Origin of the sequence: Rhizobium indicum (genome assembly GCF_005862305.2) — a bacterium.
Lineage (GTDB): Bacteria > Pseudomonadota > Alphaproteobacteria > Rhizobiales > Rhizobiaceae > Rhizobium > Rhizobium indicum.
Window position 1 is genome coordinate 3260172 of sequence record NZ_CP054021.1, and the last position, 113481, is coordinate 3373652.

Below are 113481 nucleotides of genomic sequence, written 5' to 3' on the forward strand. Positions count from 1 at the left end.
GCGCATCAGCTGCAGCCGGTCGGAATGATCGGCGCAGCAGAGGATGATCGGCAGCAATTGTCTTGCCTGCAGACGGTGGACGAGAAGCTGCTGCTCCTCGGCCTCGCAAGGGTTGCCGATCGCATTGACGACCAGAGCGACAAGGCGCGACCGCTGGTTATTCAGTGAGCGGGCGATCGCGTTCGGTTGGTAGCCATGTTCACGCGCGACGGCGAGGATGCGGTCGCGCGTCGCGCTGCCGATGCGCGAATCCGGCGAGAAGGCGCGGGAAATGGTGGCGGAGGAGACGCCGGCGAGTTTCGCCAGTTCCTTCGAGGTGATCCGCCGTCTGCTCATACCGCTCATCTTCTGCGCCTATTGGGCGACGATCCTGACGGAAGCGCCGTCGGCCGCTGCCGATTCCTTGATTGCATCCCATAGCCTAGCGAATCTGAGGCCCATTTCAACGGAGCCGGAGTTTTCCATCTTTCCCTCGCGAATGGCGAGGAAATTCTTCATCGGGTTGCCGAGAATCTCGGCTTCCTCGCGCGGCTCGGCGGTACGCCCGATACTGATCTCGCGCCAGCCACCCCAGGCGTCGATGCGTACGATCGCCTTCGAATAGAAGAAGGTGATATAGGAAGCGCAGCCCGGAGGGCCTTCGCCGGCGGCCGTCAATGTCACCAGCGCGCCGTTCTTCAGCCGGGCGGAGACGGCGGTGGCGATATCGACCTGTCTGCCGTGGTTGTTCATATAGGCCGACACACTGTCGAAATCGGAATTGGCGAGCAGGCAGACGGTGTTCATCATATGGGCGCCGGTATCGAACATGAAGCCGCCGCCGGAGATATCAGGCTGCTGCTTCCAGTGGCCGTGGTAATTCGACGACCAGCTTTCCCAGATCATGCTGGATATGGCGATCAACTCGCCGAATTCGCCGGCGAGAGCCCGCCGGCGCGTGTCGAGCACCAGCGGCGACAGGCCGCCCTGGAAGGCTGTGACAATGGTGACGCCACTCTTTTTCTGTGCGGCGATCAGCCTCTCGGCCTCAGCAACCGTCGTCACCATCGGCTTTTCCAGGAAGAGGTCGAGGCCGGCCTCGGCGACGGCGGTTGCCTGCTCGGCGTGGAAGGCATGCGGGGTCGAGACGTAGACGATATCGAGTTCGCCCCGGCATTCGCCAAGCATCTGACGATAGTCCTCGAAGCTCTTAGGTTCGGGTGCGCCGGCGGCGAGGCAGACGTCGATCAGGCGCTGGCGCGACGCCGCCGTGGTGTCGGCGAGTGCAGCGAATTCGATCTCCGGCATCTTGACCCAGCTCTCGGCATATTCCGCCGCCTTCAGGCCGGCACCGATGACGCCGAGACGCAATTTCTCAGACATGAAATTCCTCCCTGGATAGATTGTGCACACGATTGCACAAACGGTATGGCGATGGCAATATCTAAATATACAAGGAATATCAGTATATTAAAGCTCACTATCGAATCTTTTCAAAAACCGTCTTGTCAGCATTTGGAATGCGTGTACATTTTCGCGACCGGTGCTGGAGGGTGCCGTGTCTCTACAAAAGGGAGGACTTCCGTTGAAGAAGATGGTTCTTGGCGGCTTATGCGCCGTTCTGCTGAGTGCGGTTTCGACGCTGGCGCAGGCAGAAACAATCCGCATTGCAAATCATGGTCAGGCCGGCATCGACGCGATGAAGTCGACGGTCGAGCGGATCGAAAAGAAATATGGCGTCACCGTCGAGGTCATCGAATACCCGGCACCCGACAAGGATTATCTTACCAAGCTCCTGACCGAGCTCGGCGCCGGCAACGCGCCCGACCTGTTCTCCATCCCGACGACGGCTGCCGTTTCCGACATGGTGGAAGCCGGTTACCTCGCGCCTGTTACCAAGGAGTTCAAGGCTTGGGACGGCTACGCCAACCTCTATGACGTCGCCAAGGAGCTTGCCGTCAGCCCGGATGGTGAAACCTATGTGATGCCGTTCATGCTCGGCATCCAGGAAATCTATTACCGCAAGGACGTTCTCGAAAAAGCCGGCATCTCGACCGAACAGCCGAAGACCTGGCAGGAGCTTCTCGACCGCGCGGCCGAAATCAAGCAGAAGACCGGCGCCTACGGCCTGCTCTTCCCGGCCGGCGTCTCCTGGGGAAGCGGCGCCTTCGACGAAGGCTTCCAGCACCTGCTCGTCGGTTCCAAGACGCCGCAGCTCGTCGATGCCGACGGCAAGCTCGATCTCAATGGCGAAGGCATCAAGGATGTCTTCGGCGTCTACAAGGAACTGATCGACAAGGATCTGATGCCGACCCAGCCACTGCTCGGACCCGAGCCCTGGGTCGTGCCGAAGTACCAGATGTTTCCGGAAGGCAAGCTCGCCGCCACCACCTGCGGCTCCTGGTGCTATATTTTCGACTGGGGTCGCGAAAGCAAGAATCCGATCCCTGACGTGACGAAGGTGGTCGGCACCTGGACTGTTCCCGGCCAGAGCAGCGGCCAGTACGTACTTGCCAACCTCGCTGCGCCATGGGCCGTCAATTCCAAGTCGGCCAATACGGAGCTGGCGATCAAGGCGCTGATGGAGATCGGCTCGATCGAGACGCAGGTTTCCTACGCCGCCCGTATCGGCAATATCCCGGCCAGCAAGGGTGCGGCTGACAATGCCGAGTTCCAGAAGCTGACGGAACTGGTTCCGATCCATGCGGCGGCCGGGAACGGCGTGTTCCTGAAACAGGCCTCTGGTTTCGGCACGGTTTCGGAAGGTGTGGCGCGGGCCACCGAAGCGCTGCTGCGCAAGGAAACCGATGCCGCCGGCGCCCAGAAGATCCTTGTCGACTACGTCAAGGAAACGCTCGGCGACGACATGGTCAAGTAAGCTCCGGCATCGTCTCTTCCGCCAGGACGGGGACGCGGCGCCAACGCCCGCGTCTTCCCGCTTTTATTCGACAAGCCGGTTCTATCGATAAGGTTGTGAGCTTCCATGGCCCGAAACTCTCATGAAAAGCGCGCCGAGCGGCAATGGCTGCTGATCCTGCTGCCCTCGCTGGTGCTGCTTCTGGCCTTCGTCATCTATCCGGCCCTCTATTCGATCTATCTGAGCTTCACCAATGAGGCGCTGACCGGAGCCGCGGCCCTTCGTCCCCGCTTCGTCGGTCTCAGGAATTACACGCGGCTCTTCAACGACGCGAAGTTCTGGAATTCGCTGTTCGTCACCTTCGTCTTCGTCATCGGTTCGGCGGTGATCGGCCAGTTCGTGCTTGGCCTGATCTCGGCAGTTGCGTTGCGCCGCCCGATCCGCTTTCGGCGAGTGTTTTCGTCGATCATTCTGTTGCCGAATGCAGCCCCTGAGGTCGTCGCCGGTTTCATGTGGATCTCGATGCTGGCAGGCGGCGACAATGCCACACTCAGCCGCATCGTAAGTTTTTTCGGCATCACGCCGGCCGACTGGCTGCAGGTCTTCCCGCTGTCGATGATCATCGTCGTCAATACCTGGCGCGGCATCGCCACGGCGATGATCCTGCTAACGGCCGGCCTCAGCACCATTCCGGCGGAGATCTACGAGGCGGCGCGCATGGATGGCGCAACCCCGTCGCAGATGTTCCGCCGCATCACCCTGCCGCTGATGATGCCGACGATCCTGCTCTATATGCTGATCTCGGCTGTCTCCACCATCGCCGTCTTCGGCCTGGTCTATGCGTTGACGCGCGGCGGGCCGGGCGGGGCGACCGAGGTGGTCAGCATCTATATCTACAACCAGTCCTTCACGGCGTTCCAGCTGGGCTATGGTGCTGCGGTCGCCGTCGTCGCGCTCGTCATCTCGCTGATATTAGGTATCGCCTATGTCCGGGCCATGAAGGTGGAGGTCTGACATGGCCGTCGTTTCCCCGAGCGAAACTGCAAACAAGGGTCGATCCGACCTCATCGCCTATGCGACGCTGTCGCTGATCTCGATCTTCTGCGCGGTGCCCTTCTTCTGGGTGCTGCTTGCCTCGCTCGACGGCAATGCGCAGCTCTTCCTGCATTGGCCGGAGCAGTGGACCTTCGCCAACTATGTCAGAGTCTTCACCAAGGAGGACGGGGCGAAGTGGCTGTTCAACTCGCTCTTCGTGGTCGCTAGCGCGACGCTGCTGGTCATGGTGCTTTCGGGGCTCGGCGGTTATGCACTGTCGCGCACCCGGGCCTGGTGGAAGCTGCCCTTCCTCTACGCCATCCTGCTCATCCGGGTGCTGCCGCCGACGGCGCTCGTCGTGCCGCTCTACAAATTCCTGCTGACGCTGAACAATGCGGAAGCGGCAGTGCTCAGGCCGATCTTCGGCAGCTATACGCGTGACATCATGCGCTGGACCGGCTTCATCGACGGTTATCTCGGGCTGATCCTGGTGCTTGCGACGATGCAATTGCCGCTGGCGCTCTGGATCATGAAGACTTTCTTCGACGGGCTGCCGAGGGACTATGAGGAGGCGGCGCTGATGGATGGGGCGACATTGATACAGCGCATCCGCCGGGTGCTGATCCCGCTGGCGCTGCCTGGGCTGGCCGCTGCCGGGCTGTTCGCCTTCATGTCGGCCTGGGGCGATTTCCTGTTGCCGCTGATCTTCCTGTCGTCGCCGGAGCTGCAGACGCTGCCGCTCGGTCTTTTCCGCGCCTTCCTGCGCATCAACGAGATCGATTACGGCCTGTTGACCGCGCTGGCATTCATCTACCTGCTGCCTGCCGTCGTCGCCTTCGGCTTTGCGCGGCGCTTCCTCGTCCAGACGTTTTCGGGCGGCGTGAAGGGCTGAGATCAAGAAAGAGAAACAGATGATCAATCTCAGAAACGTTCGCAAATTCTACGGCGCGCTCGAGGTCATCAAGGGCGTCGACATCACCGTGGAAGACGGCGAATTCGCGGTTTTCGTCGGTCCGTCCGGCTGCGGCAAGTCGACACTGCTGCGGATGATCGCCGGCCTCGAAGGCATCGATGAAGGCGATCTCATCCTTAACGGCAATCGCATCAACGACGTGCCGCCCGACAAGCGCGGCATCGCCATGGTGTTCCAGTCCTATGCGCTCTATCCGCACATGAGTGTTGCCGAAAATATCGGCTTCTCGCTCAGCCTGAAGAAAGTACCGGAGGCGGAGATCCGCCGGCAGGTGGAAGGTGTGGCCGAAATCCTGCAGCTCACCGATTACCTCGACCGCCGCCCGGCCGCCCTTTCCGGCGGCCAGCGCCAGCGCGTGGCGATCGGCCGCGCCATCATCAAGAAACCGGCGCTGATCCTGTTCGACGAGCCGCTGTCGAACCTCGATTCGGCGTTGCGCGTGCAGATGCGCGCCGAGCTGCAGCGCCTGCACCGCGAGCTGAAAGCGACCGTCGTCTACGTCACCCACGACCAGGTGGAGGCGATGACGATGGCGGACCGCATCGTCGTGCTCAACAAGGGCGTGGTAGCGCAGGAGGGTGCGCCGATGTCGCTCTATCATCAGCCGGACAATGAATTCGTCGCGACCTTCATCGGCTCGCCGAAGATGAACATCATTCCCGTCACCGCAACGCGGCCATCGGCGGGCAAGCTGCATCTCGATAGCCCGATCGGGCTTTCGCTCGATCTGGCCGATGCGAACGGCGCGGTGCCGCAGGGCGAGGCCAAGCTTGGCATCAGGCCGGAGCATCTGAAGATCGCAGCCGAGGGCCAGGGCCATTTCACTGCCGAGGTCGTCATCGTCGAGCGGCTCGGCGTCGAGACCTACATGACCGTCGGTTCGCAGCAGCAGCCGATCGTGGTGCGCGCCGAAGGCGATATCGCGGTGCGGCCGGGCGACCGCGTGCCGCTGACGGCCGATCCCGCCGCCTGCCATCTGTTCGATTCCGCCGGCCGGGTGATCCGTCCGGCAACCGCCTGACAATTTTGCCTGAAACATCACAGCCTGGACATCGAGGCCCAAAAATCGAGGAATGCCATGACAATCAAGGTCACCATCTGGAACGAGGGACGCCACGAGCAGCTTCACAAGGAGGTTCAGGAGATCTACCCCGATCGTATCGACGGAGCGATCGCGTCAGGCATTGCCCATCCGGATTTCGAAATCCGCCGCGGCACGCTCGATGATCCTGATGAAGGCCTGCCGGACAGCGTGCTCGATGATACCGACGTGCTGCTCTGGTGGGGGCATATGGCGCATGAGGAGGTCAGCGACGGGCTGATCGACCGCGTGCAGCAGCGCGTACTGAAGGGCATGGGCCTGCTGGTTCTGCATTCCGGCCATCATTCCAAGCTCTTCCGCCGGCTGATGGGCACCAATGCCAACCTTTCCTGGCGCGAGACGTCGGAAGGCGATCTGGAGCGCGTCTGGGTGGTCAATCCCTCGCATCCGATCGCCGAGGGGCTGCCGCCCTATTTCGAGGTCAATGCCTCGGAAATGTACGGCGAGCCCTTCGACATTCCGCAGCCGGACGAGCTTGTCTTCATCTCCTGGTATTCAGGCGGCGAGGTGTTCCGCAGCGGCTGCACCTTCCAGCGTGGGCGCGGGCGCATCTTCTTCTTCAGCCCGGGCCACGAGACCTATCCGATCTATCACGACAAGACCGTGCATAAGGTGATCTCGAACGGCGTCCGCTGGGCGCGGCAGAAACACACCGATGGCCGCATCCTGGAAAACTGGCATCGGGCCGAGCCGCTGCACGGCCGCCCCGACAAACCGAAGGCCTGATCTATGGATATTGTGCGCCGGTCGTCTTTATATAAATCGAATAGACCGAACGCGTCGCGGTGATGAAGAGCCGGTTTTTCTTGGGGCCGCCGAAGGTGAGGTTGGACACCGTCTGCGGCACCCTGATCTTGCCGAGCAGCGTTCCGTCGGGCGAAAAGCAGTGCACGCCGTCGGAGGCACTCGTCCAGAGATTGCCGGCGATATCGAAACGGAAACCGTCGGGATGACCGACATCGAGGCTGCAGAAATAGCGGCTGTTGGTAAGCGCCCCGCCGTCGATGACGTCGAAAACGCGGATATGGCGCGGCACGTCATGCTTTGCGGAGCCGGAATCGGCAATATAAAGCTTCGTCTCATCGGGCGAGAAGGCAAGGCCGTTCGGCTGGATGAAATCTTCGACGACGGCATCGATCGCTCCGCTTGCCGGATCGATCCGGTAGACGTTGCGCGTGGGCTGCTCGGGCTCGGCCTTGTGGCCCTCGTAGTCCGACAGGATGCCGTAGGTCGGATCGGTGAACCAGACCCCGCCGTCGGAGTGCACGACGACGTCGTTCGGCGAGTTCAGCCTCTTGCCCTGGTAGCTGTCGGCGAGAACGGTGATCGTGCCGTCTGTCTCGGTGCGGGTGACGCGGCGGCCGCCATGTTCGCAGGAGACAAGCCGGCCCTGCCGGTCGCGGGTGTTGCCGTTGACGTAGTTGGAGGGCGACCGGAAGACGGAGACCGTACCATCCGGTGTCCAGCGCATCATGCGTTCATTCGGGATATCGCTCCAGAGAAGGCAGTTCAGGTCGGAAAACCAGACCGGGCCTTCCGTCCAGCGGCAGCCGGAATAAAGCTCCTCGAGGCCGGCGCTGCCGATGACCATTGCACCAAAGCGTTCGTCGCGGATCTCATAAATCGGATTGTCGCCCATGCCAGTTTCCTCCCTGAATGCTGCCGTTCTTTTCCTAGCGGCAAAAAGCTGGAGGTGCCAGAGCCCGGCGATGGAAATGCCAGGCTGCGGCTTTCTCAGAGGGCGGCGTCCGGATGCGGCGAGCCGTCGTAAGCGCCCCAGATCGACTGGTCGAAGCAGATGACCGAGCCGGTCATCAGGCCGGATTCGGAAGACGACAGGTAAGCGCAGGCGCGCGCCACTTCGTGCGGATCGACGAGGCGGCCGAAGGGCTGGCTTGCCGCCGCCTTCTCCAGCCAGTCGGCGGGGGCATGGTGATATTCGCGCTGGATCCGGTCCTCGCCCTCGGAGGCCATCCAGCCGATGTTCAGACCATTGACGCGGATGCGGTTGCGCAGGAGCGCGTAGGCGGTGTTCTTCGTCAGTGTTTCCAGCGCGCCCTTGGAGGCGCAATAGGCGGCGATGAAGGGCTGGCCGGCTTTGGCCGACATCGAGCCGATATTGACGATCGTACCCTCGATCTTTTCCCGGCGCATGACCTTCACCGCCTCCTGCATCAGGAAAAACGGAGCACGCACATTGACGGCGAACATGGCGTCGAAGAGTTCCGGGCTGGTGTCGAGGATGGTGCCGCGATCGGTGATGGCGGCGGCATTGACCAGCGCATCGACGCGGCCGAAGGTCTCGTCACAGGCGCGCACGACATGCTGTGCATCCTCGACCTTGCCGAGGTCGGCCTTGACGTAGACGATCCTGCCCCCGGTCGCAGCCGAAATCTCCGCCGCCTTTGCCTTGCCCTTGGCTTCGTTGCGGCCGCAGATGACGATGCCTTCCGCGCCGCGTTCGGCGAAGAGGCGGGCGATGGTCGCGCCCAATCCTTGCGTGCCGCCGGTGACGATGGCGATCTTGCCGTCGAGGCGGCCGTGGTCTGTGCTCATGTGGTTCCTCCATTGTGATGATGTGCGAATAGCCTCCCGCGGGTGCGGGAGGCCTTTGTCGGTGTGGATAGGCAGCTTGTTCCCGTTGCCCGTCAGCTCAACTTCTTCTGCGCCTGCTCGGCAAGTGCTGCCGTAAAGGCGTCATCGCTCCAGCCTTCCTTCAGCGCCTCATGCATCAGCTGCGCCTGTGTCTTCGGCGCCAGTCCGCCGAGCGGCGGGTCGCGGTCGAGGTTGGTCGGGAAGGAGTAGCCCTCGGCGCAGGCGGCGACGGCGTTGGCGATTTCGTCAGGCGAGAGCCTGCCTTGAAAGGCCTTCAAGGCGGGAAACAGCCTGGCGCTCATCCTCTCGCGATTGACGGTTTCCATTGCCCGGCCGAAGGCGGAGGAGACCTGCAGGAGGTTGGCGACACGTTTGATGTCGGCCGAGCGGTTGGTGCCGGCGGCATGGAAGAGGGCGGGATTGAAGAAGACGAGGTCGCCTTTTTCGAGCGGCAGCTGGACATGGTTGGCCTCGAAATAATCCCGGAACTCCTGCCGCTTTAGCGCGAGGTAACCCGGCACATAGGTCTGGCTGTGCGGCAGGAAGAGTGTCGGGCCGCTTTCGAGCGGCATGTCGCAATGGGCGACCGCACCCTGCAGCGTCAGCACCGGCGAGAGCCGGTGCACATGCACCGGAAATTGTTCGATCACCTTCGACGACTGAAAGCCGAGATGGTAGTCGCGATGCGCCGACTGCGCCGAACCGCCCGGATTGACGCGGTTGACCTGCGCCGTCATCTGGTAGCTCGGGCCAAGCCAGGCTTCGCTGGCCAGAGCGATGATGGCATTGCCGTAATATTCGGCGAAATTTGCCGGATCGGCGAGGCAATGTTTTTCCAGCGAGTTCCAGATACGGTCGTTGGCGCCGGGTTTGGCAAAATGATCGCCACCGCCGGTCGAGGTGCGGTGCTGTTCCTCGATGATCGCATCGAAGATCACGCTGGCTCGATCGATGATGCCGGTGTCTTCGTAAGCGCGCTTGAACACGACGACACCAGGACCCTCGCCGAAGGCGTCGCAGACTTCCGCCAGCACGGCGCGTCGGCCTTCTGGCGTTGCGGCCGCCGCCATCACCTTGCGGCTGTCATAGATCAGGACGTTTTTTTCGACCGCAGACGCCGAGGGGTAATCGGCAAGCGCGGTGGTCTTTTCCGCAAGGGCGCGAAACTCATCGAGATCGCAGGCGTCTTCGCTCAGCCAGACGCGGTCGGCGCGCAGTTTCTGCTGGTTGTCGGTTTTCATGGCGGGCTCCTCCCTCTTTCCAATGGAGGCACTATACGCCGCGATGCCGGGTGATATAGATCAGAAATCCATCAAAAAACAATCAGGCCGGTCGCATGGCACACCTCTTTCTCGTCAAGGATATTGCCTTCCAGGCCGGGCTCAGCACCGCGACCGTCGACCGGGTGTTGAACGGCAGGCCGGGCGTGCGCCGGCAGACCGAGATGCGGGTGAAGGCGGCGATCGCGGAACTGGAGAAGCAGCAGGCCGGCGCGATGGGCAGCGGCCGCATGCTGGCGATCGATATCGTCATGGAGACGCCGCAGCGTTTCAGCGATGCGGTGCGCGCCGCCTTCGAGGCGGAGATGGCGACCTTTCTGCCCGGCGTCTTCCGCTGCCGGTTCCATTTCGCCGAGATGATGAAGCCGGCCGAACTGGTGCAGCTTCTCGATCGCATCCGGCTGCGCGGCACGCATGGCATCGTACTCAAGGCGCCTGACGTCGCCGAGGTGGCGGCCGCCGTTGCCCGGGCGGATGCGGCCGGCATTCCCGTCGTGACGCTGGTGACCGACCTGCCGAATTCGGCACGCATCGCCTATGCCGGCGCCGACAACCGGGCAGCGGGAGAGACCGCTGCCTATCTGATCGGCGAATTTCTCGGGAATGATGGTGGCAAGGTGCTGGTGACGCTGTCGAGCGGACGGTTCCGCGGCGAGGAGGAGCGCGAAATCGGCTTTCGCCGCATCATCCGCGCCCGCTATCCCGACATCGGCATTACCGAAATCAGCGAGGGGCACGGCACCGATGCCGCGACAGGAACGCTTGCCGCGGTAGCGCTTGCGGCCGATCCCGCCATCAACGCCGTCTATTCGATCGGCGGCGGCAACCGGGCGGTGCTGGCGGCCTTCGACGCGGCCAAACGTCCCGTCCGCGTTTTCGTCGCTCATGATCTCGATGCGGATAATCGCGCCCTGCTTGCGGCGCGTCGGATCGGCTTCGTGCTGCATCATGATCTCAGGACCGATGCACGTTCGGCCTTCCGGGCGATCATGAGTCGGGCGACTGCATTGCCGCGCGCAGTTACGCCCTCGCTTTCATCCGTCGAAATCGTCACGCCCTACAATATGCCCGCGGCCGGGTGAGCCAATTGGCTTTCCTTTAATGCCGAATTCGGGCTACGCTTTAGCACGAGTGAAGGTGAGAACATGGATTACAGCGACGTCAGCACGATTGCAGCCTGGATCACGGAGCAGGGACTGAAGGGCGTTTCGGAAGCCGAACTGATGACCGGTTTCTGCTCGGCTTGCCGGGATGCCGGCCTGCCGCTCGACCGTGGTCTGGCGCTGATGGATACGCTGCATCCGGTGCATGAGGGCCGTGCCTTCCGCTGGGACAGCATCGAGGAAATCCAGACCGAGTTCGAATATGGTCCGACGATCTCGGGGGAGGCGGCGTCGAACTGGCAGCGTTCGGCCTTCTATCATCTTTGGTCTCGCAACGAGCGGGAGATACGCCGGCGTCTCGGCTTCGGCGATCCGATCGATTTCTCCATGCTCGATACGATCGCTGAAGCCGGTCACACGGATTTCGTGGCGATGATGCATCGTTTTTCCGAGGCCGGAACGATCGGCGAGATGGATTGCTTCTTCTCGCATTTCGCGACGAAACATCCCGAGGGCTTTTCCGATCACGACCTCGCCATTCTGCGCAAGCTGGTGCCGGTGTTGGGGTTGGCGATCAAATGTATCGCGCTCGGGCGTATCGCCCGCACCATCGCCGAGGTCTATCTCGGCGAGGACGCGGCGCGCCAGGTGATGGAAGGCAAGATCAGCCGCGGCAAATCGGAGCGAATTTCCGCGGCACTCTGGTTCTCCGACCTGCTGAACTATACCAAGATCTCCGACAGCGTGCCGCCGGAGGAGATCATCCCGCTGCTCAACGACTATAGCGAGGCGGTGATCACGGCGATCCACGAGTCCGGCGGCAACGTGCTGAAGCTGATCGGCGACGGTGTGCTCGCCATCTTTAAGGGCGAGGTGCCAGCGGAGACGTGTCGCGCGGCGCTGAGCGCCGAATCGCTGCTGCGGGAAAAGCTCACCACACTGAATGCCGCGCGTGCGGCCGATGGCCGGGCGACGACCGACGTCTATATCGGCCTGCATATCGGCGATGTCTTCTACGGCAATATCGGGAGCCAGGACCGGTTGGATTTCACCGTTATCGGACCTGCCGTCAACGAGGTCAGCCGGATCGCCTCAATGTGTCGTTCCGTCGATCTCAACCTGTTGATCTCCTCCGATTTCGCCGCGGCGGTACCGGAGCAGCAGCGTACCGCACTCGCCTGCGTCGGACGTTATGCGTTGCGCGGCGTGCAGCGCGCGCAGGAACTCTATACCCTCGACAGCGCCCGGCTGAACAGCTGAGTTCCTGACTGCAAGGTCTATCGCAACAGGCCCTGACCGCCGTCGATCCAGATCGGCGTACCGGTGATGTGTCGGGCGCGGTCGGAGGCGAGGAAAAGGATTGTTTCGGCGACGTCCTCGCTCTTGCCTGCCTTGCCGCCGGCGATCGGGATATCCCCCTGCGGCCAGATGACGGGAACCTCCGTCTCCTCGCGGTGGCGGCTGTCGGTATTGGCGCTGATATTGGTCTCGATTTCGCCGGGGCAGACGGCATTGACGCGGATGCCGTGTCGGCCGAGTTCGAGGGCGAGCTGCAGGACCATGGCGACCTGGCCCGCCTTGGTTGCGGTGTAGGCGGTGGCGCCCGGCGTGGTGAAGGTACGGGTGCCATTGATCGAAGAGACGACGATGATTGAGCCGCCGTGGCGCTTCAGATGCGGAACCGTCAGATGCAGGGTCAGATAGGTGCCGCGCAGATTGACGGCGATGGTCTTGTCCCATTCTTCCGGTTTCAGATCGTCGATCGGCGCCCACACACCGTTGATCCCAGCATTGGCGACTACGATGTCGAGGCCGTCGAAGGTGTCGGTCAGTTGTTCCACGGCGCCTCGCATTTGAGCTTCGTCGCTGGTATCTGCCGTCAACGCGATCGACTGGCCGCCGGCGGCCTTGATCTCGGCGCAAGTTTTTTCGACTTCGTCGGCGGTGCGGCTCAATGCTGCGACCCTTGCACCCTCGGCAGCGAGCCGCAAAGCGGCGGCTTTGCCGATGCCGGAACCGGCGCCTGTTACCAACGCGATCTTTCCCTTCAGCTCCGTGGGCGGGCTCTCCTTGCCGTTTTGTCGGTAAGCCAATGCTTCGCATGGCTGTTGGTTCCTGAAGGAGAGCAGGTCGCTGGAGCGCGGTGCTAGAGCCTCCTGAGGAGGCTGTGGCTCAGCGCCCATCTCTCAGGTCCATGGACGGCGGCAAAGAGCAGACCGGCGAGGAAGGTAAAGTGATCGACGAAGAAGCCGAACTCGGCCTGATTCTGCTGCCAATGGGACGGACCGTGGAAGGCGAAAGCGAGGAAGATCACATAGATGGCTGCGAGCAGGCTGGCCTCGGAGAAGAAGGCCCCTGATATGAAAGCGAGCGCCAGCGCGATCTCAAAGAAGGCAGCGATCCAGGTAAGGAATGTCGCCATCGGAAAGCCGGCGGCAGTGATATAGCCCACTGTTGCGCCGATATCGGCAAACTTGAAGCCGGCGGCCATGAAGAAGACGAAGCTGAAGATGATGCGGGCGACGATGATCGCGATTGCTCTGGCCATCCTGAAATCTCCTCTTTGAGCTTCCATTATGACGGACGAGACCCCCGACATCCTACACGGTGAATGAAAAAGGGCCGCTTGCGCGACCCTATCACTTTGAGTTGCGCATAATCCTTTCCGAAAATCGGTTCCGATTTTCGGGGTTATGCGCTCTCACCACTCGGCGAAGCTGCCGTCGGCGTGCCGCCAGATCGGGTTGCGCCAGCGGTGACCTTCCTTCGCGCGCTCGATGACATAGGCTTCGTCGACCTCGATGCCGAGACCCGGACCCTGCGGGATCGAGACGAAACCATCGGCATAGTGGAACACCTCCTTGTTGGAGATATAGTCGAGGATGTCGTTGCCCTTGTTGTAGTGGATGCCGAGGCTCTGTTCCTGAATGAAGGCATTGTAGCTGACGGCATCGACCTGCAGGCAGGCGGCGAGCGCGATCGGGCCCAGCGGGCAATGCGGCGCCAGCGCCACGTCGTAGGCTTCGGCCATCGCCGCGATCTTGCGGCATTCGGTGATGCCGCCGGCATGGGAGAGATCCGGCTGGATGATGTCGACATAGCCGTCGGACAGAACCTGCTTGAAATCCCAGCGCGAAAAGAGCCGTTCACCGAGCGCGATCGGCGTCGACGTATGGTTGACGATATCGCGTAGCGCTTCCTTGTTTTCGGAAAGCACCGGCTCTTCGATGAACATCAGCTTGTAGGGGTCGAGCTCCTTGGCGAGAACCTTCGCCATCGGCTTGTGCACACGGCCGTGGAAATCGACGCCGATGCCGATATGCGGGCCGATCGCCTCGCGGATGGCGGCGATGGTCTCAACTGCTTTCTCCACCTTTTCGTTGGTGTCGACGATCTGCATTTCCTCGCAGCCATTGAGCTTGATCGCCTTGAAACCGCGGGCAACCACTTCCTTGGCATTGTTGGCGACATCCGAGGGGCGATCGCCGCCGATCCAGGAATAGACCTTGATGCGATCACGGAGCTGGCCGCCGAGCAGGGAATGGATCGGCTGGCCGAGCGCTTTACCCTTGATGTCCCACAGCGCCTGGTCGATGCCCGAGATCGCGCTCATGTGGACGGCGCCGCCGCGATAGAAGCCGCCGCGATACATCACGGTCCAGTGGTCCTCGATGAGGAAAGGATCCTTGCCGATCAAGTAGTCTTCCAGCTCATGGACGGCGGCCTGAACGGTCAGCGCACGGCCTTCGACGACCGGTTCGCCCCAGCCGACGATACCTTCATCGGTCTCGACCTTCAAAAACAGCCAGCGCGGGGGAACGATATAGGTGGTGAGTTTGGTGATCTTCATCGCTGTTCTTTCAGTCTCTTCCCGGGTTTGCGATCGGCGGCGCGTCCGCAGATTTGTCGTGATCGATCATTTCGTTCTGCCGATCGCTTTTTCGGCGGCGGCAAGATCGCGCACCGCAAGATCGAGCATGCGGTTGGCGCATTCGCGGGCGCCCGCCTTGTCGCGCATGCGCAGGGCCTCGACCAGCTGGCCGTGAACGAGCACCGCATCCTCGCGATTCTCGACGCCGATATTGGAGGCATGCAGCGCATATTTCAGCGCCGCGTGAATGGCGCTCGACAGGCGGCGGAAGACCTGATTGTGGCTGGCGGTGAGCAGCACCGTGTGGAACATGACATCGGCATCGGTGAAGCTTTCCGGGTCGCGGGCGCTGTCGCGCATCTGTCGCCAGGCATTGTCGAGATCGGCGATCTCCTGGGCGCTGGCGCGCTCGGCGGCATATTCGGCGGCTGCCGGCTCGATGGTGCGGCGGGCTTCGAGAATGCAGCCGAGCAGGTCGAAATCCTTGATATAGGGACCCATCCATTCAAGCACGTCGGCGTCCAGGATATTCCAGTCGTCCTTGTCGCAGACGGTGGTTCCGATGCGTGGTTTCCCGCGGACGAGGCCTTTGGATTCCAGCACTTTCAGCGATTCGCGAATGACGGTGCGGCTGACGCCGTAGAGTTCGCAGAGATCGTTCTCGCGCGGCAGCGGCGAGCCCGCGGGATAGCGGTCCGCACAGATATCCTGAGCGATCGCCGCCGTGACGTTGCGGCGTACGCGCGGGCGGCGCTCGATGCGGCGGCTTTCGGCCCCGCTCTGTCGCTCGATTGTTTCCAACTCACCTCTCCGCTCTGTCTCGCGTGCTAGGCAATCGAACCTGATTATCCGAATTCGATCCGCATTGCGACGCTTCCTCCCGGCATCTCGTCAATAATCCTATTATTACAATCATCATACATTGGCAATTGACTGGTATGATGATTTATCATAATTCATTGGACGTTGCCTGGGAGGCAGCTGCTCGGTTTTTGAGAGTTTAGGGAGAGAGACATGCGCTTGTTCAAAGCAGCCATTCTGGCTGGCACTTTCGCCATTCTGGCAGCCGGCTCGGCATTTTCCGCGGACGTCAAGATAGGGTTTATCGTCAAGCAGCCTGAGGAGCCGTGGTTCCAGGACGAATGGAAATTCGCCGACCAGGCCGCCAAGGAAAAAGGCTTCACCGTCGTCAAGATCGGCGCCGAAGACGGCGAGAAGGTCCAGTCGGCGATCGATAATCTCGGCGCCCAGGGTGCGCAGGGCTTCATCATCTGCACGCCCGACGTCAAGCTTGGCCCCGGCATCGTCGCCAAGGCCGAAGCCAACCAGCTGAAGCTGATGACGGTCGACGACCGCCTCGTCAGCGCCGACGGCAAGCCGTTGGAAGACGTGCCGCATATGGGCATTTCAGCCACCAAGATCGGCGAGACCGTCGGCCAGGCGATCGTCGACGAAATCAAGAAGCGCGGTTGGGACATGAAAAATGTCGGCGCCGTGCGGGTCTCTTATGACCAGCTGCCGACGGCCGTCGACCGTGTCGAAGGCGCGATGTCGGTGCTGAAGTCCGCCGGCTTCCCGGCGGAAAACATCTATGATGCGCCGCAGGCGAAGACGGATACGGAAGCGGCGCTCAACGCGGCAACCACCGTTCTCAACAAGCATGCCGACGTGAAATACTGGGTCGCCTTCGGCCTCAACGACGAAGCCGTCCTCGGCGCCGTCCGTGCCTCCGAATCGGTCGGCATTCCGGCGGCGAACGTCATCGGTGTCGGCATCGGCGGTGCGGAATCGGCCATCAACGAGTTCAAGAAGCCGGCGGCGACGGGCTTCTTCGGCACCGTCATCATCTCGCCGAAGCGTCACGGCTACGAGACGGCGCTCAACATGTACGACTGGATCGCCAACGACAAGGAGCCGGCAAAGCTGACGCTGACCTCCGGTTCGCTGGCGCTGCGCGACGACTACGAAAAGGTCCGCAAGGATCTTGGCATCGAGTGATCGTCCTTCCAAGATGATATCGTCCGGCGGCCGCTGAGCGTGCCGCCGGGTCCTTCTCGGCGGAGCGATGATGGCTTTCCTCGAATTCAGCAATATCTCCAAGGGTTATCCCGGCGTGCAGGCGCTGGCGGATGTTTCCTTCACTGTCGAGAAGGGCGCCGTCCACGGCCTGATGGGCGAAAACGGTGCCGGTAAATCGACGCTGATCCGCGTACTGTCCGGCGATCAGGCCGCCGATGGCGGCAACATCCTCATCGACGGCGAGGAGCAGAGATACGGGTCCGTCCGCGACGCCTTCCATGCCGGCGTCATCGTCATCCATCAGGAACTGCAACTCGTTCCGGAGTTGACCATCGCCGAAAATCTCTGGCTCGGACGCTTTCCGGCCAAGGGCGGCGTGATCCATTCGAAGACGCTGATCGAGACAGTGCGGTCGAAGCTCGAGGAGATCGGCATCGACGTCGATCCGTCGGCCAAGGTCGCCTCGCTTTCGATCGGTGCACGGCAGATGGTCGAGATCGCCAAGGCCGTCATGCTCGATGCACGGGTGATTGCGCTCGACGAGCCGACCTCCTCGCTTTCCTCACGTGAAAGCGAGATCCTGTTTTCACTCATCGACAGGCTGAAGGCGAAGGGAACGGTCATCCTCTACGTCTCGCATCGTCTCGACGAGATCTTCCGTCTTTGCGACAGCCTGACGGTGCTGCGCGACGGCAAACTTGCCGCCCACCATCCTCAGATCGCCGAAACCACGCGAGAGCAGATCATCTCGGAAATGGTCGGACGCGAGATCAGCAATGTCTGGGGATGGCGCGAACGTCCGCTCGGCGGCGTCCGGCTAGAGGTCAAGGGCCTCTCGGGACCGAGGCTGCGCCATCCGATCAGCCTTTCCGTCCGCCAGGGCGAGATTCTCGGTTTCTTCGGCCTGATCGGCGCCGGCCGCAGCGAGATGGCGCGGCTGCTTTACGGCGCCGACACCAGGCATCAGGGCCAGGTGACGATCGACGGCGTTGCCGTTTCGCCGAACAATCCGAAGGCGGCGATCAATGCCGGCATGGTGCTCTGCCCCGAGGACCGCAAGTTCGACGGCATCATCCAAGGGCGATCAATCGAAGAGAATATCGCGATCTCGTCGCGCCGGCATTTTTCGCCTTTCGGCATTTTGAGCCCGAGACAAGAGGCGGCGCTGGCGGACCAGTTCATCGCCAAGCTTCGGGTGCGAACGCCGTCGCGCAAGCAGGACATCATCAACCTCTCCGGCGGCAACCAGCAGAAGGTCATTCTCGGCCGCTGGCTGTCCGAGCAGGGGATCAAGGTGCTGGTCATCGACGAGCCGACGCGCGGTATCGATGTGGGGGCGAAATCGGAAATCTACGAAATCCTCTACGAGCTTGCGGCCGGTGGCATGGCGATCGTGGTGATCTCCAGCGAGCTGCCCGAAGTCATGGGCATTTCCGATCGCATCATGGTGATGTGCCAGGGCAGGGTGGCGGCCACTGTCGCTCGCCAGGATTTCGACGAGCGCAACATCCTGACGGCAGCACTTCCCGACAAGAACGCCGCAGGCACCATTTAGAGCGGTTCAGCTTTTCATGGAAACGCAGAACCGCTCTAACTTTTGTTTTTACGCAATTCCGGACGGAAAACCGCTTCGCACTTTTCCTGGAATTGCTCTAGGACCAGGAATATACGGACGATGAATTCGTTAAAAAAAATCCTTCTCGGCGAGCAGGGGCTGGTGGTGATCTTTGCTGCCGCCTTCGTGATCGTCTCGCTCTTCGTTCCGAACTTCCTGACCGAGCGAAACATGCTGGGGCTGCTGCAGTCGGTCGTCACGATCGGAATCGTCGCGTGCACGATGATGTTCTGCCTGGCATCGCGCGATTTCGACCTTTCGGTCGGATCGATCGTCGCTTTCTCCGGCATGATCGCGGTGATGGTCTCGAATGCGACAGGCTCCATTCCCGTCGGGCTGGTCGCCGCCCTGCTTTGCGGCGCCGTCGTTGGTTTTGTCAATGGTATCGTCATTGCGCGCTTTCGCATCAATGCGCTGATCACCACGCTTGCGACCATGCAGATCGTGCGCGGGCTGGCGCTGATCGCCTCCGATGGCCGCGCCGTCGGCATCAACGATCCCGATTTCTACCAGCTTGCCCTGTCGCGCTTCCTGACCGTGCCGACGCCGATCTGGATCATGCTGATCCTTTTCATCCTCTTCGGTTTCGTGCTCAACCGCACCGTCTTCGGCAAGAACACCCTGGCGATCGGCGGCAATCCCGAGGCCTCGCGGCTTGCCGGCGTCAACGTCGTCAACATGCGCATCTGGATCTTTGCGCTGCAGGGTCTCGTCTGCGGCATTGCCGGCATCCTGCTTGCCTCGCGCATCACCTCCGGCCAGCCGAATGCGGCGACAGGGCTTGAGCTTTCGGTGATTTCGGCCTGCGTTCTCGGCGGCGTTTCGCTGGCTGGCGGCCGGGCGGCGATGAGCGGCGTCATCGTCGGCGTGCTGATCATGGGCATTGCCGAAAACGTCATGAACCTCTTGAATATCCAGGCGTTCTATCAGTATGTGGTCCGCGGGCTTATCCTGCTGATCGCAGTGCTGCTCGACAATTTGAGGTCTTCGGCTGCGGGGCGACGCGGATGAACCAAGGACAAGACGGGGACGACATCGAACTGAGGCATGGCGATCTCGCTGTCCGGGTCAGCCGTCGGGGCGCCGCCGTCACTGCCGCGACCTATCGAGGCATCCCCTTTCTCGTGGCGGCCGGCGGGCCGGATGGAGCGATGGCGAATTTCGCGATGGTGCCGTTCGGCAACCGCGTTGAAGGCAACGCCATGTCCTTTGCCGGATACGACTATGCCTTCCAGCCGAATACTTCCGATCCGCTCTATCGGCACGGCGACGGCTGGCTCAGCCTCTGGCAGCTTGAAGACTCCAGCCTGGAGCATGCGCAATTCTGCTTTTCCCGCAGCGCCGACGGGGTTTCACCTTATGCCTATCTGACCCGACAGGAGATCCGTCTCGCCGGCGATGCTTTGGTGCTGAGGCTTTCCGTGGAAAACCGCGGCCAAGCCGCCCTTCCTTTCGGGCTCGGTCAACATCCCTTCTTCGCGCGGACGCCAAAGACGCGACTGACGATTGCTGCCGATCGTTACTGGAACGAGCGGCCCGACCATCTTCCCGATGTGCCCGGCCCTGTGCCCGATGATTTCGATTTCAGGTCCGAAAAGCTTTTGCCGCAGAAATGGATGAACAATGCCTTCGAGGGGTGGAATGGGCGGGCGGCAATCGCCTGGCCGGAACTTGGAATCCAGGCGGCGCTGGAAGCCGACGGTGCGCTCGATCGCTTCATGCTGTATATGCCGGTCAACCGGAGCGACTTCTTCTGCCTCGAGCCGATGAGCCATCTGCCGAACGGCCACCACCTTCCCGATTTCGGTGGGCTCACGCCGCTTGCGCCTGGTGAGGCGCTTGCCGGCACGGTGACGATCCTGATGTCGGCGCTGCCGGTTCAACCGAAGGGGTGATAGGATGGCCAGCCGTCTGCAGGGCAAGAACATCCTGATAACAGGTGCTGCGCAGGGTATCGGCCTCGCGATCGCAAAGGCTTTCATGCGGGAGGATGCCGCCGTCTTTCTCGTCGATCGCGATGCGGCGCTGCTGGCTCAGGCGGCGAAAGAGCTCCAGAGCAGCGGCGGCCGGCTTGGTTATCTGCCGGCCGATATTACCGATGCCGGCACGATCACGACATTGGTCGCTCAGGCGAGTGAAGAGATCGGACAGCTGAACGCGCTCGTCAACAATGCCGGGGTGAATGTCTTCGCCGAACCGCTCGAGACGACGGACGAGGAGTGGAACCGCTGCTTCGACATCAATCTCAAGGGCGCATGGAACTGCTGCAAGGCGGTGCTGCCGGGGCTGATCGAACAGGGCGGTGGCGTCATCCTCAACATCGCCTCGACGCACGCCTTCACCATCATCCCGCACACATTTCCCTATCCGCTGGCAAAACACGCCCTGCTCGGGATGACGAAATCCTTAGGGCTCGAATATGCCGCCCGAAATATCCGTGTGAACGCGCTGGCGCCGGGCTATGTCTCGACGCAGAAGGTGATCGATTACTGGAACAGCTTTCCCGATCCGGAGGCGGCAAAGGCCGAGACGATGAAACTGCATCCCGGCGGGCGCATCGCGACGCCGGAGGAGATCGCCATGGCGGCCGTGTTCATGATCTCAGACGAGTGCCCGTTCATCAATGCCACCTGCCTGACGATCGACGGCGGCCTCAGCGTGCTGCAGCATCCCGCCTGAAAGGGCTTCGATAGCGCTAATTTTACAAGCCTGTCGTCTTCTCGGGATAGAGCATTATATTGCCCATCGGGAAGGCTATCTGATCTCCCGCAGGCATGGAGCGGCCCCTGCCGCTTTCTGAAAGCACAATCGAAAACAGGAGGACGGCATGCAGATCAATCGCACGGCTTCGGCTCATTGGACCGGTGGCCTCAAGGACGGAAAAGGCCTGATCTCGACGCAGAGCGGCGCCCTGAAGGATTATCCCTACGGCTTTGCGAGCCGCTTCGAAGGCATTGCCGGCACCAACCCGGAAGAACTGATCGGTGCCGCCCATGCCGGCTGCTTCACCATGGCGCTGTCGTTGATCCTCGGCGAAGCCGGCTTTACCGCCGAGCATATGGAAACCTCCGCCAAGGTGACGCTCGAAAGCGTCGAGGGCGGTTTTGCCATAACCGCCATTCATCTCTCGCTCTCCGGCCGTATTCCCGGTGCCGATGAGGCGACCTTCACCGAACTCGCCAACAAGGCAAAGGCCGGCTGCCCGGTTTCCAAGGCGCTCGCCTCCGTTCCGATCACACTCGACGTCAAGGTCGTCTGACCCGTCACTCCATTGACGAAGTGCCGCGCGCTTCTCGCCGCGGCACTTTCCATTTGATGCCCCCATTGTCGGCGTCCGCCTATTCCGACGTCATCGGCTGTCGGACAGGCCTTCTCACCATTCATCGAGTTATCGCTTCCGACGGACCGCGCTCGTCCGGCGAGACCTTGTGCTGCGCCCCAGTATGTTGACAAGTAACTTCTGATATTTTATGACTGACGAAATTCGAAAATCGTCAGTCCTAATTCGGGTCTCGAAAATCATGAACGACATTGCGGAAAATACGCTCGACATCACGCGGCAGGAGAATGTCACGCGCATTCTGGATGCAGCCGAGCGACTGTTTCGGCACTATGGCTACAGCAAGACGACGGTGGCCGACATTGCCCGCGATCTCGGCATGTCGCCGGCCAATATTTATCGTTTCTTCGCCTCCAAGGTCGAAATTCACCAGGCGCTCTGCGGGCGCATGCTCGCCACCGCTTATCAAATCGCCTACGACATCCGCCATCAGCCGATCAGCGCCAGCGAGCGGCTGCGCCGCTATGTCGAGACCCAGCACCAGTTGACGCTGGATCTGATGCTCGACGAGATGAAGGTGCACGAGATGATCATCGTCGCGATCGAACGCGACTGGCATGTCATCGAGAAACATATCGACCGCGTCCATGATCTCATTGCCGAAATCATCGCCGAAGGCATTGCAGCCGGGGAATTCGCCGAGCAGGACCCGGTCGTTGCGTCGCGCTGCTTCGGCGCTGCGACGAACACGCTCTGCCATCCGCAGATGGTGGCGCAATGTCTTGCGAAAACGAACCGCGCGAGCGTCGACGAGCTGATCAGTTATGTGATCAGGGCGCTGAAGAAATAATGGACGGCAGCCGCCGCCGAAACCCCAAACGATCCAGGAGTGCGGAAGATGTTTTCGCTCAAGACCCTCAGCCATCGCATGCCGTCCGTCGCCAGTCTCGTGCTCTTCGGCGCCATCGGCATCGGCGTTTCCGCCTGCTCGGAAGAGAAGGCTGAGGTCAAGCAAGTCATCCGGCCGGTGAAGGTCGTCGAGATCGCCAAGGCCGGCGACACCCGCAAGCTCGACTATTCGGGCTCGGTCAAGGCACGCACGGAGATGAACCTCGGATTTCGCGTCGCCGGCAAAATCACCGAACGCCTCGTCGATATCGGCGACAAGGTGAAGCCGGGCGACGTGCTCGCTCGGATGGACTCCACCGATTACCAGCTGGCGGTCAAGACGGCGGAAGCCAATCTCGCAGCCGCTGAAAAAGGCGTCGAAACCGCCGATCTCGTGAACAAGCGCAATCAGCAGCTGTTCGACAAGAATGTTTCGCCGAAATCCCAGCTCGAGCAAGCGTCGCTCAGTTACGATCAGGCCGTTTCAAGCCGCGATGCCGCCGTCTCGGCGCTCGATCAGGCGAAGAACCAGGTGAGTTATGCGGAGCTGAAGGCCGACCACAACGGGATTGTCACGACGATCAATGCCGATGTCGGCCAGGTCGTTGCGTCGGGCACTCCCGTCGTCGCCGTTGCCGTCGACGGCGAAAAGGAAGTGCAGATCGCCGTTCCGGAAAATGACATTGCCGAATTCAAGCCGGGCAAGACAGTCAAGGCCAGCTTCTGGGCTGACGACAGGCTGGTGCTCGACGGCAAGGTGCGCGAGGTTTCCGGCAGCGCCGACCAGCAGTCGCGTACCTTTGCGGTTCGGGTGAGCCTGCCGAACGATCCGCAGGTGTTGCTCGGCATGACGGCGACGATCGAGGCCGATGTCAGCAACGGCAACAGCTATGTCTCGATCCCGCTCAGCGCCCTGGCTGAAAAGGACGGTAAGCAGATGGTCTGGACCGTCGACCGCGACACGGCGACCGTGCATGGCCGCGACATCAAGGTCGCCGATTTCACCGGCGACGGCGTGCATGTGACCGAGGGTCTCGATACCGGCGATCTCGTCGTTTCGGCCGGCACGCAGTTCATGAGCGAAAACCTGAAGGTGAAGGTGCCGGACCAGCAGTCGGCCCTGGCTGCCACGGACCAGACCGTCCGCTGAACGCGCCATAAAGAGAGAACAGGACCATGGACGCCACCACCACCGAAAAGCGGCCCTTCAATCTGTCGCGCTGGGCGATCGGACATCCAAGCATCGCCCGCTTCCTCTTCGGGCTGATCATCATCACCGGCGTGCTCGGTCTGATGCGCATGGGCCAGCGCGAGGACCCCGAATTCACCTTCCGCGTCATGGTCGTTCAGGCGATCTGGCCGGGCGCTTCCATTCAGGAAATGGAAGATCAGGTCGTCAACAAGATCGAGCGCAAGCTGCAGGAAACGCCGCATATCGACTGGGTCAAGTCGTATACGCGGGCGGGCAGTGCGATCATCACCCTGCAGGTCAAGGGCGACACGAATTCGCAAGAGGTGGCGGATGCCTTTTACCAGGTGCGCAAGAAGGTCGGCGACATCTCCAGCGAGCTGCCGCAGGGCCTGCTCGGCCCCTATTTCAACGACGAGTTCGGCGATACCTTCATCACGCTGCATTCGATCAGCGGCGACGGCTATTCCTATCCGGAACTGAAGAAATTCGCGATCCAGGCGCGCGACATGCTGCTGACGACGCCGGGCGTTGAGAAGGCGGTCATCATCGGCGACCAGCCTGAGAAGATCTATATCGACGTCTCGTCGAAGGCGCTCGCCGAGCGCGGCCTGACGATCCTCGATCTGCAGAACGCCATCAAGGGCCAGAACAATGTCGATCCGGCCGGCTCGGTCGATACCGGCCTGCGCTCGGTGCGCATATCGGTCGAAGGCGACGTGAAGAAGGCGGCCGATATCCGCGAACTGCGCCTTCGCGCCGGCGGCCAGGTGACGCGCCTCGGCGATATCGCGACCGTCAGTTCCGGGCTCGAAGATCCCTACCAGCGCAAGTACCGTTTCAACGGCCACGACAGCGTTCAGGTCGGCGTCGTGATGGCCAAGGGCTTCAATGTGACCGATGTCGGCAAGGGCGTGGAGGCGACCTATCAGCGCTTCGAGGAGGCGCTGCCCTATGGCGTCGCCGTTGATCAGATCGCCAACCAGCCCGACGTGGTGACGGATGCGGTCAGCGAATTCATGCATGCGCTCGGCGAAGCTCTCATCATCGTGCTGGTCGTCTCGTTCGTGTCGATCGGCTGGCGATCGGGCCTCGTTATCGCCATCGCCATTCCATTGGTGCTGGCCGCCACCTTTGCGCTGATGTACGAACTCGGCATCGACCTGCAGCGCATCTCGCTCGGCGCGCTGATCATCGCGCTCGGCCTGCTTGTCGACGATGCGATGATCGTCGTCGAGATGATGGAACGAAAACTGGAGGAGGGGCTCGTCAAGATCGAGGCGGCAAGCTTCGCCTATTCCTCGACCGCCTTCCCGATGCTGACGGGCACGCTGATCACCACGGCCGGCTTCATTCCCGTCGGCTTCGCCGCCTCGACGGCCGGCGAATATGTGCGGTCGCTATTCTACGTCGTCGGCATCGCGCTTGTCACCTCGTGGTTCGTCGCGGTCTACTTCACGCCGTGGCTCGGCTATATGATCCTCAAGCAGCGCCATCACGCCGGCAAGCATCACGACGCCTTCGACACCGGCTTCTACCGTCGGCTGCGCGGCACGGTCGGCTGGGCGGTGCGCCACCGCGTCATCGTGCTGCTGCTGACGCTCGGCACCTTCGTCACCAGCCTCTGGGCCTTTCAGTTCATTCCGCAGAATTTCTTCCCGCAATCTTCGCGGCCGGAAATTCTCGTCGATCTCTGGCTGCCCGAGGGCACCAGCATCAAGGAAGTCGAGGTGCAGGCAAAGGCGCTCGAAGCCAAGATGATGGATGATCCCGACAAGAAGTTCATCGCCACCTATATCGGCGAAGGCGCGCCGCGCTTCTTCCTGCCGCTCGATCAGCAGCTGCGCAATCCGAACTTCGCCCAGCTGCTCGTCATGGCCAATGACGAACCGGCGCGCGAGCGGCTGATCGTCAAGCTGCGGACGATCCTTGCGGAAGACTTCCCCGATATTCGCGGCAAGGTCGACCGCCTCTTCCTCGGTCCGCCGACCGGCTGGCCGGTGCAGATGCGCGTCATGGGGCCTGACCGCCAGGAAGTCAGGGAGATCGCCGATCAGGTAAAGGCGCGCTTCCAGGCCAATCCGGAGCTCGGCGCCATCCATGACGATTGGCTGGAAGAGGTGCCGGCGATGAAGCTGGTGATCGACCAGGACCGCGCCCGGGCACTCGGCGTCACCTCGCAGCGTGTGCGCCAGATGCTGCAGACCGCCATGTCAGGGGCTGCGCTCGACGATTTCCGCGATGGTGAGGAGACGGTCTCGATCGTCGCCCGCGAGCCGGATGCCAGCCGTTCGCTGCTGTCGGCGGTCAACTCGGTCTATGTGCCGACGGATTTCGGCGGCTTTGTACCGGTCTCGCAGGTCGCCAAGGTCGTGCCCGTCATGGAGCAGGGCATCGAATGGCGGCGCAACAGGCTGCCGACGATCACCGTGCGCGCCACGCTGCCTGACGATGTGCAGGCGAACGATGTGGTGATGAAGATGTATGCCGACATGAAGGACCTGCGCGACAGCCTGCCTGCCGGCTACCATGTCGAGATTCAGGGCGGCGCCGAGGATGCGGCGGAAAGCCAGATGTCGATTGCCGCCAAGGCGCCGATCATGCTCGCCGTCATCATCGTGCTGCTGATGGTGCAGCTGCAGCATTTCGGCAAGGCGATGCTGGTGCTCGCCACCGGTCCGCTCGGGATCATCGGTGCGGCGGCCGCATTGCTGATCAGCGGCGCGCCCTTCGGCTTCGTGGCGATCCTCGGCGTCATCGCGCTGCTCGGCATCATCATGCGCAACTCGATCATCCTGGTCGACCAGATCGACCAGGATATCAAGGCCGGCATGCATCGGCAGGAGGCGATCGTCGGCGCGGCCGTGCGGCGTTTCCGGCCGATCATGCTGACGGCGCTGACCGCCGTGCTGGCGCTGATCCCGATCTCGCGCGGTGTCTTCTGGGGTCCGCTCGCCTACGCGATGATGGGCGGCATCCTGGTTGCGACCGTGCTTACCATTCTGGTTCTGCCCGCCGGTTACGCCCTTTTCTTCGGCCGGGAGCCGAAGACAAAGGACGAGCCAGGCCAGCATGCCGACGCCATCCAGGAAGAGGCGGATGACAGACATCCGCCGGCGTTGGCAGCAGAGTGAGGACGGCGCGGCGAAAGCCGCGCCGTTTTCCTTGCAGGTCACAGCTTCCTCATCAAAGCGCGTCGCTGCCCACAGCGCCGCGCAGTCTTTACTGCCTGCTCCGTCTTGGAGCTGCGCGCCGATTCCATTGCCGCCTCGAAAAAGCTAAGCTGCGAAAGCATACCGGGAGACCAACCGCGATCCCGGCCACTCAGCGACGAGGCAGGGCACGACCATGGCCGATTACCATCTGGAAGCAAGCTGGAGCCCGATCGAGGGCAGTTTCGGGCGCCTCACCTTCACGCTTTTCAATCTTTCGACCGAGCCGCTGTCCAGCTTCTCGCTCGCCTATACGTCAGAGACGCGGGTCGCCGACAAACATGTCTGCGACGGCGGCAGCCTCAAGCGGCGGGTCGCGCATTTCCATGAATTCCTGCCGCCCGAGGGGCTGAGCGTGCCGCCCGGCGGGCGCTGGCGGTTCACGGTCGAGGGGCTGACCAGGGCGCCGAAACATATGACATCAGGCGTCAAGTCGGCCTATCTGACACTTGGCGACGGGCGCCACGTTCCGGTTGGTTTCGGCGATCTCATGCTCGAAGGCCGGGATGGTGGCGTGGCGCCGCCCATTCTGCCGCCGGGCCGGGCCGAGGAACCCTATTCGCTGCTGCCCTGGCCGCTGGCGCTCGGGCTGAAGGCTGGAGAGCTGCCGGTCGTCCTTTATCCGGCCGCGCGGACGCGGGCCGATGCGGTCAAGGCACTCTCGCTGGTTCTCGCGCTTTACCAGCGGCTCTACCCGGCAGACAATATGCCGTTTTCCCTCAGTGCCGTCGAAGGCGGGCGGGCCATTCGTTTCGTCACCGAATCGTCGATCGCTGCCTTCGCTTACGAATTGCGTTTTACCGCGCATGAGATCGTGCTTTCGAGTGCGGATGATGCCGGGCGGCATTACGGGCTGATCAGCCTGGCGCAATTGCTGCACGGCGCCCGCGCCGATCGCGAGCACTTCAAATTCCCCAGTTTCGGCACGATCGCCGACCAGCCGCGTTATGACTGGCGCGGCTGCCATCTCGATGTGTCCAGGCAGTTCTATCCGGTGGCGGACGTCGCGCGGCTGATCGATATTCTCGCCTGGAACAAGCTCAACATCTTCCACTGGCATCTGACCGATGACGAAGCGTGGCGGCTGGAGATCAAAGCCTACCCCGCGCTGACGGAGATCGGCGCCCGGCGCGGCCCGGATGAAGTGCTCGTGCCGCAGCTCGGCGACGGGGCGCAACCGCGCGCCGGCCATTACACACAGGAGGACGCCAGGTGGATCGTTGCGCATGCCGCCTCGCTGCATATCGAGGTGGTGCCGGAAATCGATATTCCGGGCCACAGCATGGCGACGCTGTTCTCACTGCCCGAGCTTGTCGACGGGCAGGAGGCGCCGGACAGTTACCGCTCGGTGCAGGGTTATCCGAACAACGCTCTCAATCCGGCTGTAGAATTCACCTACGAATTTCTCGGCAATGTGTTCGACGAGATGGTGACGCTGTTTCCCGGCGAATATCTCCATATCGGCGGCGACGAAGTGGCGCGTGGCTCCTGGCTCTCCTCGCCGCTCTGCAAGGCGCTGATGGAGCGGGAGAAACTTGCCGGCACCGCCGAGCTGCAATCCTATTTCCTGAAACGTATCAAAGCCATGCTGTCGGAGCGCGGCAGGAAACTCGTCGGCTGGAACGAGGTCTCGCATGGCGGCGGGGTCGATCGCGACGGCACGCTGCTGATGGCCTGGGAAAAGCCCGCCGTCGGCATTGAGCTGGCACAGGAAGGCTACGACGTGGTGATGACGCCGGGCCAGGCCTATTATCTCGATATGGCGCAGGCTGAAGCCTGGGCCGAGCCCGGCGCGGCCTGGGCAGGGTTCAGCCCGCCGGAACACACCTACGCTTACGAGGCTGAGGGTGAGCTGCCGGAGGCGCTGCAGGAGAAGATGCGCGGCATCCAGGCCTGCATCTGGACCGAGAACTTCGTCTCGCGCGCCTATTTCAACCGGCTGGTTTTTCCGCGGCTCCCGGCAATCGCCGAGGCTGCCTGGACGCCTTCTGCACGCAAGGACTGGGATCGGTTCGCAGCGGTCGTGCGGATGTGGCCGATGCTTTAAGCTGCCGTCTCGGCCTTCAGCCCCAAAAGCGCTGCCCCTATCAGGCCGGGTTCGATGCGGCATTCGCTGCGCACCACCAGCGGACGATCGAACTTGCGCAGGATGCGGGCGCGCACGGCGTGGTCGAGCTCGGCAAGCAGCGGCTCGACATTGGAAAGCCCGCCACCGACCGGCACGATGGTCGCGCCGGTGATGTTGATCGTCAGCGCTAAGGGCGAGGCGACGAGATCGACATAGACGTCGATCGTCCGTGTCGCCTTCTCCTCTCCATGGCGCCACTGAGCGATGATCTCCTCGCTGGCAAGGTCGAGATCGTGCAGCGTCTTGTGCAGGCGCTCCAGGCCGCGGGCGCCGCCGACGGTGTCGACGCAGCCCTTCTGGCCGCAGCCGCAGGCATAAGCGGGAATGGCGACGGGCGGATTGCCGGCCGCAGATGCGATGATCGGCCCGTGACCCCATTCGCCGGCAAAGCCGCCGGCCTCGTTGACGAGGCGTCCGTCGGCAACCAGGCCGCCGCCGACGCCGGTACCGAGGATGGCGCCGAAGACGATGCGGTGGCCGCGGCCGGCGCCGAGACCGGCTTCGGCCATCGCGAAACAGTCGGCGTCGTTGGCGATCAGCACCGGCAGACCGAGCTCGGCTTCGAGGTCGGCTGCGAGCGTGCGGTCGTGGATGCAGGGAATGTTGGCGCAGATCAGGCGCTGTGTATCGGGATCGACGACGCCGGCGATGGAAAGGACGATGCGGCTCGGCTGCTCACCGGTTTCGGCGATGATGCCGCGCAGGGTCTCGACGAAAGCGGCAAAATCATCCCTAGGCGTCGGGCGGCGGCCGAGGGGAAGGATGTCTGTCTCGGAGCGTGCGATGCCGCCCTTGATGGCGGAGCCGCCGATGTCGAATGAAATGATCATTGCCACTCTGCCGTTTCTCTGGTCTCCCAGCGTCTGCTTGCATTGTTGGCGGGGAATTTCAAGCGCTCATTCGGCGGTGGTGCCGCCGGCTTTAGGGTCGTGCCGTGTGGCATCCCCTCTGTTCTGCTTGATATCTCTGCCACAGGTGGGGAGATGGGATAGGCGGGACGGGTTTCCGTCTTCCATCCGTGATGGCAAGACGTTAGAGAAGTCCGGTGAGCCCAAACCTATCGGCTCCGATCGCAGCCGCAATTTCTAACCCCGCAAGTCATTCAATTGGCATATTGCATCGCCAAAATCCGGCCCTACACTTTCATCAACTGCCGGACCCACGACCATCGATACGAGAGAAAACAGTACCATCCGAAGAGCACGTCCCAAAGGCCGCCGCCTCTCATCCATTTTGCGGCAGATGGCCGCCGATCAGAGCCGCGAACGGATCTCGATCGGCGATCTGTTCAACACGATGGGCGACAGGGCGATCAGCGCGTTGATGCTGATCTTCGCGCTGCCGAACGCCTTTCCCACTCCGCCAGGCACCTCGGCCGTGCTCGGCGCGCCATTGGTCTTCCTGGCAGCACAACTGACCTTCGGGCTGAAGCCCTGGCTACCGAAGGTGATTGCCAACCGTTCGATGCGCCGGGAGGATTTCGAGACCATTGTCGGCCGCATCCATCGCTGGCTCGCCTGGGCCGAGCGCATGTTGAAGCCGAGGCTTGCGATCTTCGCCGAACCGCCGGCGGAATATCTTGCCGGGGCGGCATGCCTGCTGCTGTCGATCGTGCTGCTGCTGCCGGTCCCGCTCGGCAATATCCTGCCGGCCGTCACGATCTCCGTCTTCGCGTTCGGGATCTTGGGCCGTGACGGGCTCTTCGCGCTCATCGGCTTCGTGATGACGGCCGTGTCGCTCGTCGTCGCCGGCGGGGTGATTTACGGTCTCGTGAAGGCGGCGATCCATCTCGTCGTGCAATGGTTTGCCTAAACGGAGTTTGCTTGAGTGATGGCGTTATTTGGCCGACCTCTTTGCAACAGGCTCGACATTTGCCGGAATTTTGTTTTGATCTGGCGCGATACAGACTCAAATCATGTTCGGCGCCGGCACGCCGGCTCATTTTGCGCGGTAGGCAATAGATGGTAAAAAGATCCGAGACCCCTGCACGGCTCGACGATGCGGCGCGTGCCGGCTGGCTCTATTACGTTGCCGGGCGTACGCAGGATGAAATCGCCGCTGCTATGGGCATCTCGCGGCAATCAGCACAGCGGCTGGTGTCGCTGGCGGTCGCCGAGCGCCTGATCAAGGTGCGGCTCGATCATCCGATCGCCGCCTGCCTGGAGCTCGGCAATCAGCTGCGGCGGAAATTCGGGCTGAAACATGTGGAGGTGGTTCCGAGCGATCCCGCGTCGTCGTCGACGACGGTCGGTATCGCCGAGGCGGCCGCGGCCGAGATCGAGCGATGGCTGAAACGGGCCGAGCCCATCGTCCTCGCCATTGGGACCGGCCGCACCCTGAAGGCCGCCGTCGACCAGCTGCCGGCGATCGAATGTCCCAATCACCGCATCGTTTCGCTGACCGGCAATATCGCCCCGGACGGATCGGCGGCCTATTACAACGTCATTTTCAGCATGGCCGACGCCGTGAAGGCGCGGCACTATCCGATGCCGTTGCCGGTGCTCGTCACCTCGGCGGAGGAGCGGGAGCTGCTGCATGGCCAACAGCTGGTGCGCTCGACGCTGAATATGAGCGCACAAGCCGATGTCACCTTCGTCGGCATCGGCGAGCTCGGCATCGATGGGCCGCTCTGCGTCGACGGTTTTCTGGAGAAGGACGAGATGATGGAGCTGATGCGCGGGGGTGCCGTCGGCGAGATCTGCGGCTGGATCTTTGATGTCGACGGCAGGTTGATCGACAACCCGATCAACGAGCGCGTCGCGTCGGCGCCGATCCCGTCTCGCGACGCATCGATGGTCATTGGGCTGGCCAAGGGCAAGCGCAAGTTCAAGGCGATCAGGGCTGCCGTTGTCGGCCATCAAATCAATGCTTTGATCACCGATGAAGAGACTGCTGAGTTTTTGCTCAGGAATTGAGCAAAAAATATCCTAGTTAAATCAATTGGATGAATACCCTCTTCGGCATCGCAGCAACGATTGCCGATTGACATTCGTTATCGTTTGTTGAGTAATTGCCCATGAGCGAAGCGAATGCTCACACCCCATCTTCTGGGAGGAAGATTATGACATTGAAAACTTTTATGCTGGGCGCCTGCTCAGCACTGGCGTTTGCCGGCATGGCTTCGGCCGAGACGCTGACAATCGCAACCGTGAACAACGGCGATATGATCCTGATGCAGAAGCTGACGGATGATTTCAAGGCGAAGAACCCCGGCATCGACCTTGAATGGGTAACCCTCGAAGAGAACGTGCTGCGCCAGAAGGTCACGACCGACATCGCGACCAAGGGCGGCCAGTACGACGTTCTGACGATCGGCACTTATGAAGTTCCGATCTGGGCAAAGCAGGGCTGGCTGGTGCCGCTCGACAATCTCGGCGCCAATTACGACGTCGACGACCTGCTGCCGGCGATCCGCAGCGGCCTGACCATGGACGGCAAGCTTTATGCGGCTCCGTTCTACGGCGAAAGCTCGATGGTCATGTATCGCAAGGACCTGTTCGACGCCGCCGGCCTGAAGATGCCGGACGCCCCGACCTGGGACTTCATTGCCGACGCTGCGCGCAAGATCACCAACAAGGACAAGGAAGTCTACGGTATCTGCCTGCGCGGCAAGGCCGGCTGGGGCGAGAACATGGCCTTCCTGACGGCCATGTCCAACTCCTTCGGCGCCCGCTGGTTCGATGAAAGCTGGAAGCCGCAGTTCGACCAGCCCGAATGGAAGGACACGCTCGACTTCTACGTCAAGCTGATGAAAGATGCCGGCCCTCCGGGCGCTTCCTCCAACGGCTTCAACGAGAACCTGGCGCTCTTCCAGACCGGCAAGTGCGGCATGTGGATCGATGCCACCGTTGCCGCATCCTTCGTCAGCAATCCGAAGGACTCGACCGTCGCCGACAAGGTCGGCTTCGCGCTGGCTCCGGATAAGGGTCTCGGCAAGCGCGGCAACTGGTTGTGGGCCTGGAGCCTTGCCATCCCGGCAGGTTCGCAGAAGGCCGAAGCGGCCGAGAAGTTCGTCGCCTGGGCCACGAGCAAGGACTACACCAAGCTTGTCGCCGAGAAGGAAGGCTGGCTGAACGCACCTCCGGGCACCCGCACCTCGCTCTATGCGAATGCGGAATACCAGAAGGCGGCTCCCTTCGCCAAAATGACGATCGACTCGATCAACGCGGCCGATCCAAGCAAGCCGACCGTCAAGCCGGTTCCCTATGTCGGCGTCCAATTCGTGGCGATCCCGGAATTCCAGGGCATCGGCACGGCGGTGGGCCAGCAGTTCTCCGCAGCTCTTGCCGGCCAGCTCTCGGTCGACCAGGCCCTGCAGGCAGCACAGCAGTTGGCCACCCGCGAAATGACCAAGGCCGGCTACATTAAGTAAAACCTCCTGAGCAAGAGGCGGATCCTTGACAATCCGCCCCTCTGGGCCGCCGATTGCCCGAACTGCATCGGCGGCCGCTTTTTTCCAGACAAAGCTGCCTTGCGGCCGCTCCCCGCTTCAGTCCAGATCGGTGATTGCCATGGCAACGTTACATACCCGCTCCTCCGCGCGCCTGATGATTGCGCCCTCCGTGCTGCTCCTCTTTGCATGGATGATCGTCCCGCTGGCGATGACGATCTACTTCTCGCTGCTGAACTACAATCTGCTCAACCCCGGCATGGAAAGCTTCGTCGGTTTTCTGAACTATCAGTACTTCCTGACGGATCCGGCCTTCTTCGCGGCGCTGATCAACACGCTGCTGCTTGTCGCCGGCGTGTTGTTGATCACCGTCATCGGCGGCATCGCCTTTGCGCTGCTGCTCGACCAGCCGATGTACGGCCAGGGCATCGTGCGCATCCTGGTGATTGCGCCGTTCTTCGTCATGCCGACGGTGGCCGCACTGGTCTGGAAGAACATGTTCATGAACCCGGTCAACGGGTTGTTTGCCCATCTTGCCAAGGCGCTCGGCCTGCAGCCGATCGACTGGCTGGCGAATGCGCCGCTGTTTTCCGTCATTCTGATCGTCGCCTGGCAATGGCTGCCGTTTGCCACCCTCATCATGCTGACGGCGCTGCAGTCGCTCGACGAGGAGCAGAAGGAAGCCTCCGAAATGGACGGCGCCGGGCCGATCTCGAAGTTCATCTACATCATCCTGCCGCATATGGCGCGCGCCATCACCGTGGTGATCCTGATCCAGACGATCTTCCTGCTTTCGGTCTTTGCCGAAATCCTCGTCACCACCAATGGCGGGCCGGGCACCGACAGTACCAACCTCACCTATCTCGTCTACGTGCAGGCGCTTCTCCAGTTCGATATTGGCGGCGCATCGGCCGGCGGCATCGTGGCTGTTATCCTCGCCAATATCGTCGCGATCTTCCTCGTCCGCCTCGTCGGCAAGAATCTGGAGGCTTGAGATGGCCAGAAAAGTCACAACGCAGCGCAAGCTCATCGTCACCGCGATCGCCTGGACGCTCGGTATCCTGATCTTCTTCCCGATTCTCTGGACGTTTCTCACCAGCTTCAAGTCGGAGGCCGACGCCATTGCCTCGCCGCCGCAGTTCCTGTTCTTCCACTGGACGACGGAGAACTACGCCGAGGTGCAGAGCCGGTCGAACTATCTCGGCCACTTCATGAACTCGGTAATCATCTCCTTCGGCTCGACGCTGATCGGCCTGATCATTGCCATTCCGGCCGCCTGGGCCATGGCGTTTTCGCCGACCAAGCGGACCAAGGACGTGCTGATGTGGATGCTGTCGACCAAGATGATGCCGCCGGTCGGCGCACTGATCCCGATCTATCTGATGTTCCGCAATTTTGGCCTGCTCGACACGCGCACCGGCCTGGTGATCGTGTTGACGCTGATCAACCTGCCGATCATCGTCTGGATGCTCTACACCTACTTCAAGGAAATCCCCGGCGAGATCCTCGAGGCGGCGCGCATGGATGGGGCGTCGCTGATGAAGGAGATCGTCTACGTGTTGACGCCGATGGCGGTGCCCGGCATTGCCTCGACGCTGCTCTTGAACATCATCCTTGCCTGGAACGAGGCGTTCTGGACGCTTAACCTCACCGCCTCGAAGGCGGCGCCGCTGACGGCCTTCATCGCCTCCTATTCCAGCCCCGAGGGTCTGTTTTACGCCAAGCTCTCGGCGGCATCGACGATGGCCATCGCGCCGATCCTGATCCTTGGCTGGTTCAGCCAGAAACAACTCGTCCGCGGCCTGACCTTCGGCGCTGTGAAATAACATAAAAGGGAGAGAAACATGGGCAGCATTACCCTTCAGAAGGTTTCCAAGGTCTTCGGCGAAGCCAAGGTCATCCCTTCGATCGATCTCGACATCAAGGACGGCGAGTTCGTCGTCTTCGTCGGCCCGTCGGGCTGCGGCAAGTCCACGCTGCTTAGGCTGATCGCCGGGCTCGAGGACGTCTCCGGCGGCAAGATCGTCATCGACGGCAGGGACGCCACCGAAAAGGCGCCGTCCGAGCGCGGCCTTGCCATGGTGTTCCAGTCCTATGCGCTTTATCCGCATATGAGCGTGCGCAACAACATCGCCTTCCCGCTGAAGATGGCCGGCATCGACAAGGCGGAGATCGATCGCAAGGTGAGCGATGCCGCCCGGGTGCTTAATCTCACCGACTATCTCGAGCGCAAGCCGCGCCAGCTGTCCGGTGGCCAGCGCCAGCGCGTGGCGATCGGCCGCGCCATCGTGCGCCAACCCTCGGCCTTCCTGTTCGACGAACCGCTGTCGAACCTTGATGCCGCTCTGCGCGTCAACATGCGCCTCGAAATCAGCGAGCTGCATCAGCAGCTGAGGACGACGATGGTCTACGTCACCCACGACCAGGTCGAGGCGATGACCATGGCCGACAAAATCGTCGTCCTGAACAGGGGCAATATCGAGCAGGTCGGATCGCCGCTCGAACTCTACAGCCGTCCCCGCAACCTCTTTGTTGCCGGCTTCATCGGATCGCCGAAGATGAACTTCATCACCGGCCAACATGCCGCCGCGCTCAACGCTCATACCATCGGCGTCCGGCCCGAACATGTGCTGCTGTCGATGGAAAGCGGCGACTGGAAGGGCAGGGTCGTGGTCGCCGAACATCTCGGTTCCGACACCTTCCTGCATATCGATGCCGATGGCATCGGCATGCTGACGGCGCGCGGCAGCGGCGATTTCGCCGCCAAAGCGGGCGATACGGTCTTCCTGACGCCGGACCGTTCGCGTATTCATAAATTCAACGAGGGCGGCCTTGCCATCTGAGGCAGCCGGCCGGGCCGGAGGGCAGGCATGCGAGCCGGACGATGGCGCCCGGCCGTCTCGGCAAGACCTTCAAGAGGACTGAAACATGACGTGCAAACTATCGCTGGCAACGCTTTCGGATGTAGCGCGCACTGCTGCCATCCCTGGATATGACAGGGCGTCGCTGAAAGCTGGCATCGTGCACTTCGGCGTCGGCAATTTCCACCGTGCCCATCAGGCGATCTATCTCGACGATCTCTTCAGCGCGGGCACGGATCACGACTGGGCGATCGTCGGCGCCGGCGTGCTGCCGTCGGATGCCGCGATGCGCGAAAAGCTTGCGGCGCAGGATTTTCTGACGACGGTGGTCGAACAGGACAACAACAAGACGGCGGCGCGCGTCACCGCACCGATGATCGACATCCTGCCGGTCGGCGATGCTGATGCGATCATCGGCAGGCTTGCCGATCCCGAGATCCGCATCGTTTCGCTGACGATCACCGAGGGCGGCTATTTCATCGATGCATCAGGCACGTTCAATCCGGCCCATCCGGCGATCGCAGCAGACGGAAAGAACCCTGATGCGCCGAAGACGGTGTTCGGCCTGATCGTCGCCGGCCTGAAGGCGCGCAAGGACAAGGGCATCGGACCCTTCACCGTCATGTCCTGCGACAACATTCCCCATAATGGCATCGTCACCGCCAATGCCGTGGTCGGCACGGCGGCACTTTCGGACCCCGCCCTTGCCGACTGGATCCGGGCGAATGTCGCCTTCCCGAACGCCATGGTCGACCGTATCACGCCGGCGACCAGTCAGCGCGAGATCGATTTCCTCAGGGACAATTTCCAGATCGAGGACAGTTGGCCGGTCTATTGCGAGGAATTCAAGCAATGGGTGCTCGAGGATAAGTTCACCGCCGGCCGGCCGGCGCTGGAAAAGGTCGGCGTCACATTCGTTGCCGATGTCACGCCTTACGAGCATATGAAGATCCGCATCCTCAACGGCGGGCATGCCGCGATCGCCTATCCGGCGGCGCTGATGGACATCCATTTCGTGCATGATTCCATGGAAGACCCGCTGATCCGCGCCTTCCTCGCCAAGCTCGAGAAAGACGAGATCATTCCGATCGTACCGCCGGTACCGAACACGTCGCTGACGGATTATTTCGCGCTGATCGAACATCGCCTGCTCAATCCGAAGATTGCCGACACCATTCCGCGGCTGGCGCAGGACGGCTCGAACCGTCAACCGAAATTCATCCTGCCGTCGACGCTCGACAATCTGAGTCAGGGCAGGGATGTCGTCGGTCTGGCGCTGGTTTCAGCACTCTGGTGCCGTTATTTCGCCGGCAAGACCGACAGCGGCAAGGATATCGTCTTCAACGACGCGAGCGCAGAGCGCCTGCATGCGGCAGCGCTGAAAGCCAAGGACGATCCGTCGGCCTTCCTCGCCTTCGACGATATTTTCGGCGAAGTGGCGAAATCCGAACTTTTCCGCAAGCGTTTTGCCCATGCTCTCAAAACCCTGTGGGAAAAGGGCACGCGGGAGACGCTGCAGCTCTATCTCGACGGCAAGCTCGCAGTGTAAGAAATTCGGTGGCGGTCTCTACTGCCGCCATTCATCCGGCCTTGCGAGTGAAGCGGGACGGTAACGCGTTCGAATTGAACTCAGGTTGGGTCTTGCATGGCTGATGCTGAAACACGGCTGGTGATCTTCGATTGCGATGGCGTACTCGTCGACAGCGAGCCGATCTCGATCAGCGTGCTCGTCGGGGCGATGAACGATCTCGGCGTCTCGATCACCGAGGACCAGGCCTATGAGCGTTTTCTCGGCCGCAGCCTGTCGACCCTCATCGATACGCTGGAAACCGAATTCAACGTCCATGCCGACGAGGAATTCCTCGAGCGTATCCGCATCGAACTCTACGCCCGTTTCCGCACGGAACTGAAGCCGCTCGACGGTATCGCCGCGGCGATCGACGGGCTAGGCGTTCGCTGTTGCGTTGCCTCCTCCAGCCAGATGGAACGAATCCGGTTGTCGCTATCGGTGACTGGGCTTCTCGACAGGCTGCCCGACATCTTCAGCGCAACGATGGTCAAGCGCGGCAAGCCGGCGCCCGATCTCTTCCTGCATGCGGCGCGTGAAATGCAGGTTGAGCCGGCTCATTGCCTTGTCGTCGAAGACAGCCCGGCCGGCATTGCCGCCGCCAAGGCGGCAGGTATGACGGTCTTTGCCTTTACCGGCGGATCACACGCCAATTTCACCGGATATCGTGCCGAACTCGACCGCCTTTCGCCTGATGTGGTGTTTGACGCCATGCCGGATTTGATACACCTTGTCCGCAACCATAAGCTGGACGGGACCAAGACTTGATGCGTGATCATGTGGTTGCGGTGGATATCGGCACGGGCAGCGCGCGCGCCGGCGTCTTCGATGCACGCGGCCGTCTGCTCGCCAAGGCCGAGCATCCGATCGTGATGAACCGGCCGCGCGAAAACCATGCCGAGCATGATTCCGAAGACATCTGGTCGGCCGCCTGCACGTCAGTGCGCAGGGCGATGGAGCAATCCGGCATCGCCGCCGCCTCGGTCGGAGCGATCGGCTTCGACGCCACCTGTTCGCTCGTCGTCCGTGACCTCGAGGGTCGGCAGCTCAGCGTTTCCACAGGCGGCGAGAGGCGTTTCGACACGATCGTCTGGCTCGATCACCGGGCGCTGAAGGAAGCCGATTTCTGCACGGCGACGGAGCACAGGGTGCTCGAACATTCCGGCCACGTGATGTCGCCGGAAATGGAAATGCCGAAGCTGATGTGGCTGAAGAAGAAGCTGCCCGCCACATGGGAAAAGGCCGGCTACTTCTTCGATCTCGCCGATTTCATGACGTGGAAATCGACTGGATCGGCCGCCCGTTCGCGCTGCACGCTGACGGCGAAATGGAACTATCTCGCCCATCTCGAAAAGGGCTGGCAGCAGGATTTCCTGGAACGAATCGGCCTTGAGGACCTTCAGGCGCGCGGCCACCTGCCGGATGAGACCACGCCTGTCGGAGACAGCGTCGGTCGGCTGACTGAGGAAGCGGCGGAAGCGCTGGGGCTGACTGTGGACTGCCGTGTCGCCGCCGGGATGATCGACGCCTATGCCGGCGCACTCGGCGCGCTCGGCGGCTATGCCGCTGATCCTGTCAAACGCGAGCACCAACTGGCGCTGATTGCCGGCACATCGAGCTGCATCGTTACCTTCTCGCGGGAGCGCAAGCCAAGCCATGGCATGTGGGGTCCCTATTACGAGGCTGTCTTCCCGCAATCCTGGCTGGTGGAGGCCGGGCAATCGGCGACCGGCGCGCTACTCGACCACATCGTGCGCATGCATGCGGCCGGCGGCGAGCCGACGGCGGCGCTGCATCAGAGGATCGTCGCGCGTATCGCCGAATTGCGGGCCGAGGAGGGCGATGCCTTCGGTGCGCGGATCTTCGTGCTGCCGGATTTCCATGGCAACCGTTCGCCGCTCGCCGATCCGCATGCGGTCGGCGTCGTCAGCGGACTGACGCTCGATACGTCCTTCGACGGGCTCTGCGCGCTTTATTGGCGCTCTGCGGTGGGGATTGCGCTCGGCATCCGCCATATTCTGGAAATGATGAAGGAATACGGCTACATGACCGATACGCTCCATATCGCCGGCGGACACGTGAAAAACCCGGTGCTGATGGAGCTTTATAGCGATGCGACCGGCTGCAAGGTCGTGGTGCCAAAGATGAACGAAGCGGTGCTGCTCGGCACGGCGATCGCGGCCTCCGTCGCCTGCGGCCTGTACAAGGATCTGGCGGCGGCCGGCGAGGCGATGTATCCGGGCGCCGACGAACGGCTTCCCGACAAGGCGAAGCAGGCGCTCTACGACCGCGACTACCGCCGTCTTCTCGCCATGCACCGGCACCGCGCCGAATTGGAAACGATGCAATAGAGCAGCGCGTGTCTTTCAGACGCGCTAAAGGAACTCTATCACTCTGAACCTGCGCATAGTCCCTTTAAATTAGTGGTTCGCCGTCTCGCCGAGCACGGTCGCGAACTCCATCATGCGGCGGCGGCGAAGTGCCGCCTCCTCTCCGACTTGGAGGATGACGGATTCCGACAGGCAGTCGAGCAGCGCGATCAGCGGCGGAAGATTGTCGAGATCGGGGGCACGAGCGGGCGGCAGAGGCAGCATGACGTTCGACTGGTCCGCCATCCAGTCCGCTTGCTGCGGCGAAATGAGCACGACCTTATAGCCGTAGCGCCGCGCCGTTCTGGCAAGCAGCCGCGCCTTGGCGAAGCGGCGACAATCGATGATGACGAGCAGTGCGTCGTCGACCGCCAGCCGGGCGAAGAGTTCCGCAAAACGATTGTCGGCGGCGTCGAGCGTGCGCACGCCGTCGCGGGCTTGTGTCAGCCGCTGGCAGAAATGATTGGCCAGGCTTGCGAGCCGCGCATGCGTGGCGATCGACACTTCGCGGGCAGTGCTGATCAAGCCGACGGCTTCCGACCAGTGCGGCTGCGCCGTCAGATGATAGATATGATGGAGGGCCTGGATCTGTTCGGCAACCAGCACGGCCAGCGGTTTGCCCTCCGCGGCGTCGGCATGCAGCTCGCTCATGGCGCTCTGTAATTGCGCCGGCGATGTCGTCACGGTCTCGCGAATCTCCACCTTGACGCTGTCCAATCCCTGATAACCGAGCGAGCGCAGGAAGCGCCCGACGGTCATCGGCGAGAGATCCAGCCTGTCGGCAACGGACGCAGCCGTCTCGAACGGCAGGTCGTTCAGATGTTCGGTGAAATATTTCGCGATACGGCGCTCGGCCGGTGTGCCGGTTTTTGCGTATTGCCTGAGTTTTTGCACAAAGTCTTCCACGGCAGCCTCCCCATCTTCCTCAGAGGCGTTCCGTGGATGCGCTGTTGCGACCCCTTGTCTTTGCAACTATTTCGGAAGCTGCTTCTCAGGCCCGTGCGTATTTCATGTATGTCACAATATTATATTAGTATTTAGTTTTCGACAAGTTTTCTATTACTGAATGCAATTTTATTCTCTCTTGTCGGTGGCCCGCATCTTCCCTACATCTTCGGCGCAACCGGAGACGCCTGAGACATGATTCTTGACGCCGCTCGACTTTCGCTCGCCAATCTGTTCGCAACGGAAACACGCTCTGTCTTCTGGAAGGTGCTCGGCCTGACGGTTCTCGTGCTTGTCGGCCTCTGGTTCGCGCTGCGCGGGGCCTTCATGGCCTTTCTCTTTCCCTGGCTCACGAGCTTCTTTCCCGATATGCCGGATTGGGCGGGGTGGTTCGCTCTCATCTTCGCAATTTTTGCCGGTATCGGCCTTGCTCTCATGCTGGCGTTGCTGCTGTCGCCGGTGACGGCGCTGATTGCCGGTCTGTTTCTCGACGACGTCGCCGAGGTCATCGAAAAGCGCGACTATCCCAAGGACACGCCGGGCACCGCCATGCCGCTCGGTCCGGCGATGGCAAGCTCGATCAAGTTCCTCGGCGTGGTGATCCTCGGCAATATCGTGGCATTGCTGCTGCTGTTCATACCCGGCGTCAATCTGGTCGCGTTCTTTCTGGTGAACGGCTATCTGCTCGGACGGGAATTCTTCGAATTCGCCGCCATGCGCTTCCGTTCGCCGGATGAGGCGCGGCTCTTCCGCGCCAAGCATGCCTCCACCGTCTTTCTCGGCGGGCTGATGATCGCCCTTTTCCTGGCGATCCCGATCGTCAATCTTCTGACGCCGCTTTTTGCCGCCGGCATGATGGTGCATCTGCACAAGCTGGTTTCCGCACGAGACACCGGGTTGCGAGCCTGAGGCTCAAGCGGGCAGGGCGGAGGCGTCGTACATCGCCGCGAATTCGGCGCTCGGCGGGATCGGCTTGATGATGTCGATCAGCACGCCGTTCGGATCGGCGGTGATGAAATGCCGCTGGCCGAAATCCTCGTCGCGGATTTCTCTGAGAATTGGCAGGCCGGCGTTCCGGCAGGCTGCATAAATCGCATCGACATCGGCGACCTCGAAATTGAGGAGCAGGCCGGACACCCTGCCGCGGGCTATGGCCGGGATGGTCTCGTGGCTGCCGTCAAGGATGGCAAGCGCGATATGCTCCTCCTCTGCCGATTGCAGGTGAACATACCAATCGCTTTCGAACAGAGCTTTGAAGCCGAAATGCGTGCAATAGAAGCTGGCGGTGCCGGCAACGTCGTCGGTCATGATGACAGGGTAATAGCTCGTCGATTTCATCTCGTTTTCCTCCTTTTTTTGTTTACATACAATGTGTATGTTTTTGTTTATTAACATACATTCTGTTTGTATGTAAAGAGGTATGCATGAGTCGCAGCAATCGCGAAAGAACGGAGCAGACGAGGCAGGCACTGATCGATGCCGGTCGAGGTCTCTTCGTCGAGAAAGGTTATGCCGAAACCGCGACGCCGGAGATCGTCACGGCGGCGGGAGTGACGCGTGGCGCGCTCTACCACCATTTTGAAGACAAGAAGGCGCTTTTTCGGGCGGTTATCGAATGCGAGGCGCGCGCGGTGGCCGCTGCGATCGAGGCGCGCTCGGCGTCCTACGGCGCGCCGCGTGCCATGCTGATCGCCGGTGCCTCGGCCTATTTCGATGCGATGATGGCGCCAGGGCGCACGCGGCTGCTGCTGATCGAGGCACCTGCCGTTCTCGGCCCGCTGGCGAGTGCGGCGATCGATGCAGAGAATGCGGAAGCGACGCTGAGGGCAGGGCTTGCAGCGATGCTTCCAGAGGCCGGCGCTATGCTCGAACCGCTGACGTCGCTGCTATCGGCGGCCTTCGATCGCGCGGCGATCGCAATCGAGGCGGGCGGTGAAAGGCGGCATTACGAGCAGGCGATCGCTGTCCTACTCGACGGCCTCGCCGATCATCTGCGGCGGTAGCTCGACCAGCGGCGCCGGCACATCCCAACTCTTCTCCGGCGATTTGCAGAGATCGGCGATGATACAGCGCTCGCATTCGGGCCGGCGTGCCTTGCAGGTATAGCGACCGTGCAGGATCAGCCAGTGATGGGCGTGATAGAGGTAATGGCTCGGGATCACCTTCATCAGCCGCGCCTCGACCTCGTCGGGCGTCTTGCCGGGGGCAAGCCTGATGCGATTGGCGATCCGGAAGATGTGCGTGTCGACAGCCATCGTCGCCTGGCCGAAGGCCATGGAAAGCACGACATTGGCGGTCTTGCGGCCGACGCCCGGCAATCTCACCAACTCGTCGCGCGTTTCCGGCACCTTGCCGCCGAATTGGTCGACCAGCATCTGCGAGAGCGCGATGACGTTTTTCGCCTTGTTGCGATAGAGGCCGATCGTCCTGATGTGATCGCGCAGCCGCTCCTCGCCGAGATCGAGCATCTTTTCCGGCGTATCGGCGATCCTGAAGAGCGCGCGCGTCGCCTTGTTGACGCCGACATCGGTCGCCTGCGCCGAAAGTGCCACGGCGACGACGAGTGTGAAGGGGTTGATATGCTCGAGCTCGCCCCTCGGTTCCGGCCGCTGCACCGAGAAGCGGCGGAAGATCTCCTCGCGCTCGGCCAGTGAATAGACCGTGCGCACCACAGCCGCCGGTTTGCGGCGGGCGATCACATTCGCGTCCTGAGGCATCTTGGTCACGGATTTGAGTTTCGGATTTGCCATGGAAACTCTATAATCGGCAGCCATGATGGAAAGCAACGCCGACAGCTTCAACGAGCAGCCTGTTTTCGCTGCCGAGCTCTTTCCCCACCGGTCGCTCGGCCGCCGGGGCTTCAAGGTGCTGCTTGCCCTATCCGGTGCCGTCTGCTTGCTTTACGGCACGTTCTTCATCGCGACGGGGGCTTGGCCGATCGGCTTGTTCTTCGGACTGGATTTCGTGCTTCTCTACGGCGCCTTCTGGCTGAATTACCGCTCCGGGAAAGCGCGCGAACAGGTGACGGTATCGCGCACGGACGTGTCGGTGCGCAAGTTTGCGCCCTCGGGACGGATGGTGGAGCATCATTTCAATCCGTTCTGGACGCGCTTCCTCGTTCGCCGGCACCACGAGATCGGCATCCTTTCCATGCATATCTTCGGCGAAGGCCGGCGCACGGATATCGGCTCCTTTCTCAATCCCGATGATCGCGAAAGCTTCGCCAAGGCCTTCAAGGGAGCGCTGGCGACGGTCAAGCAGCGGATCTGAGCTAGAGCGGTTCAGCTTTTCACGGAAGCGCAGAACCGCTCTAGCTTTTGTTTTTACGCAATTCCGGACGGAAAACCGCTTCGCACTTTTCCTGGCATTGCTCTATCCACCGGCTACGCAAGAATCGGGTGGTTTGCTCACGCCCTATTGACTATCTCCTGGTTACAAGGAGAAAGACGATGAATATGATTGCCAACCTGCAGACAGACATCACGCCTGACGGCCCTGATTATGACATTGTCCGTCGGGTGATCGAACTCATCACCGAGGATTACCGCGACCAGCCTTCGCTGGAGGCGATCGCGGCGCGGCTCAACCAGTCGCCAACCCAGCTGCAGAAGACCTTCACCCGCTGGGCCGGGCTGTCGCCCAAGGGCTTCCTGCAGGCGGTGACGCTCGACCACGCCAAGCGGCTGCTGCGCAAGGAAGACATGCCGCTGCTCGAGACCTCGATCGAGGTCGGCCTCTCCGGGCCGAGCCGCCTGCACGATCTTTTCGTCACCCATGAGGCGATGTCGCCCGGCGAATGGAAGGCCAAGGGCGGTGGTCTCATCATCCGCTACGGCTTCCACATCTGCCCCTTCGGCGTGGCGCTGATCATGGTGACCGACCGCGGCCTTGCCGGCCTTGCCTTCAGCGATTCCGGCGACGAAAGGGCCTGCCTCGAGGATATGACCTGCCGCTGGCCGAACGCCTGTTATGTCGAAGACCTGCAGGCGACGGTCCCCTACGCCGCTCGCATCTTTGAGCCCGGCAAATGGTCCTCTGACCAGCCGCTGCGTGTCGTGCTGATCGGCACGGACTTCCAGGTGCGCGTCTGGCAGAGCCTGCTGAAAATCCCGTTCGGCAAGGCCGTCACCTATTCCGATATCGCCAACGATATCGGTCGGCCGACGGCGCAGCGCGCCGTGGGTGCGGCGGTCGGGGCAAACCCGATCTCCTTCGTGGTGCCCTGCCATCGGGCGCTTGGCAAGAACGGCGCGCTGACGGGCTACCATTGGGGCCTCACCCGCAAGCGGGCGATGCTCGGCTGGGAATCGGCGCACGCCTGAGTGGCATGCCGCAATTAGTCGAAGTCAAAATTGTTGATCCGGGCGATAATGTCGTCGTCCAGATTCAATAGGGCTTCGGCGATGTCGATGTGACCTTTCGCGACTGCTTGGGCTGCGCCTGCCGACAGGAGCATCGATCTGCTCCACGTTTCATGGCGGTGCAGGCTGACGCAGTCAGTCATGGATGCGATCGCGTGGTGGTAGGCCTCTTCCAGATCAGCAGGTATTTCCGGTCCCCGCCCCGTCATCCGGGCAATTTCGATGCTTGCCGGCAGTTGGTAGAAAGAGAAGTCGATCGGTGCCGTCGTCGCAAGCCCGATCCTGACGATGTGAGGGACCGCCGCGTATGAAGCAGTGTAGGCGTCGCCTTGATGGCAGAGGCTTGACCATAGGCTGAACCAAGGTTCCGCGTCGGGAGACAAGTCTGGTCCGGCCGGCAAGTCCAATGCTCTTAGCAGCGTCGGGGTATCAGCTGCCGGGCCATAGCAATGTCTCAACTCACCCCAACGCTTGTTGTCAAGTGGAAGCATGTGTTTCTATTCCGCCAATTCCAGCAAAGCCCGTGCAGCACTTTCGTCCGTGATCAGCGTGTTGCAGCCGATGCGCTTGATCGTCGCACGGATCGCCACGGCCCGATGGGCGCCACCGGAAGAGAGCACGATGTGCTTTGCCTCCTTCAGCGTGTCGAGATCGACGGACATCACGCGGCGATTGATCGAGTGGTCGACCGAATTGCCGTCCTTGTCGAGGAAGTTGAACATCGTGTCACAGACGCAGCCGGCATCGATCAGTTCCTGCAGCTCGGCCTTCGAGATCCAGCCCTCCGACAGCGAGGTCGAATGCGGGCCGATATCGCCGCAGCTGACGATCGCCAGATCGAGATTCTCGGCGAGGCGGTAGATCGTGTCCAGCCCGCATTTCTCGATCAGATTGCGCTTCGTCTCGACGGAGTCGACGAGAAGCGGCGCCAGGAACATGTAGCACTCGGCGCCGAGCTGATTTGCCAGCCGCCATGTGTAGTCGATCGGGTTCGTCTGATGCACGGCGACGATGCCGCCCAGCAGCGAGACGACCTTGCAATTGGCGCGGCGCGGCGGCCGGAAGCTCGACAGCGAAGCGGTCATGGTGCGGCCCCAGCCGACGCCGATGGTGTAATCGTCGGGGATGGCTTCGGAGAGGAACTGGCCAAGCGCCAGGCCGACATTTTTAGCCAGCGAATTGACGTCACCATTGACCGGCGCAGGGACGACGATCGCCTCATCGAGGCCATAGGCACGCTCCAGCTTCACCGAAAGTTCAACGCAGTCGCCGATCGAATCGTTGATCCAGATCTGGACTTCGCTGCGTTTCATCGCCTCGTCGAGCAAGCGGATCACGGTGGTGCGGCTGATGCCGAGCTGTTCGGCGACGTCCTTCTGGGTCAGGCCCTCGTTGTAATAGAGCCATGCCGCCCTTAGTCGTAGCGAGGATGCCTCCGAATAGGCCGTGTGCGTGCCGCGTTTGAGCTTGACCACATCTCCTCCGCACGATTTCCTGCCCTAGATCCCTGATAGGATGAAAGGCCTTAGCGACGCTTTTGTTGCTGGGGATAATGACGGGTGTGACACTTATGTCAATTGAAATGCACAAATGTCCTTGACTTTTCATAAGGCGAATGGCGATAGTCCGGGTGACACACGTCGTTCTTGTCCGTCCGAGGAGGACATAGTGCGGGCATGCCGAAAGTCACGACCGGCCTTCCAGCCGCAAGCGGCATCGCTTGCGTACGAACGGCCGTTCGTTCGCGGCCGGAACACGGCCACTGTCCTTCACGTTTATGAATCATCCGTGACGGATGCGCGCATTTTCGCCTGCAGCATGCAAACAACCTGTCGGTAGATCACCTTTGCCCGGCGGAACTCGCGCCGGTCGCAGCCCAAGTTCAACAAGGATTATTGACCATGACATCCAAGCTTGACCAACTTCGCGAGATTACCACCGTGGTCGCCGATACCGGCGACATCGAAGCCGTCGCCCGCCTCAAGCCGGTCGATTGCACGACGAACCCGAGCATCGTGCTTAAGGCTCTCGGCACGCCGATGTTTGCCGACGCCATCAAGGAAGCCGTCGCCTGGGGCAAGAAGCAGGGCGGTAATTCCGAAGCCGTTTCTTCCGCCGTCGCCGATCGTCTCGCCATCTCCGTCGGTGCAGCCCTGGTGAAGCTCGTTCCGGGCCGCGTCTCGACCGAAGTCGACGCCGATCTTTCCTTCGATACCGAGGCTTCGCTTGCCAAGGCGCGCGCCATCATCGCCGCCTACAAGGATCGCGGCATCGACCAGGACCGCATCCTGATCAAGCTCGCTTCCACCTGGGAGGGCATCCGCGCTGCGGAAGTGCTGCAGAAGGAAGGCATCGACTGCAACCTGACGCTTCTCTTCAGCAAGGCCCAGGCGATCGCTTGCGCCGACGCCAAAGTGTTCCTGATCTCGCCCTTCGTCGGCCGCATCCTCGACTGGTACAAGAAGTCGACCGGCAAGGAGTTCACCCCTGAGGAAGATCCGGGCGTCATCTCCGTCCGTGAAATCTACAACTACTACAAGGCGAACGACATCAAGACGATCGTCATGGGCGCCTCCTTCCGCAGCGCCGGCGAAATCGAAGCCCTTGCCGGCTGCGACCGCCTGACCATCAGCCCGAACCTGCTCGACGAGCTCGCCAAGGATGAAGGCAAGCTGGAGCGCAAGCTCTCGCCGGAGAGCCGCAAGCCGGATCCGAAGGTCTCCGTCGACGAGAAGACCTTCCGCTGGATGATGAACGAAGACGCGATGGCGACGGAAAAACTCGCCGAAGGCATCCGCGCCTTCGCCAAGGATCTCGGAACGTTGCGCACCATGGTGCAGAAGGAACTGCAGCTCGCCGCCGCCTGATAAGGCTCGGCATACAATTAGAGCCTTTCCGGGTTAGATTGCAGCATTCTGTTGGCTCAAACGGAGTCGGATGGTCGACCGGCCGGCGCGTGTCGTAGCCCGGCTCTACGGCCAAGCCGGCCGGTCGATCAGCCGGCCCGTTTCAGCCAACCCGAAGGGCCGAGCATCTTTCCGCCAGGATCAAAGGCGATCGGCTCGGACGTATCTTGGGGTATGCCCTTCGCCAATCGCCTTTGCCCTGACGAAAACCTGCTCCGGCAGAATGCTGCAATCTAACCCGGAAAGGCTCTAAAGGCGCGGCTGCCGGCTGGCAGGCGCGCCTTTTTCATGCTGTTATCAAGGGCATATGCTGTCGGAGACCGATATGGCGGATGAGGAACGGGCAAATTCGCTTGCGGCATTTGCCTACAAGCATGCGAGCTTCGTCATCGCCGTTGTTGCCGGACTGGTGGTCTTCTTGGCTCTCACCTCCCGCGAAGTCAGCGCCGGCAATATCTTGTTCGGCTGGAATGTCAGCGCCGGCGTTTTTGTCGCGCTCAGTTGGCGCAAGATGCTGCGGGCGACGGTTGAAAGCATCCGGAAACGCTCGGCGGATCTCGACTTCTCCGACACCGTCCTGCTGGCTCTGTCGATCGGTGCCGCACTTGCCAGCATTGCCGGGATCGGCCTCGAGCTTCATTCGATCAAGGAGGCGGCACCTGATGTCGCGCTGGCGCGGGCAGGTGTTGCGGTTCTGACGATCCTGATCTCCTGGATCTTCCTGCATACGCTCTTCACCATCCACTATGCCCATTATTTCTATGGCGGGGCGGACGAGGAGGGTGGCCTCAAGTTTCCCGACGAGATCGAAGAACCCGGCTACTGGGATTTCCTCTATTTCTCCTTCACCATCGGTGTTGCCGCACAGACGGCGGATGTCGCGGTCAGTTCGACCAGCATGCGCAAGCTGACGCTGCTGCATGCCGTGCTGTCGTTTCTGTTCAATACGACGATCCTGGCGCTTGCGATCAATGTCGGGGCGAGCCTGCTATAATGCATCTTGCCGAAGCGGGCTAACCACCTGCTCTTCAAACCGGAGGATATGATGGAAAGCGCCTCAAACCGGCCCCGATTGGCCGATCTCATTCTTCTCATCGGCAGGCTTCTGCTGTCGCTGATCTTCCTGCACGAAGCTTGGTCGCTCGCTGCAGATATCACGGCGACTTTCGACATTTTCGCAAAACTGGGGCTGTCGGCGCCGCTGGCGCTTGCCACCATTGCCCTTCAGATCGGCGCCGGCCTTTCGGTTGCGACAGGCTTTCTCAGCCGGCTTGGTGCATTGGCGCTGGCGCTCTTCTGCCTGGCGACCGCCTTGCTCTTTCACACGAATTTAGCGAGCCAGAACGAACTGCTGCATTTCGAGAAGGACCTGGCGATTGCCGGCGGCATGTTCGTGCTGGCGGTTTCGGGTGCGGGATCGATATCGATCGACAAGCTGCTGAGAAAGCGAACGAGCAAAATGCCTCCCTGGCTCAGGGCGGTGTTGTCGTGAATGCCCCCGAAATTCGAAGGTCTTCGGCGCTGAATTTGATGAATTTCGCGGACGCTCCGTGGCGCAATAAAACCGAATAAAACCGAACAAACAGAAGCGTCGATGCGGGCTACACTTTGGGCGACAGGTCAGGAGTGTGCCAGTGATGTCTTCCGCGCAAAGCAATCAGCAAAAGCCAATTCTCGTCTTTCTCGGAGAAGACGCTGCCTGCGATATCGTCTCGAAATTGAATGAGAACGGATATGTCGCGGCGGCTGTGTCCTCGGTGCCGGAACTTTTCGACGCCTTGCGTTCGGACCGATATTTTCTGGCCGTAACGATGCGATCGGATATCGACATGGTCCGAAACATCAAGCCGATACTGGTCATCAATCTGGAGGTGTTCTTCCATACTGTCCAGTCGGCCACGAAGTCCGTCCGCTCCTCGAAGGAGTTCGACAGCGACGCATTTCTGAGAAGGATCGCGGCCCTCACGGAGTCAAGGACAGGCAGGATTAGTGCAGTCCGAAAAGATCCGGCCGCAAACGAGACAGTGATTGCAAGCACGGCGAAGGCATCCCGGTGGCGGGCCGCCACATCTCTTCTGTTAAGTCGCCGCGCCGCGCCCGGCGCAGAACGGGCCGACTAGACGTGGGCGCATTCTCATCCCCGACGGACCGGTCTTCACCCGGCTCAGATCCCCATGACCGCGCCCCGTCTCTCCGGCTGTCCACGCTGCGCAACGTTCCGGACGGATCCTATGGGCATCTTTCTGCCGGGTTTCGTCAGCTTGAAACCGTCGTTCCGAAACCAGAACTTCTTACTTGGTGCGGGTGTCTTTTGATCTTTCAGTTGCTCGGGGCAGCGTCAGCAAGCGGATATATCATCACGGCGTTATTCTTGCTCGTGGCGCTCGGTCGGTTCACCAGAAACATCCTCGATAGACTGACCGCACGGCTGCCGAAGCGCTCGGCATTGAAGCATTACACGACTGCGATCGTCTCTCTGGTGTTCTTTTGCCTGCTCGTCGTTCGGATGTGTTTCATCGCCACCGTCATCATCGACAGCGCCATCCAAGGTGACCATGTGGAAGTCAGCGGTGACCTCGAAAGGCAGTTTTGACGGCGGACTCCGTGTCTGAAATCCCGCAACATATCTCAACATTATCGAATATAGCATTGCACGATACTTGATATCCTGAAGGCGGAGCCGTGTCGGTGCGGCGACAGATCGTGTGGTGGTGACAGGGGCCGAGGCCGCCTGACCGAGACACGGTGAAACGTGGTAATTTCGCGCCGAGAGACATCTTCCCGCTAGAGAACGAATGACGATGGCATATGAAATGGCAGTTCCGAATCAGGCTCATCTCCTCATCGTCGAAGACGATCCCGCCATCGCGGATATGCTGGTGGATCTTGTCCGAAGCAGCGGCTTCGAGGCCTCGTCGGTGGAAAGCGGCGCGGCTATGGATCGAATGATGGCGCGACAGCAATTCGATCTCATCGTCCTCGATGCGATGTTGCCGGGCGAGGACGGTTTTAGCATCTGCAGGCGGCTTCGTGCGTCGTGCTCGGTGCCAATCCTGATGCTGACGGCGCTCCAGGAGGATATCGACCGCATTCTCGGCCTGGAGCTCGGAGCCGATGACTATGTCACGAAACCATTCAACTCCCGCGAGCTGCTAGCCCGGATCAAGAGTATTCTCCGCAGAGCTTCATATGCGCATCATCAGGAGGAAGCACTTGGACCCATGTTGTTTTCGGGATGGCGCATCGATCCAAAAAGCCGCCAGCTCCACGACGCGGATGGAGCGCAGGTTTCCATGACAACCGCGGAGTTCGATATCCTCCTGGCCTTCTGCTGCAATCCCAACAAGGTTTTGACGCGCGAACAGCTCTTGTCGATGACACATGCCGGATCGGCGGGGCCGGTCGAGCGCAGCATCGACGCCCACATCAGCCGGGTTAGGCAAAAGATCGAACCAAATCTGAAAGATCCGACCTTCATAAAGACGGTGCGGCTGGGCGGTTATCTCTTCGCATCCAAGGTAGAGCGTCTCTCTTGAGAAATTTTCGGCAAGCTTCGATCCAAAACCAGATCCTCATATTGGCGACCTTCCTTGTCGTGCTCGTTTCCGTGGTGGCGACCGCCATGGAGCCCTATATCTACGGCCGTCATGATCGCGGGTTTCAAAACGGCCTGTTTGCTGCCAGAGCGGCGATGGTCGCGGAGCAATTTGCCCAGGCAGGTTCAGCGCAAGACGAAGTCACCGTTCTCAAGAGAGCAGCGGCACTCGGTGTTGGGGTCGAGAAATTGTCGCTGGAGCAGCCGTTTGCCGGCAAACAGCAGATGGTATCTCCCAGCGAATTGGTGGCGCGTATCAACACAATGCTCGCCGACAATATTTTTGCGGCATTTCATCGCTTCGTCATCGGTCAATCGCACCCGGATGTCCTGACTGTCAGAATTGACGACAAGCGTGCCCTCGTCTTTCAACTGCCGGTTTTTCCAAGCTATGTCTGGTTTGTTCCGGCAGCCGCGAGCGGGTTTTTGAAAATCGTCATCCCATTGGTGCTGCTTGCATATTTCAGCAGCTGGCTTATCACCGAACCTCTGAGGCACTTTGCCGTCGCTGCAAAGCGAGCGAGCATGGAAGGCAGTTGGGAAAAGCCTTTCGAACCGGACGGCGCAGCCGAGATTCGAAGTCTGGCGGAATCGCTGAACGTCATGAGCGATCGAATTCAGAGCATGGCGGAGGATCGAACAAGAATGCTGAGTGGCGTGGGTCATGATCTCAGGACGCCGCTGACGAGATTGCGGATGCGTGCCGAGCGTTCCGGCGAGCCCGAGCTTCGCAGCCTGATGCTGGCCGATATCGCCACCTTGAGTTTCATGATCGACGAGTGCCTGGCCTTTTTCAAAGACGCATCCACTGCGGAGACGGATCGAAAGGTCGATATCTCAAGCCTGCTGCAGACGATTGCGACAGACTTCTCCGACATGGGCGTCGATGCGAGTTTCACCGGTCCGCGGCGACTGGCCTTTGTCTGCAAACCTCGGGCCCTGACGCGGGCAATTACCAATCTGGTCGACAATGCGTCTCGTTATGCAAAGCAAGTCGAAATCGATCTGCAAGAGAGCGACGACGGCGGGATCAAAATATCGGTGGGCGACAACGGCCCTGGTTTGACCGACGAGGCCAAGGCGAAAGTTCTGGAGCCGTTCTTCAAGGTGGACAAATCCCGCCAAATCGGTGCCAAAGGCGGTTCCGGGCTTGGGCTTGGTCTTCCGATCGCTAAAGGAATTGTCACCAAAGCGCACAACGGACAATTGACGTTACTGGACAGGAAGCCAACCGGCTTGGTCGTCGTAATCGATCTTCCCGCGCCTCACGGGATCCAGCCCGGAGGCTCGCCGTCGATCCCTTCGTCACATTGACTTACTGCCCGTCGTGGCGTCGTCACGCATCGCGCTGCCTTCGCAGCAAAAGATGGTTCGCGAACATTTCCGCATATCATAGCAAACACCGCAACATTCGAATTCCATAAAACCGGTGCCAGCAGATCCTATGCCATTCGGCATTTCCAAAGCTGGAGCCAAGTCCTTGATAAAAAATTTGAAAATCGGCGCCGCACTGATGCTCGCCTGTTCGAGCCTTGCCGCATGCACGACCCCTGACCCCACGGTTTATTCCGGACTTGCTTCGGCATCGCAGCTCCAGCCGAACACTGAGGATAGAACCGGCCGCGTGCCGTATCGCTATCAGACGAAAGTCAACTGGAGCCAGTACAACCGGATCATTGTCGATCCCGTTACCGTCTATAACGGTCCTGACAGTCAGTTTGGCAAGGTCTCCGAAAAAGACAAAGCATTTCTTGCCAATTACATGCAGGGTCAATTCACGGAAAAATTGAAGACGCGCTTTGCTGTCGTCAGCACAACCGCTCCGGCAACTCTCAGATTGCATCTGACGCTGACGGGCGCCAAGGCAACGACTGCGGTCCTCGGAACGGTCACGCGCATCGACGTCGCAGGCGGATTGTACAACACCGTCCAGGCCGCTCGCGGCAGAGAAGGTTCGATGACCGGTTCGGTGAATTATGCCGTGGAGATCTATGATGCTGCGAGCAATCGTCTCCTGTCTTCCTATGTCACCAAGCAATATCCCAATGCGATGAATATCGGCGCCAGCTTCACGGCGATGGATGCCTCCATGGTGGGCGTCCGTAAAGGTGCCGATGCTCTGCTAGCCGAGTTGAAATAGGCGATAGGAGCAAAGGGGCTGTGGCGACCACAGACGGAGAGGGCCGCAAGCGCAAGGCACAGCGGCCCCCGCGACCGCTCACAGGATCGCCTGGCCGGCCATCAGCGCAAGGACAAGGAAGATCAGGAAGATCACCAGCGCGATGCCGAAGAGAACGCGTGCAATCGTCGCAGTCGCTGCGGAGACGCCTGAGAAACCGAAGAAGCCGGCGATGATTGAAATCACGAAAAATATCAGAGCCCATTTCAGCATGACATCATCCTTTGCGTTTGCTTGGGAAAGACGCGGTAACCGGGAAAATGTTCCAGGTCGTTTGAATGGAATGGCGATCCGTGTGGAGCACCCTCCCGGTCCTACTGATGGGCATTGCGTTGAATTTCCTAGCCTTGCCTTTCCCGACGATCAGCCGTGATTGATCATCACGTGGCGTACGGCGGTGTAGTCCTCCAGCGCGTAGACCGACATGTCCTTGCCGTAGCCGGACTGTTTGAGGCCGCCATGCGGCATCTCATTGGTGAGCATGAAATGTGTGTTGATCCAGGTGCAGCCATATTGCAGGCGGGCGGCTGTCTTCATGCCGCGGCCGATATCTTTGGTCCAGACGGAGGAGGCCAGGCCGTAGTCGCTATCGTTTGCCCAGGCAACGGCTTCGTCGGCATCGGTAAAGCGGGTGACCGAGACGACCGGGCCGAAGACCTCGCGGCGGACGATCTCATCGTCCTGCAGGGCGCCCGCGATGACAGTCGGCGTGAAGAAGAAGCCCTTGTCGCCGGAAACCTCGCCGCCGGCGGTGATCTCCATGTGCTTGTGTTCGGAAGCGCGGGCGACGAAGCTTTCGACGCGGTCGCGCTGGCGCCTGGAGATCAGCGGACCGATCTCATTTTCGGTATCGTCGGGCTGGTTGAAGCGGATGCTCGAGACGGCCGAGGAGAGATCGGCGACGAAATTGTCGTAGACCCTGGCATCGGCATAGATGCGGCAGGCGGCGGTGCAGTCTTGACCGGCATTGTAATAGCCGAAGGTGCGGATGCCTGCGACGACCGCATCAATATCGGCATCGTCGAAGACGATGACCGGGGCCTTGCCGCCGAGTTCCAGGTGGGTGCGCTTGACCGTCTTGGCCGCGGCCTGCAGCACCTTCTTGCCGGTGGCGATATCGCCGGTGATCGAGACCATGCCGATCTTGGCGTGATTGATCAGGGCGTTGCCGACACTTTCACCACGGCCGAGGATGACGTTGACGACGCCTTCGGGAAGGATTTCGGAGAGCAGCTTTGCCATCTTCAGCGACGTCAGCGGCGTCTGCTCCGAAGGCTTGAAGACGACGGTATTGCCGCCGGCGATCGCCGGCGCCAGCTTCCAGGCCATCATCATCAGCGGATAGTTCCACGGCGCGATCGAGCCGACGATGCCGATCGGATCGCGGCGGATCATCGAGGTGTGGCCGGGCAGATATTCGCCCGCCGCCGGTGTGTGCAGGTTGCGCACGGCGCCGGCGAAGAAGCGATAACAATCGACGATCGCCGGGATCTCGTCGTTCAGCACGGCATTGATCGGCTTGCCGCAGTTCAAAGCCTCCAATGTAGCAAAGCCTGTGGCGTCCTTCTCGATCGCATCGGCGATCTTCAATAGGTAGCCGGAACGTTCGCCCGGCGTCGTCTGCGACCAGCTTGTGAAGGCTTTTTCGGCGGCATCGACAGCGGCGTCGACCTGGGAGAGCGAGGCTTCGGCAAGGTCGATCACCGTCTCGCCCGTCTTCGGGTTCAAGATGTGCTCTTCCGTCTCCGTGCCTCTTTCGAAGCGGGAACCGATCAGCATTTGGATATCCATGATGTTCTCCCTTTTATTTGCCAGCGCCGGCGATCTGGTCGCCATCGCGGGTGAGGTAATAGGCTGCCAGGATCGGCAGGAAGGTGACGAGCACCACGACCATGGCGACCACATTGGTGACGGGGCGCTGGCGCGGGCGGATGAGTTCTTCGAGCATCCAGATCGGCAAGGTCGATTGCTGGCCGCCGGTGAAGGTGGTGACGATTACCTCGTCGAAAGACAGCGCGAAGGCAAGCATGCCGCCGGCCAGAAGGGCGGTCCCGATATTCGGCAGTATGACATGGCGGAAGGTCTGAAAGCCGTCGGCGCCGAGATCCATCGAGGCCTCGATCAGTGAGCCGGAGGTGCGGCGGAAGCGGGCGACCGCATTGTTGTAGACGACGACCACGCAGAAAGTGGCGTGGCCGAGCACGATCGTCCAGACCGAAAAGGGGATGTCGAACAGGCTGAAGGCGGAGCGGAGCGCAATGCCGGTGATGATGCCGGGAAGGGCGATCGGCAGGATGACTAGCAGCGAGATCGCCTCGCGGCCGAAGAACTTCGTCTGGCTGACGGCTGCGGCACAGAGCGTGCCGAGGACCAGCGCGATCGCCGTGGCGATGACGGCGACCTGCACGGAAAGGCTGAGTGCTGACCAGACGTCCGGCCGGTTCCAGGCGACGGCAAACCATTGCAGCGTCAGCCCGGGCGGCGGCCATTGATAGCTCTTCTCCTCCGTCGTGAAGGCGTAGACGAAGATCAGCAGGATCGGCAGGTGCAGGAAGAGCAGCCCGATGGCAGCGGCGATCTTCAGGGGCAGCGGCGATCTCTTGAGGTCAGAGCGCATCGAACGCCCCCAATTTCCTGGCGAGCGACAAATAAAGTGCCATGATGACGATCGGCACGACGGAGAAGGCGGCGGCGAGCGGCACATTGCCGGCCGTTCCCTGCTGGGCATAAACCGCCTGGCCGATGAAGAGCCTGGACGAGCCGATGATCTGCGGGATGATGTAATCACCCAATGTCAGTGAGAAGGTGAAGATCGAGCCAGCGACGATGCCGGGGAGCGCCAAGGGCAGGAGCACGGTGCGGAAGGTCTGGCGCGGCGTGGCGCCGAGATCCGCCGAGGCCTCGATCAGGTTGCCGGGCACACGCTCGAGGGCCGCCTGTGTCGGCAGGATCATGTAGGGAAGCCAGATATAGACGAAGACGATGAAGGTGCCGAGGTAACTCACCGAAAGCGAATTGCCGCCGATGACGGGCAGGTTCAGGGTCGCGTCAAGCAGCCAGGCGAGATGGAGCTTCTCGAAGATCCAGGTGAGGATGCCTTCCTTGGCGAGGATCAGCTTCCAGGCGTAGATCTTGACGAGATAGCTCGACCAGAGCGGCAGCATGACGCCGAGATAGAAGAGCGCCTTCCATTTGCCTTGCGCATAACGCGCCGCATAGTAAGCGATCGGGAAGCCGATCAGAGCGGCAGCGAGCGTGACCAGCGCCGACATGACGAGGGTGCGGATGATGATGTCGAAATTCGCAGGATTCAGCAGCTGGGCATAGGTCGACAGGGTGAATTCGGTATTCACCAGCCCGGAGAAATCGTCGATCGAGAAGAAGCTCTGCAGAAGCAGGGCTATCAGTGAACCGATATAGATGATGCCGAGCCAGAGCAGCGGCGGCGTCAGCATCAGGAAGAGCAGCAGCTTCGGGTGCCGCCAGAAGGCATCCGACAGTTGGCCGAAGAAACCGCCACGCCCCGGAAGGATCGATGTCTTGCCGCCTGTGATGGTGAGCGCCGTCATGCCGCATCATCCATGTAGTGGATATCGGCCGGTTGCCAGGCAAGGCGGATACCGGCGCCGACATCCGGCACCGGCGCGCCCGCCGGCAGCATGACATGCAGCCGGCTGCCCTTGAGATCGACGCTGAGACGCGTGGCGGCGCCGAGGAAACTTGCATTTTCGACTTTTGCCTCGACGCCGTCGCTTGCCAGCCGGATCGCCTCGGGGCGCAGGCTCGCCCAGCGTTTCTCGCCGCCGAGCAAGGCCATCAGCTCAGGCGCGATGACGTTCGACGAGCCGACGAAATCGGCAACGAAGCGGGTCTTCGGGCAGCGGTAGATATCCTGCGGCGTGCCTTGCTGGACGATGTTGCCATCGTTGAAGACGGCGACGCGGTCGGCCATGGACAGCGCCTCGCCTTGATCGTGGGTAACGAAGACGAAGGTGATGCCGAGCGCGCGCTGCAGGCTCTTCAATTCTTCCTGCATCTGCTCGCGCAGCTTCAGGTCGAGCGCACCGAGCGGCTCATCGAGCAGCAGCACTTTCGGTTTGTTGACGAGCGCGCGGGCGAGCGCCACGCGCTGCCGCTGGCCGCCGGACAGTTGGCCGGGGCGGCGGGCGCCGTAGCCCGGCAGCTTGACGAGCTCGAGGGCATCGCCTGCCGCCTTCATCCGCTCCACCTTGCCGACGCCCTTGACCATCAGCCCATAGGCAACATTGTCGAGGATATTCAGATGCGGAAAGAGCGCGTAGTCCTGGAACACGGTGTTGACGTTGCGGCGATAGGGCGGAACGCCGTCAGCCGTCTCGCCGAAGATCTGGATATGGCCCGCGGTCGGCTGTTCGAAGCCGGCGATCAATCGCAGGCACGTCGTCTTGCCCGAGCCGGATGGCCCGAGCATGGCAAAGAATTCGCCGGGCGCGATCTCGAGATCGACGCCGTCGACGGCGCGAACCTGGCCGAAATGGCGCGACACCTGCTGGAAACGGACGGCTGACGTCATTGGGGGGCTCCGGCTTCTTTGCTTTTCGAGAGGCTGCGGTCTTGGGTTTATGCGACCCCGCCCCAAACCCCTCCCCACGAGGGGGAGGGGCTTAACCTGCCGTACCCATTTGCAAATACCTTGGTGTTTCGGCAGGATTCGACGGTGCCATTCAAGGCCCTCCCTTGTGGGAAGGCGTTGGGGAGGGACTTTACCCAAGTGGACCGGCCCGGTTCACCGTCCGCCGATCACGCCAATATAATCCGACACCCAGCGATGGTACGGCACGCACTCGCTCTGTGTCGTGCATTTGGCGACCGGGGTCTTCCAGAACTTGATCTTGTCGAAGTGATCGAAGCCGTTGGTGGCGCAGCCGCTATCGCCCATCAGCTCGTTGCCCTTGCAGGCGGCGGGAACCGAGGGCACGGCGCCGAACCAGGCGGCGGCGTCGCCCTGGACCTTGGCCTTCAGCGAATGTTCCATCCACATATAGGCGCAGTTCGGATGTTCGCTGTCGACATGCAGCATGGTGGTGTCGGCCCAGCCGGTGACGCCTTCATCCGGGAAAGTGGAGGCGATCTTCTGCTTGTCGGCCTGCAGCAGGTTCACCTGGAAAGGCCAGGAGCCGGAGGCGACGACGCCTTCGTTCTTGAAGTCGTCGATCTGGATCATTGCATCGTGCCAGTATCGGGAGACGAGCTTGCGCTGGCCGCGCAACAGGTCGAGGGCGGCCTTGTACTGGTCCTCGTTCAGCTCGTAGGGATCCTTGATGCCGAGATCCGGCTTGTGGGCCATCAGATACATGGCGGCATCGGCGATGTAGATCGCGCCGTCATAGGCCTGGACGCGGCCCTTGTTCGACTTGCCGTCGGGCAGTGTCTGCTCCTCGAAGACGACGTTCCAGCTGGTCGGCGCCTTGTCCTTGAAGGCATCGGTATTATACATCAGCACGTTCGGCCCCCAGAGATAGGGCACGCCGTAATGCACGCCGCCGACCGTATACCACGGGCCGTTCTGCAGGCGCTCGTCGACGGTCTTGAAGCTCGGGATCAGATCGGTGTTGATCGGCTGGACACGCTTGCCGGCGATGAGGCGGAGCGAGGCGTCGCCCGATGCCGTGACGAGATCGAAGCCGCCTTCGTTCATCAGCGACACCATTTCATCCGAGGTGGCGGCGGTCTTGACGGAAACCTTGCAGCCGCTCTCCTTTTCGAAATCGGTGACCCAGTCGTAGTTCTTGTCGGTTTCGCCGCGTTCAATATAGCCGGCCCAGGCGACGATGCTGACCGCACCTTCGCCCTTGCCCAAGGCCTTCAGCGGTTCGGCGGCGATTCCCTGCGTCGCGAAGCTCAGGCAGGCGAGCGCTGCCGTGCAGGATTTCAACAGATTCGTCATCATCCGTCTCCCGGTTTGCCACTGCTGTGGCGGTTTGTTCCCGGATGAAAAGGTGACGCGAAAAAGCCGCTTTCGCAAATTCATTTATCAGAAAGACGATATCGGAAATTCCGATATCAGCGGATGCGGCCGGACCGCAAGCTTTCGGCGATACCGACGAAGTCGCGCGCCGCCTGCGGCAGGCTGGAGCCCTTGCGCCAGACCATACCGACCTGGACGACCGGCAGCGATCCCGAGACGTCCCGGCTCTCGATGCGGTCGCCTTCCAGTGACCATGGTCGGTAGACAAGATCGGGAAGCAGGGCCACGCCGGCGCCTGTTGCAACCAGGCTGCGCACCGCCTCCACCGAGCGGGTGCGGAAGGCAACATGCGGACGGGCGCCGAGGGCTGAGAGCAGCTTGCCGGTGTTCTCCTCGATTTCGTCGACCGTCAGCATGATCAGCGGTTCGCGGGCGATGTCGGCGACTGAGATGATGTCGGCCGACACCAGCGGATGGCCCATCGGCAGCCATAGTCGATAGGGCGAGGTTTCGAGGATTTCCGCCTGCAGCGCCATGCGGTCGCGCAGGTTGGATATCACCATCACGGCGACATCCAATTCGCCGCCGACCAGGAGATGTTCGAGGTAACCGCCATTGTCCTCGATGGCGCTGACCTCGATGCCCGGACAGGCGCGCCGATATCGCGCCAGCAGGTCGGAGAGGACATAGCCGGCGACAAGCGAGGTGACGCCGATGTTCAGCGTGCCGGAGAGGGCGCTTTGCTGGCCGGAAAAGCTGGTGCGTGCATCGGAGACGGAGGCCAGGATCTTCGTCGCGTGACGCAGGAATTGGTGGCCGTTATGGGTGATCGTCAGGCCGCGCGGATGGCGCTCGAAGAGTTCGACGCCGAGGTCGGTTTCGAGTTCCTTCAGTGCTTCCGTCACCGAGGATTGCGAGATCGAAAGGTTCTGTGCGGCTCGCGTCACCGAACCCTGTTCGGCGACGGCGACGAAATATTGAACCTGGCGAAGCGTGAAGGCCATGGGGTTTTAGAGCATGGTGGAATAGGCCGTGGCAAGCGGCCCAAAAAAGCGGACCTTTTTTGGTGTTTTCTCAAAATGGCGCAGGCTTCACACGCCCACTTAAACTTTCGGAAACGTCATTTCTTTAGCGTTCTTAGCACTTGTCCTGCGTTGGAGTTTCAGATGGCGGAGCAGTTGGCGTGAAGGCCTTACTGCGCATCTTCCGGCCTTCCCGGAAATTGGCAATCATCATCGGTGGAGTCGCTCTTCTCATGGGCGTGTCCGGCGGTGCGGCGGTCTATGTCGGCAAGGACAGGTTGATCGGTGCAACTGGTGGTGGCTACGGGCTCGAATGCAGTGACGTCAACCTGGTGACGATCCGCAAGCAGGATCATGTCTGGGTGCGCAAATACATCAAGACCGAACCGACCGACGGGATGACGCGCGTCAAGACCGCGCTTCGTGTCGCTCAGGCGGTTTATGCCGCGCAGAAGCCGGATCTGGTGCAGGTGGTGGTGCTCGACGAGAACGGACCGACGTTGCGCGCCGACATTCGCGGCCGGGCGATCGGCGCCGATGTCGTCTATATCCCGCATCCCGACAAGACCGTCCCCGGCCTCGACGACAAGTCCTATACAGCGCGCTACTACGACGGCAAGGCCAGCGAAAACGGGCTGTTCTTCGGCGAGCGCATAGAGATGCCGTTCGACGAGGTCGCCATGATCAGCGCCGCCTTCAAGGACCCCGAGGATTGCGTCGACCCGGTTGCGGTTGGCTCGACGAAGAGTGAGGGCAAGGCAGCAGCCGGCGGACACGGCGCAGCGCCGGAGACCAAGGAACCGTCTGGTCAGGAGCAGGCTGCCAAGGATGCAGCCACTCCCGCAGAGGAACCGTCGGCCAAGAGCGGGCACTAAACCCGAAAAACATCAGGCGGCAGGCCTGATATTTTCCCTTATCAGCGAGGCGTCGCGCGCCGGCGGCTGGCCGAAGAAACGTGCATATTCCCTGGTGAATTGCGAGGCGCTCTCGTAGCCCACCGAGTAGGCGACCGAGGAGGCGTTTCCGGATTGGGAAATCAGAAGCTGGCGGGCCTGCAGCAGGCGGATACGCTTCTGGAACTGGATCGGGCTCATCGCCGTCACAGCCTTGAAATGGCGATGAAAGGCCGAGACGCTCATGGCGGTGAGGGCGGCGAGTTTTTCGACCTCGACCGCTTCGGCATAGTGCTCGCGAACCCAGCGAATGGCGAGCCGTATCCGCGACAGGGCGCTATCGGGTGCTGCGATATCGCGCAGCATCCAGCCCTGCGGTCCCTGCAGCACGCGATAGAGGATTTCGCGTTCGTAGGCCGGGGCAAGGGCAGGGATATCCTGCGGGCGCTCCATGAGTAGCAGCATCCTCAGCCAGGCACCCAGAAGTTCCGGCGTCATGCGACAGACGGAATAGCCGCCGGTTTGTTCCTCCTGGTAGGATTGCGGCGTAAGATCCAGGAGAAGCGCTGCGACCTTTGCCGGGTCGAGCGATAGGCTGACGCCGATATAGGGTCGGTCGGGACCTGCCTGCTGCACCATGCCCGTCGCCGGCACATCGATCGATATCACGAAGTAGCTCGCTGAATCGTAATAATAGTCCTGACCGGCGATCGTCAGCGTCTTGCTGCCATCAAGGATCAAGTTGACCATCGGCTCATAAACGGCGCCGAGCTTGTGTTCGGGGATCTCCCCCTTGACCATCAGGATACCGGGTATGCCGGTTTCCGTCGGGCGGTTTTCAGCGTGGGCCGTCAAGCGGCGCATCTCTTCGAGCATTGTTTGCATGGCGAAATCCTGACCCAGCAAGTGACACGGCGCAAGGCAAAAGCAGGAATAGGCAAGAACGAGGCAGTTTCCGGCGGAGTGCAGACCGGCTGTTTCCCATAGCTTCCGGCCATCGAAGCAAAGGAGACAGAAATGAAAATCGCAATCATTACCGGCGGCAGCCGTGGCATTGGTCAATCGGCAGCGCAGGAATGCGCAAGGCGCGGCATGGGTGTCATTCTCACCTATAACAGCCACAAACCAGGTGCGGATGAAGTCATCGCCGCGATCAAGGCAGAAGGCGGTCAGGCCGTTGCGCTTGCCCTCGATGTCGGTGATGCCGACAGCTTTCCGGCCTTCGTGGCGGAAGTTAAAAGGCTGCTTTCCACTTACTGGGGCCGGGATACATTCGATTGCCTCGTCAACAATGCCGGTTTCGGCATGTTCAATCTCATGGAGACGGTGACGACGGGCCAGTTCGACGCTCTGATGAATGTCCACCTGAAAGGGCCGTTCTTCCTGACGCAGGTCTTGTTGCCGCTGATGGTCGATGGCGGCGTGATCCTCAATGTAACGAGCGCTTCCGTTCGCGTCGCAACAGCAGGTGTTGCACCCTATGCAGCCCTCAAGTCCGGACTTGAGACGTTGACCCGCTATCAGGCGAAGGAGTTCGGCGATCGCAGGATCCGCGCCAATGCTATCTCGCCCGGTCCTATCCGCACCAATCTTGCCGACGCTGCACTGGACAAGAACCCGGAGTTCGCCGCGTTGCTTGCCTCACAGACGGCTCTCGGCCGTATCGGCGAAGCCGAGGATGTCGGCCGCGTCATCGCCATGCTCGCGTCCGACGACGGCGCATGGATCAATGCGCAGACGATCGAGGTCGCCGGCGGCTACATGATCTGAGTGTGGTGACGAGCGCGATCATGACACAAGCCAACGAAATAACGTCATTCCGGTTGAAGGGCCGGCTGACAGTGTCTTGGTCCATCGGCTCGGTTCTTCACCAGTCTGCCTAAAACAAAACGGAGCGTCCTTTCGGGCGCTCCGTTTTTCATTTAAACAATGTTGTTCTCAGTCGGTTTTGCTGCGGCGGGCCGGGAAGAGGATGACGTCGCGGATCGACGGCGCATTGGTCAGAAGCATGATGAGACGGTCGACGCCGATGCCGAGGCCACCTGCCGGCGGCATGCCCTGGTCGATCGCGTCGAGGAATTCCTCGTCCAACTGCTTTTCCTTTTCGCCGCGGGCATGCGCCTGTTCGAGCTGCTCGACCATGCGGCGGCGCTGCTCTTCGGGATCGTTGAGTTCCGAGAAGGCGTTGCCGAGTTCCCAGGCATTGCAATAGGTCTCGAAACGCTCGACCAGGCGCGGCTCGCCCGGCACTTCCTTGGCGAAAGGCGAAATATCCTTCGGGAAATGCGTAACGTGCGAGGGTTGGATCAGCGTCTGCTCGACCTTCTCTTCGAAGATGAAGGCGAGGCATTCACCCCAGGTCCAATCCTTCTCGACCGCGAAGCCGGCAGCCTTGGCGGCGGCGCGGGCCTCTTCATCCGTCTTGATGGCCCGGAAGTCGATACCAGTCGCTTCCTTGACGGCGTCCGGCATCGGCACGCGCTTGAACGGGCCCTTGAAGGACATGGTCTTGTCGCCGAAGGGAAATTCCGTCGTGCCGTGAATGGAAAGCGCCAAGCTTTCGAACAGCCGCTCGACGAGGTCCATGATGTCCTCGTAGTCGGCATAGGCCCAGTAACACTCCATCATGGTGAATTCCGGATTGTGCCGGGTGGAAACGCCCTCGTTACGGAAGTTCCGGTTGATCTCGAAGACCTTGTCGGTCAGCCCCGAGACCAGCGTGCGCTTCAGGAACAGTTCCGGCGCGATGCGCAGGTACATGTCGAGCTTCAGCGTGTTGTGATGCGTCTTGAACGGCTCGGCGGTGGCGCCGCCATAGACCGAATGCAGCATCGGTGTCTCGACTTCCATGAAGCCGTCATTTTCCATGAAGCGGCGGATACCGGAGAGGATCTTCGAGCGCTGCTGGAAGCGGAGCTTCGAATCCTCGTTGGTCATGATGTCGAGATGGCGCTTGCGATAGCGCAGCTCGATGTCGGAGAGGCCATGCCACTTTTCCGGCATCGGCAGCAGCGACTTGGTCAGCATCTCGATCTTCTGGGCATTGATCGTCAATTCGCCGCGCTTGGTGCGGCGTACGATGCCGGTGACGCCGATGATGTCGCCGATGTCGATCATCGGCAGCAGCGCACGGGCTTCTTCCGGGGTCGTGTCCTTGTGACTGAAAATCTGGATCTTGCCGCCGGCATCGTGGATGTCCATGAACATGCCAGAGTTGCGCGACGAGTATACGCGGCCGGCGACAGTGACGACATCCTGCGTCTCGACGTCAGGTTCCAGATTCTCGTACTTCGCGATGAGCTCGGCATTGGTCATCGTGCGGTGGAAATGCGCCGGATAGACCTCGCCGACCTGCTCGCGCAGCAGCTTCAGCTTCTGAGCGCGCACTTCCGTCGCGTCGGAGGAAAGGGTGTTTTCAGTCTTGTTGTCAGCCATTGTCGAAATCCTCTGACTGTTCTTACTTCGAGCCGACGAGGGCGGCGACCGCCTGCGAGGCGAGCTTCAGGCGCTGACGCACGACCGACCGGCCGAGGATTGCCATGGAATCGAAGAGCGGCAGCGAGCGCGACGAGCCGGACACGGCGACGAAGAGCGGCGAGACCACGACCTTCAGCTTCTTGCCCATGCGGTCGGCGATCGCGCGCAGTTCCGCCTCGATCGTCTCGACGTTCCATTCCAGGATCTTTTCGAGATCCGGCTGAACGGTGTTGAGGATCTCCAGGATCTCTTCCGGCGGCGACTTGATCTTGGCGAAGTCGGAAGGCTGCAGGCCAAGATCGGACTTCAGCAGGAAGCCGGCAAGATCGGGCAACTCGCCGAGCTTGGAAATGCGTGTCTGCGATAGGCGCAGACCTTCCTTCAGGCGGTCGTTTTCCATCGCCCAGGTCAGCACACGCACCTGGAATTCCTCCTCGGAGAGCTTCTCGCGGATCCAGCGGCCGTTCAGCCAGTCGAGCTTTTGAATGTCGAAGATCGCACCGGCCTTGGAGAGGTTTGCCGGGTCGAACTTCTCGGAGAGCTCGTCCATCGTCAGGAGCTCTTCGCCCTCGGCGATCTGGATGAAGAACAGGCCGAGGAAGTTCATCAGCGCTTCCGGGATATAGCCGAGCGCGGAGTAATAGGAGATCGAGGTCGGGTTCTTGCGCTTCGACAGCTTCGACTTGTCGGCATTGCGCATCAGCGACAGATGCATGAAGACCGGCTGATCCCAGTCGAAATAGCGATAAAGCAGGATGTGCTTCGGCACCGAAGCCAGCCATTCCTCGCCGCGCGCCACATGGGTGATCTTCATCAGATGGTCGTCGATGACGTTGGCCATGTGATAGGTCGGCATGCCGTCGGCCTTGACGAGCACCTGCATGTCGACCGAATCCCACGGAATGGAGACATCGCCGTAGACGCCGTCCGTGAAGTCGCAGGAGCCTTCGGCCGGGATCTTCATGCGGATGACGGTCGTCTCGCCGGCGGCCATACGCGAGGTGACTTCCTCGGCCGCAAGATTCAGGCAGAGACCATCGTACTTCGGCGGCTTGCCGGCGGCGCGCTGGGTTTCGCGCATCTGCTCCAGCCGCGCGGGTGTGCAGAAACAGCGGAAGGCATGGCCCTTGTCCAGCAATTCCTGCCCGTAAGGCTGGTACATTTCCTTGCGGTCGGACTGGCGATAGGGGCCGTAGGGGCCGCCGATATCAGGGCCTTCCTTCCATTCCAGCCCGCACCATTTCAGGGCGTCCAACACCTTCGTTTCGAATTCCGGGGTCGAGCGCGTCGCATCGGTATCCTCGATGCGCAGGATGAACTCGCCGCCATGCTTCTTGGCAAAAAGGTAGTTGAAAAGAGCGATGTAAGCGGTGCCGACATGCGGCTCGCCGGTCGGCGAGGGAGCGATGCGGACGCGGACGCCGGTAGCTGTCCCGGAAACTGTCATTGTGTGTGCCCGTCAATGAATGCCGGACGGCTTTCATGGGAAAGCGACGCACGGCCGGAAGGATGCAGATAGCTTCATCGGCAAACCGGCCGGAAAAAGGGCATGCGCCCGCACTATCCGCCGATCGTCCGTTCGGCTGGCCTTAGGCCATATTCAACCGGGCGCGTCAAGAAAAACACGCCAGGAATGGCCTGATGGCAATGCGTGAGGGCGCGCCGGTTCCGCCGCGCCCTCCAGCCCAAGCCTCAATGCGCGGCGTCGCGTTTTCGCTTGCGGGCGTTGCGCGCGAACATGTTCAGCACCTCGACCAGCGCCGAGAAGGCCATGGCGGCGTAGACGTAGCCCTTCGGCACATGGAAGCCCATGCCTTCGGCGATCAGCGTCGTGCCGATCATCAGCAGGAAGGCGAGCGCCAGCATGACGATCGTCGGGTTCCTCTCGATGAAGTTGGCAAGCGGGGTCGCGGCAACAAGCATGACGGTGACGGCGGCGACGACGGCGACCACCATGATCGGCAGATGTGGCGTCATGCCGACGGCAGTGATGATGCTGTCGACGGAGAAGACGAGGTCGAGCAGCAGGATCTGGCCGATGGCCGATGCAAAGCCTGTCGTGGCCGAACTTGCGATGAAGTCCTCGCCGTGATCTTCCGGATCGACGCTGTGGTGGATTTCCTTGGTGGCCTTCCAGACGAGGAACAGACCGCCGGCAATCAGGATCAGATCCTTCCAGGAGAAGCCGTGGCCGAAAGCTTCAAACAGCGGTTCGGTCAGTTGCACGATCCAGGCGATGGTGCCGAGCAGGGCGAGACGCATGACGAGCGCAAGACCGATGCCGATCTTGCGGGCCTTCTCCCGGTGCTCGGGCGGCAGTTTGTTGGTGAGAATGGAAATGAAGATCAGGTTGTCGATCCCGAGAACGACTTCCATCACCACCAGCGTGATGAGCGCCACCCAGGCGGCCGGATCCTGAATGAGCGTCATGATTTCCTGCATCAGCATATATCCCCTTTGCGTCACATGAGTAATGACGCTCGCAATGTAATGTCGCCGGCCTTCCAGGCAAGCGCCGCAAGGGGGTATACGAAACCGATGTGACTTTTATTCCCTAGAACAGGATTTAAGGCCGGGTCGGCCTTAAATTTGAATCCTGCTCTAAATTAAAGAGTTAGAGCAGGATGTCGTCCGAAAACCGCTCGCACTTTTTCGGTATCATGCTCTGATCGGCAACCAGATTTCGGTGACGCCCATGCCGGTATAGGGGTCGAAGCGCTCGTCGTAGCGTTCGAACATGTCGGGTGTCTCGCCGTGCTCCAGGCCGGAGGTCGGCCACCATGCGCCAAATATCCGGTTCATCGTCGCCGGAATGCCGGAGACATGGCCACGGTGAGCAAAGACGACGTAACGCTGGCCTGGAAGCTTGAGCGTTGCAAAATCGGCCGGCAGATCGCCGGCATCGGAAATTTCGACCGCGACCATATAGCGGAATTTCTCTGCTTCACCATCGATGTGGGTGCAGATGCCGTAGGCGACGTTGCCTTTCTGGCCGGAGATATGACCGAAATGGGCATTGAATTCCTGCCAGAGGGAGGGGATGGCGGCATTGCCGCCATAGGGGTAGGTCTCCTGCAAGCCGGCAAACAGCATCGGTTGAAGGGTTTCGAAGCGGGGCGGTTCGAGGTCGTTGAGGTGGGCGGGGTCCATTCTGATCGGCTCCAGCAAGGTAAGGTTACGGGCGTGCCCCTGTCTGCGCACCGCATCCGGCGTCATGCCGAACTGGTCGCGGAAGGCACGGGTGAAGGCTTCGTGCGAGCCGTAGCCGGCGCAAAGCGCAACCTCGAGAATGGTGGATGAACCGCCGACCAACGCCGGCACGGCGCGGCTGAGGCGGCGCCCTCTTATATAGCCGCTGATCGAGTGACCGGTGACGAGCCCGAAGACGCGCGACAGATGGTAGCGCGACAATCCGGCTGCTTCCGATATCTCTACCAGCGATATATCGCTTTCGAAATGGCTCTCGATGAACCAGATCGCCCGTCCGACGGCGCTCATTCTCATTCTCCTGGTTGCAGCTTCTTCCTTAGCGGAAGGCCGGCAGCCGGATTTGATCGCTATTGCGGGATTCTGGCCGATGGAGCGCGGCGGTCAAGGGTGTGGTCAGGCGGTCTCGTGCCGGCGCGCGCCGTAGGCGGCCATGAAGACCCGGATCGCGCCGCGGATGACGCGCTCGATTTCATCGCGCGACGGCGGTTCTTCCATGCTTCCGAACAGGCGGAGCTTGAAGAAACTACCGCTGGCGAGATCGAGGAACTGGCCGGCGGCCAGATCGATGTCGTCGATCTCAAACCTCCCTTCGGCGATGTGGCGTTCCAGGAAGTCGCGCATGATGGTGCGCAGATTTTCCGGACCCTTGAAGAAGCGTTGACAGAGTACCGGCATGCGGTCGCGAACACCGAGAACGGTGCGCATCGCGCTGATGACCTTTTCATCGGTCATATGGGTGACAAAGCTTATCCCGAATTCGTACAGCCCGGCTTCGGGATCGTCATGTTCGGCAAGCGCCGTGCGCACGGCCGCCACGAAGGCGGCGCGCTCGGCCTCGATCATCGCCGAAAACAGTTCTTCCTTGTTGGTGAAATAGACGTAGAGCGTTCCCTTGGAGACTCCGGCCTCGCGGGTCACGTCGTTCATGCTGGCGGCGTCGAACCCCATCTTCATGAAGACTCGCTTGGCGCCGGCGAGAATCTGCTGGCGCTTGGCCGGATCTTCGCCTGCGGCAAATCGGCCTCCGGCAGCGGGAGGACTGAATACGGCGGCGTGGTCGGGTGTCAGCGTCATGTCCTCTTAACCGTGTTGACGGTTTCGCATTTTGTTTAAAAGAAATCGAACCGATTGGTTCTATACATCTTGATATGACGATAAAACAGGTTTAAGTCAACTGAACCGAACCGTTCAGTTCGATTATTTACTCCAGATCGGTTAAGTGGCCATGTCGAGCAACCAGAAGAGCAACGTCGCGCGTATCGTCAGCGAAAACGCCGGAACCGAAGAGGTAAAGGCCGAGGTCGCGGCTGTAGAAGCTCCGACGGCGGAAGCCCGCGAAGTTCCCTCTGCTCCCGCACAGTCGGCGCCGGCTTCGGTTGCCGCACCCGCGGCTGCGAAGAAGCGCCGCAGCCCGGTGCTGCCGATCGTCGTGCTCGCCCTTCTCGCGGGCGGCGGCTGGTATGGTTACGAATGGTGGACGAACGGCCGCTTCATGGTGTCGACCGACGACGCCTATATCGAAGGCGATATCGCAACGATTTCGCCGAAGGTCACGGGCTACGTCGCGAAGGTGAACGTTGTCGCCAACCAGGAAGTCAAAGCGGGCGACGTGCTTGCCACGCTTGATAACGGCGATTATCAGAACGCCCTCGACTTGGCCCAGGCCCAGATCGTCACCGAACAGCTTTCGCTGCAGCGTATCGACGCGCAGATCGAAGGTGCGAATGCGAGCCTCGTGCAGGCGCGGGCGCAAAAGGTGGCACTCGAAGCGGCCGTTCGCGGTGCCGAGATCACCCAGAAGCGCCAGACCGACCTTCAGGCGAAGTCGGTCGGCACTGCCGCCGATCTCGACAACGCCAATATCGCCCTCGACCAGGCCAAGGCCAATCTTGCCGGCGGCGACGCCAACATCACCGCCGCACAGGCCAACATCACCATTCTCCAGGCCCAGCGCAAGGAAGCCGAAGGCTCGGTCCGTTCGCTTGAGATTTCGCGCGACAAGGCCGTCCGTGACCTCTCCTTCACCGTGCTCAAGGCGCCTTATGACGGCATTGTCGGCAACCGCTCCGTCCAGGAAGGCGACCTCGTCTCTCCCGGCCAGCGCCTGATGGCGCTCGTTCCGGTGCGCCAGCTCTATATCGACGCCAATTTCAAGGAAACGCAGATTCAGCATCTGGTGCCGGGCTCGAAGGTCAACGTCCAGGTCGATGCCTATAGCGATCATCCGATCGTCGGCACCGTCGAATCGATCTCGCCGGCTTCCGGCTCGGTCTTTTCGCTGCTGCCACCGGAAAATGCCACGGGCAACTTCACCAAGGTGATCCAGCGCGTGCCGGTGCGCATCGCGCTGCCGCAGGATGCGCTCGACAGCGGCCGTCTGCGCGCGGGCCTGAGCGTCGTCGTCGACGTCGACACCCGTACGGCGCCGAGCAAGTAAGCCTTCAGGAAAGGCAGAGGTGATCTGATGGCCGGGAGCGCGACAGCAACGGCGGGGACGATTCCGGCGGCACCCGCCCATGCCGACGAGCGCATGGATCCGAAGAAGCTCATTGCCTTCTTCGCGATGGTGCTCGGCATGTTCATGTCGATCCTCGACATCCAGATCGTCTCGGCCTCGCTTGCCGAAATCCAGGCCGGCCTTTCGGCCGGCAGCGACGAGATCGGCTGGGTGCAGACGTCCTATCTGATCGCCGAAGTGATCATGATCCCGCTCTCGGGCACGCTGGCGCGGATCATCTCGACGCGTTATCTTTTTGCGATCTCGGCCGCCGGCTTCACCATGGCGAGTGCGCTTGCCGCGACGGCGACGAATATCGACCAGATGATCGTCTACCGGGTCATCCAGGGCTTCATCGGCGGCGGCATGATCCCGTCGGTCTTCGCGGCCGCCTTCACCATCTTCCCGCCGTCGAAGCGCAGCATCGTCTCGCCGATCATCGGCTTGATCGCGACGCTGGCGCCGACCATCGGCCCGACCGTCGGCGGTTATCTCAGCCATGCCTTTTCCTGGCACTGGCTGTTCCTCGTCAACATCGTGCCCGGCATCATCGTCACGATCGTCACCTGGAACTTCATCGATTTCGACAAGCCGGAACTGTCGCTCTTCAAGAAGTTCGACTGGTGGGGTCTGATCTCGATGGGTGTCTTCCTCGGCGCGCTGGAATATGTGCTCGAAGAGGGCAATTCGAACGACTGGTTCAACGACAGTTTCATCACCATCGCAGCGGTTGCCTCCGGCGTTGCAGCCATCGTCTTCTTCTATCGCGCCTTCACGGTGGATTTCCCCGTTGTCGACCTCAAGGCCTTTTCGAACCGGAATTTCTCCTTCGGCTCGGTGTTTTCCTTCGTCATGGGCATCGGCCTCTATGGTCTCACCTATATCTATCCGGTCTATCTCGGGCGCATCCGCGGCTATGATTCACTGATGATCGGCGAGACGATGTTCGTCTCCGGGCTTGCGATGTTCTTCACCGCGCCGATCGCCGGGCGGCTGTCGACCAAGATGGATCTGCGCATGATGATGGTGATCGGCTTCGTCAGCTTCGCCGCCGGCACCTTCATCATGATGCATCTGACGGCGGATTGGGATTTCTACGAGCTCTTCATCCCGCAGATCCTGCGCGGCTTCGGGCTGATGATGTGCATGGTGCCGATCAACAATATCGCGCTCGGCACGATGCCGCCCTCGCGCATCCGCGGCGCGTCCGGCCTGTTCAACTTGACCAGAAATCTCGGCGGCGCCGTCGGCCTTGCCGTCATCAATACTGTGCTGACCAACCGGCAGGACGTGCACTACGAGCGGCTGCGGGAGAACATGGATTGGGGCAATCCGGCGGTGATCGACCAGATGAACAACATGGCCGCCAATTTCAACACCTATGGCATGGATGGCGCCTCCGTTGCGATCAAGCAGATGGTTGGTCTTGCCACCAAGCAGGCGATCATTCTTTCCTTCAGTGATGTGTTCCTGATCCTGACCGCACTCTTCCTTGCCATGATCCTCGGTGTCGCCATGATCAAGAAACCCGCGCCGCAAGGCGGGGGAGGCGGTGGCGGCCACTGACCTCCGGCCTGCCGCCCCTTGAAAAGGCCCTCTTCGGAGGGCCTTTTTGTTTGCCGTTTCCAGGCCGCTATGTCATCAGGTCGATCATCGCCACCGGATCGGTCCGAAGCGAACATGCCGGGAAAACGATGCGGAAACCCGCCCGGTCGATTTTTTGATTTACGTACATCAAAATTGGCGCTAATGGTCTCGTCAGGAGGAATGATGAGGCCAACCGTTCACGATATAGCCGCTGCGGCCGGTGTCAGTCTGGCGACCGTTGACCGGGTTCTCAACCAGCGTCCCGGTGTGCGCCACGTCACGCGGGAAAAGGTCGAGACCGCGATCCGCGAGCTCGGTTATGTCAGAGACGTCGCCGCCGCCAATCTTGCCAAAGGGCGCACCTATCCGCTGGTCTTCATCCTGCCGGCCAGCGACAACTCCTTCATGCACGGGCTCAATGCCGAGATCCGCCAGGCAGTCCTCCGATCGTCGGCCGAGCGCACCAATATCCGCACCATCGAGGTGCCGGCCTTCGATCCGGCCGCCCTCGTCTCCGTGCTCGAAGAGCTTTCCCGCGAAAGGCCCTGCGGAATCGCGCTGGTTGCGACCGATGCGCCTGATGTGCGCGCCGCCGTCGACAGGCTGGTGCGCGAGCGCTTTCCCATCGTCACCCTGGTTTCCGATCTCACGGGGTCGCTGCGCCATCACTATGCCGGCGTCGACAATATCGCCGCCGGCCGAACGGCCGCCCGCCTGCTCGGGCGGTTTCTCGGGCCGCGAAAGGGTGAAATCGCCGTGCTCGCCGGCTCCATGCTGGTGCGCGACCATCGCGAGCGGCTGGAGGGCTTCACCGCTGTCATGGCCAAGGAATTTCCCGATCTTGCGATCCTGCCGGTTCTCGAAGGCCGCGACGACCCTGAGGTCGCCCACAGGCTCGTTGCCGACGCGCTCGGGAATGCCGGCATCATCGGCGTCTACAGCCTCGGCGCCGGCAATCGCGGCCTGATCCGGGCGCTAAAGGAGAAGGCCGTCGACCGCGTGCTGACCGTGATTGCCCACGAACTGACCGCTCATACGCGCGCAGCACTCATCGACAATACGATCGATGCGATCCTCAACCAGGATGCCGGCCATGAGGTGCGCAGTGCGATCCGCGTGCTGAAGGCCAAGGCGGACGGGCTTGCCGTCATCGAAGCGCAGGAGCGCATCCGCCTCGACATATTCCTGAAAGACAATCTGCCGTAACGGCAAAGGGAGAAATACCACATGTATCTGGGTCTCGATCTCGGAACCTCCGGCGTCAAGGCGATGCTGATCGACGGTGATCAGAAGATCGTCGGCTCGGCCAACGGTTCGCTCGACGTCTCGCGTCCGCATTCCGGCTGGTCGGAGCAGGAGCCGGCCCACTGGGTGCGCGCCACGGAGGAGGCTGTCGCCGGCCTCAAGGCAAAACATCCGAAGGAGTTGGCGGCGGTCAAGGGCATCGGCCTTTCCGGCCAGATGCATGGCGCAACGCTTATCGATGCGACCGACAAGGTGCTGCGCCCGTGCGTCCTCTGGAATGACACGCGCAGCTACGTCGAGGCAGTTGCACTCGATGCCGATCCGCGCTTTCGTGCACTCACCGGCAACATTGTCTTCCCCGGCTTTACGGCGCCGAAGCTCGCTTGGATCGAGAAGCATGAGCCCGATGTCTTCGCCAAGATCGCCAAGGTTCTCCTGCCGAAGGACTATCTGCGTCTCTGGCTGACCGGCGACTATATCTCGGAAATGTCGGATTCGGCCGGCACCTCCTGGCTCGACACCGGCAAACGTGTCTGGTCCTCCGAACTGCTGGCCGCCACCAACCTTTCCGAGGAGCAGATGCCGGCGCTCGTCGAAGGCACCGAACAGGCCGGTAAGCTGCGGTCCGAACTGGCGGCGCAATGGGGTATATCAGGTGATGTCGTCGTGGCCGGCGGTGCCGGCGACAATGCGGCCTCGGCCTGCGGCATGGGCACGGTCAGCGATGGTGCTGCCTTCGTCTCGCTCGGCACCTCGGGCGTGCTTTTTGCCGCCAACGCTTCCTATTTGCCGAAGCCGGAAAGCGCCGTGCATGCCTTCTGCCACGCGCTGCCGAACACCTGGCACCAGATGGGTGTCATTCTGTCGGCCACCGACGCGCTCAACTGGCATTCCGGGGTGACCGGCAAGTCGGCCGCCGATCTCACCGGCGAACTCGGCGAGACGCTGAAGGCGCCCACCGGTGTCACCTTCCTGCCCTATCTCTCCGGGGAGCGCACGCCGCACAATGATGCTGTCATCCGCGGCGCCTTCATCGGCCTCGAACATGAAAGCAGCCGTGTCGTTCTTACCCAGGCGGTGCTCGAAGGTGTCGCCTTCGCCATTCGCGACAATCTCGAAGCGCTGCGTTCGGCCGGCACCGGCATATCCCGCGTCACGGCAATCGGCGGCGGTTCGCGCTCGCGTTACTGGCTGGCGTCGATCGCGACCGCCCTCGGCGTTCCGGTCGACCTGCCGGCCGACGGCGATTTCGGCGCGGCCTTCGGCGCTGCCCGCCTCGGCCTGATCGCGGCAACGGGCGCGGATCCGATTGCGGTTTGCACGCCGCCGGTGACGGCTGGAACGATCGAGCCGGTGTCGGCACTGAGCGGCGCTTATGAGGACGCCTACAAGCGCTACCGGGCGCTCTATCCGGCGATCAAGTCGCTGGCGTAGGCCAACAATTCAGAACTTCGAAAAGATACGAACCCAAGGAGAACCAACATGAGCACCGGATTTTTCGGCGATATCCAGAAAGTAAAATACGAAGGCCCCGACAGCACCAATCCGCTGGCCTTCCGCCATTACCAGCCGGACGAGATCGTCATGGGCAAGCGCATGGAAGACCATCTGCGCTTTGCCGTGGCCTATTGGCACACCTTCACCTGGCCGGGCGGCGATCCCTTCGGCGGTCAGACTTTCCTGCGTCCCTGGTTCGAAGACACGATGAAGGCCGCCAAGCTCAAGGCTGACGTCGCCTTCGAATTCTTCTCGCTGCTCGGCTCGCCCTATTACTGCTTCCACGATGCCGACGTGCGTCCGGAAGGCAAGAACTTTGCCGAAAACACAAAAAACCTCAACGAGATCGTCGATTATTTCGCCGAGAAGCAGGCCGCAACCGGCACCAAGCTGCTCTGGGGCACAGCGAACCTCTTCTCCCACCGCCGCTATATGTCGGGTGCAGCCACCAATCCGGATCCGGATGTCTTTGCTTTCGCTGCTGCGACGGTCAAGACCTGCATCGACGCCACGCAGAAGCTCGGCGGCGAGAACTACGTGCTTTGGGGCGGCCGCGAAGGTTACGAGACGTTGCTCAACACCGATATCGGCCGCGAGCTCGACCAGCTCGGACGCTTCCTCAACCTCGTTGTCGAATACAAGCATAAGATCGGCTACAAGGGCACGATCCTGATCGAGCCGAAGCCGCAGGAGCCGACCAAGCACCAGTATGATTACGACGTCGCGACCGTCTATGGTTTCCTCAAGAAGCACGGCCTTGAAAACGAGGTGAAGCTCAATATCGAGCAGGGCCACGCGATCCTTGCCGGCCACTCCTTCGAGCACGAGCTGGCGCTTGCCAATGCGCTCGGCATCTTCGGCTCGATCGACATGAACCGCAACGACTACCAGTCCGGCTGGGATACCGACCAGTTCCCGAACAATGTTCCCGAAATGGCGCTCGCCTACTACCATGTTCTGGCTGGTGGCGGCTTCAAGACCGGTGGCACCAACTTCGACTCGAAGCTGCGCCGCCAGTCTCTCGACCCGGCGGATCTGCTGATCGGTCATATCGGCGGCATGGATTGCTGCGCTCGCGGCCTGAAGGCCGCCGCCAAGATGATCGAGGACAAGGCTCTGTCGCAGCCGCTCGCCGATCGTTATGCCGGCTGGGATTCGGCTGAAAGTCAGAAGCTCTTCCGCGGCGAATATTCGCTGGACGAGATCGCCCATTGGGTCGAGAGCAAGGACGTCAACCCGCAGCCAAGATCGGGCAAGCAGGAACTGCTGGAGAACGTCGTCAACCGTTACGTCTGACGATCAGCGCCGGCGGCCATTGGTCGCCGGCACAACCCTCTCCAGGCGGCGACGGCGCAAAACCTTCAGCCTCAATTGGTTTACCGTTTCGACCAGTTGCGCGACGGTGCCGAGACGGAGTTTCGAACCACCAGATCCGGCCGCAGCAGGATTTCCGTTTCGGTCGGCCGGCCATCGGACAGAAGTTCCAGCAGCAGCGCCATTGCCTGCTTGCCGATCGCCGTTCTCGGCTGGCGGATCGTGGTCAGCGGTGGGGATATGAAGACGGCCTGCGGTACATCGTCGAAACCGGTCACCGAGAAATCCCGCGGAATGTCGTAGCCTCGCGCGCCGAGCCCGACCATGACGCCGATCGCCGTCTGGTCGTTGACGCACATGAAGGCGGTTGGAAGCGTGTCGCGCATGAAAAGCTGTTCGACCGCATGCCGCCCGCTTTCGATCGTGCCGTCGCCTTCCAGCACGATCCTGTTGTCGGGCGGGATGCCGGCGGCATCGAGACCGGCATCGTAACCCATACGGCGCCTGGTATAGGCAAGCCGGGTGCGCGAATCGCCGATGAAGGCGATCTTGCGATGCCCTTCGGCCAGCAGCAGGTCTACCGCTTTGCGAGCGCCCTCGGTATCGTCGACGCCGACATAGGGAATGCCGCCGTTGAAGACGGGCTCGAAAACGCCGACGCTCGGCGGCAGCCGCGCGGTCATCGTCTGATGCCCGAAGGGCAGGATGCCGGTGAAGAGGATCAGCCCGGCAGCCTGGTTGGAATTTAGGAATTTCAGATATTCGAGACCGCGCTGGGCGTCGTTCTGCGTGTGGCCGATCAGGATGCCGTAGCCGTGCGCGCGCGCTTCGTTCTCCAGCCCGACGAGAATGTTGGAGAAATTGGGATCGCCGATATCGGGCGCCACGACGAGGATCATGTTGGAACGGCCGAGCCTCAGGCTGCGCGCCATGGCGTTGGTCGTATAGCCGGTGATGGCGATCGCCTGGTTGACCTTGAGGCGCGTGGAGTTGGCGACCTTTTCCGGCATGTGGATTGCCCGGGAAACCGTCGCGATGGAGACCTCGGCGATCCGGGCGACGTCTTCGATGGTTGCGGGCGTGGAATTCGACACTGAGCTCTGCCTTGGGCTGTCTTCGCCGCGACACTACACAGACTTGTCGAGAGGTCAAAGGCGGGCTTCAACTGATCTGTGTAAATCAACGATGTAAACCTTTACACGATGTATGTAAAGGTTTACATAAGGCGCCAGAGCGGACCGGGAGCCGCTTTGGGGAGGACCAGATGACCGTGGAGACCGCCGACACCGCACCCGTGGTGCTGTCCGCCAGGCGCATATGCAAATCCTTCAGTGGAGTGCAGGTCCTCTTCAGCGTGAACTTCGATCTCCGCGCCGGCGAAATCCATGCACTCATGGGTGAAAACGGCGCCGGCAAGTCCACGCTTGTCAAGGTTTTGTCCGGTTTCGAACAGCCGAGTTCCGGCGAAATCCTGCTCGACGGCAAGCCTGTCGTCCTGCCGCCCAACGGCGCCGCCGAGGCACTCGGCATCGTCATCATTCACCAGGAATTCAACCTCGCCGACCATCTGACCGTGACGGAGAGCCTCTTCCTTGGGCGCGAAGTCACGCGCTTCGGCGTGCTTGACCGCAAATATATGCGGTCGGAGACCCGCAAGGTTCTCGACGTGCTCGGTTCGCATGTCGATGAGAATGCGCTGATCAGCACGCTTTCCATCGCCGACAAGCAGATGGTCGAAATCGCCAAGGCAATCAGCCGCGACGCGCGGGTGGTATTCATGGACGAGCCGACCGCCGTGCTGTCGCGGGAAGAGACCAGTATGCTCTTCAAGCAGGTTCGCAAGCTGCGCGATCAGGGTACCAGCTTCGTCTTCGTGTCCCACAAGCTCGACGAGGTGATGGAGTTGACCGACCGCGTCACCGTGCTGCGGGATGGCCAGTGGATCAAGACATCGCCGACATCCATTCTGGACGGGGAATCGATCGCGCAGTTGATGGTCGGTCGCGAACTTTCCAGCCTCTATCCCGCCAAGGTCGAGCCTGATGTCGACGAGGAAATCGTCCTCAGCGTCGCCTCGGTGTCGACGGGCTATGTGAAGGATGCGAGCTTCGAGGTGCGCAAGGGCGAGATCATCGGTTTTTCAGGCATGATCGGCTCTGGTCGTACCGAGCTGATGGAAGCGATCGCCGGGTTGCGGACCCGTCTCGAGGGCGAGGTAATCATCAAGGGGGAAACGGTTCCCTCCGGCGACGTGCATGCCGCCAATCGCTGCGGGCTCGCCTATATGACCAAGGACCGCAAGTCGAAAGGCCTGCTGCTGCGCTCCGGCATGGTGACCAATCTGACACTGCAATCGCTCGGAAGGCATGCTCGTCACGGCTATCTCAGCCCGGGCAGTGAAGCGGCCGCAATGGCCAAGGCCAAGCGCCGCTTCGACATCAGGGTTCGTGACGGCAATATCGTCGCCGGCCGCATGTCGGGTGGGAACCAGCAGAAGCTGCTGCTTGCCAAGGTCATGGAGACCGAGCCTGACATCATCATCATCGACGAGCCGACGCGCGGCATCGATGTCGGCACCAAGCAGCAGATCTATCATTTCATCTCGGCACTCGCCCGGGACGGCCGGTCGATCATCGTCGTGTCGTCGGAGATGCCGGAGGTCATCGGCCTCTGCACCAGAGTGGCGGTGATGCGCGAAGGGCGTATCGTCGGCGTGCTCGAGGGAGACGAGATTTCCGAGCAGGAGATCATGCGTTACGCCGCCGGGCTCAAGAAGAAGGCGGCCGCCTGAGGGCTGAAGCAGGCTTCGCCGATCAGGACGACACATAAGATGCCCAGAAAATATGGGGCGGGAGGTTGGTTTTGGAAATGAGTGTCAACGAGGAGACCAGGGAAATCCGGCGCCGATCCTGGCGGGATGTCGACCTGCGTGCAGTCGCGCCTTTTGTCGCCCTGGCACTGCTGCTGATCGTCGGAGCCCTGGTCAATCCTAATTTCATCGGCATCACCAACCTTGCCAATGTCGCGACACGCAGCGCCTTCATCGCCATTATCGCGGTCGGTGCGACCTTCGTGATATCTGCAGGCGATCTCGACCTGTCGGTCGGCTCGATGGTGGCCTTCGTCGCCAGCCTGATGATCCTGCTGATGAATTCGGGCGCCATCGAAAACCCGGCCCTGATGCTGACGGTCGCGGCCGTCTTCACGATCGTCGCCGGTGCGCTTTGCGGCCTGGCGAACGGCCTGATCACGACGGTGGGCAGGATCGAGCCCTTCATCGCGACGCTCGGCACAATGGGCATCTATCGCGGCCTGACGACATGGCTGTCGCAGGGCGGCGCGATCACGCTTCGCTCCGCCGATATCCAGACGCTCTATCGTCCGGCTTATTTCGGCAATATCGCCGGCGTGCCGGTGCCGATTGCGGTGATTTTGGCGGTGACGGCGGTTGCGGCCTTCATCCTCTATCGCACCCGCTACGGGCGCCATGTCGTCGCGGTCGGATCGAACAGCGATGTCGCTCGCTATTCGGGCATCGCGGTCAATCGCGTCAGGACGATCGCCTTCGTCATCCAGGGGCTGTGCGTCGCCATTGCCGTGTTGCTCTACGTTCCCCGTCTCGGCTCGACGTCGGCGACGACGGGCATCCTGTGGGAACTGCAGGCGATTACGGCCGTCGTCGTCGGTGGTACCGCGCTGAAGGGCGGCGCGGGCAGGGTCTGGGGCACGATCTGCGGCGCCTTCATTCTCGAACTCGTCGGCAACATCATGCTGCTTTCGAATTTCATCAGCGAGTATCTGATCGGCGCCATCCAGGGTGCGATCATCATCATCGCCATGTTCGTCCAGCGCTCGCTGGTGCGTAAATCATAAATTGGCAAATCATGAATTGACCGGGCTTACAGGGCGTCCGGTCCCGTATGGAAAAGTCCCTGAAGTTATTGGGAGGAAATAGAATGCGTAAATTGATGTTGGGCCTGGCGGTTGCGGCGGTGACGTTCGCCGGCGTCGCTCACGCCCAGGACAAGAAATTCACGATCGGCGTATCCATTCCAGCCGCCGACCACGGTTGGACGTCGGGCGTCGTGTTCCATGCCGAACGTGTCGCCAAGCTGCTGATGGCCGAACATCCCGGTCTCAATGTCATCGTCAAGACCTCGCCGGACGCCGCAAGCCAGGCCAACGCCGTGCAGGATCTCGATACGCAGGGCATCGACGCCCTCGTCATCCTGCCGTCGGACCCGGATCCGCTCGTCAACGCCATCAAGGAAGTCAAGGGCAAGGGCAAGTTCGTCGCCCTCGTCGACCGTGCGCCGAGCAACAACGACAATTCCGTGCGCGACCTTTATGTCGCCGGCAACAATCCGGCTCTCGGCGAAGTCGCCGGCAAGTACATCAAGGACACAACGCCGGACGCCGAGGTGGTGATCATCCGCGGTCTGCCGATCCCGATCGACCAGCAGCGCCAGGACGGCTTCGACAAGGGCATTGCCGGCTCGAACGTCAAGGTTCTCGACCGCCAGTACGGCAACTGGAACCGCGACGATGCCTTCAAGGTCATGCAGGACTACCTGACCAAGTACCAGAAGATCGACGTCGTATGGTGCCAGGATGACGACATGGCCGTCGGCGTTCTGCAGGCGATCGAGCAGGCCAAGCGCACCGACATCAAGTATGTCGTCGCTGGCGCCGGCTCCAAGGACATGGTCAAGAAGGTCATGGACGGCGACAAGCTGATCCCGGTCGACGTTCTCTATCCGCCGGCAATGGTCGGCACGGCGATGGAGCTGACGGCGGCGGCCCTCTACGATCAGGTCCCGGTTCATGGCAGCTACATTCTCGATGCGACGCTCGTCACCAAGGAGAATGCCAAGGACTTCTATTTCCCGGATTCGCCGTTCTAATCCATCGACTTGAGACATGCGCCCATTCGAAAGGATGGGCGCATTTTTTATGCTTCCATACAGTGGCTGGCCGAAAATGCTGCACGTACCTCTTGCCCGCCAAAGCCCATCGTGATTAGCTCGCAGCCATATCGCATCTGGCCTCGCGCCAAATCACGAGCCAAGGGCGAGGAGGCGCCTTGCTCCCGCCAAATAGCGTGCTACAACATCTCAGAAACGTTTACGGTCGATATTCAGGGAGGAATCTGACATGAAGACGATCAAGGGCCCCGGCCTTTTCCTTGGCCAGTTCGCGGGCGATACTGCTCCTTTCAACTCTTGGGACGCGATCACCAAATGGGCGGCCGACATCGGTTACAAGGGCGTCCAGGTGCCGACCTGGGCCAGCCAGCTGATCGATCTGAAGAAGGCTGCCACGTCCAAGGCCTATTGCGACGAATTCGCCGGCAAGGCTCGCGAAAACGGCATCGAGATCACCGAACTCTCCACTCACCTGCAAGGCCAGCTCGTCGCCGTTCACCCGGCCTATGACGAAGCCTTCGACGGGTTCGCTGCACCGGAGGTGCGCGGCAATCCGAAGGCGCGTCAGGAATGGGCAGTCGAGCAGGTCAAGATGGCGCTGACGGCATCCAAAAACCTCGGGCTCAAGGCGCATGCGACCTTCTCCGGCGCGCTTGCCTGGCCCTTCATCTATCCCTGGCCGCAGCGTCCTGCCGGTCTGGTCGAGACTGCCTTCGACGAACTCGCCCGTCGCTGGACGCCGATCCTCAACCATGCGGACGAGAACGGCATCGACGTCTGCTACGAGATCCACCCGGGCGAGGACCTGCATGACGGCATCACCTTCGAGATGTTCCTGGAGCGGGTGAAGAACCATCCGCGCGCCAACATGCTCTACGATCCCTCGCACTACGTCCTGCAGTGCCTCGATTATCTCGACAACATCGACATCTACAAGGACCGCATCAAGATGTTCCACGTCAAGGATGCGGAGTTCAATCCGACCGGGCGCCAGGGCGTCTACGGTGGCTATCAAGGTTGGGTCGAACGTGCCGGCCGGTTCCGTTCGCTTGGCGACGGCCAGGTCGATTTCGGCGCGGTGTTCTCGAAGATGACGGCGAATAATTTCGACGGCTGGGCCGTGGTCGAATGGGAATGCGCGCTGAAGCATCCGGAAGACGGTGCCCGCGAAGGCGCCGAATTCGTCGCCGCGCATATCATCCGCGTCACCGAGAAAGCCTTCGACGATTTCGCCGGCAGCGGCACGGACCAGGCGGCGAACCGGCGGATGCTGGGGCTTTCTTAACAGCACACGCCGGTTGGTGGCTCTTGCCCCTCACCCTAACCCTCTCCCCGTAAAAGACGGGGGGACGTGCCTTGCGAGAGCGAGCGGGGAACGGAGAGGGTGCGACACGGTCCCTTCGCCCCGTTTACGGGGAGAAGGTGGCGGCAGCCGGATGAGGGGCGCATCCGCACCAAGTTTAATTTCAGGAGGAATCAATGGCAATCGAAGCATCATCCGAACAGACACGCGAGCCGCGCATCCGGCTCGGCATGGTGGGCGGCGGCGCGGGCGCGTTTATCGGCGCGGTACACCGTATCGCGGCACGCATCGACGATCAGTACGATCTCATCGCCGGCGCGCTGTCGGCTTCGGCCGACAAGGCGATCGCATCCGGCCGCGACCTCGGCCTCGATCCGTCGCGGACCTATTCCAGCTATCGCGAGATGGCGATCCGCGAGGCGAAGCTGAAGAACGGCATCGAGGCGGTGGCGATCGTCACGCCGAACCATGTGCATTACGATGCGGCCAAGGAATTCCTCAAGCGCGGCATCCATGTCATCTGCGACAAGCCGCTGACATCCAACCTTGCCGATGCGAAGAAGCTGAAGAAGGTCGCCGACGAGAGCGGGGCGCTCTTCGTGCTGACGCATAATTACACCGGCTATCCGATGGTGCGCCAGGCGCGCGAGATGATCGCGAATGGCGAACTCGGCGACATCCGCGTCGTCCAGGCCGAATATCCGCAGGACTGGTTGACGGAAGCGGTTGAACAAACCGGCCAGAAGCAGGCCGCCTGGCGCACCGATCCGGCGCAGTCCGGCGTCGGCGGCTCGACCGGCGATATCGGCACGCATGCCTATAATCTCGCCGCCTTCATCACCGGCCTGGAGCTCGACAGCCTCGCCGCCGATCTCGACAGTTTCGTTCCGGGCCGCCGGCTGGACGATAATGCGCATGTCATGCTGCGCTTCAAGGCGAAGGGCTCTGAGAAGCCGGCCAAGGGCATGCTCTGGTGCAGCCAGGTGGCGCCCGGCCATGAAAATGGCCTGATGGTGCGCGTCTACGGTACCAAGGGCGGGCTGGAATGGACCCAGAAGGACCCAAACTACTTGTGGTACACGCCGTTCGGCGAGTCGAAGCGGCTGATCACCCGGGGCGGCGCCGGTTCAGGCGCTGCTGCCGGTCGTGTCACGCGCGTGCCATCAGGGCATCCGGAAGGTTATCTCGAAGCCTTTGCGACGATCTATACCGAAGCCGCGCATGCGATCAACGCCCGCAAGAAGGGCAAGGCCGTCGACAAGGCAGTGGTCTACCCCACCGTCGATGACGGCGTGAAGGGTGTGGCCTTCGTCGAAGCCTGCGTCGCGTCTTCGAAGAAGAATGGCGCCTGGGTCAAGCTCTGAATTTAATGATCCGCGTCATTGCCGTCGCCCAATGAAAAACGCCGAGGCGACCTCGTCTGAAGTCGCCTCGGCGTTTTTGTTTTATTTCTGATCAGGCCGCTGCAGTGCGGCCACGCTTTAGCAGGTTGTCGACGCTCAACGGTCCGGCACCTGCCGCCACCAGATAAAGAAACACGAAGCAGAACAGGATTGCCGCCACGCCGCCGTTCTGGGCGGGATAGATGCCCTTCGACGCATGCCCGATGAAATAGGCGAAGGCCATCAGGCCCGAGAGCACGAAGGCTGCGATACGGGTCTGGAATCCCACCAGGACCAGGAAGCCGAGCGTGAGTTCGATAAGCCCAGCAACCCAGGAAAGCGAGCCGACGGGCGGCACGCTTGCCGCAATCGGAAAATGCAAAATCTTCTGCGTTCCGTAGCTGAAAAGCACAAGCGACGAGACAATGCGCAGCAAGCTCAGCAGATGGGGCTGCAGCAGATGGATCGAAGACAGCATTGGATTCCTTTCATATTTGTGATGCCATTTCCCGTGTAAAGGTCGTGGTCCCAACAGCAAGTCACGACTGCTGACATTGCCGTTATGAGTGGGGGAGGGTGGAGAAGTAGGCGTTTCCTGCAACGTTGCAGTTTTTCTCGACGCCGACCTGTACTTTGCCTTCACGCTTGGCTAAATCCCGCCAAACGGCCTCAACCTAGAGATAGGATTTACAGATGATCGATCCGAAGAAACTCGCAGAGCGCTTTCCCGGCGACTTCACCTTCGGCGTCGCCACCGCCGCCTTCCAGATCGAAGGCGCCAGCAAGGCCGATGGCCGCAAGCCATCCATCTGGGATGCTTTCTGCAATATGCCCGGCCGTGTCCATAATCGCGATAACGGCGATATCGCCTGCGATCACTATAATCGCCTGGAGCAGGACCTCGATCTCATCAAGGAGATGGGTGTCGAAGCCTACCGGTTCTCGATCGCTTGGCCGCGCATTATCCCCGACGGTACGGGTCCGGTGAACGAGGCCGGCCTCGATTTCTACGACCGGCTGGTTGACGGCTGCAAGGCGCGCGGCATCAAGACCTTTGCGACGCTCTACCATTGGGACCTGCCTCTGTTGCTCGCCGGCGAGGGCGGCTGGACTGCGCGCTCGACTGCCTATGCGTTTCAGCGCTATGCCAAGACGGTGATGAGCCGCCTTGGCGATCGCCTCGACCGGGTCGCGACCTTCAACGAACCCTGGTGCATCGTCTGGCTCAGCCACCTCTACGGCATCCATGCTCCCGGCGAGCGCAACATGCAGGCCGCCCTTCATGCCATGCATTACATGAACCTTGCCCACGGTCTCGGCGTCGAGGCGATCCGCTCGGAAGCCCCCAACGTGCCGGTCGGGCTCGTCCTCAATGCCGCCTCGATCATTCCTGGCTCCGATAGCCCAGCCGATCTTGCCGCCGGCGAGCGTGCGCATCAGTTCCACAACGGCGCTTTCTTCGATCCCGTCTTCAAGGGTGAATATCCGCAGGAATTCATCGCGGCGCTCGGCGACCGCATGCCCGTCATCGAGGATCGCGACCTGAAGCTCATCAGCCAGAAACTCGATTGGTGGGGCCTGAACTATTATAAGCCCGAGCGGGTCACCGACGATGCCGAACGCAAAGGCGATTTCCCCTGGACGGTGGAAGCGCCGCCGGCAAGCGACGTCAAGACCGATATCGGCTGGGAAATCTATGCGCCGGGCCTGAAGCTCTCGGTCGAGGACCTCTACCGCCGCTACGAGCTGCCGGAATGCTACATCACCGAGAATGGCGCCTGCGACAACACCGATGTCGTCGACGGCGAGGTCGACGATACGATGCGCCTCGACTATGTCGGCGATCACCTCGAAATCGTTGCCGGCCTCATCAAGGACGGCTATCCCCTACGCGGCTATTTCGCCTGGAGCCTGATGGACAATTTCGAATGGGCGGAAGGCTACCGCATGCGCTTCGGTCTCGTCCATGTCGATTATGAGACCCAGGTACGCACGGTAAAAAAGAGCGGCAAATGGTATCGCGAACTTGCGGCCAAATTCCCGAAGGGCAATCACAAGCCGGGTTAGGGGCGCTTCCTCAGGCGGCGACACAAAAATAGCTCGCCAGAAGCCTGCAACAACCGGTTGCTTAAACGTTTTTGAACCCTTGGCTGGCAAAGTCCGACGGTCAGGGAGTCGTAATGCAGACAGCCGGAAAGTCGCAGAGCAAGGGATCGGGAATAGGCCGTCACATCACCGTCACGGGCGTGCTTTTCTCCTTTGCGGTCATCGTCGCAGTCGTCACCATCATGGTGCTGACGGCGCTCGAACGCGTGGCTGAAAATTCCAATATTCTCGATGACGAGCGCTCGCGCGAAACGACGATCGGCGCGTTGAAGACCTTCGAGGATCAGCTCGGCGCGACGCTTGACGATTACGCCGCCTGGGATGACGCCGCCGTCAACGTCTACGCAGCCGACGGTATGGCCTGGACGGTGAGCAACTACGGCGAGATGTCGGTCAACAGTTCGCTTTTCGACATGGCGATCGTCATCGATGCCGAGAAGAAGGCGATCATGGCCTATCGCGATGGCAAGCCGATGGCGGAGCCGCTCACGGATTTCTTCGCGCCTTCGCTCTGGACCCTCTTCGACACGGTGAAGGCGGCCGGCCCGGCCGATCGTCCTCAGGCGATCGGTTTCGTCACCACCAAGCGGGGCATAGCCGCCGTCGGTGTAGCATTGGTGCGGAAAAAGTCCGGTTCGCTGGATGTGCCCGCCGGCCAGCAGCGCTATCTCGTTTTCGCCCGCCATCTCGATGACGACAGGGTGACCGCTCTCGGCCAGACCTATGTCATCGGCGGGCTGAGGCTGGCGCCGCCGAGTTTTGCGGCCGACTACCTCGTCCCGATCGTCGATCCGACGGGGGCAACGCTCGGCAAGCTCGTGTGGATCTCGCGTTCACCCGGCGATGTCGGCTATGCACAGGTGCGGCCGATGGTCATCCAGGCGCTTGGCCTCGTCGGCTTGTTCTTCGTGGTGTTGCTGGTCATCGGCTGGCTTGCCGGCCGCCGCCTGAAGGCGGAGGAAAACAGCGCTCGCGAGGAGGCGCTGCGCGACAGGCTGAGCGGTCTTTCCAATCGCGACGGTCTCGGGCTGGCCGTCGATCGTTTTGTCGTCGAGGCACGCCAGACCAAGCGTAACGTGCTGCTTCTTTATCTCGACCTCGATGGCTTCAAGGAAGTCAATGACAGCTATGGCCACGGCACCGGCGACCAGTTGATCCGGGCGGTCGCGGCCGGGCTCGCTGTGCTCATTCCGCAAGGTGCGGTTCTCGCCCGCATCGGCGGCGATGAATTTGCCATCGCCTTTCTCTCTGACAGTGAGAATGCCGCCGCCCTGCAGCTTGCCGAGCAGATCCTCGATTTTCTTGTCGAGCCGCTGGAGATCGGTCGCCGTGTCGTCGTCGTCGGGGCAAGCATCGGCATCGCCATGTCGCCTTCCGGGACGATCGGGCGTGAGGAGCTGGTGCGCCGTTCCGACCTTGCCATGTACAAGGCGAAGGAGGCCGGCCGCGCGCGCATGACGCTCTACGATCCATCGATGGACGCCGATCGAGAGCAACGCAATGCGCTGGAGCTCGATCTCCGGATCGCCATCGAAAGCGGCGACCTGACGCTCGCCTACCAGCCGCTGATCGATGCGGCGACGCATGCGATGACCGGTGTCGAGGCGCTGGTGCGCTGGAACCGCCCAGGCCATGGCCCTGTTTCGCCCGAGCTGTTCATCCCGATCGCCGAGACCAGCGGCCTCATCGAATCGCTCGGCCTGTTCGTGCTGCGCAAAGCCTGCGAGACGGCCAAGCAATGGCCGGAACTCAATGTCTCGGTCAACGTCTCGCCCGGCCAGTTCCGCAATCCCGCCTTTACCGACTATGTGCGCTACGTGTTGAAGCAGACGGAGATCGAGGCCGGCCGCATCACGCTCGAGATCACCGAAGGCTACATGATCCAGAATCCGCAGCGCACCCGCCAGTCGATCGAACGGTTGAAGGCGCTGGGGGTCAAGGTGGCGCTCGACGATTTCGGTTCCGGCTTCTCCTCGATCGGTTATCTCAGACAGTTCGGCTTCGACCGCATCAAGATCGACCGCTCGCTGGTCATGGGTGTCAACGACAAACGCCAGCGCGAGATGCTGCAGGCGACGGTGGCGCTCGCCCGCTCGCTCGACATTCCGGTGACGGCCGAAGGCATCGAGACCGAGGAGCAGGCGATAGCCATGCGTCTTTTCGGCTGCGACTGCCTGCAGGGCTATTTGTTCGGAAAGCCTGTGACATCAGACCTCATCACCGAGATGTTGAACGAGCGGCGTGCAGCGGAGCCGGAAGCTCGGCGGCGCATCCAGGCGGCAGGCTGATCCAATCAGAATTTTGGCTCAGCTGCCGATATGTCGCTGGCCGCGCTTTTTCGCGAGGGCGATCTGGTGCTGACGCTGGCGGTAGCGCAGCCGGTCTTCTTCCGTGCGCGTGTCGTAGCAGTGGCTGCAGGAAACGCCTTCCTCGTAAAGCGGCGAAGTCATTTCCTCGGCAGTGATCGGGTTGCGGCAGGCGTGGCAGAGCCGGTGTTCGCCTTCCTTCAAACCGTGCTCGACGGACACGCGCTCGTCGAAGACGAAGCAGGCGCCATCCCAGAGGCTTTCCTCCTGCGGCACTTCCTCCAGATATTTCAGGATGCCGCCCTTCAGATGATAGACCTCGTCGAAGCCCTCAGCCTTCATGAAGGCGGTGGCCTTTTCGCAGCGTATGCCGCCGGTGCAGTACATGGCGACCTTCGGCTTGTTGTGCAGACCGGGATTCTGACGCACCCATTCCGGAAACTCACGGAAGCTCTTGGTCTTCGGGTCGAGCGCGCCGCGGAAGGTTCCGATCGCCGTCTCGTAGTCGTTGCGGGTGTCGATGACGATGGTGTCGGGATCGGAAATCAGCGCGTTCCAGTCCTTGGCCGCCACGTAGGTGCCGACCACCTTGTTGGGGTCGATATCTTCGACGCCCATGGTGACGATTTCCTTCTTCAGCTTCACCTTCATGCGCAGGAAGGGCATTTTCGAGGCGCGGCTTTCCTTGTGCTCCAGGCCCGAAAATTCCGGCTGGGCGCGCAGGAAGGCAAGCACGGCGTGAATGCCGGCATCCGGGCCTGCGATCGTGCCGTTGATGCCTTCATGCGCCAGAAGCAGCGTTCCCTTGACGCCGTTCTCCTCGCAAAGCGTCTGCAACGGTGCCTGCAGGTCGGCAAAGCGCGGCACGGAAACGAAATGGTAGAGTGCGGCCACGAGGAACGGGCTGGTGTGTGTCAGGCTGTCGGTCATAGGCCGGAAATACAGAAAATCGGTGGGCCGCGCAATTGCCTTCGCCAGTGGCGGCCTTGACCGGTGACCGATTACGCTCGCACCTGCCACGCGGAAAACGGCCGCACGCCGAAGCTCCGGTCGGGGATTGCGTCGAGAACGCTGATGAATTCGATCGAGTGCCCGTCCGGATCCTTGAAATAGATAGACAGCGCCGGCATCCAGCCGAGAACCACCGGCTCCGTCACCGGTTCACCGGTAAAGCCGAGAGGTTCCACACCCTTTGCCCTGAGAATGGCGGGCGCCTGCAGCATGCCGCCGGCGGTCATGCGGAAGGCGATATGCAGCCGCATCTTCAGCGGCCCGCTTCCGGTTTCCCAAAGGCCGAGCATGCCGGTCTTCCTGTCGTCCACCCAGAGGAAAGCGACGTTGCGCTCCTCGAATGAGGCTGCCGGTTCGAGCCCAACGACATCGCGGTAAAAGTCCGTGGAGGTCTTGAGATCGGCAACGGTCAGATGGGTCTCGTAGAGCCCGAGCACCTTCGGCATTGCGGCATTTTCGGCGGTCATATTTTCCTCGCGGGTCAAGTTTCTACTTGTTCGACCACCGCAAGCTAGGACCTCAAGATTGGTTGAGGTCAATAGGGTTCCTTGTGATATTGCCGATGCGATGGGAAATGCAGAGCTGCGCGCAAGCACTTCCGATTTCGCGGGCTCTCAATTCCCGGCCATCAGCCAGAGAAGCTCGATGCGCTGGGCTTCCTCGTCGGCATCATCGGCGAACACGGCTTCGGCTTTGACCAGCGCTTGCCGCCGGTCTTCCTGCTGGCGGAAGATGATGATGTCGAGCAGATGCGCTAGGTCGTCATTGCGGGTGAAGAGCTGCGGTTCGGCCTCGACCAGTTCGGAGAGCACGGTGAGATCGTGGATGTGGCCGAGATCCTCGACGAGTTCCTTGGCCGCATCGCGCTTGGCCTTCATCGCGCCCGGCCAGACGTCACGCAAAAGCGCATGGTAGAGCCGATAGTCGTAGGTGCGTTTGCGCAGATCGTGGAAGTCGTCGGCCGATGCCTCGCCGTGGCAAGCCGCAAGCGCGGTCTTGGCCTTCCGCGCGGTACGGCGCCAACTTTTTGCCAGCATGCGTGCATTCTTGCGGTGGCCGCGATCAAAGGAGACGGCGTCCAGGGCCGTGATCGCCTCCTTCAGAACGTCGGAGGTTTCCGCGAGCCGCTGTTCCAGGCCGCTTTCGGCTTCCGCCATCCAATCACGGCGCCCTTCGAGAATGGTGACGATGCGGCCGAGCGCCTCGCTCTCCTCGTTCCCGCGGGCTGCATGCTGCAGATACTGCGCGGTGCCGATGAGGGCTGCAGCATCGCGGATCGCCGAAAGCGAGCGTGCGGCATCGCGCAGCCTCGCATTTTCCTGGGCCTGAAAATCCGGCACCTCGCGGGCCACGAGGCGGTAGAGCGAGCGTAGTCGCTTCAGGTTCTTGCGGAAAGAATGGATCGCCTCATGCGCGCCGTCCGGGCGTTCCCCGAGGACAGTGATAGCGTGTTCCAGCTGCTTGGTCGCAGCGTTACGGAACGCTTCGGTGAAATCGGCGTCAGGCCGAATGCGATAGGCCATGCCTGTCGTGCCCGTATTCTGTGGCAAGGGCCTGGTTGGAATAGCGGAAATCTCCGGTCACTTCGCGGCCGAGCCAGGTGGGCAGGGCCGGATCGTCGGTTTCCGCCGCCATCTCCACCTCGGCAATCACCAGTCCGCGATGCTCGCCGGTAAAGACGTCGACTTCCCAGACGAAGTCCTCATGCGGAACGCGATAGCGCGTCTTCTCGATGACGACGCCGATCGCGTTCTGCAACAGCTCTTCGGCATCGGCGATCGGAATGTCGTATTCGAATTCGTCACGGGTGATGGTGCTTCGGCCGATCTTGATCGTCAGTTTCGCATTCCTGCCGTCGAGGATGCGCACGCGCACGGAACGATCGTCCATCGAGGCAATGTAACCCTGCCTGAAGACAGATTTCGTCTCGACGGCGGAACGCCATCCATCGCTGCGTACAAGAAACTTCCGCTCGATCTCTTTCGCCATGCCGGTGAACCTTTTGTGACGATTGCGGCACGGTAGCCCAATTTCCAAGCATTTCATACCCTTCTCGTCATGCGGTCCGGTTTTATCTCGACAAGGTTCCGCGGGGGCGTTATTCGGGGTCCGAATTCAATCGTTTCAAGGAGGTCGCGCGACCATGGGCGAGAAAACAGAGAAGCTCCTTTCCATCCTGAAACTCCAGCCTGTCGTTCCGGTATTGATCGTCAACGATGCGAAGACGGCGGTGCCGCTGGCCCGCGCGCTCGTCGCGGGCGGCCTGAAGGCGATCGAGATCACCATGCGCACGCCGGCAGCGCTCGAGGCCGTGCGCGCCGTCGCCGCAGAGGTCGAGGGGGCCGAAGTCGGCGCCGGCACGATCCTCAATGTCGCCCATTGGGAAGCCGCCGTCGAGGCCGGTTCGAAATTCATCGTCAGCCCGGGCACGACGCAGGAACTGCTTGATGCCGCTGCCGATTCCGACGTGCCGCTGCTTCCGGGGGCTGCGACCGCCAGCGAAGTCATGGCACTGCGCGAAGAAGGCTACCAAGTGCTGAAATTCTTCCCGGCGGAGCAGGCCGGTGGCGCCGCCTATCTCAAGGCGCTGTCCTCGCCGCTTGCCGGCACGCTGTTCTGCCCGACCGGCGGTATTTCGCTGAAGAACGCCAATGATTATCTCTCGCTGCCGAACGTCATTTGCGTTGGCGGCTCGTGGGTGGCGCCGAAGGAACTGGTCGCGGCCGGCGACTGGGCTGGCATCACCAAGCTCGCGGCAGAGGCGGCGGCGCTGAAGGCCTGAGTTTCGGCTGGGGGCGGGGGAGTCTCATGGCTCAATCCCGCTCCCCCTATTTGTATTTCACCAGTCGCAAACCTATGTACCTCTCCAGTTTCAAACAGGGAGATGACGAGGAATGTTCGACGCAAAGAAGCTTCTCGACCAGTTTTTGGGTTCGCAGGTGCCGGGTCTCGGCGGTTCGGTCCGCGATAGGGCCGGCGACGCCGTCCAGACGGCAAAGAACAATCCGCTGGCGACAGGTGCGATTGCAGCCGCGCTTCTCGGCACCAAGACCGGCCGGGGTATTGCCGGCAATGCACTGGCGATCGGCGGTCTTGCCGCGATTGCCGGCCTCGGCTACCAGGCCTACAAGAATTACCAGGCGGGGCAGGCGCCCGCAGCCCCCTCGGATGCACCGTCGGCAAACAATCCGGTCCTTCTGCCGCCGCCTGTCGAATCTGGTTTCGGGCCGACATCGCCTGCCGGCAGCAATGAATTCGTGCTGGTGCTGATCCGCGCGATGATCGCCGCCGCCAAGGCCGACGGTCATATCGACAATGCCGAACGCGCCCTCATCATGGACAAGGTCAAGGCCGCCGACGTCAGCGGCGAGGCTGCGGCCTTCATCGAGCATGAACTCGCTTCGCCGACGGATATCGATGCGCTGGTTGCTGCGGCGGTGACTGAAGAACAGCGCGTCGAGCTTTACACCGCCTCGCGGCTCACTATCGAGCCGGATTCGCGTGCCGAGCGCGGTTATCTCGATCTGCTTGCCGGCCGCCTCGGCCTTGCCGACCAGTTGGTGGACCATATCGAGGCGACGGTGTCGTCGGCCAAGACGACCTTGTCACAGTGACATCTAAAGCATGTCGCGCAAAAGTGTGCAGCGGTTTTGCGACAACGACATGCGTTGGAAATAAGGCCTAAAGCGCGACGCGCTTTAGGCCGGTTGCCTTTGCCGGGCGGCTGGCCTATCCACTCTTCGGAAAAGAGGAGTGAACATGCGCGATCTTGCAAATTTCAACGGCTGCCCGGCGCCGAAGCCGGTCACGCTGAAGGGCCGCTTCGTCACCGTCCAGCCCTACCGGCGTGAGGAACATCTCCAGGCGTTATGGGATGGCCTCGGTGGCATGGGCATCAACCCGTTGCTTCTCTATTTCGCGCAGGACGATTTCTCCGGCATCAACGATTTCGCCAACTGGCTGGAAACCGTCTATACCAAGTCCGGCTGGCTCACCCATATCTTCCGCGACAACGCCAGCGGCAAGATTGTCGGCATGGCGAATTACATGCGCGCCGACCCGGCAAACGGCGTCGTCGAGATCGGCGGGGTGGCGCACGGGGCCGAGATGAAGCGGTCGCCGCTGTCGACCGAGGCGCATTACCTGATGGCTAAGCACGTCTTCGAGGATCTCGGCTACCGCCGCTACGAATGGAAATGCGACAATAAGAACGAGGCGAGCAAGACGACGGCTGCGCGTTACGGCTTCAGCTTCGAAGGGGTCTTCCGCCAGCATATGATCTCCAAGCATCGCAACCGCGATACCGCCTGGTTCTCGATGATCGATGCCGAATGGCCGATGATCAACGATGCCTTCGAAGCCTGGCTCTCGCCGGAGAATTTCGACGCCGAGGGCAACCAGATCCGTCGTCTGCAGGACATCCGCGCCGATCTTGAAAAGGAAAGGCTGGTATGAGCCCAGAAAGCCGCTCGCAGGCGACCGCCGCCGGCATTATCCTGCTCAGTGCCGCCTTGGTTATCTATTTCCTGCCGACCATTGTGCTGTGGATTGGCAATTTCTCGCCGACGCTGGCGATCGTCGTCGGCGTCTGCCTGATCATGGCGTTTTTCGCAGTCTTCTGGCTGCGGGCGCGTTACCAGCGCCGCCGGGGAAAGTAGTTTTATCCCTGCAGCGAGGCCCCGAGCAGCAGGGCGCCCATCAGCATGACAAGCACGGCGCCGAGGATTTCGATGGCATTCCCGACCCAGATCGAGGCGGTCGAGCCGCGTCCGGAGAGGCGGACGGCCGCACTCTTGGCCGTGACGGCAAGTGTGGCAAGCAGCGAAACGGTGATCGCCGTGCCGAGCGACATGGCGGCGACCGAAAGCACGCCGCCGAGATAGAGCCCGTTCAGCAGTGAGAAGGTCATGACCAGCAATGCGCCGGAACAGGGGCGCAGACCGACGGCAACGATCGCCGACCAGGCCTCGCGGGCGCTGAACCTGTCGCCGCCGAGCAGGGCCGGATCGGGCACATGGGCATTGCCGCAGGTCTCGCAGACCATGCCGGGAACGAAGGTATGGCCGGCTTCGACAGGCTGCGCCTTGCCGTTGAAGGCATAGGCTTGGCGTTCGGCCGCGTTGTCCTTCCAGTCGAGCATCATGCTGACCGGACCGGCAGGCGTCGCCATCAGCCGGCGGCGCGGCATGTTGCCGACCAGCGAGCGCAGTTTGCGGAACAGCAACCAGCCGCCGAAGAGGATGACCATGACGAAGCTTGCGATCTCCATCGCGTGGGTCGCCGCCGTCAGCGTAATGCCGGTGCCGCGCAGCACCAGCCAGGCGCCGCCGACCAGCGCCACCGCCACCACGCCCTGGACGAAGGCAGAAATGAAGGAAATCACCACGCCGCGCTTCAGCTCGACCTCATTGGCGATCATGTAGGAGGAGATGACCGCCTTGCCGTGGCCGGGGCCGGCGGCATGGAAGACGCCATAGGCGAAGGAGAGGCCGATCAGCGATGCCAACTGCCACGGGTCTTGGCGCATCGCCTTCAAGGCGCCGGTCAGCGCCCGATAGAAGGCCTGCTGCTCATAGTTCACATAGAGCAAAAGCGGCGCGAGCGGCCCGCCTGTCGGCTGGAAGCTCGGCTCCGCCGTACCGATGCCGAGCGGCGATTGCGCATGGGCGAGGCTTGCAGCCGTTACCAGCGCAAGGGTTGCAGCGGAAAGGATGAGGGGCAGGCGTTTCGTCAGCATGTGACCTCCAGCCGGGTGGCGAAGAGTTTGGACATGTTGGTGCCGGTGGGATCGTTGAAGAAGGCGTCTGTCAGCGACTGCTTGTTTTCCGAGATCACTTGGTCGGCATCCGGCCGCACCACCTGATGTTTGCAAGCCTTGAAGCCGTCTCCGACGATCGCCAGCTCGGTGTCGGTGGGAAAATCGATCGAGGTGTAGAGCGTCGGGTCGTAGACGCCGAAGGTGAGCCTGCCCTTGAGCGGCATCTTCTCCACCGGCTTTACCGCAAAGAACATCAGCAGCTGGCCATCCTTGTAGTCGACATGGATGATGTCGGGCTTCTGGACGGTGATGTTCTTCCCGTTGATCGTCAGGTTCATGTAGTAGTCGTAATCGGCAAGAGACTTCTTGACCGTGTTGCCGACCTCGGTCAGTTCGTTCGGCTCCAGCTTCAGGTCGGTGTTCTTGTCGAAATCCATGACCACGGAGGACGAAAAGACCTCGTCGAAGCGCCAGACATTGCGCAGTTCCTCGACACTGCCGTCCTTGCCGGCCACGACTTCGAGGCGCGCTTCCACGAAGATGTGCGGATGCGCAAAGGCGGCGGCCGGCGCCAGCGAAAGAAGCGCGGCCATCAGTATTGTTGAATGTCTCATCTATCCCGCTGCCTTGTTCGCTGCCCCTGACTTCTTGCCAGAAATTGGGACGGAATTGGGACCGGGCTCGGCATCGGCTTCGCGGGGCAGGATGCCACTGCATAATTCCTTAAATCGGAATCGATTCAAGGATAAAATTATGCAGCATTCAAAGTGCTACAGTGTCCTTTGCGCGTCTGAAAAGACGCGCGGCGCTGTAGAGCGGGGCGGAATGTCGCATCGCTTCGCAAGGGCGCCGGCTTACGGATGCTTCTTGAACCAGTTGTGCAGGTAATCGACGAAGATTCTTACCTTGGCCGGCAGGTAGCGCCGGTGCGGGTAGACGGCATAGATGCCGCGGTCGGTCGGGGTGTAATCGTTGAAAAGGGTCACCAGTTCGCCGCTCTCGATCGGCTTGCGGGCGATGAAATCTGGGATGAAGGCTACGCCGATGCCGGCCAGTGCTGCGCGTAATGTCGCATGCGGGCTGTTGACCTCTATCGGTCCGGAAACGGCGACGGCAAACGAGGTGTTGTCAGGATTGTGGAAGCGGATGCTCGCCTGGGTGCGCGCATTGGTATCGACGATGAAGGGGACGCTGGAAAGGGCCGACGGGTGATCGAGATCGGGATAACGTTCGAGAAATTCAGGGGTGGCGCAGATATGGATGCGGAAATCCGAGATCTTGCGGGCGATCATGCCGGAATCTTCGAGCTTGGTGATGCGGATCGCCACGTCGAAGCCTTCCTCGATCAGATCGACGAACCGGTCGTCGGCGGCGATCTCCAGCGAAAGGTCGGGGTTCTCCTTGGCAAAATCGATCAGCGACTGGCCGACATCGGCATCGACGAAGGTGCGCGGCACCGAGATGCGCAGCCGTCCCTTGAGCTGTGCATTGTTTTCGCGCACGAGATCGGCGAGGTTATCGATCTCCTTCAGAATATCGGAGGCGGTACGGTAATAGGTATGGCCGGCCTCGGTCATCGAGAACTGCCGGGTGGTGCGGTTGAGCAGCAGGGCGCCGAGCTCGTCTTCCAATTCGCGCACATATTTGGAGAGCAGCGCCTTGGAGCGGCCGGTGCGCCGTGCCGCGGCGGAGAAGCCTTCGGCCTCGACGACATCGATGAAGGCGCGTATGCGGGTCAAGGTATCCATGGCACCCCTCAGGCTGTTTCGGAATGTTGAACAAATTGGCTCGTCTTGTTCAATAATTTTTTTAGCCTTGAGATCAAAAAATCGCTTGATTATGAAGGCGAATATTCTTATTTCCCACTCAGCCCAAAGTCGCACGTGCCCATGGGTGTCCGCCGAACCCTCGAATTGGTGAGGAAATCGGTAAGGTACCTGGAATTAACCCCTCCAGTCGCTATTCCGGCCAACCGGAAAATGCGAGGACGCCTGAAGCAACGACGGTGCGGGCCTTTTTGTTCTCTCCCTGCTTTCCATCAGCGGGGGTTACTGAAGAGGCACACCATCATTGCCGGAAGTGCGGTTGGGATTCTCCCTCCAATCCATGGCAGACAAAGCCGAACTTACACCGCATCGCGGCGTTGGTTCACTATCTGCGCATCGAGCGCTTGCTATGGTTCCGGGGTCTCCACCGGCTGGTTCCAATGCGAGCTATCGTATGCCCTTTGTCCTCCGGTTCATGCCGGAGCTCTGGAATTGGAAGAGGGAATCGATATGACCACCCAGCGCATCCGCGACTTTCTCGCAACCCGACGTCCCGACGGTCCCTGCCTCGTGGTTGACCTCGACGTCGTTCGCGACAATTTCCACGCCTTCCGTCACGCCATGCCGGACAGCGCCATCTATTACGCCGTCAAGGCCAACCCGGCCCCGGAAGTGCTGAAGCTGCTCGCAGGCCTCGGCTCCAATTTCGATTGCGCATCCGTTGCCGAAATCGAAATGGCGCTCGAAGCCGGTGCGACCGCCGCCCGCATCTCCTACGGCAACACGATCAAGAAGGAACGTGACGTTGCCCGCGCGCATGCGCTCGGCGTCAGCCTCTTTGCCGTCGACAGCCACGAGGAAGTCGAGAAGATCTCGCGGGCCGCTCCCGGCGCCCGTGTCTTCTGCCGCGTGCTCACGGATGGCGAAGGCGCCGAATGGCCGCTGTCGCGCAAGTTCGGCTGCGTTCCGCAGATGGCTGTCGACGTTCTCGTCTACGCCCATCAGCTTGGCCTGCAGTCCTATGGCGTCTCGTTCCATGTCGGTTCGCAGATGACCAAGGTCGATGCCTGGGATTCGGCGCTTGCCGATGCCAAGCGCGTCTTCGTATCGCTTGCCAAGCAGGGCATCCACCTGCAGATGGTCAACATGGGTGGCGGCTTCCCGACCAAGTACCTGCGTGACGTTCCGTCCGCAGAAGCTTACGGCAAGTCGATCTACCAGGCGCTGCGCACGCATTTCGGCAACCAGATCCCGCAGACGATCATCGAGCCGGGCCGCGGCATGGTCGGCAATGCCGGTGTCATCAAGGCGGAAGTCGTTCTGATTTCGAAGAAGTCGGACAATGACGATGCCCGCTGGGTCTTCCTCGACATCGGCAAGTTCGGCGGTCTCGCCGAGACGATGGACGAAGCCATCCGCTATCCGATCCGCACGGATCACGACAGCGACGAGATGGAGCCCTGCGTCATTGCCGGTCCGACCTGCGATTCGGCCGACGTGCTCTACGAGAAGAACCTCTATCCGCTGCCGATCTCCCTTTCGATCGGCGACGAGGTCCTGATCGAAGGCACCGGCGCCTATACGACGACCTATTCGGCGGTCGCTTTCAACGGTTTCGACCCCTTGAAGGCCTACGTCATCTAAGGTCGTTTCCGCCGGCCCCGTAACCAGCCGGGGCGGCAACTTCACAATTTTCCTTCATCGCCGCTGATAACGGTATTGGGTACGGGAGGCCAAGATGGCCGCTGTTCTTGATTCTGTCCGCGCATTCTTTGCGCCCACCACTTTCGCCATCGACGCCGAAAATCCTTCGGATGTCGTTGCGCGTGAAAACCTGCTCGACCGCGTCATGGGCCCGGATCGCCGCAAGAAGTCGTCGGAGAAGATCCGCCGCAACCGCGTTCCGGCCGAGGGCCTTGCGCTCGTGGCGCGCGATCGCGACGGCCATGTCATCGGCACGGTGCGGCTTTGGAACATTGAGGCCGGCGTCAATGACGAAGGCACGCCGATCAATGCGCTGCTGCTCGGACCGCTCGCCGTTGCACCCCATCAGGGCGGCAAGGGCATCGGCTCGGCGCTCATGCGCGCGGCGATCCTTGAAGCGAAGAAGCGCGGGCATGGCGCCGTGCTGCTCGTCGGCGATGCTGCCTATTACGAGCGTTTCGGCTTCTTTGCCGAAAAGGTCCGCCATCTCGTCATGCCGGGTCCGTTCGAACGTTCGCGCTTTCTTGCGCTCGAGCTCACGGAAGGCTGGCTTGACGGCGCGGCCGGCATGATCGTCCCCTCGGGACGCATGCTGACCGGTGCGCCGGTTCGCCGCGCAGCCTAGCGCAATTCCAGGAAAAGTGCGGAGCGGTTTTCCGTCCGGAATTGCGCAAAAACAAAAGGTTAGAGCGGTTCTGCGCTTCCATGAAAAGCTGAACCGCTCTAGAGCTGGATTGGGCCGGGTCGGCCCGAAAAGACGCGCGGAGCTGTAAGACTACGCCGACCGGCCGGCCAGGTTGGGAATTTTTCCCCCGGCTGGTAATATCCGCGCCGTTTGACCACGCAGGCAGGCGGGCCTGGTGTGGTTGCGGCGCGGATTGTCTTTCTGGCGAGTGAAGCGGCGCGGTCGCTAGTTCCCCGACGCACGCGGAAACACAATCGCGTGAAATGGGTCGCCGGCACGCGAACATATCGCGACGATATCCTATGTTGCATCGCATGATCCGCCTTCTTTCCCTTCTGCTTCTCTTCTGCCTGCCGCTTGCCGCAACGGGGCCGGTGGCTGCCCAGAGCACGGCTCCCGCCGTCGGCGGGCTTGGCCCGCGTCTCGATCGCGCGGCGAGCGACCCGGCGATGAGGCCTCTCAAGACGGTGATTGTCGCTCGCGACGGACGCGTGCTCAGCGAACGTGGGTTCCATGGTCATTCGCCGTCGGAATCGACCAATATCAAATCCGCTTCGAAGTCGATCATCTCGGCGTTGGTCGGTATCGCCATCGACAAAGGCATGCTGACGGGGCCGGATCAGAAGATCGCGCCGATCCTGAAGGCCGATCTCCCTCTAACGCCCGACCCGCGCATCAACGACATCACCATCGGCAATCTTCTCTCCATGCAGGCTGGGCTCGATCGCATGTCGGGGACGAACTACGGCCGCTGGGTCTCCTCGCGCAACTGGGTGCGCTTTGCGCTGTCGCAGCCTTTCGTCGATCAGCCCGGTGGCGAGATGCTCTATTCCACCGCATCCACGCATCTGCTTTCGGCCATTCTCACCAAGGTCGGCCGGCGGCCGACGCTGGTGTTGGCGCGCGAATGGCTCGGCCCGGTCGACGGTTTCCGCATCGGTGCATGGGAGCGCGATCCGCAGGGCATCTATCTCGGTGGCAATCAGATGGCGATGAGCGCCCGGTCCCTGCTTGCCTTCGGCGAACTCTACCGTAACGGCGGCAAGACCGCCGACGGCCGCCAGATCGTACCTGCCGACTGGATCGCCCAGTCGTGGCAGCAGCGCACCAACTCACGCTTCTCCGGCGATGAATATGGCTATGGCTGGTTCACGCGGCAGATCGGCGGCGAGCAGGTGCACTTCGCCTGGGGTTATGGCGGGCAGATGCTCTACATCGTGCCGTCGCTCGATCTCACCGTCGTCATGACCTCGGAAGAGAGCGGTCCGTCTGCCCGAAATGGCTACAGGGACTTGCTGCACGGTCTCTTGGCGGACATCATCGGCTCGGTGCGGGCCGCTTGACGACAGGGCCGCGTGTCTTTCACACGCGCCAAGGGTGCTGTAGGATTTTGAATGATGCAGCGGGGAAAAACCCGCGATCGTTAAATTTTTAGCGAAGGCTCCAATCAAACCGCAAAACGCTTCCTGTAAGCTCCGCGAGAATTTCGGGAAAGCGCCATGCTGCTGGATCTCAGGACAATCTATTTCATTGTTGCCGTGAGCTGTTTCGTGCTGGGCATTCTCCAGCTTGCAGCCTATGCGACGGGTCGCTTCGAGAGGTGGCCGCTCTGGTGGGGCTTGAGCAACCTTCTTGTCGGCGTCGGCTCGTTTCTCGTCGCGCTGCGCAATCTCGTTCCCTACTCGGTCTCGGTCGACGGCGGCAATATCGTCACCATCGCCGGCTACATGCTGATGTTCTTTGCCGTGCGGGTGTTTTCGGGACGAGCGCTCGACCAGCGCACTTTCTGGCTTGCCATCTTGCTCGTCAGCGTTCCTGTCGTCCTCATCGTCAGCGATCCATCGGCAGTCTCGGCGAGGCTCCTCTACGTCTCCGTCATCTGCTGCCTCTGCGATCTTGCCGTTGTAAGGGAGGCAATCAGCATTGTCCGGCGCGAGAGGCTTTATTCCGCAGCCTTGCTTGTCGGCCTCTACGCCTGCACTGCCGCGATCTTTGCCGTTCGCAGCATTCTCGCGGCGACCGGTGAGATCGGTGGGCCGGATCCTTTCGGCGGCAGTGCAATACACAGCTGGATGGCAGTATCGGCGGTCGCGTTCATCATGCTGCGCAGCATGGCGATGGTGCTGATGGCCGCCGAGCGCAGCCGAAATCAGCTGACCGAACTCGCTCACCACGATCCGCTGACCGGCGCGCTCAATCGCGGCGGCCTTGCCCAGCATCTGCCGGCTCTCGGTTCCCAGCCGGTATCGCTGCTGATCATCGATATCGACCATTTCAAGCAGCTGAACGACAGGCATGGCCATGCTGCTGGCGACGACATCCTGCGGCTTTTCGCCAGTGTTTCGAGGGGCATCATGCGCTCGGACGATCTGCTTGCCCGTCAAGGTGGGGATGAGTTCCTGGCGGTGCTGAAAAACGTTTCCCGGGAAGATGCCGTGGCAATTGCCGAGCGCATCCGTCTCGCCTTCGCCGCTGCCGTCATGCAGCAGCCGGATCTGGCCGTCTTTCCGACGCTGAGCGTCGGCGTTGCCGCGCGTGCGGAAAGCGGTGGAGACTTTGAACGGCTGATGCATAAGGCCGATGAGGCGCTCTATCGTTCGAAGCGCGAAGGCCGCAACCGGGTCGAAGTCTTTGGAGAAAATCAACAAGCTGCGTAGGAACGGGGCAAACTCGTCTATCTCAGAATGATCCTAGATATTCTGGTCCATCGTCTCGGCCGGGATTTCGTCGGCGCGGTGGACGCGCACGAGCGTTGCCGGCACGCCGGCGACCGTGCAATGCTCGGGGACCGGCTTCAGCACGACGCTGCCGGCCGCGACTTTGCTGAAGGCACCGATTTCGATATTGCCGAGGATCTTGGCGCCTGCGCCGATCATCACGCCGTGGCGGATCTTCGGGTGGCGGTCGCCGGTCTCCTTGCCGGTGCCGCCGAGCGTGACGTTCTGCAGGATCGATACTTCATCCTCGATGACAGCCGTTTCGCCGATGACGATGCCCGAACCGTGGTCGAGCATGATGGATGCGCCGATCCGGGCCGCCGGATGGATATCCGGGCCGAAGACCAGCGAAACGAGATTGGCGAGCCAGCTGGCGATCTCCTGACGGCCGGCGATCCAGAGCGCATGGGCGATGCGATGCGTCTCAAGCGCATGAAAGCCCTTGAGATTGAGAAGTGCGTGCAGAAATGTCGTGCAGGCCGGATCGCGCTCGCGCACGGCGATGAGATCGGCCTCGACCTTCCGCATGATATCGTCATCAAGTGTGGACAGGATGAGATCGAACAGATCACCCGTTTCCACCTGCGCTACGGAGAGCCGCGCGGCCAGCACGCGGGCGATGATCTCATTGTTGTTGGCAGTGTCTGTTACCTGAGCGGCAAGCAGCCGCTGCAATATCGGCTCGCGCGCGGCAAGCTCGGCCGCCTCGGCGCGGATCACGGTCCAGACGGATGCGTCGCCCAAAGGCTGCGGCTGTTGCTCGGCCAAACCGAGGCCGGTCGATTTCGGCATTCCCGTTTCCTTTGTCAGCCTGGGCGTCGCGCAAAGCGCCTCCGTGCGGCTCATGTTTCGCCCGGGCAAAGCATTTGGCAAGCCCTGAGCATATTCTAGCCGCCAGACGGTTGCAGGCGAAGTGTCAGCTCCGGAAGCCGGCGCCAATGATAAAGCACGTCAGGCTCCCGTTCTTCGTTGTCGGCGCCATCGGTCTCCTCTTCGGCGGTAAAACCGTGCCGTTCGTAGAAGCTGCGAGCGCCTGCATTACGCTTAAACGTCCAGAGCCTGATCTCGTTCATCTCCTCCTTGGCGCAGCCGAGGAGGGAAGAGCCGATACCCATGCCCTGGAAACCGGGGAGAACGTAAAGCTGCTCTATCCAGTTGTCGCCATAGGCGATGACGCCGACCAGCCGGTTGCCCATGGCAGCACCAAGGATGGTGCAGTTCGGCAGCAGATGCATGCGCCAGTACTGCTCCTCTTCCTCGGGCGTATGCACATCCGGCAGCCAAGGCAGCCGTTGCCACAGGGCGACACGTCTGATTCCGGCCGCGGCTTGCATGTGATCGGCCGTGAGCGCCACGATTTCAGGTTCCGTCAGGGCGTCGTCCATTGCCGGCAACGGGTCTCAAGCCGAAATATCGATGACGCCGCAATCGCCGGCTTCGGAGCCGAAGGCGAGAAGCTTGCCGTTTTTGCTCCAGCTCATCGCCGTGATCGCGCCCTTGCCGGGTCGGCGCAGCAGCGCTTCCTTGCTGTCGGCGATGCGCACGGCGAGGATCATGCCGTCGATGAAGCCGATGGCGAGAATGTCCTCGAGCGGATGGAATTTCACCGCGGTTGCCATGATATTGGCGCGGGTGCCGAGCTCCAGCGGCGCCTTGCCCATCGGCCCGTCCTTGCCCTGGAAGGGCCAGACGATTGCCGCAGGCGCGCCCGAAGACGCGAGCCACTTGCCCTTGACCGACCAGGAGAGCGATTTCACCTTGGAGGGGTAGCCGGTCATGCGCATGTGACGGGCTTCGGTGCCGGGCTTGATGTCGAGCTTCCAGCCGTGCAGTGCGTTTTCCTGCATCGAGGTGACGAGGAAATTGCCATCCGGCGAGAAGGTGACGCCAGTATGTGCACCCTTCCATTCCAGATCGACCGGCTTGGCGTTCATGCCGATCCAGTGCAGCGACACACCGTTGTAGCGCGCCGCGGCGATGCGCAGCCCCTTCGGCGCAAAGGCAAGGCCTTCGACGGTGCGCTCCTCGGGGAATTCCTTGGTCGTGCCATCGGCAAGGCGAACCAGCGAACTCTTGCCGTAGGAGTAGGCAACGGCGCCCTGCGGGCCGGCTGCGACTTGCGAAATCCATTTTCGCGGCGCGGTCGCGATCTCGCTGACGCTGCCGTCGGCGGCAATGCGCAGCACCTTGCCGTCTTCGCCGCCCGAAATCAGGCTCTCGCTGTAGGGATCGCGGATCGCGGTGAGCATGCCCTGGTGGGCTTCGGAAACCCTGTCGCCGCCGTCCAGCCGGTGGAATGTACCGTTTGCGCTTGCGAAGAAGGGAACATCACCTAAAAATTCGACGGCCAGAACGTGGCCGTCGAGATCAAGCGGTGCAACTGTCGGCATTAGGCGGCTGCCTCGCAGGCCTTGAAGGAGGTTTCGAGCTTCTCGCGGTCGAGTTCGCGGCCGATGAAGACGAGACGGCTCTCGTGCTTTTCGCCTTCCTTCCACGGCCGCTGATGGTCGCCCTCGATGATCATGTGCACACCCTGAACGACGTAGCGCTCGGGATCGTCCTTGAAGGCGATGATGCCCTTGAGACGCAGAATATTCGGCCCCTGCGTCTGGGTGATCTTCTGGATCCAGGGGAAGAAGCGCTCCGGGTTCATCTGGCCGCCGCGCAGCGACACCGACTGCACCGTCACATCGTGGATCGCCGACATCGCGCCATGGTGATGGGCGCCATGGTGATGATGGTCGTGGCCGTGCTCATCATGCTGATGACCGTGATGATCGTGATCATGGTCATGATGGTCGTGATCGCAATCGGGGCCGCAGACATGGTCGTCATGGCCGTGCTCGAGGAAATGCGGATCGTTTTCGAGCGCGCGCTCCAGGTTGAAGGCGCCCTGATCAAGCACGCGGGCGAGATCGACGCCGGAGCGGCTGGTCTTGTAGACGCGGGCGGCCGGGTTGATGGCGCGGACGATATCCTCGATCACATCAAGTTCTTCCGGGGTCACGAGGTCGCTCTTGTTGATGATGACGACGTCGGCGAAGGCGATCTGGTCTTCTGCCTCGCGGCTGTCCTTCAGGCGCAGCGGCAGGTGCTTGGCATCGACGAGGGCGACGACGGCGTCGAGCTCGGTCTTGGCGCGCACATCGTCATCCATGAAGAAGGTCTGGGCGACTGGCACCGGGTCAGCAAGGCCCGTCGTCTCGACGATGATGCCATCGAAGCGGCCGGGGCGGCGCATCAGGCCTTCAACGACGCGGATCAGGTCGCCGCGTACCGTGCAACAGACGCAGCCATTGTTCATCTCGTAGATTTCTTCGTCCGACTCGACAATCAGGTCGTTATCGATGCCGATTTCGCCGAATTCATTGACGATGACCGCATATTTCTTGCCGTGATTTTCGGAGAGGATGCGGTTGAGCAATGTCGTCTTGCCGGCACCGAGGTAACCGGTGAGCACGGTAACGGGAATGGGCTTCTGGGTGGAGATCGCGTCGGTCATGAGAACCTCTAGGATTAGGCGTGCGGCCGAGCGGCTTTGGATCGGCTGCTTGAACGGTTGGTCTCATATAATGGCTTGAGCGTGGCAGTTCAAAGGGTTTTATAATGTTATAAGATCACATCGTTTGCGCGGCGCAGGCCCACCTTCACCGGAGCTGTTCGACGTCGAAGGCATCGACATCTTCGAGCAGTTCCGTCAGTCCCTTCACCGCATGGGTAATCAGTGCCTCACCCTTCTCTGCCGTCGCGGCCGCGGCGTTGCCCGCAGCGCCTTGCGTGTTGAGATCCGACATCTTCCAGCCAAAGGCGTGCGGCCCGTAGGCGCGCAGATGCTTGAAGCGCACGGCGAATTCCGTCTGTCGCGAGGAAAAGTCCGCCGCCTTCGCCATATCCACCTTATCGGGATGAAGCGCCAGCATCACCGAGGTCTCGATATCGCCGCCATGGATGCCGATCGCCTTTTCCTCCGGCGTGACCACGCCATCCGGCGCGCCGAAACGGGTCCAGCTCGTCGCCACCGCCAGCATGGCAAAGCGGACCCGCGCCTCGGTCGCGACAATGGTCATGACGGGCGAATTGCCGCCATGGGCGTTCAGCATCACGAATTTGCCGATGCCCTGCTTTGCCAGCCCCTCGGCGATGCCGAGCCAGCGGTTTACCGCTTCGTCGAAGGCAAGCGTCTTCGTTCCTTCAACATCCATATGCTCTATGGAATAGCCGACAGATTCGGCGGGCAGGAAGGTGACCGGCAGGCCGGCGGGCAAGGCCATCTTCAATCGTCCGGCGATACCTTCGGCAATCAGGGTGTCGGTTTCGAAGGGCAGATGAGGGCCGTGCTGTTCGTGGGCGCCGAGCGGCAACACGGCGATCAGATGGCGCCCGTCAGGTGCAAAGGCCGGGTTGCTGTCCTCGAAGCGCGGCGAAGGCGTCATCATCCGGTGGTTGCCTCTTGTTTATGACGAGATCCTGAGCAATGTCATATCGCAGCGGCGTCGGGGCTTAAAGATCAAAGGGATGGCTATGGGAAAGAAGCACAAGGACGGCAAAAAGAACAAGTCCAAGAAGAAGGACCAGACCGAGTATACGCTCGTCGATCTCTCTCCGGCGCTCACCCAGGCGGCGCGTTCCATGCGGACGGTGCTTTCGCGCAACCTGCTCGAAAGCGGCCTCTATGCCGGCCAGGACGGCGTCATTCTCTCGCTTGCCGAGAGCGACGGCATGACGGCCGGCGGCCTTGCCCAGAAGCTCGGGGTCAAGGCGCCGACGATGACGCGCACGATCGGCCGCATGGAGGCGCAGGGCTTTCTCGAGCGCAAGCCCGATGCGGAAGATGCCCGCCTCACCAAGGTCTATCTCACCGAACTCGGCCGCGGCAGCGTGCAGGGGATCGAGATGGCGGCCTCGGCCTGCGACAGGCTGGCGACGCAGGAATTCTCCGAAAAGGAAATCCGCAATCTCGTCCGCCTGCTGAAGGCGATCGATGCCAATCTGCAGGCCGAAGCCATTCATATCGAAGAACCGGACGAAGACTGAAATTTCCCTGAAAGACGAATTGCTTCCACCGATTAAATCTTTTAATTAAACATTTTAAGGGCCGCGCCGGTTTGCTGGCGGGGTCTTGCTGCTTACGTGCTGCCTGGAGGAGGACACGTGGTCCAGAAGATCAAGCTTTCGACAATCGCCGAAACGCTCGGCATTTCAACGGCGACCGTATCGCTCGCCTTACGCGACAGTCCGCTCGTCGCCGGCAATACCCGGGAGAAGATCAAGGAACAGGCGCGCGCGCTCGGCTATATCTACAATCGCCGCGCCGCCAGCCTTCGGACCTCGCGCTCCGGCATCATCGGCGTCGTCGTACACGACATCATGAACCCCTTCTACGGGGAGATCCTGAAGGCGATCGAAAGCGAGCTCGACCGCAGCCGCCACACCTTCATCCTTTCCAACCATTACGACAATGTCGAGAAGCAGCGTACCTTCATCGAGACGCTGCTGCAGCTCGGCGGCGACGGCGTCATCATGTCGCCGGCGATCGGTACGCCGCCGGAAGACGTGCAACTGGCGGAAGACAACGGCATGCCGGCGATCCTGGTCGCCCGCTCGATGGAAGGGCAGGACCTGCCGACCTATCGCGGCGACGACAGCTACGGCATCTCGCTTGCCACCAACCACCTGATCGGCCTCGGTCATCGCTCGATCGCCATGATCGGCGGCACGGACCAGACATCCACCGGCCGCGATCGCTACCAGGGCTATGTCAATTCGCTGCGCAAGGCCGGCATCGAGGTCGATCCGAACCTGCGCATTCCCGGTCCGCGCTCGAAACAGGGCGGTTTCGAAGCTGCAGTGCATTTCCTTTCGCTGCCGCAGAAACCGACCGCAGCCGTTTGCTGGAACGATCTCGTGGCGATCGGTCTGATGAACGGCATTGCGCGCGCCGGCCTGGTGCCGGGACGCGATATTTCCGTCACCGGCTACGACGATCTCGAGGAGGCGTCGATCGCTACGCCTGCGCTAACGACCGTCTGGAACGGTCAGGCCGAGGTCGGGCGCCTGGCCGCCCGGGCGCTGCTCGATCGCCTTGCCGGCAGTCATGAGCCTGACGGTATGCATCTGATCAAGCCGGAAATGCGCATTCGCCAGTCCACCAGTCCCCATCGGCCGCGCGCCTGAACCACGACCGCCATCCAAGAGGAAAAGCCATGTCCCGCATCGCCATTCTCGTTCCTGGGAAGATACACGAGCGTGTTCTCGAAAGGTTGAAGGATCGTTTTGAGATTATCGCCGTCCCGCGCGAGGAGAAGCTTGCGCTCGACGGCGAGATTGCCGGCCGCATCCGCGGCGTCGCCGTATCCGGTTCCTTCCCGGGCGCCTGGATGGACCAGCTGCCGCATGCCGAAGTGATCGCCAATTTCGGGGTCGGTTATGACGGCGTCGATGTGAAACATGCCGCCGAAAAAGGCATTGTCGTCACCAATACGCCTGATGTGCTGAACGATGAGGTCGCCGACACGGCGATCGGCTTGCTGCTGAACACGGTGCGCGAGTTGCCGCGGGCCGAAGCATGGCTGCGTGCCGGCAACTGGAAGCCGGGCACGGCCTATCCGCTGTCACGTTTCTCGCTCAAGGGCCGCCATGTCGGGCTTTACGGCCTCGGCCGCATCGGCCTCGAAATCGCCAAGCGGCTAGAGCCGTTCAAGGTCAAGATCAGTTATCACACGCGTTCGCGTCATGCCGATGTGCCCTATGATTATCACCCGACGTTGAAGGGGCTGGCGGACGCGGTGGATACGCTGATCGCCATCGTTCCGAAGACGCCGCAGACGCACAAGACGATCGATGCCGATATTCTGGCAGCACTCGGCCCTGACGGCATTCTCGTCAATGTCGGCCGCGGCTGGACGGTGGACGAGGAGGCGCTGAGTGCCGCGCTTGCTTCCGGCGCGCTCGGCGCTGCCGGTCTGGACGTCTTCTATGAAGAGCCGACCGTGCCGGCCGACCTGCTGGAACCGACCAATGCCGTGCTGCTACCGCACGTCGCCTCCGCGTCCGTGCCGACACGCAATGCAATGGCCGATCTCGTCGCCGACAATCTCATTGCCTGGTTCGAGAAGGGTGCGGCGCTGACGCCGGTGCCGGAGACGCCACAGAAGGCTTAGGTGGTTGGCACGGCGGACGATGCTTGCCAAGTAACGGATATGGCGCTTCGCCGACGCCGCGCCTTCAGGCGATCGCCTGCACTGACATGACCGGCAGCTTGGCCGCGGCATAGCTGCGGACGGCGTCGCCAAAAGCGGCGAACAGCTGGTTCGAAGACTTGTCGGTTTCAGCCCAATATTCGGGATGCCATTGCACGCCGACGGCGAAGGCCTTGGCGTCGATAACGGAAACGGCCTCCACCGTGCCGTCTTCGGCGATGGCTTCCACCTGTAGGCGTGGGGCGGTTCTGGCGATTGCCTGGCGATGCAGGGAATTCACGCGGATCTCGCCCGGACCGAGAATGCCTGCAATGCAGGAGCCTTCCTTGACATGGACGGTCTGGCGAATGGCGTACATGCCGTCCCGGTCGACGCCTTCTGGCCGGCGGTGGTCCCAGATGCCGGGTTGCTCCTGGATCTCGCTTGCCAGCGAGCCGCCGAGGGCGACGTTCAGCTCCTGGATGCCGCGGCAGATGGCAAGCAGCGGGATGGCGCGGTCGATGGCGCGGCGGATGAGCGGCAGGCTGGTGGCGTCACGGGCGGGGTCGAACGGGCCGTCCTTGTCATTCGCCTCGGTACCGTAGAGCGAGGGATGAACATTGCTGGCCGAGCCGGAGACCAGCAGACCGTCGACGCGGTCGAGGATCGCATCGGTATCGTAGCCCTCCTCGAAAGCGGGGATGATGAAGGCCATGACACCGGATGCGTTCAATGCGGCGCGCAGATATTGATGCTGCACGGCATGCCAGGTCGCGCCGTCGAAGCTACGGATATCGGCAGGAATGGCAACGATCGGTTTCGTCATATCAGCCCCAGTCAAAATCTTTGTGCTCGTCGTTTCTTCCGCCTGAACGGCCGTCAAGTCAACGCTTGGCTGTATCAGGTGGCAAAATTGCGAGGGAAGCGGCACCCTGCCTTCCCGGCTTACGGCTAAGCCGCTGATTCTGATAGATACGTGCGCGTTGCCTTATTGCCGTCTTGATGCCAAAGGCTAATAGACTAAAGCTTGAATCGCGGCTTGCGCCATGCTTAGGTTTGCCCTTGCTGCGGGTAGGGGTGAGATCGGCCGCGCAGTGTCATCTATATGGGAGGTTTTTGATGGATCGTCGTTCGTTTTTCAAGAAGGCGGGAACCGCCAGCGCCGGTGCGGTTGCCGCAACGGCATTGGCAGCGCCTGCGATCGCGCAGGAGAATCCGAAGATCGCGTGGCGCATGACGTCGTCGTTTCCGAAGAGCTTGGATACGATCTATGGCGGAGCCGAGGATATCGCCAAGCATGTCGCCGCCGCGACGGACGGCAATTTCACGATCCAGCCTTTCGCGGCCGGTGAAATCGTGCCGGGCCTGCAGGCCGTCGATGCCGTTGCCGCCGGCACGGTCGAGGCAGCCCATACCACCTCCTATTATTTCGTCGGCAAGGACCCGACTTATGCCATCGGAACGGCCATTCCGTTCGGGCTGAACAGCCGTCTGACCAATGCCTGGTACTATGAAGGCAACGGCAATAAGCTGATGAACGAGTTTTATGCCACGCAGGGCATGTATGCCCTGCCGGCCGGCAATACCGGTGCGCAGATGGGCGGCTGGTTCCGCAAGGAAATCAATACGCTCGATGACCTCAAGGGCGTCAAGATGCGCATTGCCGGCCTTGCCGGCCGCGTCATGGAGAAGGTCGGCGTTATCCCGCAGCAGATCGCCGGCGGCGACATCTATCCGGCGTTGGAAAAAGGCACGATCGATGCGGCGGAATTCGTCGGTCCCTATGACGACCTGAAGCTCGGCTTCCACAAGGTGGCGAAGTACTACTATTATCCGGGCTGGTGGGAAGGTGGCCCGACGGTGCATGGGTTCTTCAATCTCGAAAAGTGGAGCAGCCTGCCCAAGCATTATCAGGCAGCGCTGACCGACGCCTGCGCCTTCGCCAACACCAACATGCTGGCGAAGTACGACACGAAGAACCCAACCGCGCTGAAGCAACTCGTCGCGGAGGGCGCGACGTTGCGCCCTTTCAGCCAGGAGATCATGGAAGCCTGCTTCCAGGCAGCGACGGGCATCTACAGTGAAATCTCGGGCACGAACCAGTATTTCAAGAAGATCTACGACGACCAGACCGCCTTCAAGCGGGACGCCTATCTCTGGATGCAGCTGTCGGAATACACCTTCGATACGTTCATGATGATCCAGCAGCGGGCCGGAAAGCTCTAAGCTTTCCGCCGTCGACGCGTGCGCAATAACAAAACCCCGGATCTCCATCCGGGGTTTTGCTTTTGCTGGACTAGAGCCTTTCCGGGTTAGATTGAAGCATTCTGTTGGCTCAAACGCAGTCGGATGGTCGACCGGCCCGTTTCAGCCAACCCGAAGGGCCGGGCATCTTTCCGCCAGAGCAAAGGCGATCGGCTCGGACGTACCAAGGGGTATGCCCGTCGCCAATCGCCTCTGCCCTGACGAAAACCTGCTCCGGCAGAATGCTGCAATCTAACCCGGAAAGGCTCTATTTGGCCGGTGGCGGCGGTGCTCCCGGCAGGCCGTTCAGCGGCGGCAGGGTCAGGCCTGGGATCTGCGGTGAGCCATTGCCGCCGCCGCCCAGCGGCGGCAGGCCGAGCTGGCCGCCGAAGCCCGGGACTTCGATCTTGATCGAGTTCGGGTCGACCTTCGGGCCGTGATCCAGCCAATAGGTGACCGATTGCGGCCAGAAGATCACGATCGCCACCAGGATCAGCTGCATACCGACCCAGGGGAGAGCCCCCATGTAAATATCCGAGGTCTTGACGTCCTTGCTGGCGATCGAGCGCAGGTAGAAGAGTGCGAAGCCGAAGGGCGGATGCATGAAGCTCGTCTGCATGTTCACGCAGATCAGGACGCCGAACCAGATCAGGTCGATGCCGAGACTGGAGGCGACGGGGGCGAGCATCGGGATGACGATGAAGGCGATCTCGAAGAAATCGAGGAAGAAGGCGAGCACGAAGATGAAGATGTTGACGAAGATCAGGAAACCGACCGGGCCGCCCGGAATGCCCGACAGCATGTGCTCGATCCAGCGCGAGCCGTCCATGCCCTGGAAGACCAGGCTGAAACAGGTGGAGCCGATCAGGATCATCACCACCATGGATGTGATGTGCGTGGTCGATGACATGGCTTCGCGGATCAGCGGCCAGGTGAGGCGGCGATTCATGGCGGCAAGTACAATGGCGCCGACGACGCCGAGCGCGCCTGCTTCCGTCGGCGTTGCAAGACCCATGAAGATCGTGCCGAGCACCAGGAAGATCAGCACGATCGAGGGGACCATGCCCATCAGCACCTTCGCGAGCAGAGCCCAGTTGAAATCGCCTCGCACCTCTTTTGGCAGCGGCGGCATCGATTTCGGCCGGATAATCGACATGACCAGGATGAAGAGCACGAAGATCGTCACCTGCAGGATCGAGGGGCCGATCGCGCCGAGATACATGTCACCGACCGACCTGCCGAGCTGATCGGCGAGAACGACGAGCACGAGCGAGGGCGGGATCACCTGCGTGATCGTGCCCGAGGCGGCGATGACGCCGGTGGCAAGGCGCGGATTGTAGCCGTAGCGCAGCATGATCGGCAGCGAGATCATCCCCATGGTGATGACGGAGGCGGCCACCGTGCCGGT

The 113481-nt window shown here is 61.4% G+C and carries 108 protein-coding genes (2 of these 108 running past the window's edge); 64 read left to right on the forward strand and 44 right to left on the reverse strand.

The window, feature by feature from the left end; translation table 11 throughout:
- Positions 1 to 345: the start of a LacI family DNA-binding transcriptional regulator gene (locus tag FFM53_RS15935; protein WP_064650841.1), read on the reverse strand. 654 nt of this gene lie to the left of the window's left edge; the window shows 345 of its 999 coding nt (coding positions 1–345); it begins with the start codon at positions 343 to 345; the stop codon falls past the left edge of the window.
- Positions 346 to 354: 9 nt separating this feature from the next.
- On the reverse strand, positions 355 to 1362 hold the full coding sequence (locus FFM53_RS15940; protein WP_138390639.1) for a Gfo/Idh/MocA family protein: 1008 nt from the start codon (positions 1360 to 1362) through the stop codon (positions 355 to 357).
- A gap of 202 nt (positions 1363 to 1564) precedes the next feature.
- On the opposite strand from FFM53_RS15940, the gene FFM53_RS15945 reads away from it, so the two are divergent.
- From FFM53_RS15945 to FFM53_RS15965, 5 genes are all read left to right on the forward strand, one after another.
- Positions 1565 to 2857, forward strand: coding sequence for an ABC transporter substrate-binding protein (locus FFM53_RS15945; RefSeq protein WP_138390638.1), 1293 nt, complete (start codon positions 1565 to 1567; stop codon positions 2855 to 2857).
- Between the two features lie 105 nt (positions 2858 to 2962).
- Positions 2963 to 3850, forward strand: coding sequence for a carbohydrate ABC transporter permease (locus FFM53_RS15950; protein WP_138390637.1), 888 nt, complete (start codon positions 2963 to 2965; stop codon positions 3848 to 3850).
- Position 3851: 1 nt separating this feature from the next.
- Positions 3852 to 4763 carry a carbohydrate ABC transporter permease gene (locus FFM53_RS15955; protein WP_138390636.1) on the forward strand — a complete coding sequence of 304 codons (912 nt, stop codon included), beginning with the start codon at positions 3852 to 3854 and terminating at the stop codon, positions 4761 to 4763.
- Between the two features lie 19 nt (positions 4764 to 4782).
- Positions 4783 to 5865 (forward strand): ABC transporter ATP-binding protein, encoded by a 1083-nt coding sequence (locus FFM53_RS15960; protein WP_138333152.1) that lies wholly within the window; start codon positions 4783 to 4785, stop codon positions 5863 to 5865.
- Positions 5866 to 5922: 57 nt separating this feature from the next.
- The gene (locus FFM53_RS15965; RefSeq protein ID WP_138390635.1) at positions 5923 to 6672 is read left to right on the forward strand and encodes a ThuA domain-containing protein; all 750 of its coding nucleotides are present in this window, start codon (positions 5923 to 5925) and stop codon (positions 6670 to 6672) included.
- 1 nt (position 6673) lies between these two features.
- On the opposite strand, the gene FFM53_RS15970 is transcribed toward FFM53_RS15965, so the two are convergent.
- The 3 genes from FFM53_RS15970 to FFM53_RS15980 all read right to left on the reverse strand — a co-directional run bounded on the left by FFM53_RS15970 (position 6674) and on the right by FFM53_RS15980 (position 9782).
- Entirely contained in the window at positions 6674 to 7585 is a 912-nt protein-coding gene (locus FFM53_RS15970; RefSeq protein WP_138333156.1) for an SMP-30/gluconolactonase/LRE family protein, read from the reverse strand.
- 95 nt (positions 7586 to 7680) lie between these two features.
- Positions 7681 to 8502, reverse strand: a complete 822-nt coding sequence (locus FFM53_RS15975) for an SDR family oxidoreductase (protein WP_138333158.1) — start codon at positions 8500 to 8502, stop codon at positions 7681 to 7683.
- A gap of 92 nt (positions 8503 to 8594) precedes the next feature.
- On the reverse strand, positions 8595 to 9782 hold the full coding sequence (locus FFM53_RS15980; RefSeq protein WP_138333160.1) for a phytanoyl-CoA dioxygenase family protein: 1188 nt from the start codon (positions 9780 to 9782) through the stop codon (positions 8595 to 8597).
- Between the two features lie 95 nt (positions 9783 to 9877).
- Here FFM53_RS15980 and FFM53_RS15985 point away from each other — a divergent pair, with 95 nt between their 5' ends.
- A complete protein-coding gene (locus tag FFM53_RS15985; protein ID WP_138333162.1) occupies positions 9878 to 10903 on the forward strand; it encodes a LacI family DNA-binding transcriptional regulator in 1026 nt (341 codons plus the stop codon).
- A 63-nt stretch (positions 10904 to 10966) separates the two neighbouring features.
- Positions 10967 to 12184: an adenylate/guanylate cyclase domain-containing protein gene (locus FFM53_RS15990; RefSeq protein ID WP_138333164.1), complete on the forward strand. Its 1218-nt coding sequence runs from the start codon at positions 10967 to 10969 to the stop codon at positions 12182 to 12184.
- Between the two features lie 17 nt (positions 12185 to 12201).
- Here FFM53_RS15990 and FFM53_RS15995 read toward each other — a convergent pair whose 3' ends face one another.
- From FFM53_RS15995 to FFM53_RS16010, 4 genes are all read right to left on the reverse strand, one after another.
- A complete protein-coding gene (locus FFM53_RS15995) occupies positions 12202 to 13017 on the reverse strand; it encodes an SDR family oxidoreductase (RefSeq protein WP_138390634.1) in 816 nt (271 codons plus the stop codon).
- A gap of 53 nt (positions 13018 to 13070) precedes the next feature.
- Positions 13071 to 13472 (reverse strand): DoxX family protein, encoded by a 402-nt coding sequence (locus FFM53_RS16000; RefSeq protein WP_138333168.1) that lies wholly within the window; start codon positions 13470 to 13472, stop codon positions 13071 to 13073.
- 153 nt (positions 13473 to 13625) lie between these two features.
- A complete protein-coding gene (dgoD, locus tag FFM53_RS16005; protein WP_064249342.1) occupies positions 13626 to 14774 on the reverse strand; it encodes a galactonate dehydratase in 1149 nt (382 codons plus the stop codon).
- A gap of 66 nt (positions 14775 to 14840) precedes the next feature.
- Positions 14841 to 15596, reverse strand: coding sequence for a FadR/GntR family transcriptional regulator (locus FFM53_RS16010; protein WP_003543153.1), 756 nt, complete (start codon positions 15594 to 15596; stop codon positions 14841 to 14843).
- A 213-nt stretch (positions 15597 to 15809) separates the two neighbouring features.
- Between FFM53_RS16010 and FFM53_RS16015 the strand changes: the two genes are divergently transcribed.
- The 10 genes from FFM53_RS16015 to FFM53_RS16060 all read left to right on the forward strand — a co-directional run bounded on the left by FFM53_RS16015 (position 15810) and on the right by FFM53_RS16060 (position 29045).
- Entirely contained in the window at positions 15810 to 16793 is a 984-nt protein-coding gene (locus FFM53_RS16015) for an arabinose ABC transporter substrate-binding protein (RefSeq protein ID WP_105007449.1), read from the forward strand.
- Positions 16794 to 16863: 70 nt separating this feature from the next.
- The gene (gene araG / locus FFM53_RS16020) at positions 16864 to 18369 is read left to right on the forward strand and encodes an L-arabinose ABC transporter ATP-binding protein AraG (RefSeq protein WP_138390633.1); all 1506 of its coding nucleotides are present in this window, start codon (positions 16864 to 16866) and stop codon (positions 18367 to 18369) included.
- A 120-nt stretch (positions 18370 to 18489) separates the two neighbouring features.
- Positions 18490 to 19440: an L-arabinose ABC transporter permease AraH gene (gene araH, locus FFM53_RS16025; RefSeq protein ID WP_138390632.1), complete on the forward strand. Its 951-nt coding sequence runs from the start codon at positions 18490 to 18492 to the stop codon at positions 19438 to 19440.
- The gene (locus tag FFM53_RS16030; protein ID WP_138390631.1) at positions 19437 to 20324 is read left to right on the forward strand and encodes an aldose 1-epimerase; all 888 of its coding nucleotides are present in this window, start codon (positions 19437 to 19439) and stop codon (positions 20322 to 20324) included. The genes araH and FFM53_RS16030 overlap by 4 nt, the downstream gene beginning before the upstream one ends.
- A 4-nt stretch (positions 20325 to 20328) precedes the next feature.
- The gene (locus FFM53_RS16035; protein ID WP_138390630.1) at positions 20329 to 21108 is read left to right on the forward strand and encodes an SDR family oxidoreductase; all 780 of its coding nucleotides are present in this window, start codon (positions 20329 to 20331) and stop codon (positions 21106 to 21108) included.
- Between the two features lie 148 nt (positions 21109 to 21256).
- On the forward strand, positions 21257 to 21688 hold the full coding sequence (locus tag FFM53_RS16040; protein WP_138333178.1) for an OsmC family protein: 432 nt from the start codon (positions 21257 to 21259) through the stop codon (positions 21686 to 21688).
- A 262-nt stretch (positions 21689 to 21950) separates the two neighbouring features.
- The gene (locus FFM53_RS16045; RefSeq protein WP_138333180.1) at positions 21951 to 22559 is read left to right on the forward strand and encodes a TetR/AcrR family transcriptional regulator; all 609 of its coding nucleotides are present in this window, start codon (positions 21951 to 21953) and stop codon (positions 22557 to 22559) included.
- A gap of 48 nt (positions 22560 to 22607) precedes the next feature.
- Positions 22608 to 23747 (forward strand): efflux RND transporter periplasmic adaptor subunit, encoded by a 1140-nt coding sequence (locus tag FFM53_RS16050; RefSeq protein ID WP_017989494.1) that lies wholly within the window; start codon positions 22608 to 22610, stop codon positions 23745 to 23747.
- A 26-nt stretch (positions 23748 to 23773) separates the two neighbouring features.
- Positions 23774 to 26920 (forward strand): efflux RND transporter permease subunit, encoded by a 3147-nt coding sequence (locus FFM53_RS16055; RefSeq protein ID WP_138333182.1) that lies wholly within the window; start codon positions 23774 to 23776, stop codon positions 26918 to 26920.
- A gap of 214 nt (positions 26921 to 27134) precedes the next feature.
- Positions 27135 to 29045 carry a beta-N-acetylhexosaminidase gene (locus FFM53_RS16060; RefSeq protein WP_138390629.1) on the forward strand — a complete coding sequence of 637 codons (1911 nt, stop codon included), beginning with the start codon at positions 27135 to 27137 and terminating at the stop codon, positions 29043 to 29045.
- Here the strand turns inward: FFM53_RS16060 and FFM53_RS16065 are convergent.
- Positions 29042 to 29956, reverse strand: a complete 915-nt coding sequence (locus FFM53_RS16065; protein WP_138390628.1) for an ROK family protein — start codon at positions 29954 to 29956, stop codon at positions 29042 to 29044. The genes FFM53_RS16060 and FFM53_RS16065 overlap by 4 nt on opposite strands.
- Before the next feature lie 412 nt (positions 29957 to 30368).
- Here FFM53_RS16065 and FFM53_RS16070 point away from each other — a divergent pair, with 412 nt between their 5' ends.
- The 9 genes from FFM53_RS16070 to FFM53_RS16110 all read left to right on the forward strand — a co-directional run bounded on the left by FFM53_RS16070 (position 30369) and on the right by FFM53_RS16110 (position 40295).
- Positions 30369 to 30938 (forward strand): exopolysaccharide biosynthesis protein, encoded by a 570-nt coding sequence (locus tag FFM53_RS16070; protein WP_246412983.1) that lies wholly within the window; start codon positions 30369 to 30371, stop codon positions 30936 to 30938.
- A 149-nt stretch (positions 30939 to 31087) separates the two neighbouring features.
- Entirely contained in the window at positions 31088 to 32041 is a 954-nt protein-coding gene (locus tag FFM53_RS16075) for a sugar-binding transcriptional regulator (protein WP_011653616.1), read from the forward strand.
- A 146-nt stretch (positions 32042 to 32187) separates the two neighbouring features.
- Positions 32188 to 33498: an ABC transporter substrate-binding protein gene (locus FFM53_RS16080; protein WP_138390626.1), complete on the forward strand. Its 1311-nt coding sequence runs from the start codon at positions 32188 to 32190 to the stop codon at positions 33496 to 33498.
- Positions 33499 to 33637: 139 nt separating this feature from the next.
- Positions 33638 to 34510, forward strand: a complete 873-nt coding sequence (locus tag FFM53_RS16085) for a carbohydrate ABC transporter permease (RefSeq protein ID WP_138333192.1) — start codon at positions 33638 to 33640, stop codon at positions 34508 to 34510.
- Position 34511: 1 nt separating this feature from the next.
- On the forward strand, positions 34512 to 35342 hold the full coding sequence (locus tag FFM53_RS16090) for a carbohydrate ABC transporter permease (RefSeq protein ID WP_003543125.1): 831 nt from the start codon (positions 34512 to 34514) through the stop codon (positions 35340 to 35342).
- An 18-nt stretch (positions 35343 to 35360) separates the two neighbouring features.
- Entirely contained in the window at positions 35361 to 36359 is a 999-nt protein-coding gene (locus FFM53_RS16095; protein WP_138390625.1) for an ABC transporter ATP-binding protein, read from the forward strand.
- 85 nt (positions 36360 to 36444) lie between these two features.
- Positions 36445 to 37926, forward strand: a complete 1482-nt coding sequence (locus FFM53_RS16100; protein ID WP_138390624.1) for a mannitol dehydrogenase family protein — start codon at positions 36445 to 36447, stop codon at positions 37924 to 37926.
- Between the two features lie 96 nt (positions 37927 to 38022).
- Positions 38023 to 38712: an HAD family hydrolase gene (locus FFM53_RS16105; RefSeq protein WP_138333196.1), complete on the forward strand. Its 690-nt coding sequence runs from the start codon at positions 38023 to 38025 to the stop codon at positions 38710 to 38712.
- A complete protein-coding gene (locus FFM53_RS16110; protein ID WP_138390623.1) occupies positions 38712 to 40295 on the forward strand; it encodes an FGGY-family carbohydrate kinase in 1584 nt (527 codons plus the stop codon). Before FFM53_RS16105 ends, FFM53_RS16110 begins: the two co-directional genes overlap by 1 nt.
- A gap of 69 nt (positions 40296 to 40364) precedes the next feature.
- On the opposite strand, the gene FFM53_RS16115 is transcribed toward FFM53_RS16110, so the two are convergent.
- Complete coding sequence (locus FFM53_RS16115; protein WP_003543085.1) at positions 40365 to 41219, reverse strand: MurR/RpiR family transcriptional regulator; 855 nt, start codon at positions 41217 to 41219, stop codon at positions 40365 to 40367.
- Positions 41220 to 41453: 234 nt separating this feature from the next.
- Between FFM53_RS16115 and FFM53_RS16120 the strand changes: the two genes are divergently transcribed.
- A complete protein-coding gene (locus tag FFM53_RS16120) occupies positions 41454 to 42167 on the forward strand; it encodes a sulfate transporter family protein (RefSeq protein ID WP_138390622.1) in 714 nt (237 codons plus the stop codon).
- Positions 42168 to 42170: 3 nt separating this feature from the next.
- Here the strand turns inward: FFM53_RS16120 and FFM53_RS16125 are convergent, their stop codons facing one another.
- Positions 42171 to 42596, reverse strand: a complete 426-nt coding sequence (locus FFM53_RS16125; RefSeq protein WP_138390621.1) for a VOC family protein — start codon at positions 42594 to 42596, stop codon at positions 42171 to 42173.
- An 86-nt stretch (positions 42597 to 42682) separates the two neighbouring features.
- Between FFM53_RS16125 and FFM53_RS16130 the strand changes: the two genes are divergently transcribed.
- Positions 42683 to 43261, forward strand: a complete 579-nt coding sequence (locus tag FFM53_RS16130; RefSeq protein WP_138333203.1) for a TetR/AcrR family transcriptional regulator — start codon at positions 42683 to 42685, stop codon at positions 43259 to 43261.
- Here the strand turns inward: FFM53_RS16130 and nth are convergent.
- Complete coding sequence (nth, locus tag FFM53_RS16135) at positions 43226 to 44032, reverse strand: endonuclease III (RefSeq protein WP_171600697.1); 807 nt, start codon at positions 44030 to 44032, stop codon at positions 43226 to 43228. The two genes, FFM53_RS16130 and nth, sit on opposite strands and share 36 nt — an antisense overlap.
- Here nth and FFM53_RS16140 point away from each other — a divergent pair.
- Together FFM53_RS16140 and FFM53_RS16145 are read left to right on the forward strand one after the other, a co-directional pair.
- Positions 44031 to 44528 carry a DUF2244 domain-containing protein gene (locus FFM53_RS16140; protein ID WP_138333207.1) on the forward strand — a complete coding sequence of 166 codons (498 nt, stop codon included), beginning with the start codon at positions 44031 to 44033 and terminating at the stop codon, positions 44526 to 44528. The two genes, nth and FFM53_RS16140, sit on opposite strands and share 2 nt — an antisense overlap.
- A 179-nt stretch (positions 44529 to 44707) precedes the next feature.
- Positions 44708 to 45580 (forward strand): methylated-DNA--[protein]-cysteine S-methyltransferase, encoded by an 873-nt coding sequence (locus FFM53_RS16145; protein WP_026265460.1) that lies wholly within the window; start codon positions 44708 to 44710, stop codon positions 45578 to 45580.
- A 14-nt stretch (positions 45581 to 45594) separates the two neighbouring features.
- Here FFM53_RS16145 and FFM53_RS16150 read toward each other — a convergent pair whose 3' ends face one another.
- Together FFM53_RS16150 and FFM53_RS16155 are read right to left on the reverse strand one after the other, a co-directional pair.
- Complete coding sequence (locus FFM53_RS16150; protein WP_138333209.1) at positions 45595 to 46110, reverse strand: hypothetical protein; 516 nt, start codon at positions 46108 to 46110, stop codon at positions 45595 to 45597.
- Positions 46111 to 46116: 6 nt separating this feature from the next.
- Positions 46117 to 47094 (reverse strand): sugar-binding transcriptional regulator, encoded by a 978-nt coding sequence (locus FFM53_RS16155; RefSeq protein WP_138333211.1) that lies wholly within the window; start codon positions 47092 to 47094, stop codon positions 46117 to 46119.
- Between the two features lie 426 nt (positions 47095 to 47520).
- Between FFM53_RS16155 and tal the strand changes: the two genes are divergently transcribed.
- The 8 genes from tal (at position 47521) to FFM53_RS16195 (ending at position 54260) form a co-directional block, all read left to right on the forward strand.
- A complete protein-coding gene (tal, locus tag FFM53_RS16160; RefSeq protein WP_138333212.1) occupies positions 47521 to 48486 on the forward strand; it encodes a transaldolase in 966 nt (321 codons plus the stop codon).
- A 364-nt stretch (positions 48487 to 48850) separates the two neighbouring features.
- Positions 48851 to 49519, forward strand: coding sequence for a DUF1345 domain-containing protein (locus FFM53_RS16165; protein WP_138390620.1), 669 nt, complete (start codon positions 48851 to 48853; stop codon positions 49517 to 49519).
- 48 nt (positions 49520 to 49567) lie between these two features.
- A complete protein-coding gene (locus FFM53_RS16170) occupies positions 49568 to 50017 on the forward strand; it encodes a DoxX family protein (RefSeq protein ID WP_138390644.1) in 450 nt (149 codons plus the stop codon).
- A 136-nt stretch (positions 50018 to 50153) separates the two neighbouring features.
- The gene (locus FFM53_RS16175; protein WP_138390619.1) at positions 50154 to 50645 is read left to right on the forward strand and encodes a hypothetical protein; all 492 of its coding nucleotides are present in this window, start codon (positions 50154 to 50156) and stop codon (positions 50643 to 50645) included.
- Positions 50646 to 50839: 194 nt separating this feature from the next.
- Positions 50840 to 51118: a hypothetical protein gene (locus FFM53_RS36920; protein WP_138333540.1), complete on the forward strand. Its 279-nt coding sequence runs from the start codon at positions 50840 to 50842 to the stop codon at positions 51116 to 51118.
- A 202-nt stretch (positions 51119 to 51320) separates the two neighbouring features.
- Positions 51321 to 52061 (forward strand): response regulator, encoded by a 741-nt coding sequence (locus FFM53_RS16185; protein ID WP_138390618.1) that lies wholly within the window; start codon positions 51321 to 51323, stop codon positions 52059 to 52061.
- Positions 52058 to 53434, forward strand: coding sequence for a HAMP domain-containing sensor histidine kinase (locus FFM53_RS16190; protein ID WP_138390617.1), 1377 nt, complete (start codon positions 52058 to 52060; stop codon positions 53432 to 53434). Before FFM53_RS16185 ends, FFM53_RS16190 begins: the two co-directional genes overlap by 4 nt.
- Before the next feature lie 166 nt (positions 53435 to 53600).
- A complete protein-coding gene (locus FFM53_RS16195; protein WP_210259077.1) occupies positions 53601 to 54260 on the forward strand; it encodes a DUF3313 domain-containing protein in 660 nt (219 codons plus the stop codon).
- A gap of 78 nt (positions 54261 to 54338) precedes the next feature.
- Here FFM53_RS16195 and FFM53_RS16200 read toward each other — a convergent pair whose 3' ends face one another.
- The 7 genes from FFM53_RS16200 to FFM53_RS16230 form a co-directional block, all read right to left on the reverse strand.
- A complete protein-coding gene (locus FFM53_RS16200; RefSeq protein ID WP_003552965.1) occupies positions 54339 to 54512 on the reverse strand; it encodes a DUF1328 domain-containing protein in 174 nt (57 codons plus the stop codon).
- 150 nt (positions 54513 to 54662) lie between these two features.
- Positions 54663 to 56090, reverse strand: coding sequence for a gamma-aminobutyraldehyde dehydrogenase (locus tag FFM53_RS16205; RefSeq protein ID WP_138333223.1), 1428 nt, complete (start codon positions 56088 to 56090; stop codon positions 54663 to 54665).
- Positions 56091 to 56103: 13 nt separating this feature from the next.
- Entirely contained in the window at positions 56104 to 56916 is an 813-nt protein-coding gene (locus FFM53_RS16210; RefSeq protein WP_138333225.1) for an ABC transporter permease, read from the reverse strand.
- Complete coding sequence (locus tag FFM53_RS16215) at positions 56906 to 57868, reverse strand: ABC transporter permease (RefSeq protein WP_062943981.1); 963 nt, start codon at positions 57866 to 57868, stop codon at positions 56906 to 56908. Before FFM53_RS16215 ends, FFM53_RS16210 begins: the two co-directional genes overlap by 11 nt.
- Positions 57865 to 58851 (reverse strand): ABC transporter ATP-binding protein, encoded by a 987-nt coding sequence (locus tag FFM53_RS16220; protein ID WP_138390616.1) that lies wholly within the window; start codon positions 58849 to 58851, stop codon positions 57865 to 57867. Before FFM53_RS16220 ends, FFM53_RS16215 begins: the two co-directional genes overlap by 4 nt.
- Positions 58852 to 59064: 213 nt before the next feature.
- Entirely contained in the window at positions 59065 to 60225 is a 1161-nt protein-coding gene (locus tag FFM53_RS16225; protein WP_138333229.1) for an ABC transporter substrate-binding protein, read from the reverse strand.
- Positions 60226 to 60341: 116 nt separating this feature from the next.
- Positions 60342 to 61250: a LysR family transcriptional regulator gene (locus FFM53_RS16230; protein ID WP_003566676.1), complete on the reverse strand. Its 909-nt coding sequence runs from the start codon at positions 61248 to 61250 to the stop codon at positions 60342 to 60344.
- Between the two features lie 179 nt (positions 61251 to 61429).
- Here FFM53_RS16230 and FFM53_RS16235 point away from each other — a divergent pair, with 179 nt between their 5' ends.
- Entirely contained in the window at positions 61430 to 62143 is a 714-nt protein-coding gene (locus FFM53_RS16235; RefSeq protein WP_138390614.1) for a hypothetical protein, read from the forward strand.
- A gap of 12 nt (positions 62144 to 62155) precedes the next feature.
- Here the strand turns inward: FFM53_RS16235 and FFM53_RS16240 are convergent, their stop codons facing one another.
- Positions 62156 to 63046: an AraC family transcriptional regulator gene (locus FFM53_RS16240; protein ID WP_138390613.1), complete on the reverse strand. Its 891-nt coding sequence runs from the start codon at positions 63044 to 63046 to the stop codon at positions 62156 to 62158.
- 132 nt (positions 63047 to 63178) lie between these two features.
- On the opposite strand from FFM53_RS16240, the gene FFM53_RS16245 reads away from it, so the two are divergent.
- Positions 63179 to 63931 carry an SDR family NAD(P)-dependent oxidoreductase gene (locus FFM53_RS16245; protein WP_138390612.1) on the forward strand — a complete coding sequence of 251 codons (753 nt, stop codon included), beginning with the start codon at positions 63179 to 63181 and terminating at the stop codon, positions 63929 to 63931.
- 168 nt (positions 63932 to 64099) lie between these two features.
- Here FFM53_RS16245 and lysS read toward each other — a convergent pair whose 3' ends face one another.
- The 5 genes from lysS to FFM53_RS16270 form a co-directional block, all read right to left on the reverse strand.
- On the reverse strand, positions 64100 to 65596 hold the full coding sequence (gene lysS, locus FFM53_RS16250; RefSeq protein ID WP_138390611.1) for a lysine--tRNA ligase: 1497 nt from the start codon (positions 65594 to 65596) through the stop codon (positions 64100 to 64102).
- Between the two features lie 22 nt (positions 65597 to 65618).
- Positions 65619 to 67085 carry a glutamate--tRNA ligase gene (gene gltX / locus FFM53_RS16255; protein WP_138390610.1) on the reverse strand — a complete coding sequence of 489 codons (1467 nt, stop codon included), beginning with the start codon at positions 67083 to 67085 and terminating at the stop codon, positions 65619 to 65621.
- Positions 67086 to 67330: 245 nt separating this feature from the next.
- Positions 67331 to 68080: a TerC family protein gene (locus tag FFM53_RS16260; protein ID WP_018072717.1), complete on the reverse strand. Its 750-nt coding sequence runs from the start codon at positions 68078 to 68080 to the stop codon at positions 67331 to 67333.
- Between the two features lie 216 nt (positions 68081 to 68296).
- Positions 68297 to 69136, reverse strand: coding sequence for an AraC family transcriptional regulator (locus FFM53_RS16265; RefSeq protein ID WP_138390609.1), 840 nt, complete (start codon positions 69134 to 69136; stop codon positions 68297 to 68299).
- Between the two features lie 105 nt (positions 69137 to 69241).
- Positions 69242 to 69922: a TetR/AcrR family transcriptional regulator gene (locus tag FFM53_RS16270; RefSeq protein ID WP_138390608.1), complete on the reverse strand. Its 681-nt coding sequence runs from the start codon at positions 69920 to 69922 to the stop codon at positions 69242 to 69244.
- A gap of 151 nt (positions 69923 to 70073) precedes the next feature.
- Here FFM53_RS16270 and FFM53_RS16275 point away from each other — a divergent pair, with 151 nt between their 5' ends.
- From FFM53_RS16275 to xylA, 5 genes are all read left to right on the forward strand, one after another.
- A complete protein-coding gene (locus tag FFM53_RS16275) occupies positions 70074 to 71285 on the forward strand; it encodes an HlyD family secretion protein (RefSeq protein ID WP_138390607.1) in 1212 nt (403 codons plus the stop codon).
- A 27-nt stretch (positions 71286 to 71312) separates the two neighbouring features.
- Positions 71313 to 72911, forward strand: coding sequence for a DHA2 family efflux MFS transporter permease subunit (locus FFM53_RS16280; RefSeq protein ID WP_138390606.1), 1599 nt, complete (start codon positions 71313 to 71315; stop codon positions 72909 to 72911).
- A 204-nt stretch (positions 72912 to 73115) separates the two neighbouring features.
- A complete protein-coding gene (locus FFM53_RS16285; protein WP_138390605.1) occupies positions 73116 to 74138 on the forward strand; it encodes a LacI family DNA-binding transcriptional regulator in 1023 nt (340 codons plus the stop codon).
- A 21-nt stretch (positions 74139 to 74159) separates the two neighbouring features.
- Entirely contained in the window at positions 74160 to 75611 is a 1452-nt protein-coding gene (xylB, locus tag FFM53_RS16290; RefSeq protein ID WP_138390604.1) for a xylulokinase, read from the forward strand.
- Positions 75612 to 75659: 48 nt separating this feature from the next.
- Complete coding sequence (gene xylA, locus FFM53_RS16295) at positions 75660 to 76970, forward strand: xylose isomerase (protein WP_138390603.1); 1311 nt, start codon at positions 75660 to 75662, stop codon at positions 76968 to 76970.
- An 80-nt stretch (positions 76971 to 77050) separates the two neighbouring features.
- On the opposite strand, the gene FFM53_RS16300 is transcribed toward xylA, so the two are convergent.
- Positions 77051 to 78082 (reverse strand): LacI family DNA-binding transcriptional regulator, encoded by a 1032-nt coding sequence (locus tag FFM53_RS16300; protein WP_138333254.1) that lies wholly within the window; start codon positions 78080 to 78082, stop codon positions 77051 to 77053.
- A gap of 170 nt (positions 78083 to 78252) precedes the next feature.
- On the opposite strand from FFM53_RS16300, the gene FFM53_RS16305 reads away from it, so the two are divergent.
- The 5 genes from FFM53_RS16305 (at position 78253) to FFM53_RS16325 (ending at position 84580) form a co-directional block, all read left to right on the forward strand.
- Positions 78253 to 79779: a sugar ABC transporter ATP-binding protein gene (locus tag FFM53_RS16305; RefSeq protein ID WP_138390602.1), complete on the forward strand. Its 1527-nt coding sequence runs from the start codon at positions 78253 to 78255 to the stop codon at positions 79777 to 79779.
- Between the two features lie 77 nt (positions 79780 to 79856).
- Complete coding sequence (locus FFM53_RS16310) at positions 79857 to 80861, forward strand: ABC transporter permease (RefSeq protein ID WP_138390601.1); 1005 nt, start codon at positions 79857 to 79859, stop codon at positions 80859 to 80861.
- Positions 80862 to 80944: 83 nt separating this feature from the next.
- The gene (locus FFM53_RS16315; protein WP_138333259.1) at positions 80945 to 81892 is read left to right on the forward strand and encodes a substrate-binding domain-containing protein; all 948 of its coding nucleotides are present in this window, start codon (positions 80945 to 80947) and stop codon (positions 81890 to 81892) included.
- Positions 81893 to 82142: 250 nt separating this feature from the next.
- On the forward strand, positions 82143 to 83198 hold the full coding sequence (locus FFM53_RS16320) for a sugar phosphate isomerase/epimerase family protein (RefSeq protein ID WP_064249390.1): 1056 nt from the start codon (positions 82143 to 82145) through the stop codon (positions 83196 to 83198).
- 194 nt (positions 83199 to 83392) lie between these two features.
- Positions 83393 to 84580, forward strand: a complete 1188-nt coding sequence (locus FFM53_RS16325; protein ID WP_138333264.1) for a Gfo/Idh/MocA family protein — start codon at positions 83393 to 83395, stop codon at positions 84578 to 84580.
- Between the two features lie 91 nt (positions 84581 to 84671).
- On the opposite strand, the gene FFM53_RS16330 is transcribed toward FFM53_RS16325, so the two are convergent.
- Positions 84672 to 85076, reverse strand: coding sequence for a DoxX family protein (locus FFM53_RS16330; RefSeq protein ID WP_138333267.1), 405 nt, complete (start codon positions 85074 to 85076; stop codon positions 84672 to 84674).
- Positions 85077 to 85291: 215 nt separating this feature from the next.
- Here FFM53_RS16330 and FFM53_RS16335 point away from each other — a divergent pair, with 215 nt between their 5' ends.
- On the forward strand, positions 85292 to 86665 hold the full coding sequence (locus tag FFM53_RS16335; protein ID WP_138390600.1) for a GH1 family beta-glucosidase: 1374 nt from the start codon (positions 85292 to 85294) through the stop codon (positions 86663 to 86665).
- A 113-nt stretch (positions 86666 to 86778) separates the two neighbouring features.
- Positions 86779 to 88992, forward strand: a complete 2214-nt coding sequence (locus tag FFM53_RS16340; protein WP_138390599.1) for a putative bifunctional diguanylate cyclase/phosphodiesterase — start codon at positions 86779 to 86781, stop codon at positions 88990 to 88992.
- A gap of 18 nt (positions 88993 to 89010) precedes the next feature.
- Here FFM53_RS16340 and trhO read toward each other — a convergent pair whose 3' ends face one another.
- From trhO to FFM53_RS16360, 4 genes are all read right to left on the reverse strand, one after another.
- Positions 89011 to 89940 carry an oxygen-dependent tRNA uridine(34) hydroxylase TrhO gene (gene trhO / locus FFM53_RS16345; protein WP_138333274.1) on the reverse strand — a complete coding sequence of 310 codons (930 nt, stop codon included), beginning with the start codon at positions 89938 to 89940 and terminating at the stop codon, positions 89011 to 89013.
- Positions 89941 to 90011: 71 nt separating this feature from the next.
- On the reverse strand, positions 90012 to 90488 hold the full coding sequence (locus FFM53_RS16350; protein ID WP_138390598.1) for a VOC family protein: 477 nt from the start codon (positions 90486 to 90488) through the stop codon (positions 90012 to 90014).
- A gap of 147 nt (positions 90489 to 90635) precedes the next feature.
- On the reverse strand, positions 90636 to 91544 hold the full coding sequence (locus FFM53_RS16355) for a CHAD domain-containing protein (RefSeq protein WP_138333276.1): 909 nt from the start codon (positions 91542 to 91544) through the stop codon (positions 90636 to 90638).
- Positions 91522 to 92010, reverse strand: coding sequence for a CYTH domain-containing protein (locus tag FFM53_RS16360; RefSeq protein ID WP_138333279.1), 489 nt, complete (start codon positions 92008 to 92010; stop codon positions 91522 to 91524). The genes FFM53_RS16355 and FFM53_RS16360 overlap by 23 nt, the downstream gene beginning before the upstream one ends.
- A gap of 154 nt (positions 92011 to 92164) precedes the next feature.
- Here FFM53_RS16360 and FFM53_RS16365 point away from each other — a divergent pair, with 154 nt between their 5' ends.
- The 4 genes from FFM53_RS16365 (at position 92165) to FFM53_RS16380 (ending at position 94679) form a co-directional block, all read left to right on the forward strand.
- Positions 92165 to 92803 (forward strand): 2-dehydro-3-deoxy-phosphogluconate aldolase, encoded by a 639-nt coding sequence (locus tag FFM53_RS16365; protein ID WP_131710388.1) that lies wholly within the window; start codon positions 92165 to 92167, stop codon positions 92801 to 92803.
- 112 nt (positions 92804 to 92915) lie between these two features.
- Positions 92916 to 93635 carry a tellurite resistance TerB family protein gene (locus FFM53_RS16370; protein WP_138390597.1) on the forward strand — a complete coding sequence of 240 codons (720 nt, stop codon included), beginning with the start codon at positions 92916 to 92918 and terminating at the stop codon, positions 93633 to 93635.
- Between the two features lie 145 nt (positions 93636 to 93780).
- On the forward strand, positions 93781 to 94476 hold the full coding sequence (locus FFM53_RS16375; protein ID WP_138390596.1) for a GNAT family N-acetyltransferase: 696 nt from the start codon (positions 93781 to 93783) through the stop codon (positions 94474 to 94476).
- Positions 94473 to 94679, forward strand: coding sequence for a hypothetical protein (locus FFM53_RS16380; RefSeq protein WP_012759018.1), 207 nt, complete (start codon positions 94473 to 94475; stop codon positions 94677 to 94679). Before FFM53_RS16375 ends, FFM53_RS16380 begins: the two co-directional genes overlap by 4 nt.
- A gap of 2 nt (positions 94680 to 94681) precedes the next feature.
- Here the strand turns inward: FFM53_RS16380 and FFM53_RS16385 are convergent, their stop codons facing one another.
- From FFM53_RS16385 to FFM53_RS16395, 3 genes are all read right to left on the reverse strand, one after another.
- The gene (locus FFM53_RS16385) at positions 94682 to 95758 is read right to left on the reverse strand and encodes a nickel/cobalt transporter (protein ID WP_138390595.1); all 1077 of its coding nucleotides are present in this window, start codon (positions 95756 to 95758) and stop codon (positions 94682 to 94684) included.
- The gene (locus FFM53_RS16390; RefSeq protein ID WP_138390594.1) at positions 95752 to 96393 is read right to left on the reverse strand and encodes a DUF1007 family protein; all 642 of its coding nucleotides are present in this window, start codon (positions 96391 to 96393) and stop codon (positions 95752 to 95754) included. Before FFM53_RS16390 ends, FFM53_RS16385 begins: the two co-directional genes overlap by 7 nt.
- Positions 96394 to 96633: 240 nt before the next feature.
- Entirely contained in the window at positions 96634 to 97527 is an 894-nt protein-coding gene (locus FFM53_RS16395) for a LysR family transcriptional regulator (protein WP_138333292.1), read from the reverse strand.
- Between the two features lie 528 nt (positions 97528 to 98055).
- Between FFM53_RS16395 and odc2 the strand changes: the two genes are divergently transcribed.
- The 4 genes from odc2 (at position 98056) to FFM53_RS16415 (ending at position 102591) form a co-directional block, all read left to right on the forward strand.
- Positions 98056 to 99189 (forward strand): ornithine/lysine decarboxylase, encoded by a 1134-nt coding sequence (odc2, locus tag FFM53_RS16400; protein ID WP_138390593.1) that lies wholly within the window; start codon positions 98056 to 98058, stop codon positions 99187 to 99189.
- Between the two features lie 94 nt (positions 99190 to 99283).
- A complete protein-coding gene (locus FFM53_RS16405; RefSeq protein WP_138390592.1) occupies positions 99284 to 99874 on the forward strand; it encodes a GNAT family N-acetyltransferase in 591 nt (196 codons plus the stop codon).
- A gap of 374 nt (positions 99875 to 100248) precedes the next feature.
- Complete coding sequence (locus FFM53_RS16410; protein WP_173863011.1) at positions 100249 to 101277, forward strand: serine hydrolase domain-containing protein; 1029 nt, start codon at positions 100249 to 100251, stop codon at positions 101275 to 101277.
- A 156-nt stretch (positions 101278 to 101433) separates the two neighbouring features.
- Positions 101434 to 102591 (forward strand): GGDEF domain-containing protein, encoded by a 1158-nt coding sequence (locus FFM53_RS16415; RefSeq protein ID WP_138390591.1) that lies wholly within the window; start codon positions 101434 to 101436, stop codon positions 102589 to 102591.
- A 33-nt stretch (positions 102592 to 102624) separates the two neighbouring features.
- Here the strand turns inward: FFM53_RS16415 and cysE are convergent, their stop codons facing one another.
- From cysE to FFM53_RS16440, 5 genes are all read right to left on the reverse strand, one after another.
- Positions 102625 to 103443, reverse strand: a complete 819-nt coding sequence (gene cysE, locus FFM53_RS16420) for a serine O-acetyltransferase (protein ID WP_138390590.1) — start codon at positions 103441 to 103443, stop codon at positions 102625 to 102627.
- A 95-nt stretch (positions 103444 to 103538) separates the two neighbouring features.
- A complete protein-coding gene (locus FFM53_RS16425) occupies positions 103539 to 104036 on the reverse strand; it encodes a GNAT family N-acetyltransferase (RefSeq protein ID WP_138390589.1) in 498 nt (165 codons plus the stop codon).
- 15 nt (positions 104037 to 104051) lie between these two features.
- Positions 104052 to 105041 (reverse strand): WD40 repeat domain-containing protein, encoded by a 990-nt coding sequence (locus FFM53_RS16430; protein ID WP_018243596.1) that lies wholly within the window; start codon positions 105039 to 105041, stop codon positions 104052 to 104054.
- Positions 105041 to 106153, reverse strand: coding sequence for a CobW family GTP-binding protein (locus FFM53_RS16435; RefSeq protein ID WP_138390588.1), 1113 nt, complete (start codon positions 106151 to 106153; stop codon positions 105041 to 105043). Before FFM53_RS16435 ends, FFM53_RS16430 begins: the two co-directional genes overlap by 1 nt.
- Positions 106154 to 106298: 145 nt before the next feature.
- The gene (locus FFM53_RS16440) at positions 106299 to 107087 is read right to left on the reverse strand and encodes a creatininase family protein (RefSeq protein ID WP_138390587.1); all 789 of its coding nucleotides are present in this window, start codon (positions 107085 to 107087) and stop codon (positions 106299 to 106301) included.
- Positions 107088 to 107172: 85 nt separating this feature from the next.
- On the opposite strand from FFM53_RS16440, the gene FFM53_RS16445 reads away from it, so the two are divergent.
- The 3 genes from FFM53_RS16445 to FFM53_RS16455 all read left to right on the forward strand — a co-directional run bounded on the left by FFM53_RS16445 (position 107173) and on the right by FFM53_RS16455 (position 109811).
- Complete coding sequence (locus FFM53_RS16445) at positions 107173 to 107685, forward strand: MarR family winged helix-turn-helix transcriptional regulator (protein ID WP_025396056.1); 513 nt, start codon at positions 107173 to 107175, stop codon at positions 107683 to 107685.
- 117 nt (positions 107686 to 107802) lie between these two features.
- Positions 107803 to 108825 (forward strand): LacI family DNA-binding transcriptional regulator, encoded by a 1023-nt coding sequence (locus tag FFM53_RS16450; protein ID WP_003542973.1) that lies wholly within the window; start codon positions 107803 to 107805, stop codon positions 108823 to 108825.
- 29 nt (positions 108826 to 108854) lie between these two features.
- Complete coding sequence (locus tag FFM53_RS16455) at positions 108855 to 109811, forward strand: 2-hydroxyacid dehydrogenase (RefSeq protein WP_138390586.1); 957 nt, start codon at positions 108855 to 108857, stop codon at positions 109809 to 109811.
- 64 nt (positions 109812 to 109875) lie between these two features.
- Here the strand turns inward: FFM53_RS16455 and FFM53_RS16460 are convergent, their stop codons facing one another.
- Positions 109876 to 110655 carry a gamma-glutamyl-gamma-aminobutyrate hydrolase family protein gene (locus FFM53_RS16460; RefSeq protein ID WP_138333306.1) on the reverse strand — a complete coding sequence of 260 codons (780 nt, stop codon included), beginning with the start codon at positions 110653 to 110655 and terminating at the stop codon, positions 109876 to 109878.
- Positions 110656 to 110948: 293 nt separating this feature from the next.
- On the opposite strand from FFM53_RS16460, the gene FFM53_RS16465 reads away from it, so the two are divergent.
- On the forward strand, positions 110949 to 112055 hold the full coding sequence (locus FFM53_RS16465) for a TRAP transporter substrate-binding protein (protein WP_018243590.1): 1107 nt from the start codon (positions 110949 to 110951) through the stop codon (positions 112053 to 112055).
- Between the two features lie 286 nt (positions 112056 to 112341).
- On the opposite strand, the gene FFM53_RS16470 is transcribed toward FFM53_RS16465, so the two are convergent.
- Positions 112342 to 113481 carry the 3' portion of a TRAP transporter large permease gene (locus FFM53_RS16470; protein WP_011653546.1) on the reverse strand. The gene runs 354 nt beyond the window's last position, so 1140 of the gene's 1494 nt are visible here — the last part of the coding sequence; its start codon lies beyond the right edge, outside the window; it ends in the stop codon at positions 112342 to 112344.

What these genes read in the sequence shown, in the direction of transcription:
- FFM53_RS15940 (WP_138390639.1), bottom strand. Translation starts at nt 1,362, where the DNA reads ATGTCTGAGAAATTGCGTCTCGGCGTCATCGGTGCCGGCCTGAAGGCG.
- FFM53_RS15950 (WP_138390637.1), top strand. Translation starts at nt 2,963, where the DNA reads ATGGCCCGAAACTCTCATGAAAAGCGCGCCGAGCGGCAATGGCTGCTG.
- FFM53_RS15955 (WP_138390636.1), top strand. Translation starts at nt 3,852, where the DNA reads ATGGCCGTCGTTTCCCCGAGCGAAACTGCAAACAAGGGTCGATCCGAC.
- FFM53_RS15960 (WP_138333152.1), top strand. Translation starts at nt 4,783, where the DNA reads ATGATCAATCTCAGAAACGTTCGCAAATTCTACGGCGCGCTCGAGGTC.
- FFM53_RS15965 (WP_138390635.1), top strand. Translation starts at nt 5,923, where the DNA reads ATGACAATCAAGGTCACCATCTGGAACGAGGGACGCCACGAGCAGCTT.
- FFM53_RS15970 (WP_138333156.1), bottom strand. Translation starts at nt 7,585, where the DNA reads ATGGGCGACAATCCGATTTATGAGATCCGCGACGAACGCTTTGGTGCA.
- FFM53_RS15975 (WP_138333158.1), bottom strand. Translation starts at nt 8,502, where the DNA reads ATGAGCACAGACCACGGCCGCCTCGACGGCAAGATCGCCATCGTCACC.
- FFM53_RS15980 (WP_138333160.1), bottom strand. Translation starts at nt 9,782, where the DNA reads ATGAAAACCGACAACCAGCAGAAACTGCGCGCCGACCGCGTCTGGCTG.
- FFM53_RS15985 (WP_138333162.1), top strand. Translation starts at nt 9,878, where the DNA reads ATGGCACACCTCTTTCTCGTCAAGGATATTGCCTTCCAGGCCGGGCTC.
- FFM53_RS15990 (WP_138333164.1), top strand. Translation starts at nt 10,967, where the DNA reads ATGGATTACAGCGACGTCAGCACGATTGCAGCCTGGATCACGGAGCAG.
- FFM53_RS16000 (WP_138333168.1), bottom strand. Translation starts at nt 13,472, where the DNA reads ATGGCCAGAGCAATCGCGATCATCGTCGCCCGCATCATCTTCAGCTTC.
- dgoD (WP_064249342.1), bottom strand. Translation starts at nt 14,774, where the DNA reads ATGAAGATCACCAAACTCACCACCTATATCGTTCCCCCGCGCTGGCTG.
- FFM53_RS16015 (WP_105007449.1), top strand. Translation starts at nt 15,810, where the DNA reads ATGCGCTTGTTCAAAGCAGCCATTCTGGCTGGCACTTTCGCCATTCTG.
- araG (WP_138390633.1), top strand. Translation starts at nt 16,864, where the DNA reads ATGGCTTTCCTCGAATTCAGCAATATCTCCAAGGGTTATCCCGGCGTG.
- araH (WP_138390632.1), top strand. Translation starts at nt 18,490, where the DNA reads ATGAATTCGTTAAAAAAAATCCTTCTCGGCGAGCAGGGGCTGGTGGTG.
- FFM53_RS16030 (WP_138390631.1), top strand. Translation starts at nt 19,437, where the DNA reads ATGAACCAAGGACAAGACGGGGACGACATCGAACTGAGGCATGGCGAT.
- FFM53_RS16035 (WP_138390630.1), top strand. Translation starts at nt 20,329, where the DNA reads ATGGCCAGCCGTCTGCAGGGCAAGAACATCCTGATAACAGGTGCTGCG.
- FFM53_RS16040 (WP_138333178.1), top strand. Translation starts at nt 21,257, where the DNA reads ATGCAGATCAATCGCACGGCTTCGGCTCATTGGACCGGTGGCCTCAAG.
- FFM53_RS16045 (WP_138333180.1), top strand. Translation starts at nt 21,951, where the DNA reads ATGAACGACATTGCGGAAAATACGCTCGACATCACGCGGCAGGAGAAT.
- FFM53_RS16050 (WP_017989494.1), top strand. Translation starts at nt 22,608, where the DNA reads ATGTTTTCGCTCAAGACCCTCAGCCATCGCATGCCGTCCGTCGCCAGT.
- FFM53_RS16055 (WP_138333182.1), top strand. Translation starts at nt 23,774, where the DNA reads ATGGACGCCACCACCACCGAAAAGCGGCCCTTCAATCTGTCGCGCTGG.
- FFM53_RS16060 (WP_138390629.1), top strand. Translation starts at nt 27,135, where the DNA reads ATGGCCGATTACCATCTGGAAGCAAGCTGGAGCCCGATCGAGGGCAGT.
- FFM53_RS16065 (WP_138390628.1), bottom strand. Translation starts at nt 29,956, where the DNA reads ATGATCATTTCATTCGACATCGGCGGCTCCGCCATCAAGGGCGGCATC.
- FFM53_RS16070 (WP_246412983.1), top strand. Translation starts at nt 30,369, where the DNA reads ATGGCCGCCGATCAGAGCCGCGAACGGATCTCGATCGGCGATCTGTTC.
- FFM53_RS16075 (WP_011653616.1), top strand. Translation starts at nt 31,088, where the DNA reads ATGGTAAAAAGATCCGAGACCCCTGCACGGCTCGACGATGCGGCGCGT.
- FFM53_RS16080 (WP_138390626.1), top strand. Translation starts at nt 32,188, where the DNA reads ATGACATTGAAAACTTTTATGCTGGGCGCCTGCTCAGCACTGGCGTTT.
- FFM53_RS16085 (WP_138333192.1), top strand. Translation starts at nt 33,638, where the DNA reads ATGGCAACGTTACATACCCGCTCCTCCGCGCGCCTGATGATTGCGCCC.
- FFM53_RS16090 (WP_003543125.1), top strand. Translation starts at nt 34,512, where the DNA reads ATGGCCAGAAAAGTCACAACGCAGCGCAAGCTCATCGTCACCGCGATC.
- FFM53_RS16095 (WP_138390625.1), top strand. Translation starts at nt 35,361, where the DNA reads ATGGGCAGCATTACCCTTCAGAAGGTTTCCAAGGTCTTCGGCGAAGCC.
- FFM53_RS16100 (WP_138390624.1), top strand. Translation starts at nt 36,445, where the DNA reads ATGACGTGCAAACTATCGCTGGCAACGCTTTCGGATGTAGCGCGCACT.
- FFM53_RS16105 (WP_138333196.1), top strand. Translation starts at nt 38,023, where the DNA reads ATGGCTGATGCTGAAACACGGCTGGTGATCTTCGATTGCGATGGCGTA.
- FFM53_RS16110 (WP_138390623.1), top strand. Translation starts at nt 38,712, where the DNA reads ATGCGTGATCATGTGGTTGCGGTGGATATCGGCACGGGCAGCGCGCGC.
- FFM53_RS16120 (WP_138390622.1), top strand. Translation starts at nt 41,454, where the DNA reads ATGATTCTTGACGCCGCTCGACTTTCGCTCGCCAATCTGTTCGCAACG.
- FFM53_RS16125 (WP_138390621.1), bottom strand. Translation starts at nt 42,596, where the DNA reads ATGAAATCGACGAGCTATTACCCTGTCATCATGACCGACGACGTTGCC.
- FFM53_RS16130 (WP_138333203.1), top strand. Translation starts at nt 42,683, where the DNA reads ATGAGTCGCAGCAATCGCGAAAGAACGGAGCAGACGAGGCAGGCACTG.
- FFM53_RS16140 (WP_138333207.1), top strand. Translation starts at nt 44,031, where the DNA reads ATGATGGAAAGCAACGCCGACAGCTTCAACGAGCAGCCTGTTTTCGCT.
- nth (WP_171600697.1), bottom strand. Translation starts at nt 44,032, where the DNA reads ATGGCTGCCGATTATAGAGTTTCCATGGCAAATCCGAAACTCAAATCC.
- FFM53_RS16145 (WP_026265460.1), top strand. Translation starts at nt 44,708, where the DNA reads ATGAATATGATTGCCAACCTGCAGACAGACATCACGCCTGACGGCCCT.
- FFM53_RS16150 (WP_138333209.1), bottom strand. Translation starts at nt 46,110, where the DNA reads ATGCTTCCACTTGACAACAAGCGTTGGGGTGAGTTGAGACATTGCTAT.
- tal (WP_138333212.1), top strand. Translation starts at nt 47,521, where the DNA reads ATGACATCCAAGCTTGACCAACTTCGCGAGATTACCACCGTGGTCGCC.
- FFM53_RS16165 (WP_138390620.1), top strand. Translation starts at nt 48,851, where the DNA reads ATGGCGGATGAGGAACGGGCAAATTCGCTTGCGGCATTTGCCTACAAG.
- FFM53_RS16170 (WP_138390644.1), top strand. Translation starts at nt 49,568, where the DNA reads ATGATGGAAAGCGCCTCAAACCGGCCCCGATTGGCCGATCTCATTCTT.
- FFM53_RS16185 (WP_138390618.1), top strand. Translation starts at nt 51,321, where the DNA reads ATGACGATGGCATATGAAATGGCAGTTCCGAATCAGGCTCATCTCCTC.
- FFM53_RS16200 (WP_003552965.1), bottom strand. Translation starts at nt 54,512, where the DNA reads ATGCTGAAATGGGCTCTGATATTTTTCGTGATTTCAATCATCGCCGGC.
- FFM53_RS16205 (WP_138333223.1), bottom strand. Translation starts at nt 56,090, where the DNA reads ATGGATATCCAAATGCTGATCGGTTCCCGCTTCGAAAGAGGCACGGAG.
- FFM53_RS16210 (WP_138333225.1), bottom strand. Translation starts at nt 56,916, where the DNA reads ATGCGCTCTGACCTCAAGAGATCGCCGCTGCCCCTGAAGATCGCCGCT.
- FFM53_RS16215 (WP_062943981.1), bottom strand. Translation starts at nt 57,868, where the DNA reads ATGACGGCGCTCACCATCACAGGCGGCAAGACATCGATCCTTCCGGGG.
- FFM53_RS16220 (WP_138390616.1), bottom strand. Translation starts at nt 58,851, where the DNA reads ATGACGTCAGCCGTCCGTTTCCAGCAGGTGTCGCGCCATTTCGGCCAG.
- FFM53_RS16225 (WP_138333229.1), bottom strand. Translation starts at nt 60,225, where the DNA reads ATGACGAATCTGTTGAAATCCTGCACGGCAGCGCTCGCCTGCCTGAGC.
- FFM53_RS16230 (WP_003566676.1), bottom strand. Translation starts at nt 61,250, where the DNA reads ATGGCCTTCACGCTTCGCCAGGTTCAATATTTCGTCGCCGTCGCCGAA.
- FFM53_RS16240 (WP_138390613.1), bottom strand. Translation starts at nt 63,046, where the DNA reads ATGCAAACAATGCTCGAAGAGATGCGCCGCTTGACGGCCCACGCTGAA.
- FFM53_RS16245 (WP_138390612.1), top strand. Translation starts at nt 63,179, where the DNA reads ATGAAAATCGCAATCATTACCGGCGGCAGCCGTGGCATTGGTCAATCG.
- lysS (WP_138390611.1), bottom strand. Translation starts at nt 65,596, where the DNA reads ATGGCTGACAACAAGACTGAAAACACCCTTTCCTCCGACGCGACGGAA.
- gltX (WP_138390610.1), bottom strand. Translation starts at nt 67,085, where the DNA reads ATGACAGTTTCCGGGACAGCTACCGGCGTCCGCGTCCGCATCGCTCCC.
- FFM53_RS16260 (WP_018072717.1), bottom strand. Translation starts at nt 68,080, where the DNA reads ATGCAGGAAATCATGACGCTCATTCAGGATCCGGCCGCCTGGGTGGCG.
- FFM53_RS16265 (WP_138390609.1), bottom strand. Translation starts at nt 69,136, where the DNA reads ATGAGCGCCGTCGGACGGGCGATCTGGTTCATCGAGAGCCATTTCGAA.
- FFM53_RS16270 (WP_138390608.1), bottom strand. Translation starts at nt 69,922, where the DNA reads ATGACGCTGACACCCGACCACGCCGCCGTATTCAGTCCTCCCGCTGCC.
- FFM53_RS16275 (WP_138390607.1), top strand. Translation starts at nt 70,074, where the DNA reads ATGTCGAGCAACCAGAAGAGCAACGTCGCGCGTATCGTCAGCGAAAAC.
- FFM53_RS16280 (WP_138390606.1), top strand. Translation starts at nt 71,313, where the DNA reads ATGGCCGGGAGCGCGACAGCAACGGCGGGGACGATTCCGGCGGCACCC.
- FFM53_RS16285 (WP_138390605.1), top strand. Translation starts at nt 73,116, where the DNA reads ATGAGGCCAACCGTTCACGATATAGCCGCTGCGGCCGGTGTCAGTCTG.
- xylB (WP_138390604.1), top strand. Translation starts at nt 74,160, where the DNA reads ATGTATCTGGGTCTCGATCTCGGAACCTCCGGCGTCAAGGCGATGCTG.
- xylA (WP_138390603.1), top strand. Translation starts at nt 75,660, where the DNA reads ATGAGCACCGGATTTTTCGGCGATATCCAGAAAGTAAAATACGAAGGC.
- FFM53_RS16305 (WP_138390602.1), top strand. Translation starts at nt 78,253, where the DNA reads ATGACCGTGGAGACCGCCGACACCGCACCCGTGGTGCTGTCCGCCAGG.
- FFM53_RS16310 (WP_138390601.1), top strand. Translation starts at nt 79,857, where the DNA reads ATGAGTGTCAACGAGGAGACCAGGGAAATCCGGCGCCGATCCTGGCGG.
- FFM53_RS16315 (WP_138333259.1), top strand. Translation starts at nt 80,945, where the DNA reads ATGCGTAAATTGATGTTGGGCCTGGCGGTTGCGGCGGTGACGTTCGCC.
- FFM53_RS16320 (WP_064249390.1), top strand. Translation starts at nt 82,143, where the DNA reads ATGAAGACGATCAAGGGCCCCGGCCTTTTCCTTGGCCAGTTCGCGGGC.
- FFM53_RS16325 (WP_138333264.1), top strand. Translation starts at nt 83,393, where the DNA reads ATGGCAATCGAAGCATCATCCGAACAGACACGCGAGCCGCGCATCCGG.
- FFM53_RS16330 (WP_138333267.1), bottom strand. Translation starts at nt 85,076, where the DNA reads ATGCTGTCTTCGATCCATCTGCTGCAGCCCCATCTGCTGAGCTTGCTG.
- FFM53_RS16335 (WP_138390600.1), top strand. Translation starts at nt 85,292, where the DNA reads ATGATCGATCCGAAGAAACTCGCAGAGCGCTTTCCCGGCGACTTCACC.
- FFM53_RS16340 (WP_138390599.1), top strand. Translation starts at nt 86,779, where the DNA reads ATGCAGACAGCCGGAAAGTCGCAGAGCAAGGGATCGGGAATAGGCCGT.
- trhO (WP_138333274.1), bottom strand. Translation starts at nt 89,940, where the DNA reads ATGACCGACAGCCTGACACACACCAGCCCGTTCCTCGTGGCCGCACTC.
- FFM53_RS16350 (WP_138390598.1), bottom strand. Translation starts at nt 90,488, where the DNA reads ATGACCGCCGAAAATGCCGCAATGCCGAAGGTGCTCGGGCTCTACGAG.
- FFM53_RS16355 (WP_138333276.1), bottom strand. Translation starts at nt 91,544, where the DNA reads ATGGCCTATCGCATTCGGCCTGACGCCGATTTCACCGAAGCGTTCCGT.
- FFM53_RS16360 (WP_138333279.1), bottom strand. Translation starts at nt 92,010, where the DNA reads ATGGCGAAAGAGATCGAGCGGAAGTTTCTTGTACGCAGCGATGGATGG.
- FFM53_RS16365 (WP_131710388.1), top strand. Translation starts at nt 92,165, where the DNA reads ATGGGCGAGAAAACAGAGAAGCTCCTTTCCATCCTGAAACTCCAGCCT.
- FFM53_RS16370 (WP_138390597.1), top strand. Translation starts at nt 92,916, where the DNA reads ATGTTCGACGCAAAGAAGCTTCTCGACCAGTTTTTGGGTTCGCAGGTG.
- FFM53_RS16375 (WP_138390596.1), top strand. Translation starts at nt 93,781, where the DNA reads ATGCGCGATCTTGCAAATTTCAACGGCTGCCCGGCGCCGAAGCCGGTC.
- FFM53_RS16380 (WP_012759018.1), top strand. Translation starts at nt 94,473, where the DNA reads ATGAGCCCAGAAAGCCGCTCGCAGGCGACCGCCGCCGGCATTATCCTG.
- FFM53_RS16385 (WP_138390595.1), bottom strand. Translation starts at nt 95,758, where the DNA reads ATGCTGACGAAACGCCTGCCCCTCATCCTTTCCGCTGCAACCCTTGCG.
- FFM53_RS16390 (WP_138390594.1), bottom strand. Translation starts at nt 96,393, where the DNA reads ATGAGACATTCAACAATACTGATGGCCGCGCTTCTTTCGCTGGCGCCG.
- FFM53_RS16395 (WP_138333292.1), bottom strand. Translation starts at nt 97,527, where the DNA reads ATGGATACCTTGACCCGCATACGCGCCTTCATCGATGTCGTCGAGGCC.
- odc2 (WP_138390593.1), top strand. Translation starts at nt 98,056, where the DNA reads ATGACCACCCAGCGCATCCGCGACTTTCTCGCAACCCGACGTCCCGAC.
- FFM53_RS16405 (WP_138390592.1), top strand. Translation starts at nt 99,284, where the DNA reads ATGGCCGCTGTTCTTGATTCTGTCCGCGCATTCTTTGCGCCCACCACT.
- FFM53_RS16410 (WP_173863011.1), top strand. Translation starts at nt 100,249, where the DNA reads ATGATCCGCCTTCTTTCCCTTCTGCTTCTCTTCTGCCTGCCGCTTGCC.
- FFM53_RS16415 (WP_138390591.1), top strand. Translation starts at nt 101,434, where the DNA reads ATGCTGCTGGATCTCAGGACAATCTATTTCATTGTTGCCGTGAGCTGT.
- cysE (WP_138390590.1), bottom strand. Translation starts at nt 103,443, where the DNA reads ATGCCGAAATCGACCGGCCTCGGTTTGGCCGAGCAACAGCCGCAGCCT.
- FFM53_RS16425 (WP_138390589.1), bottom strand. Translation starts at nt 104,036, where the DNA reads ATGGACGACGCCCTGACGGAACCTGAAATCGTGGCGCTCACGGCCGAT.
- FFM53_RS16430 (WP_018243596.1), bottom strand. Translation starts at nt 105,041, where the DNA reads ATGCCGACAGTTGCACCGCTTGATCTCGACGGCCACGTTCTGGCCGTC.
- FFM53_RS16435 (WP_138390588.1), bottom strand. Translation starts at nt 106,153, where the DNA reads ATGACCGACGCGATCTCCACCCAGAAGCCCATTCCCGTTACCGTGCTC.
- FFM53_RS16440 (WP_138390587.1), bottom strand. Translation starts at nt 107,087, where the DNA reads ATGATGACGCCTTCGCCGCGCTTCGAGGACAGCAACCCGGCCTTTGCA.
- FFM53_RS16445 (WP_025396056.1), top strand. Translation starts at nt 107,173, where the DNA reads ATGGGAAAGAAGCACAAGGACGGCAAAAAGAACAAGTCCAAGAAGAAG.
- FFM53_RS16455 (WP_138390586.1), top strand. Translation starts at nt 108,855, where the DNA reads ATGTCCCGCATCGCCATTCTCGTTCCTGGGAAGATACACGAGCGTGTT.
- FFM53_RS16460 (WP_138333306.1), bottom strand. Translation starts at nt 110,655, where the DNA reads ATGACGAAACCGATCGTTGCCATTCCTGCCGATATCCGTAGCTTCGAC.
- FFM53_RS16465 (WP_018243590.1), top strand. Translation starts at nt 110,949, where the DNA reads ATGGATCGTCGTTCGTTTTTCAAGAAGGCGGGAACCGCCAGCGCCGGT.